This window comes from candidate division KSB1 bacterium (genome assembly GCA_016214895.1).
Classification (GTDB): domain Bacteria; phylum Electryoneota; class RPQS01; order RPQS01; family RPQS01; genus JACRMR01.
The window spans coordinates 403,700-519,042 of the sequence record JACRMR010000012.1 but is presented as its reverse complement, the minus strand read 5'-3'; the positions used below and the strand labels follow the sequence as shown (position 1 = coordinate 519,042).

The following is a 115,343-nucleotide window of genomic DNA, read 5'->3' as shown; positions in this document are numbered from 1 at the left end:
AGAAGGCCTATCGCAAGCTCGCGATGCAGTATCATCCCGATCGCAATAAGGCCGACAAGACGGCGGAGGAGAAGTTCAAGGAGGTTGGCGAGGCCTACTCCGTGCTGTCCGACGCGGAGAAGCGCGCGCGTTATGATCGCTTTGGTCATCAGGCGACCGGACCGGGGGCGGCGCAGCAGCAGCAGTGGAGCGGCGGCTTCGAGTTTGATCTGTCCGACGCGTTGCGGCAGTTCATGGAAGGCGGCATGTTCGGCGGCGCGTTTGGCCAGCAGTCGCGGGGCGGTTCCGGTCCGCAGCGCGTGCGCGGCAGCGATTTGCAGGTCAAGCTGAATTTGACGCTCGAAGAAATCGCGACCGGAGTCACGAAGAAGATCCGGGTGAAGCGGTACGCGAAGTGTCACGAATGCGACGGTTCCGGTGCGAAGAAGGGGACGCAGCGCAAGACATGTCCCACGTGCAAGGGGACGGGACAGATTCGGCAGGTGTCGAACACGATTCTGGGCCAGTTCGTGAACATCCAGCCCTGCACGCAGTGTCGCGGCGAAGGCAAGATCATTCCCGAGCCGTGTGCGCAGTGTCGGGGCGAGGGGCGCGATCGCGAGGACGCGGTCGTGGACGTGAGCATTCCGGCCGGGGTGGCGACGGGCAATTATCTGACGCTGCGCGGCGAAGGCAATGCGGGTCCGCGGGGCGGTCCGGCGGGGGATCTGATCGCGATTATCGAAGAGGTCGAGCACGAGCATTTTCGCCGCGACGGGGACAACATCCTCTACACGCTGCTGCTGAGCATTCCGCAATTGATCCTCGGGGATGAAGTCGATGTGCCGACCTTGACCGGCCAGGCGCGGCTGAAGATCGAGCCGGGCACGATTCCCGGGCGGATTTTGCGCATGCGCGGGAAGGGTCTGCCGGCAGTGAATTCGCGGCACGTCGGCGACGAGCTGGTGGAGGTCAAACTGCATGTGCCGTCGAAGTTGACCCCGCGCGAGCGAGAGCTCATCGAGGAGCTGAAGCGGAGCGAGAACTTCCGGCCCGGGGCGGGCGACAAGTCCTTTTTCGGCCGGATGAAGGACGCTTTCGGGAGCTGACTCTGATGTGGCGAATGGAATTTCGTCCGGCCACGTTGGTCTGGCTGCTGGCCATTCTGTTTCTGGTGGGCGCGACCGTGCGTGTTGTGGAGCGGTGGGGACATGCTCCGCGGCTGCCGTTAGCGGTGGTGCCGGGTAGTTCGAGTATCATGCAGGCGCGGATCGACTCGGTGCTGCGCGCGCGGGCGGCGGCGCGGAATGCTCCGGTCAATATCAACAGCGCGACGGCGCAAGACCTGGAGCGGCTGCGCGGGATTGGCCCCACGCTGGCGGCGGCCATTGTCGAGTATCGCGATCAGCACGGGCCGTTTGGTTCCATCGACGGGCTGACGGAAGTCAGCGGGATCGGTCCGAAGCGTCTGGAGCAGATGCGCGCGCAGTGCGTGCTCGATTCACAGTAGCGCGACACGACGAATCTTCACCCTCCTCGATATCCGATGGCGATTCGACTATCATCCGGTTCGCGCCGCCATACCCATGGAGGTGAACTTCGGCCGACGGCGGCCCGCACGCTGGAGTCGGTGTTCAACATGCTGGCCGGAGAAGCCGCGGGGAAGTCGGTGCTCGATCTGTTTTGCGGAGTGGGATCGTACGGGATTCACGCGCTGAAGCACGGGGCGCGGCTGGCGGTATTGGTGGACCGGGCGCATGAGTCGGAGAAGCGCACGCTGCGGTCGCTGGCGCAATTTCATTTGCAGGATCGGGCGGTGTTTTGTCGCGAGGAGGTGGCGCACTTCCTGCACAATTCGGCGCGGTGGCCGGAGCCGTTTGAGCTGATTTTCGCCGATCCTCCGTATGATCTGGTAGCGCCGGGTCCGGTCATCGAATCGATCATGGAGTCCGGGTTGTTTGCGGCGGAGGGAGTTCTGGTGTTTGAGCATTCGAAGCGGCAGGCGCCGCCGGAAGTCACCGGTCTTGCGCTGCGAAAGTCGCGCGTGTTTGGCGAGACGACGGTTAGTATTTGGGATCGCAAGTGAGCGCAATTTCCGTCAGCGGATTGTTCAAATCCTTTGGCGAGGTCCGGGCCCTCGCCGGAGTTGATTTTGAGATCGCGGACGGTGAGTTCTACGGTTTGCTGGGGCCGAACGGCGCGGGCAAGACGACGTTGTTGCGGATTCTCAGCGGGCTGTTGCAGGCGGACGGCGGTCGGTTGTGGATCGCGGGCCGGGATATAGCTCGGGGGAAACCGGCGGCGGCGGTGGGGGTCGTGCCGCAGGAGATCGCGCTCTACGAGAGTCTGACCGCCCGCGAGAATCTCGAGTTATTCGGCGCGATGTACGACTTGCGGGGTGCGGCGTTGCGTGGCCGTTGTGCCGAGTTGCTCGATCTGATCGGCCTCGCGGATCGGGCGCGCTCGAAGGTGCGCACGTTTTCGGGCGGCATGCTGCGGCGATTGAATCTGGCGGCGGGACTGCTGCACGATCCGTCAATCTTGTTGCTGGACGAGCCGACGGTCGGCGTGGATCCGCAATCTCGCGCCAGCATCTTCGCCATGCTGGAGACGTTAAACCGCGCGGGGAAGACGATTATCTACACGACGCACTATATGGAAGAGGCGGAGCGGTTGTGTCGGCGGATCGGGATTATCGATCACGGTCGGCTATTGGCCGAGGGCACGCTTTCGGAATTGTTGAGCGGGGTGAAATCGACGAGCACGATCCGGGCGCATGGGACTCCGTCGGCGTGGCCGTTGCTGGCGAGCGCGGAAATGATCGCGGGGGATGGGTTCGCCGACTACGTGCCGCGCGACAGGACGCTTTTGGGGAACGCGGTTACGGACTTGGAGCGGTCGGGCGCGCGGTTTGACCGGCTGGAGATTCGCGGACCAAACCTTGAGGCGCTCTTTCTGCAATTGACCGGCAAGGAGTTGCGGGATTGATTCGCCGCGTACTCAGACTCGTGGGAAAGGATTTTCGCATCTTTCTCGCCGACAAGCCGGCCATCGCCCTGAGCTTTATTGTGCCGATGGTGATGATCCTGGTTTTCGGTCTCGTGTTCGGCGGCAGTGACGGCGGCATCGAGGCGCTCGAGGTATTGGCGGTCAATCAGGACACGGGTCCGGCCGGGGCGCGCCTGTTCCGGGCGCTGGACCTGACGGCCGAATTGCAGCTGATCGAGCAGACTCGCGACTCGGTGCGGTACGATAGTCTGACGGCGCGCGCGCGGGTGGAGCGGGGAAAGTCGAGTGCGGCCATTGTGCTGCCGGCGGATTTTTCGGAGCGGTTGAAGGGCTGTACGGTCGCGTTGACGATTCTCGAAGATCCGCGCGATCCCCTCACGGCCGGAATCGTGACGGGGCTCTTGCAGCAGCAGATATTTCGTACGTTTCCCGGTCTGATGCCCGTGAATCTGGCGAAGCAGAGCTTAGGGGATTCGCTGGCCGGTCGCGGTTTCTCCAACGATTTGCGTCGCGCGATCGAGCGCAATTTCCAAATCGCGTTACCTGAAAGCACGGATCAGGCGTCGTGGTTTCCCGAGGACTTCGTGCTTGGGGCCGACGCGGGCGCGGAGCCGGCGGCGGCGGGGTTCGGGGTGGACAGTCTGCTGTCCAAGATGATGCAGATCAAGCGCGAGGTGGTGGTCGGTCAGCAGATCACGAATCCGGGGATCGCGCAGAGTGTCGCGGGTCCGGCCGTAATGTTCATGTTGTTCGCGGTGGGCGCGATCGCCGCGTCGTTGTTGCGCGAGATGCGGGGTGGCACGGCGAGCCGCTTGTTGAGCGGTCCGGTCAGCAGCGGCGAGCTGTTGTTGTCGAAATACGTGAATGCGGTAGCGCTCGGGGCCTTGCAGCTGCTGGCGATGATGATCTACGGTTGGCTGATCTTCGGTCTGGAATTCTTCGAGCACTTGCCGGCCGCATTGTTTGTGATTGTGTGCACGGCGGCGGCGATGAGTTCCATCGGCCTGATTACCGCCGCGGTGAGCCGCACGGAAGAACAAGCCACCGGATTGCAGGTGGTCGTGATTTTGGGGATGTCGGCGATTGGCGGCGCGATGTTTCCGAGTTTCATGATCCCGAAGTTCGTACGGGCGGTCGCGCAATTGACGCCGGTACATTGGTCGATGCAGGGCTTCACGGATGTGTTCTGGCGCGATCAGGGGGTGTCGGGCGTTGTGCTGGAAGGCGGAATACTGTTGGGATTTGCGCTGGTTCTGGTGGCGGTAGCCATCGTTATGTTTCGGCGGCGGTTGGCCGCGGAGTTGAGCTGATGTCTGCACTTGACCCGATGATCACGGCTCCGCTCACGCATCGCGTGGCGGTGGGCGCGTATATTTTCTGCGAGCAGCGACTGCTCTTGTTGCGGCGGGCGAATCCGCCGCACACATTTGCTCCGCCGGGCGGCAAACTCGATCCCGGTGAGGATCCAATCGCGGGTCTGCGTCGCGAGGTCGCGGAAGAGACGGGGTTAGAGATCGAGCTGTTCGGCGCGGTGAACACGTGGTTCGGTCGCATGGCGCCGGGCAAGCCGCTGTTGCTGTGCATCAACTATCTGGCGCGTTCGCGAACGCAAGCGGTTCGATTAAGCGAGGAACATACGGCCTTTGTGTGGGCTGGGCGGGCTGAGATCGAGGCCGGGACCGTTTCGATTCGGGACGATCGCGGCCACGGCTACGCTCTGGCGTGCGTGCTGCAGGCATTTGAGCGGGATGAACACAATTCGATCGGCAGCGGTGATTGACTCCGCGGCACAAGAGCGGCTGACGCGGCGGTTGATTGAGTTCCTGCTGACCCGCGATCAGTCTCACCCGTTCGACGGTCTGGGGGTCGTGACACGCGCGCGCGCGCAGGCGCTATTGCAGGAGCTGATACCGGCCGAGATTCAGGTGCGGGGCGTTTCCGCGCGGGGGCCGCGGGTGGTGATTGCGGCGCCGCACGTCAGTTTTGATCAGTGGTCGGAGTATTTTTGTAACCGTCTGACGCAAGCCTATTCGACCGGCAGTGTGGTGGCGATGAACTACCGGGATCGCGACCAGTACCGGATTCCGGTCAACATCGGTCGGCATCTGCATGTGAACCGGCCCACGGAGTCCACCGCGCCGGGGCGTTCGGAGCATCGAACGGAGCGGGCAGCGGAGGTTTACTACCACTATATTCACGCGTTGAGCGAGGCGGGAGGCGGGAGCCTGCCGTTAGACGTCCTGATCGAGATTCATTCTCATCGTCGCTGCGAACAGGTGCAAATCGCCACGGTTGGAGTGGGCGACGATCTGGCGCGCGAGCTGCATGCGCTCTATTCAGCGCATGCCGTGGAGCAGAGCTTGCCGGAGTTGTTGATTGAACCATTGCACCGGCTGCACTGGCAGGCACTGAGCGCGAAGCAAATCGGGAGTTTTCAACCGGGGATTTCGCGGATGGCGTATCACATCGAGATTCCGCGCGGGTTGCGTGAGAATCAGCGGAGTCGGGCGCGAGCATTGCCGGTGTTTAACGAACTGACGGGTCGAATTATCGCGGCGGCGGCGGAGTCCGCCGCGTGACGGCGCCCTCACCGCTGTGGGTGATTCCATTCGGGCTGCTGTTAGCGTCGATCGCGCTGGGGCCGCTCCTGGCCCCGCGCTGGTGGACGCGACGTTACGCGTGGGTCGCGTTGCCGTTGGGCGCATTGGTCGCCGGTTATTACGCGTTCGCCGGGGCGGGCGAGCGGATGCTGCATGTCGGGCATGAATACGTTTCGTTTATCGCGCTGATCGGATCGTTGTATGTGGTGACGGGCGGCATGTACGTACGGCTGGTCGGTCGGCTGACGCCGGCGCAGAACGCCGGGATGTTAGCGGTGGGCGCGGTGCTCGCGAACGTGGTGGGCACGACCGGGGCTTCCATGCTCTTGATCCGGCCATATTTGCGCGGCAACGGGTGGCGGTTTGCGCCGTATCATCTTGTTTTCTTCATTTTCATTGTGGCGAACTGTGGCGGCGCGCTGACTCCGATTGGCGATCCGCCGCTGTTTCTCGGCTATTTGAAGGGGGTGCCATTTTTCTGGCCGCTGGCGGAGTTGTGGTACAAGTGGCTGGTTGGAGTCGCGCTGCTGATCGGGATGTTCTATTTTTTTGATCGTCGGGAGTATCGCGGGCACTCGCAGTTGGAGCAGTTGATCGCGGAGGAGCCGGACCGGTTTTCGCTGGACGGTAAGCGCAATCTGATCTTCGTGGGGGTGATCGTGGGCGCGGCGTTCTTACAGCATCCGGTGTTTGTGCGGGAAGCCATCATGGTGGGGGCGGCGGCGGCCTCCTATTTTCTGACTCCGCGACCGATTCACGAGCGCAACGATTTCAAGTTTCATCCGGTGCGGGAGGTCGCGATATTGTTCGCGGGGATTTTTGCAACCATGGTTCCGGCGCTGGACTGGTTGGCGGCTCATGCCGGCGGGCTGGGGATCACGACGGCGACACACTATTACTGGCTGACGGGTTCGCTTTCGGCGGTGCTGGATAACGCGCCGACTTATCTGAATTTCCTGGCGGCGGCGATGGGCACGGAGGGGTTATCGGCGGATAATGTGGTTCACGTTGCGCAGTTCGCCCGCGATCATTCGCACACGTTACGTTCGATTTCGATCGCGGCGGTATATTTCGGCGCGGCGACGTATATCGGGAACGGCCCGAATTTTATGTGCAAGTCGATCTGCGAGCATGCCGGGCACCGTGCTCCCAGCTTCCACGAGTACGTGTTCCGTTACACGCTGCCGGTGTTATTGCCGGTCCTGGTCGTGACCTGGTTGCTGGTGTTGTAAGCGAGGCGGGAGTGCAGATGACGCGGCGGAACTCATGTCTCCTACTGGTCGCATTGATCGGCGGCTGGGGTATCGACGGTTGCGATCTGTTTCGCACGCGGGATGCGGAGCCACCGGACAGCGGGCGCTCGTCGTGGGAGACGCCGCTGACACCCGCTGACGTGCTGGACAACTTGGCGGCGTCGATGTTCGAGCACAACGCCGAGGACTATCGGCGGTCGCTGGATTCGCGCGATTTCGTGTTCGAGGCGGACGCGGTGGCGCTGGCGCAGGATCCCGCCCTGGCGGATTGGGGCTACGAGGAAGAGGTCAGTCATGTGGTGAGTTTGATGAGCCAGGGGACGCTGCCGTCGGACAGTGTGTTGACGGTAGTGTTTTTCACTACCGACGCCACGGTTTTTGGCGACAGCGCGCAGCTTACGACGGGCTATGCACTGACGGCGCAATTGGCCGTGAGCGGCGCGCCGCGCGACATGGCGGGCACGGCGGAGTTCGTGCTGGGTCTGGGGAGCGAGGGCTACTGGCAGATTCGCCGTTGGCGGGATTCGCGGACGGAAGCGCAGAACACGTGGAGCGATCTCAAATCACTCGTCAAATAGTTGTTTGCGGCGTGTTGCTGCTGGTGCTGGCGGGTTGCAAGAATCCGTTCGCGCCGAGTCTGCGGGGCGGCGCGGCGAGTCCGTTTACGGATGCGAGCACGGTGGGCGGTCTGCTGCAGAATTTTGTGACCGCGTACGAGCTGCGGGATTCGTTGCGCTACGCGGAGTTGTTGGACGACGAGTTTCAATTTCAGTATTACGATCCGACGTTGCAACGGACGGACGGTTGGTTTCGGGAGACCGACCTGCGGACGACGGCGCGGATGTTTCGTTCGTTTCAGAACATCACCTTGATCTGGGTCGGCCTGTCCGCCGCGGAAGAGGCGGTCTCGACACCGAACACGCTGGTGGAAGTTCGGGTCCAGTATCAGTTGGTACTGGACGAGCTCTCGCCGGTGATCGGATCGGCGCGGTTTACCCTGTTCAAGCCTGACGGGGGGCGATATCGCATCGTGCTCTGGCAGGATGAACTTTAATTGACACACCTTTGGAACCGACCATGCCACTCGCGAAGCGAGTTCAGAACGTCACCATCTCCCTGACTTTACAGATTACGAATCGCGCCCGGGAACTTGCGACGGCGGGGATCGACGTTGTCGATTTGTCCTGCGGCGAGCCGGATCATCCGACGCCGTTGAATATCAAGCAGGCGGGGATTGCGGCGATTGAGCAGAATTTTACGCGTTACACCTCCGCGGCGGGGATTCCGGAGTTGCGCCGGGCGATCCAGCGGAAGCTGGCCGACGAGAATGGTCTGCAATACGACCTTAATCAGATCGTGGTGTCGAGCGGCGCCAAGCATTCGATCGCGAATGCGATCCTGGCGATGATCGATCCGGGTGATGAGGTCGTGATTCCCCGGCCGTGCTGGCTCTCTTATCCGGAAATGGTGGAGCTGGCCGGGGGTACGACGGTGTTCGCCGACACGGATGCGGCGGGCGGCTTTCACTTGACGCCGCGGTCGTTGGAGCGGGCGTTGTCGCCGAAGACGAAGCTCGTGATCTTAAATAGCCCGAACAATCCGACGGGCGCGGCGCTGGATCTCAGCCAGATCGCGGCGCTATGTGAAGTGTTGAAGCGCTACTCGTGCTTCGTGCTTTCCGACGAGATTTATGAGCGCTTGCGTTTCGACGGCAAGCCGCACGCGTCTCCGGCGCAGATCGCGGGGATGCCGGATCGCACGATCGTGGTGAATGGGGTATCGAAGTGCTATTCGATGACGGGATGGAGAATCGGCTATGCGGCGGGTCCGCCGGCGATCATCGATGGAATATTGCGCGTGCAGAGCCAGATGACGTCGTCGTGCTGTTCGATATCGCAGAAGGCGGCGGCGGAGGGGATTTCGGGCGATCAGAGCGGGAGCGCGGCAATGGTTCGCGACTTCGCGCGTCGCCGCGACTTGTGTTATGAGATCCTGAGTTCGTGCCCGGGAGTCAAGGTCTCGAAGCCGGAGGGTGCGTTCTACTTTTTTCCGGACATCTCGAGCTATTTCGGCAAGCACGCGCACGGCGATCGCTTGAAAGACAGCCTTGACATCGCGCGCTATCTGCTGGAAGAAGTGCACGTGGCGACGGTCCCCGGTTCGGCGTTTCACGCGCCGACGTGTCTGCGGCTGTCCTACGCGAATTCGGATGAGAACATCAAGCGCGGTGTCAGCAAGGTATGCGAAGCCTTGACGAAGCTTAACTGACGAAAGCGATCAGCGGGAACTATGCCGACCTACGACTATCATTGCGCGAACGGACATCGCTTCGAGGAATTTCAGAGCATCGTGGCGGAGCCGTTGGAGGTTTGCCCGATTTGCGGGGGACGCGCGGAGCGCGAGATTTCAGGGGGCAGCGGGTTGATTTTCAAAGGCTCGGGATTCTACATTACGGATTATGCGAAGAAGCACAGTCCGGAATCGAAGGGCGTGAGTTCGGTGAAATCGAAGGAGGCGGTCGAGTCCGCGCCGGCCGCGAAGTCCGACAAGTCCGAGAGCAAAGGCGAGACGAAGTCCGAGAGCAGGAGCGAGACGAAGTCTGAGAGCAGGAGCGAGAGCAAGGGAACGAGCGGCTCGTGAAGTGGTTTGACAAACACGTGAAGCTGCGGGAGCAGATTCGCCACGGCCGGTTGCACACGGAGCAGAAGGATATCCTGAGTTTGCTGAAAGGCAAAGTGGCGAAGGAGGATGTTCCCGCTTGCGTGGTGGAACCGGCGGGAGACGCCGAGCTCGCGGATGCGCTCGCGTTTGCGGGGGAGAAGCAGATGCGAGTGGCGCTGTCCTCGGGTGGACGGCCGCTGGGGGTGAAGGCGCTCGGCGGTCACATGTTGATTCTGACGACGCGGCTGGCGGGTCCGCCGTCATTTTCGGCGGATCGACACTCGGTGCGGGTGGCCGCGGGCATGTCGGCGGAGGCGCTGTCGGTTGATTTGGCGCGGGCGGGCAGGCGGTGGCTTCCGTTGTGGCCGATCCCCGGCGGTGAGAGCATTGGCGGACTGGTGGCCACGGCCTGGGAGGGCTTGCGAACTTGGGGCCATGGCGGACTGCTGGAGAGTATTCGCTCGCTGGACTGGTTGAGCTATGACGGTCGCAAGTTCAGCACGGGCTCGGCGGCGAGCGGAATGAACGCGCCGGATGTCAGTCCTTTTCTGTACGGTTCGTTCGGCACGCTGGGAATCATCACGTCGTTGGAGCTGTCGCTCGAACCGGTTCCGGCCGAGCGCACGGCGGCGATATTTGAATTGCGCGATGCACACGACGCGGCCAAGTTGTTGACCACATTGCGCGAGATGGAGTCGCCGCCGGAAACGGCCGTCTATTGGGGTGCAGCGGCCACGGATTTTATTCGTCGCGGGAACGATAATACGATTTCCGATAGCGCGGAAGTCACGTTGCTGGCGGAATGGAATTCGGCGGTTGAATGGCCGATGGAATGGTTGCGATTCGCGTCGCCGGTCACGGACAGTCAGGCGATCCAGGCCTTGTGGCAGGACGTGTTCCGCATGCCGCGCACGGCGGCGCGGCTCTGTCCGGCGCGGGTTGAAGCGCGGTTGCGCTTACCGGCGGCGGGCTTGGAAGAGGTCGAGCGGTTGGCGCGGGAGATGGGTCGCGATACGAACCTTACGATCGCGGTTTGGGGGACGGTGGAAGGCGGTTGGTTGCAAATTTGGGCGTTGCAGCCGGATGAAGAAGCGCGCACCCATCGTCGAGCCGAGGAAGCGGTCGGGCGGATTGTGCAGATGGCGACGGAACTCGGTGGAGCATCGGCTCCGCTGCCGCCGGGCGCGACGTATCCGCACCGCAACGGCGAGGCCGCGACGGCGCGTGACCTGGCGCATACCGTGCGGAGCCTGCTGTTGAAGCGGTGCGATCCGGGAACGGTTTACATTCCGACGAACGCATCGACTTAGCGCATCCGCTTGGGTTGAGATAAGAGTAGAGGCTGTCCCGCGCGGGGCAGCCTCTGTTTGTTGTGGATTGAATCAGTCGCTACCGCAGCAGCAGCGCCTTCACGGTCTTCGGCGCCGAATGGCTTGAGCCTTGGGGTACGGCCACGACATAGTACACGCCGCTGGCGACGCTGACGCCGCGATCATCGCGCCCGTCCCACTGCACCTGCGTCGGCGAGTCTTTCGCCAACACACCGCGCCAGATTAGACCCACGCGTCGGCCCAGCGTGTTGTACACGGCGACTTCCAGCGGCTGCGGCTTCTGTGCGATCAAACGAATCGTCGTCGTCGCATTGAACGGATTCGGAAACGGCAGATCGAGCGACCACTCATCGGGGTTCAGATGCAGCCGCTCGCGAATATCCGGCGCGGCCTGCGGCGGCTCCGTCAGCCATGGTGTCACATGAATTCCCACATCCACGGTATCTCCCAAGCCCTCAGGATTCTCAATCGGATGGTACGGTCCTGACGGATCGCCCCAATAGTTGTTCGTCATGTCGTAATTGCCGGTGTCCGGGTCGAGTTCATAGTCAACGGCAATGCCGCTGTTGCCCTCGAACCAGTTGTTCCGCACGATGCAGGGCGGGCCAACCCCGACCGATCGGAAGGCACTCCCGATATTGTAGTCGCCCACCCGCGTGTTGAACCAGAATTGATTCCGCTCAATCAGCACCGCGCAGCCCTGCTGGGCGAACGTCTGCGACAACTGTATGGCGCCGATTTGGCCCACGCAGTTCATGATCACATTGTCGCGAATCTCCGCGTTCGGCTCCGACATCCAGATCGCGGGAATACCGATGTTGCTAACGTTGCCATCGAACCAGTTACGCTCAAGGATCGACCGATGCGGATTTGTCAGGTTCCCGTTGTTGCTCAGTGAGATGCATGAGCCATCCGACAAATCCAGATCGAGGAATACATTGTCAGAGATGGTGTGGGCGAACAAGGTCGATCTAATCACCGTCGCATTGTTCGACAGGGCGTGAATCCGCTCAAAGCGATTGCCGATGATAGCGCCATGACTGCGATACAACTCAATCCCGATGTACTGATAGCCCGTGTAATCGTGAAAGCTGTTGTAGCGAAAACTCACGTAGCTCTCCCGCGCCCCAATCTCCGGATCAACGAGTTCCGGGCCGAGGTCCATGCAGCCGTAGTTGCTGTGAACATCATTCCAAATGAACTCCGCCGAATCGCCAATCTGACCATTGAAAAAGAAGTAGCCCACGCCGATCGCTCCGCAGTTGCCCGCAAGCTCGCAGTTCGTGATTCGGGCGACGGAACCTTCGGCATAGAATGCGCACTGCTGATCACTCTGGTTGCCGAAGATCATGCAATTGGCGATCACCGGATGAGAATCGATGATGTAGAGGCCGCCGCCCCAGCGCCGCAAGTCCTCGGGATTTGGCGGGCGCACGCCGTGGCCGCCGGTCAGTGTGAACCCGGAGACCAGCGTGGCGCGCGTGCTTCCTTGAACACAGCAGAGCACACAGGCCGTGTCATCCGCCGCGTAGGATGAGGCATCGACCACAGTCTGCGCGATGGCGGCGGGATCACCGCCGAACAAGTACTCGCTGGCTAACACGATATCGTGGGACGGAAGATTCAACTTTTCAAGATAGGTCCCGCGATGAACAAGAACGGTATCACCCATCTGTGACGCTGAGATGGCGGTGCTGATCGCACTATACTGGCCGGGCACGTCGAGAATCGTGGCCTGGCCGGACAACGTGACCCCCAATACGAGGATCCCGATTACGCAAGTCAGATTCCGTCGCATGAGCGACTCCTTTGATCAGGTCGAAAAGCGTTGGAGAGCGAGGCGGCGCGTGAAGATGCTATTCGCCCTGCGGCCCTTCCTGATTGCAAGTATCGTTCGTATTGTTGATCCGCCCGGTCACCGGACCGCAGCTTGCATTCGTGGTCCGGGTCTGCGTTGCGGACACGTAGTACTGCTGGCCGTTGGTTGCTGTCCATGAGCCGCGCACACAGCAACTGGATGTGCCCATCGGTGTGCCGCTCGGGCAGTCCACATGCTTCATCACATAGTTGTCACCCGAGTGCTTGGCTTCCGCCGACCTGCTGCTGCAATTGAATGTCGAAGACGGACCGATGACATACGCGGATGCTGAGGTTCCGCCGCTTGCCGTCACTGCGCTTGACGAGCAGGAATTCCAACCGCCACCGCCATAGCTCGTGGAACACGTCGTCTCCCAGCTCCACCCTGCCGCCGCCAAAACAAAAACGAGCGCGAGTGCGCTCGTCGTGATGAGAAGGTCCTTCTTCATGGAATGTCCTCCTGAGTTCAGCCGAATACGACCATTCAGTCCGATATGAACGCCGGTTGCCCGGCGGAATTTGCATGTCGTGCCGCCCCGCTCCCATCGGGCATCGCGTGCCGACAGGACATAACCTACTACACCGGAGGGGGATTGTCAAGGGGTGACGATCAGAAATATGAAATCGTTCACTTGAGCCGAATTCACCAAGCCGCCACCAACATAATCACAAATTCGATTCAACGCAAGAGGCCGCTCCGGAACCCCGAAGCGGCCTCTCAGCAAGCGGCGGAGGGGTCAGGCTTTGATTTGTTTCTTCAGCCATTCGAAGGTGACGCTCTTGGGGCGCTCGATCGGTTCGCCCCAGGCGCGGTTGACGACGAGTTGCGACGTCAATCCGAGCACTCGCGACACGCCGAACATCACGGTATAGTACGAGTACTGGGTGATGCCGTAATGGTGAATGAGCGAGCCGGAAATTGCGTCCACGTTCGGCCACGGGTCCTTGATCTTCTGAATGGTCTGGAGGATCTTGGGCACGACTTCGTACACTTGTACGGCGAGCTTGAAGACCGGAGCGTCCGGGCATTCCTTTTCGCCGAACTGACGGAAGGCGACGAAGCGGGGATCGGTGATGCGCAGCACGGCATGGCCGTAGCCCGGAATCACGCGTCCGGAATCGAGCGTGGCATGGGCGAACTTGTCCAATTCCGCATCAGACGGATTGCCCTTGAACTTTTCGATGGTGGAATTGAGCCACTGCAGACATTCTTGATTGGCCAATCCATGCAGCGGTCCGGCGAGACCGTTGAGGCCGGCCGAGACGGCGTAGTAGGCATCGGACAGCGCGGAGCCAACACAGTGCGTGGTGTGCGCGGAGACGTTACCGCTTTCGTGGTCGCTGTGCAGCACCATATAGAGGCGCATTAACCGGGCGAGCCCGCCGTTCGGATCGGGGAGTCCGAGCAGGTACGCGTAATTTGCCGCCCAGTCCAGATCGTGGCGCGGTTCGAGCCGCGCGCCGAGGTCATACTTCCAGCGATAAACGGCGGCGGCGAGTTGCGGCACCCAGGCGACCAGATTCAGGCTGTCCTCGAGCATCGCTTCCCAGAGTTCGTCCTTCTTGATGCCTTCGTCGTAGCGTTTGCGGAAGACGGATTCCCCTTCGAGGGCGAGAATCAACGTATTGAAGACGGCCATGGGATGCGCGATCTTGGGGAAGGACGCGAGCACTTCCCAGATGTACGCCGGCACTTTGGCGCGCGCCGTGAGATCGGCTTGCAAGTCTTTCAGCTCATCGGGGGAGGGTAATTCACCGGTCAGCAACAGCCAGTAGATTTCTTCGGGCAGTTTCCACGCCAGTTCGATGACGGGGAAATTCCGGATGATCATTCCGTGATCCGGTGGAACCGTTGAGGTATCGCACAGCAAGCTGTTGATACCGCGTTGTCCGCCGAGCAGTTGCCCGACGGTCACCTGACCGATGACCTGATCCCCGTGTGACTTACCGAATTCTTTGATTTCGTCGCGGTACTTGGGGTAGGAGCGGCGAAGTTTTGCGAGCAGGAGCGACATAGCAGATCGACCTTTCGTATGGACTTTGAGGGGAAGGGCGCGCGACGTGGCAGCACTGACGCTGCCAATCGTTGACAAGATGGTGAAATTGCGGCGGAAAATCAACTCGGCGTCTGAGCAGAGTCGCGCAATACGTTGTTTGACGAACGAGAACGGAACTTTTCGCGGAGGATAGTTCGGAAGCGCCAAAAGAACCATGCGATTCGGTGCAAGATGTCGATTTGTGAAAAAACTAACAAACAGAAAATTGTTCACGATACTACTTGACCATGTGGCAGCAAACTCATAAATTGACAAAAGCTATCCAATTTTGAATGGGCACTCCGAACTTGGCATAAACATCACATTTTTAAAAAGTTAGCAAGCAGTTTGGAGATGCGGGCAAAGGATTTTCAGAAATCGGATGGAGGTTTTTGCGAATGTTCAGCAGGATTGTTATTTTGGTGTCGGTGTTGGGGTTAGTCGAGACAAGTCTGGCCGATCGGCGCAACTTTGTCTGGACATACCAGTACCAGACGATGCCGGCGGAGGCGACGGAACTGGAGTTTTATCAGACGACCCGACTGAACGACGTCGATCGCTGGGAGTACCGGTTTGAGGTTGAGCACGGCCTAACGGACCGTTGGGATTTTTCGGTCTATCAGATATTTGCCCAGTTGGAGAATCAGGATCTGAAGTGGGATGCCGTCCAGTTTCGGACTCGCTACCGGATCGGAGAAGAGGGGCAGTATCCGCTGGACCCGCTACTCTATTTGGAGTACAATCGTCCGACGAGCAGCCATCGACCGAACAAATACGAGGTGAAACTGATTGCGGCGAAGACCGCCGCACCGTGGCTGATCGCGTTCAATCCGGTGTACGAGTTATTCGCCGGTCCGGATACGAAACATGAGCTTGGGCTTGACGCGGCAGCTTGCTACGAGTTTTCGCCGCGATTGAGCCTGGGCTTGGAATCGACGACGCGTGTGGAGTTTGAGGAGGGCGAGACGGTGACGGCGAGCTATGCGGGTCCGACGGTATCGATTGCGTCGGGGACATGGTGGTATTCGCTGGGCGGCGCGCTGCGCGTGAGCACCGACGGCGATGACGCTCGCGTGCGGTTTTTGATGGGGGTCGGACTCTGAGAGGTGCGCTGCTGCTGGCCTTGGCTCTCTTGTGCACGGGCTGTGCGAAGAGTGGTGGCGGCGTCCGGATGTCGGCGGGCGAACGTTTGTACCGCGCGAACTGCCGGTCGTGTCATTCGCTGCGCCGGCCGGAGTCGCATGCCGATAACGAATGGCCGCGGTTGGTCAAGCGGTACGGCGACAAGATCCACCTGACCGCGGCGGAACAGACCGAGATCATTCAATACCTCATGGATGCGAACTGAGATCGAATTGCGAATCGAGCACGCGTTGATCGATCGGATTGTACCGGGGGACGCGATTTGACGCGCGTCCCGCCGTTGCTGCTGCCCGGGCAATTGGATCTGTTTGCCGTCCCGTCAATTCCCGTTTCGGAAGTTGCTCTGCCGACGATTCCGGGTCGTCGCGCGCGTCACGAGCCGAAGGGGCATATCTACAATCTGGCGGTTCACTTTGGCGTCGTGAACCGGGTGATCTTCAAGGGGCAGCTGGAGGCACCGACCTTGCGCTGGTCACGGAACCGCTGGCGATACACGCTGGGCCTGTGCGACGTCAAGAAGCGCGTCATCACGCTGAATGTATCATTGGACGATGCGCGGGTGCCGGACCTGGTGGTGGCGGCGGTGCTGCATCACGAGATGTTGCACTTGTATTTCGGGATTTCGGAGGGTCCGAACGGTGGGCGGCGTTTTCACACTCCGCAGTTTCGCGCGGCGGAGCGCGCCTTTCCGGGCTACAGTGATTCCGAAAAATGGCTGGCGACCAATTGGCCGTTGCGCGGTCGTCCGGCCAAGAAGCCGCGCGAACAAGACGCGAGTTTCTTGAGTTATCTGAGTACGATGGATCCGTTCACTCTACCGCCCGTGCGTAAATTGCCGGATCGCGTAGAATCGACCAGGCTGGAATTTCCTGACCGTTGATCGTGGCGCCGACGGTGAATCCGATGGAACGGTCGAGGCTAAGCGAGACGGAGCAATAGTTGGTGAGGCTGAGATTGAGGGCGCGACGAACGATGGGCTCGCCGATGCCCTCGCCGTCGATCGTCGCATGGAATTCCAGGGTCCGCAGGACTTTCGGGGGCGCCGGGAAGCGCGTCGCGGACACGTCGATGATGAGCCGGCGAATTTCGTGACGGGCCTTTCGGATGATGTTTACGACGTCAATGGCGACGCAGCCGGCGCAAGCGGTGACTAGCAGTTGAACCGGGTCATTAGCGCCGCCCCCGCCGCCTGAAGATTCAGCGGTATCGATCGGGATCAGGTGGTTGGAATTCGCTTTCCCGATGAGCGTATTCCCTTCGAGGAATCGGACTTTGGCGGACGTTGGAACCACAGTAGGTTCTCCGGTGTAGAATAGTCAACCCGGGGTTGACTTGGAGTGAACTTGTGAAGCGGATTTTCAGTTTCTGTCTGATTTCGATACTGGCTTTCAGCGGCGGCTTGGCGCGGGCGGAGGACGCGGCCCCGGCCCTGCCGGTGCGCGCGGTCTTAAATCTGACGGCGATCGCGGCCGGTGGAAGCGCCGAGCTTGGCGTTCTATTTGATGTGCCGAAGGGGCACCATATTACGGACGTCGAATACGGACTGTTCTTTGTTGAGACTCCGGACACCTTTGGTTTGGATTTCGGGACGGCGGCGTTTCCCGCGGGAATCAAGTTTCACGACGAGCGCGCTTACCGCGGCAAGAATCTGGTGCGGATTCCTGTGCAGGCGGCGGCGGACGTGCCGGCGGCAATGTACAGTGTTCCGATCAAGATTGGTTACCAGATCTGTCAGGAGTTCGGTCAGGAGATTTGCTTCCTGCCGGAAGAGCGAGAGCTGACGCTGAACGTGAATGTCGTCGCGGCCGGGACGAAGGTGGACGAGGCGAACGCGGACGTATTTAAGTCCGCGGCCACGGCGAGTGAACCGGAGCGGAAGCTCAAACGTTCTTTAGAAGACCGTTTGATGGCGGCCCTGGAGCAGGGATCCTGGATGGCGTTCCTGATCGCGTTTATCGGCGGCGTGCTGGCGAGTTTCACGCCCTGCGTGTATCCGGTGATTCCCATTACGATCGGGTATATTGGCGGATCGAGCGGGGGCAAACCGTTGCGCGGACTGGGGCTGTCGGCGATCTTCGCACTGGGAATCGCCGTGGTTTACAGTTCGCTGGGGCTATTTGCAGCGGCGACGGGGAGTATTTTCGGATCCATCTCCGGCTCACCGCTGGTCAATGTGGTAATCGCGCTTGTATTCGGCCTGATGGGTGTGAGCATGCTGGGTGTGTTCGACATTGCGCTGCCCTCGGCGCTTCAGACGGCGCTCAGCGGGGGGTCGAGCCGGCGCGGATTATTTGGTCCGCTGCTGCTGGGAATGGCCTCGGGGCTGGTGATGGCGCCGTGCGTGGGGCCGATCATCGTGGCGCTGTTGGCGTGGGTGGCGAAGACGGGTAATCTGTTTTACGGATGGGCGCTGCTATTTGTGTTTTCATTCGGACTTGGGTTATTGTTCCTCGTAATTGGCACATTCTCCGGCGCGATTCAGGCGTTACCGCGCGCGGGTGCGTGGATGGAAGCGGTGAAGAAGGGGTTCGGCTGGATCCTGCTGGCGGGAGCGCTGTACATGCTGCGGTTCGTGGTGCCGGAACCGTATTACACGCTGGCGTGGGCGGTGCTGCTGGTGATTGCATCCGTTTTCCTTGGCGCGTTCGATTCGCTCACGACGGATTCGACTTCCGGGCGACGACTGGGGAAGGCGGTCGCGTTGCTGATCTTCCTCGTGGGCGCGATTTCGATGTTCAAGGCGCTGGGGCCGCGGAGCGGCGTAGTCGAGACCGGCGGGACGGAGGTCACATGGCTGGTCAATGAGGAAGAGCAGGCACTGGCGCAGGCGCAGACGGAGAGCAAACCGTTGCTGATAGACGTTTACGCGGATTGGTGCGCGGCCTGCGTGGAGCTTGACGAGCGGACCTATATCGTGCCCGACGTGGTGGCGCGGGTGGACGGATTCGTGCGGTTGAAACTCGATTTCACGAAGGAGACCGAGTGGGTGAAGGAGATGAAGGCGAAATACAAAATCACCGGGATGCCCACGGTGATTCTTTACGATGCAACGGGCGATGAAGTTACGCGGTTTACCGGGTTCAAGCCGGCGCGCGATTTTCTTTCGCTGCTGGACGAACACAATCTTTAGAGGAGCGGAGTAAGGTGTCCAATCTGTTACCGGTGACCGACGCGAATTTTGCGGAGACGATATTGAAGGCGGATCGACTGGCCGTGCTGGACTTTGGGGCGGAGTGGTGTCAACCGTGCAAGAAGATCCACGCGATGCTCGAGGAGCTGGCGCCGACCTGGAAGGACCGGGTTGTGATCGGCGAAATCGACATTTCATCGAGTCCCGAGACGCCGCGCAAGTACGGCGTGCTGAACATCCCGCAGGTGCTGTTTTTCAAGAACGGTCAGTTAGTGGAGACGGTGACCGGAGTATTGCCGAAGGCGAAGCTTGAGGAGAAGCTGCGGAATCACTCGGCATAATCGCGCATCGCGAACCGGATTATTTCTTCTTAACCGCGGTTTTGGCTGCGGTTTTGCTTTTCGGATTCTCCGCTTCGACGGGCGGCGGCGCGGGCTCCGGACCGGATCCGCCGAGCGCGGCGAGCTTGGTCCGCATGTCGTCGAGTTTTTCCTGGATGCGGGCGCGATCCTTGTCCGCATTTCGCGCGATTTGGCCGGCGTGCCCGGCGCGCAGGAACGCACCGCGGTTGAGCGTGTACTGCGTCTGCGTCAGCTCTTTTTCCATGATTTGGATTTTCAACTTGAGATCGCGGATTTTTTTCTCGGTCCCATCATCCATTTGCGGAATCTCCACGGTAGGGGCTGACGCCCGATTGGTCACAGTAGAATTGAATCAGCGGACGTTGCACGGGCGGAGTATCGGCAACGGAAATTGCGCGTTCGCAGCGCAGCAGTGTCGCCGAGACGTCGTGCTCACCGCTCCAGAGTATGGTGGCGATGCGCTCGCCACGGTTGACATAGTCGCCGCGCTGGTGATCGAAGACGATGCCCGCGGTGTGGTCCACGGGATCGCCGGCGGCAGCGCGTCCGGCTCCGAGGTCCACGAGTGCGAGGCCGATTTCGCGGGGCGCGATTTCGGAAAGGTATCCGCTTCGCGCGGCCCGCAATTCGTGGGAATGAGCGGCGCGAACCCGTTCGTCGTAATGGTCGATCACGTCGGCGGCGGCACCCTGCTCCGCGGCAATGGCCTTGAACTTTTCGTAGCCGGCGCCGCTGGCCAACGTGCGGTCAAAGAGAGCGGTCGCGGCCCGTCGGTCAGCCGCTCTACCGCCGAGCAGGATCATCGCGGAACCGAGCGCGCGGCAGACCGTGAGCAGTCGTTGATCGCCGGTGCCGGTTCGCAGCAAATCGAGACTTTCGCGGACTTCGGGAGCGTTTCCGCAGGCGCGCCCGAGCGGTTGCTCCATGTCCGTTCCGAAGACTACCGTAGTGACCTGTTCGTCGCGTGACCAGGTGACCAGCGTCTTCGCGAGACTTTCCGCGGCTTCGCGCGACGGCAGAAACCCGCCGGAGCCGATCTTGACATCCATCACGAGTGCGTTCGTTCCCTCCGCGATCTTTTTGGAAAGAATGCTGGCGGCAATCAGCGGCGGAATGGCGACGGTGGACGTGACATCGCGCAGGGCGTAGAGCTTGCGGTCCGCGGGCACGAGTTCGTCGGTTTGCGCACCGAACGCGCCTCCGGTGGCGCGGATGACGCGCCGGAACTCGGCATCGTCGAGTCGCACGCGAAAGCCGGGAATGCTCTCGAGTTTGTCGAGTGTTCCACCGGTGTGGCCGAGCGCGCGGCCGGAAATCATGGGGACCGGAACTCCGGCCGCGGCGACGACGGGAGCCACGATCAGGGAGGTCTTGTCGCCGACGCCGCCGGTGGAATGCTTGTCCACTTTGACGCCGGGAACGGAGCTCAGATCGAGGCGCACACCGGACGCGACCATCGCGCGCAGAAACGCGCGGCCCTCGCGGTCAGTCAGGCCGCGAAAGTAGGTCGCCATCAGTAACGCGGCCATCTGGTAGTCGGGCAGCTTGCCGACAGCAAAGCGGCTGATCAGATGTCCGATCTGCGCGTCGGTGAGTTCTTCACCGCGCTGCTTAGCCGCGATCAATTCGACGATCAGCATGCGGGGTCAGCGAGCCTGCGTTGGGATGCGCATTCCATCATGGATAACGGCGTCCTTTTCGACGATAACCAGGCCGTCGCGCACGCAATACCCATCGCCGTCCATGTCCGCGGCTCCGGCGCCGGGGTCGATGGTGACGCCGTAGCCGATGCGCGCGTTTTTGTCCACGATGGCGCGGCGAATGGTGCTGTCGCCGCCGATGCCGACATCCGGTCGCCCGCTTTCACGATTGACGTTCAGCGTTTCGGGGGATTCGTAGTAGTCGGCGCCGACGAGGATGCTGTCGGACACCGTGACGCCGCTGCGAATGATCGCGCGCGCGCCGATGATCGAATGCTCGAGGGTCACGCGATCGGCGTGCGCGCCTCCGCAAACCAGGGTTCGCTTGACCTGTGCGTCATGGAGTCGCGCGCCGGGCAGGAAGCGCGGGCGAGTGAACAGGCGCATTTGGGAATCATACAACTCGTAGCGCGGGTGCTCATCGGTCAACGCGAGATTAGCGTCGTAGTACGACTGGATCGTCCCGATGTCCTCCCAGTAGCCGGAGAACGGGTACGCATAGACGCGTCGGTGATGGATCGCGCGCGGAATCACATGCTTGCCGAAATCGGAGCCGCCCTCGTGTTGCAGCAGGTCTTCCATGGCATCGAAGCGAATGATGTAGATGCCCATGGACGCGAGATAGACCGGGCCGGCGGAGCGGCCGCCGTCCCCGGGACTCATGGCCGGACCGAGTTCCCATCCGCGAAAGGCCTCGCGTGACGAAGGTTTTTCCATGAATTCGACGACGCGGCCTTCGCTGTTCATCTTGAGGATCCCGAATCGCTGCGCCTGTTCGGCGGTGACCGGGACGGCGGCGATGGTCACATCCGCGCGCGCCTGACGATGCAGGGCCAGCATGACGCGGTAGTCCATCCGGTAGATGTGATCGCCGGAGAGAATCAGCGCGTCCGTGGCCTGCGTCGGTCGTAAGTGGCGCAGGTTCTTGCGAACGGCATCAGCGGTGCCCTGAAACCAGTCGGTGCTGTCGAGCGTTTGCTCGGCGGCCAGCACGGTAACATAGCCCTCGCGAAACGCGTCGAAGTTGTAGGTGAGCGCGACGTGGCGGTTGAGCGAAGCCGAGTTGAACTGCGTCACGACGAAGATGCGATAGACACCCGAGTTCAGGCAATTGGACACGGGGATGTCGATCAGGCGATACATGCCGCCGAACGGCACGGCGGGTTTGGAGCGATGTTTGGTCAGCGGGTGCAGACGGGTGCCGCGTCCGCCGCCGAGAATAATGGCTACGGTTTGATCCATAAATTCGGGAGTTACCGGGGAGCGGAATTGAGCAGGTCGATGAGTGTGTTGACAAGCCGCAGAGCTTCGGGCTCGGTGCGGGCCTCGGCGAAAATGCGAACGATCGGTTCGGTGTTCGAGGCGCGAATCTGCGCCCAGCTGCCCGGCAACGTCCACTTCATCCCGTCCAGCGTACCGGGTTCGCCGAACGGCGAGTGTGCGTGCACGTGGGCGAGCGCGGAGCGCAACCGCGCGAGATCGGAGAATTCCTGCTTACGTTTGACCATCGCGTAAGCTGGAAGCGAGGCGAAATAATCAGAAGCCGGGCGTCCGGCATCGAGGAGCGCTTGCAGCGTGAGGGCGACGCCGACGGCGCTGTCGCGCGCGTTATGCACGGCGGGATACATTACGCCGCCATTGCCTTCGCCGCCAATCACCGCATGGTTCGCCAGAATTCCTCGCGAGACGTGGGCCTCGCCGACCATGGTTTCGCCGCACGCTGCGCCGTACTTCGCGGCGATGTCGTGTACGGCGCGGGACGTGGAGCAGTTGACGACGACCGGTCCCGATTCATATCGCAGAACAGTATCGACGGCGCAGGCGAGGGTCAGCTCTTCACCGGCCGGCCGGCCGTTTTCAAGAATCAGCGCGAGCCGGTCGGCATCGGGATCGACGACGAAGCCGATTTCCACGCGAGCCTCGTGCATTTCGCGGCCCACTTCCCGTAAGTTCTCGGTTGTCGGCTCCGGATTGCGCGGGAACCGGCCGGATGGCTCGACGTGAAAGCCGACGACATCACATCCCAATTCCGCGCAGAGCAGCGCGAGCATTTCGCCGCCGGCCCCGTTGACCGCGTCAATCCCGACGCGGAACCGGCGCGCGACGATTCGTTCGCGTGCGAGAAAGGGAATGCGCAGCGCGGCATCGACGTGACGGCGCACGGCCTGCTCGTCCTTTTCGTAGGTTCCGATCTCGCCCGCGCGGACTCCGAACGCGGTCTTCGACTCGACCGACTTTCGCAATTCGCCACCCTCCCGCTCGTCGAGGAAGAAGCCGTCGCCGTTGAAGAACTTAAGCGCGTTCCACTCCAGGGGATTATGACTGGCCGTGATCGCGATGCCGCCGCGCGCGTGATGGTGTTCGACGGCGAGCTGGATCGTGGGTGTCGAGACGATGCCGAGATCGATGATGCGGCAACCGGAATTGGCCAGCCCCGCGAACGTGGCGGCGCGCATCATGACTTTGGAGACGCGACTGTCTCCGCCGACGACCACCGGACCCGGCCGGCGGGCACTTCCGAAGGCTTCCGCCCAGCGCAACGCGATCTCGGCGGTGAGGGAATCGCCGACGATGCCGCGAATCCCCGCCACGGAGACCATGAGCGGAGATTCACTCACCATTTCCCCGGCCAATTCGTTCCGATATGATCGGCGAGCGCTTCGAGGAACTTGCGGTCGTCGTCGGCGTACGCGCCGACTTCCCGGCCATCGATGTCGATCTCGCCGATGAGCTTGCCCTTGGCGCGAATCGGCGTGACGATTTCGGAGCGCGTCTCGGTGAAACAAGCGAGGTAACGCGGGTCCGTCTGCACGTCATCGACGATGATGGTCTTGTTTTCGCGGACCGCGGCGCCGCAGACGCCTTCGCCGACGGGAATCGTGGTATGTTCGGTGGCGTCCCGCCCGGACCAGGGACCGAGCACGAGTTTGTCGCCTTTCAGCCAGTAGATGCCGACCCAATCGTAGCGCGAGTCGATCTCGCGCAGACAGGCGCAGATGCTCTGGCACTCTTCGCGGAAATCGTCGCCCTCGACGCCCTCGAGGAATTCAGTTAGAGTTATCATCGTGGGTTCTCGTGTGATTCACACCATTCCAGAAACTGTTCGGCCGGCCAAGTGGAGGGGCAATCGCGCGCGGTGAGCGGACCTTTGGCGGCGACGTCCACGCCGTAGCGAATATCCAATAGCCCCTCGATGCGATGCGCATCGGGATTGATGGGCAGGGGTACACCGGCGGCGGTCGCGGCGGCAATCCAGCGCCAATCGAGATCGAGTCGATAGGGGTTAGCATTCAGCTCGATTGCCTTGCCGTATCGCGCGGCGTGCTCGATGAGCCGTGGGGGATCAACCGGGTATCCGGGGCGTTCGAGCAGCAGCCGGCCCGTGGGATGACCGAGCACGTCCACGTGCGGATTCTCCAGCGCGCGGCAGAGACGCGTGGTCGCGTCATCTTCCGTCATGTTGAAACCGGAGTGAATGGACGCGACGACGAAATCGAACCCGGCGAGCAATTCGTCATCGAAGTCGAGCCTCCCGTCGGCGAGGATGTCGCACTCGGTGCCCTTGAGGATGCGAAACGGAGCGAACTCGCGATTCAGGTTGTCGATCTCGCGCCACTGAGCTCGCACGCGATCCGGTGCGAGGCCGTTGGCATAAGCCGCGGCTTTCGAATGATCGGCGATGCCGAGAAATGAATAGCCTCCGGCGCTCATGGCTTCGGCGAGCTCGCGCAGCGTGTGGTGACCGTCCGAGTAAGTCGAGTGGCAGTGCAGAATGCCGCGAAAGTCGGCGAGCTGGACAGGTTGCGGGAAGCTGAACGAGCCGCGGGAAACCAGCGTGCCTTCGTCTTCGCGGAGCGCGGCGGGGACCGGTTCGAGTCCTAATGCCAGATAGATGTCCGCGTCAGTTTCAACGTGCACAGGAGCGCCGTCGGCTCGGGTGAGCCGGTCGGCCTCGAGCTTGAAACCACGTCGCTGCGCGAGTTCTCTGAGCGCGCGGTAGTGCGGCTTTGAGCCGGTGCAGAGCAGCGTCCGCGCGGCGATTTGCTCCGGCGGGATGACGGACAACTCGATTTCGAAGCCCTGCGGACCGACGCCTTGCCACAGTTCATTGTCGGTCGAACTCCAGTTGACCGAATCCAGCGAGCGCAGCGAATTCCGCACAGTGGCAAGTTCGGCGCTCGCGGCGACAACAATGGTATCGAGATCGCCGATGGTCTCCATGCCGCGCGCGAGACTGCCGCCGAAGATGACGTCTCGAACTTCCGGGATGGCGACGATCGCGGATCGCAGTTGTTCGGCGAGGTTCAGTGCGTGATGGCGCAAGTGCCTTCCGGCGGCGGAGCGCAGAAAGGCGACGCTCTGCAGATACTTGTCGGCGGTCTTCGCGCCGAAGCCCGCCAGTCTCTGCAACCGGCCCTCGTGGATCGCGCGTTCGAGGGCACCCAGATCAACGATGTTCGCGTCTTTCCAGAGCGCGCGGGCTTTCTTCGGACCGAGGCCATCCACGCGCAAGAGGTCAAAGACACCGGAGGGAACTCGCTGCTCCGCTCGGGCGAGATCGCCGAAGGTCCCGGACTCCTGCAGTTCGCGGATGGCGGCTGCGACCGCCTTACCGACGCCTTTGACCGTTTCCAGCCTACCGCTCGAGCTCAGCTCGTCAAGCGATTCGGTCTGTGCTTCGAGGCTACGCGCCGCGTTGACGAAGGCTCGCGCGCGAAACGGATCTTCGTCGAGCAAGTCGAGACAGAGCGCATATCGCTCGAGGCGGGCCGCGGCGTCCTGTCGGGTCATGACTTACTTGAACAACCAGATGAAATCGCGCATCAGCGCCGGGAGGTCGTCGGGTTTGCGTGCCGTGACCAGATTCTCGTCAACGACGACCTCTTCGTCCACCCAGGTCGCGCCGGCGTTGAGCATGTCGTCTTTGATAGCGGCGTAGCTCGTGACTCTGCGACCGCGCAGAATGCCGGCGGAGCACAAGACCCAACCGCCGTGGCAGATACAGGCGATCGGCTTGCGCAGCTCGTTCAGGTGCCGCACGAGCTGCAGCACGGATGCTGACATGCGCAATTTGTCGGGCGCCCAGCCGCCGGGAATGACGAGGCCGTCGAGTTCGCGGGTGTCGAGTTGTTCGATGTGCGCTTCCGCCTTGGCCGGATAGCCGTACTTCCCTTTGTACTCGGTTTGGGTACCCGTTCCGATCAGCATGACGCGCGCGCCGTCTTCGCGCAGACGGTAGTACGGGTACCAGACTTCGAGGTCCTGGTAATCCTGCTCGATGAGCACGCCGATCGTCTTGCCTTGCAGTTTCACTTTGCCTCCCTCGCGATGATCCTGCGAAATAGTTCCGGCGCATTCATGACGAACACGCCGCCAATGACCAAGATACCGCCGATGATGAGCGAGCCGCGAATGACTTCGCCCAGAATAACCGTGGAGAGCGCAGTCGTCACCACGGGTTGCGGCGACGTGGCGATGGCAACCTGTGAGGGGTCGATGCGTTTCAGCAGGGTGAACCAGACGGCGTAGGCGACGCCGGTCAACAGGATCCCGGCATAGAGCGCGCCGGACCAGCCGATCCAGGTCAGCCGCGAGTAGTCCTGCATGGCGGCCGGAACTCCGAGAAAGGGCAGACCCATCAGGCTGCCGAGAATCAGACACATCGTGGTGGCCTGCGTGGCGCCGTATCTATGGACCAGCGGTTTCGCCAGCACCGTGTAGCTGGCCCAGCCCATGACCGCCGCAAGGACGATCAGATCACCGGCGAAATTCTCGGTGCCGAGAATCTGCGTATGCTGGCCGGAGATCACAATGGTGACTCCGGAGACGGCCATGATGATGGCCGCGATGCGCGACTTGCGCAGGTGTTCCCGGCCCAACATTACTGAGAGCAACACAGTGAAGACCACGGTGCAGCCGTAGAGCAGGGCGGCATGCGACGGTACCGTGAACTGCATGCCATAGATATAGCCGACTTGATTGATCGGGACGGCCAGCAAGGCTAATCCGCCGATTTTCCACCAATCCCCGCGATCCACCGGCTGCCAGGACTTGAACGTCAACATGAAAGCAACGAGGGCGATCAGACCGAACAGCAGCCGCCAGAAGCCGAGCGCCATCGGCGTGAACTCGCTCAGGGCAAGCTTGGTCATGATGAAGCCGCCGGAGGCAATGAAGACGTGCGTGGCCATCAGTCCATAGACGGTCAGTCGCGAACGGAAGTGCGTGCTGATAAGTGGAGTGTGTGAAGACGATCCGATTGGACGGAAGGCCGTAGAGTCGCACGGGCTTGTGGCCCGGATGATTTCGCCGCGGCACCCGTCCCCGGGCGCCCGGTATCTGGGAAGGAACTTACAAATTTGAAAAAGAGTCGGGCGCGAATTGCGCTGCTTCCGGCGGGGTGAGGGCACCCCGCTCGGCGGATTGTAGTTTGAGCAGCACGCCCGCACGCGAGTGCGCCCGGAGATGCTTTTGGCGTTCCGGCGGGGTGAGGGCACCCCGCTCGGCGAATAACGCGGGACACAGTGCCTGCTCGGCGACTGTATTTTTTCCGCAGTTCTTAATCGATCCCGAAGATGTCGAGCACGGCGCGGGTGTCGCTTAGATCGTCGATCACGACATCGCCTTCCGCGGCGCGAAGTTGATCCGCGGAGAACGCACCGCCGGTGGCGACGCCGAGCGTTCGCGCTCCGATGGCTCTCCCGCCCTCGATGTCGTAGATGGTGTCGCCGATGACCCAGGTGTTGTTGAGGTCAAAGTTGCGGGCATAGTGGACGCAGGAGTTGGCGACGGCATCGCGCATGATCTCTGTGCGGACTTCGTGCCGGTCACCAAATCCGCCGACGGGGAAGTAGCGATTCAAATCGAAATGCCCGATCTTCAACCGCGCACCGTCCTCCATATTGCCCGTACCGAGCGCGAGCGCGGGCTGATCGCTCGACGCGGCGAGCGCAGACAGCAACTCCGGGACCCCCGGGAGCAGCCGTTTGCGCTCGCTGGCGGCGATGCAAGCCGGAAGTTCTCGTAAGTAGTGGGGTCGGAACTCCTGATAAGCGACGTTCCAAGTCTCGCCGAGGCCGCTGGCGGCGAAGCAGTCGCGGAAGATCATCGGATCGGTCCGGCCGTGCATGGGGATGTCGCTGATCTGAGCGGGAGTTCCGAACGCCGCGCGGAAGGCCGCGTCGAAAGCGCGCCGGGTCGCGCCGTCCAGGTGCGTCAGCGTACCGTCAATATCGAAAATGAGTAGTTTCACGCGGATAGACTAAATTCATGGCAGCCACGGTCTCACCGTAATCTACAGTATCCGGCGGAGAAAATCAAGCAATAGCTTGACTTTTCAAGACGGATGCACTATCTTGGCGGACAATGGAATTGGCGGTCGTCGCCGCCTGCATCGCCCGAGTACCGGAAAACCTCGGGCAATCTTCAACAAAACCGGAAACATGCTAAGAATTCTACTGGCGGTGTGCCTGCCGTGCGTGCTGTTCGCACAAGACAAGAACCTGTTTGTGAACCTTCAGCTTCATCGCGATATTCACCGTGAGGTCTATACCTCGACGGTGGAGATTTTCGAGCTGGACCGTTACGGAACGACGTTTTTCTTCACGGATAGCGACTTTGGCCCCGCGGGCGAGCAGAGCAGCTATTTTGAGATATCGCGGAGCCACGCCATGCTACGGCGGTCGTTCGGAGTGCTGAGCGCATCGCTGCAATTCAATGACGGTACGTTAGCCGGCGACGGTTTTGCTGCAGACGGAACACAGATCAAGCAAATTCCGCGGACATGGTTAGGCGGCGCGTCGCTGTCAGAGCTGAAATGGGGTCCGGCGGTTTTCGAGCTGCAAGCCCTGTGGCGGCAGGAGTTCGCCGCGGATCCTGGTTGGCAGTTGACCGCTGTGTGGTTCAGTCCGATTCCGCGCACGCGCCTGGAGTTGCTGGGCTACGTGGATTGGAACTCGAATGAGACGAATGACGAGCCGACTTCCGTGCAGGCGGAGCCGCAGCTGCAATATCACCGGGGACACTGGGCGCTGGGCAGCGAACTCGAGATTTCGCGGAATTTCGCCGGTGCATATACGACCGACAACGGGTATTCGAACCGGACTTGGTACACGCATCCGACGCTGTTTCTGAAGGTCGATTTCTGAGCGGCGACTTTCCGCCGGATCGTGCGCTGGCGCCGTCGTGCCTGACGGTGCCGATTTCGCTCGGGTACGGCGTGGCTGCCGGGCTGCACGGGCGCTGGCGGGCGGCGCGACAACGGGCGGTCCCGGTGCCGGTGATTTCCGTGGGCAACCTCAGCGTCGGCGGCACGGGGAAGACACCCTGCGTGATTGCGCTGGCGAAATTACTGTGCGAAATGCGGCCTGAACTCGCCCGGGTGAACGCGATCGGAATTCTCTCGCGGGGCTATGGCCGGGGATCGACCGGTCGCATGGTCGTCGAGGTTTCGAGCACGTACGACGCCGTTGGTGACGAGCCGCTTTTGATCAAGCGGTGCGTGCCGCAGGCCGCGGTGATCGTTGACGCCGACCGGGTGGCATCGGCTCGCTATGCGCACGGCATCGGCTGCCGGATTCTGCTGCTCGACGACGGGTTTCAGTATCGGCAACTTGCGCGCGATCTCGATATCGTAATGGTTGACGGGGCGGCGCCGCTGGGGAATGGCTGTCTCTTGCCGGCCGGGCCGTTGCGGGAAGCCGCCAGCTCGCTGAAGCGTGCGACGATCATGATCGGGGTCGGGAACAGAGTTGACCCGGCGCAACAGCTGGCGGCGAAGTATGGCCCTCGATTTTCAAACGCGCAAGTAGTTATGAATCTCCCGGAGTCCTTGCAGGCCCCCGGGACGCGGGTTTTTGCGTTCTGCGGGATCGCCCGGCCCCGCCGTTTCGAGGAGTCGTTGGCGGCAGCGGGTCTGGCAGTGACGGGAGTTCGGTATTTCGCGGATCACCATGTTTTCTCGGCAGCGGAGCTTTCAGAAATCCAATCTGAAGCCGGTCAGTCCGGGGCATCGGCCGTGGTCACTACCGCGAAGGACCGTTTGCGTGTCAGCAATTGGAAACCTATGTTAAATCTTGAAACGATAGAAATAGTCATGAATTTCACAGAATCTGGCGAATTGATGTCGCTTTTGGATCCAATTGTAGCGCGAATGGTAGAATAAGAGTGGTCGCGTCCTTCCCGCACAGATTCGGCCGTCTCTCCTCGGGTAGCGTGTTTTCACGGTTGGTCATGACCTCTCTTCAGTCGATTCTGTTTCTAATGAATTTACAGGGGTTTGGTGGCGGCGGGGGGCTTGACATTCGTTTCAGGTTTCGTATATTCTAAGGATGAGTTTCGACAACGGAATTCGGGGCATAGGAGCACGTAGCCGCTAAGCCTGGCCTCTTGGGGCAGATACGGGGCTCATAGCTCAGCGGTTAGAGCAGCGGACTCATAATCCGTCGGTCCCAGGTTCGAATCCTGGTGGGCCCACTGAAACACACAGTAGCATCTGAAGATCGGATGGAGCGGTTGTTCATTGTCGACGCGACGAACCAGTTTGCGGCTGACCAGTCTGAATCAAGGCGGGCGTGGGGTTTCAGGTGTGCGGGACATTTCCTCACACCTTTTTTTGTGGAATTGGGTTACAAACCAACGTGGTGAGGTAAAGTGACGACGCAAGCCAATGTAGAAGCGAAGGCGCGCGAGGCGGTGAAGTTGCTCTCGGAGCTTCAAGAGCTGGACGACGAGTTGCGGGAGATCGAGCTGGAGCGGGGCGACTTGCCCGAAGAGGTCGTGAAGCTATCGGCGGAGATCGAGGGCCTGGAGCTGTTCATCTCACAGCGGCAGTCGGAACTCTCGGCTTCGGCGGCGGAGTTGACGACCCGCACGCAAACGCTTGCGGAGGCAAAGGATAAGCAGTCGAAGTATCAACAACAGCTCTACGCGGTCAAGACGTCGCGAGAATACGATGCGATCACGGCGGAGGCGAATTTCGTGAAGCAGGAGATTACGACCTGCGAGCACGCGATCGATCGTGAGACCCGTCGTCAGAACGATTTAGGCCGGGCAATTGAAGAGCGCTCGGCGCAGCTTGAGAGTGTGCGGCAGGCCGAGCGCGACAAGAAGTCTGAGCTGGAATCCAAGCTGGCGGAGACCGCGGGCGATGAGAACGCCTTGCTGGAGCGTCGGCGCGGTGTGGTGGCCCGCTTGCACGGTCCGCTCTACGCGCACTACGAGCGGATTCGCGTGAACAAGGACGGTCGCGGTGTGGCGCGGTTGTTGGACGGTGCGTGCGGGGGCTGTTTTGCGATGATACCGCCGCAGATTCAGCAGAATGTGCGGTTGATGAACGACATAGTGATGTGCGAGACTTGCGGTCGCTACCTGGCCCCGTAGCGGATGGTCCGGGTTGTGGACGGATCCCGTGCCGAGTGGGTCGGTGTGGTTCGCGAACTTTTCGTCGAGTACGCGCGCTGGATCGGCATTGATCTTGAGTTTCAGCAATTCGCGGCCGAGCTGGCCGCACTACCCGGAGACTATTCGCCTCCGGGAGGCCGCCTGAACCTCGCGCTGGCCGACGACGAGGTCGCCGGTTGCATTGCCTTGCGGGAGTTTGCTCCCCGCATTTGTGAGATGAAACGCCTGTACGTGCGCGACGCATTTCGCGGCCAGGGCATCGGACGCACGTTGGTACTCGGGCTCATCGAGGAGGCCCGGAGCATCGGCTACACCGGCATGCGCCTCGACACGCTGCCGATGATGGGAGCGGCGATCAATCTTTATCGAGCGTTGGGGTTTCGCGAGATCGACCCGTATCGCTTCAACCCGGTGACCGGCGCGCTGTACATGGAACTGAATCTGTGAGCGACTTAATCGCGTACATCGATGGCGGCGCGCGCGGAAATCCGGGTCCGGCGGCGATCGGGGTGATCGTGCGTGATGAGGCGGGCCAGGTGCTTTACTCCGCGGGCAAGACCATCGGCAAGGGCACCAACAACGAAGCGGAGTATCGCGCGTTGATTCATCTGCTGGAGATGGCCGCGATCGATCCGACGTTGCGGGCGAGCAAAGCGGAGTCGCTGCGGATTCACTGCGACAGTCAATTGATCGTGATGCAGGTGCTGGGGAAATGGAAGATCAAGGAGCCGCGCCTGAAGGAGTTGAACGATCAGGTTCACGCACTGAAGAAGAAGGTTCCGTTTCAATTGCGCATCAAGCATGTCCCGCGCGAAGCGAATCGCGATGCGGACCGCTTAGTGAATTCGGCGCTGGACGGCGCCGGGGCGGCGGTTTCCGGCGCCGCTGACGGGGAGTCGTTTTGATCGCGCGCGTTGTCACGCTGGCGATGCTGTCGGTATGGTTTGCCGGCTGTGAATCGCAGGGGCTGGTGCTGTTACGGCAGGCGGACCGGGCGGTGGATGGCGGTGACTTTGACGGTGCGCTGCTGAACGTGCAGACGTTTTTGAAACGCTATCCCGCAAGTCCGGACACGAACCAGGCGCGCGAGATTCAGCAGCGTGCGGGCGTGGGCAAGCGCACGGAAACGACCGACGAGATTAAGGAGCAGCTCAAGGCGGGGGAATACGAGATCGCGCGCGGCATGCTGGACGAAGTGCGCGCCTTGGATTTCTTGCCGGGGAACGAGCGGGTGGTGATGAATCTGGATTCACTGATGCGGCAGGTTGAGCGGCAATTGCTCGCGCTGGAGCAGACGAACGAGCGCATGTCGGCGCAGTTTGACTCGCTGTCGGTGCCGCCTCCTCCGGGATTGACGCCCGTGCAGCCGGTGCCACATGTCCCGACGTCGGCAGAGATTGATTCGCTCGTGAACGAATCGATTCGCGCGGCGCTGCGGGCGATACCGCCGGTGCCGAAGACGCGCAAGTAGCAGGATTCCGGCAGGGACCCAGTCCCTGCTCGGCGAGCGTGATCATTATTCCGGCAGGGTCAGGAGACCCTGCACGGGGTGAACGATAGATTTCTCTTCCGAGTTCGCCGGACGGTCGCGGGATCGGGATTCCGGCAGGGACGCAGTCCCTGCTCGGCGAACGACTCGAGGAAAGTCCGAACTCCACAGGGCAGAGCGCCGGCTAACGGCCGGGTGCGGTGACGCAACGGAAAGTGCAACAGAAAGCAAACCGCCGGGAAGAAAACTTGAAACTTCAAACTTGAAACTTGATGTTGCTAATTCGGGATTCAAGTTTCACGTTTCAAATTTGAAGTTTTCTTTTCGGTAAGGGTGAAATGGTGCGGTAAGAGCGCACCGCGCGGGTGGTAACATCCGTGGCAAGGCAAACCCCGTTCGGAGCAAGGCCAAGTAAGCCGTGAGTCCCTTCGGCCCGGAGGGCGCAAGACGCGGCGGGTAGGCCGCAACGAGCCGTTCGAGTAATCGGCGGCCCAGACAGATGACCGTCGCTTCTGAATCCGGCAGGGACACCGTCCCTGCTCGGCGAGGGAGCACAGAATTCGGCTTACAGGCGAAGTGGGAAGAGACTTGTGAAAGGTGAATTGTGAAACCGGTCCCGGTTTGTCCGGGCTGGCGGTGATGATGGCAGGTGATTTCGGTATCCATTCCTTCCAATATGACGGTTGCAGTACCCCCCGCAGCGCCTCAGCAGCCTCGCAGTGAGTTCAACGACGTGAACGACCTCCAGAATTTCTTCACGCCGTCGTCGATCGCGGTGATTGGCGCGAGCCGGACGCCGGGCGCGATTGGCCGCGAGATGTTGCGCAAGTTGGTGGACTTCGGGTTCAACGGCGCGGTGTATCCGGTCAATCCGAAGGCGCGCTTCGTGCAATCGATGAAGTGCTATCGGAGTGTGCTCGAGATTCCGGATCCGGTGGATCTGGCGATTATCTGCGTACCGAAGCAGCTGGCGTTGCAGGCCGTTGAGGATTGTGGCCGCAAGGAAGTCAAGTCGATCATTATGATCACGGCCGGGTTCGGCGAAACGGGGGCGACGGGTGCCGAGCTCGAGCAGCGTGTATTTGAGCGGGTTCGCTCCCATGGGATGCGCATGATCGGCCCGAATTGCATGGGCGTGATCAACACCGATCCCAAATATCGCATGGATGCGACTTTCGCCGGTTCGCCGCCGTGGGAGGGCAAGATCGGGTTCCTGTCGCAGAGCGGAGCGCTGGGCGTGGCGATCTTGGATCGCGCCGCCGGGATGCGGCTGGGTCTGTCGTCCTTCGTCAGTCTCGGGAACAAGACGGATGTTTCCACCGATGACGTGTTGGGCTACTGGCTGGAGGATCCGCGCACGGAGCTGGTATTGCTGTATATCGAGAGTTTCGGGAATCCGCAGCGGTTCACACGGATCGCGCGCGAGATGGTGAAACAGAAGCCGATTATTGCGGTGAAGTCCGGTCGCACGCGGGCCGGCGCGCGCGCGGCGTCTTCGCACACGGCCAGTCTGGCCGCTGCTGACGTAGCCGTGGACGCGCTGTTTGAGTCCGCGGGTGTGATGCGCGTGGATACCGTCGAGGTGTTGTTCGATTTAGCGCAGGCGTTTGCGCGACAACCGCTGCCGAAGGGTCCGCGCGTCGGCGTGATGTCCAACGGCGGTGGTCCGGCGATTCTGGCCACGGATGCGGTGGTGGGGAACGGCTTGAAGATGGCGACGTTCTCGCCGGAAACGATTAACTCGCTGCGCTCAGTGCTGGCGGAAATTGCGAGCGCGTCGAATCCGGTTGACATGATTGCGATGTCCGGCGCGGAGCATTTTGAGCGCGTGGCCAATTTGCTGCTCGACGACGAGAATGTCGATGCGCTGCTGATCGTGTTCGTCGCGCCGGTGACCACGGATTCGCGCAGCGTGGCCGAAGCGATCGCGCGAGCCTATCAGGCAAACCGGCGCAAAGGCAAACCGGTGCTGGTCTGTTTCATGACCGGCGATCGGGACACGACCGGCACGCCGGTGTTGCATTCGGCGGGCCTGCCGGTTTACATCTTTCCGGAATCCGCGGCGCAGGCCCTGGCGGCGATGAATCGCTATCGGCAGATTCGCGAACGGTCCCAGGGCGAGGCGCGAGTCTTCGACGACGTGGACCGCGAGCGTGTGCGCAGCATCCTTGAGCATGCGCGGCTGGTGGGGCGCACGCAGTTGAGCGGAGACGAAGTCTCGGAGGTGCTGGCGGCATGGCGGTTTCCGACGCTCGCCGCGCGGCTGGTGGAACGCCGTGATGAATTGTCGGCTCGCGCCAAGGAAACCGGCTTCCCGCTGGTGATGAAGATTGCGGCGGAGGGCATTACCCACAAGTCCGATGTCGGCGGGGTGAAGTTGAATTTGCGCGACGAGTCGGACGTGTTGCGAGCGTGGGACGAGATCGCGACGTCGCTCAAAGCGCTTGACCCCCCCCTCGCAAAGTGGGCGGTGACTCTGGAACCGATGATCAGCGGTGGCCGCGAACTCGTGCTCGGGATCAACACGGACCCGGCGTTCGGACCGATGGTCATGGTCGGCATGGGCGGGATCTATGTCGAAGTGCTCAAGGACGTCGCCTTCCGGCTCGCCCCGCTGACCGAATTGGACATTGAAGAGATGGTGAAAAGTCTACGCGGCTACAAGATCCTCGCGGGCGTGCGTGGCGAACCCTCGATCCACTTCGGGTTGCTTCACGAGGCGCTGGCGCGGCTTTCCTATCTTTCGACGGAGTTTCCGGAGATTCAGGAGATGGACGTCAATCCGTTCCTGAGCTTCCCCGAGCGCGAGCGCTGCGTGGCGGTGGATGCGCGGATTTCGTTGCGGGGGGCGGGCGAGTCACGCCCGTAACAAGTTAGTGATTTTGTTTCATTACTATATGCAGGACCATCCATGCAATCAAAATGGGAACTGGTTGAGAGCCGTCCCCATGAGGAGATCGAAAGCTTAGCGAACGAATCCAGTATTCCCTACACAATCGCCCGCATCTTGATCAATCGCGGCATCGACACGCCCGTGCAAGTGGATCGGTTTTTTGCGCCGCAGGCGGCCCACTTGTACGATCCGTTTCTGATGCTGGACATGGACAAGGCCGCGGATCGGATTATTACGGCGCTGCAGCGTCGTGAGAAAGTTGCGATTTACGGGGACTATGACGTTGACGGAATTACGTCGGCTTCGATGATGTATCTCTTCCTCAAGGATTTGGGGGGGGAGGTCGAGGCGTACATTCCGGACCGCCAGAGCGAAGGTTACGGTATCTCCGAATCGGGCATCGCGGAATTGAAGCGGCGCGGAGCGAGTTTGATCGTCTCCGTGGACTGCGGGATCACATCGATCAAGGAGTCGAAGTTTGCGACGTCGATCGGCGTCGATCTGATCATCTCGGACCACCACGAGCCGGGAGACACGATACCCGATGCGGTGGCGGTGCTGGATCCGAAGCGCGAGGGCTGCGCCTATCCGTTCAAGGAGTTGAGCGGGGTGGGCGTCGCCTACAAGATTGCGCAGGGCGTTGTCCAGAAGCTGGGCATGGAGCCCGACTATCCGGAAAAGTACATCGACCTCGTGGCGTTGGGGAGCGCGGCGGACATCGTTCCGCTGGTGGATGAGAACCGCGTGTTCGTGAAGATGGGGCTGGAGAAGATCAACAACTTACCCGAAGTCGGCTTGGCGGCGTTGATCGATTCGGCTCAGTTGCGCGGCGGCAAGATCGAAGTGGGCGACATCGTGTTCGGCATTGCGCCGCGGATCAACGCGGTGGGCAGGCTGGGCAGCGCGTTGCGCGCCGTGCGCTTGTTGACGACGCGCGACAAGGTGGCGTCGCGAGAGATCGCGCAGGTTCTGGAGGACGAGAATCGGCGTCGCAAGGACATTGACAACACGACTCTCGAAGGCGCGATTTCGGAGATTGAGGCGACGATGAATCCGCACGATCGGCGGTCGATCGTCCTGTCGCGGGAGGGTTGGCATCCCGGCGTGATCGGCATCGTGGCTTCACGGCTGATCGAACGCTACTACCGTCCGACGGTCATGATCACCGTTGAGAACGGGATGGGCAAGGGCAGTGCGCGGGCGATCGCGAAATTCGACATCTATCTCGCGCTCAAGGCCTGTTCGGATCTGTTGCAGCAATTCGGCGGGCACAAGTACGCCGCGGGGCTGACGATCGAGGCGAAGAACATTCCGGCGTTTCAGGAGCGTTTCGAGCAGGTCTGTCGCGAGATGATTCCGGAAGAGGACCTGGTGCCGAAGATCAAGATCGAGAGCGAAATCTCGCTGGACGAGATCACTCCGGAGATGGTCAACACCTTGAAGCGGTTTGCGCCGTTTGGTCCGAAGAACAATCGTCCGAACTTTTTTACCCGGGGTCTGGAAGTGCTCGACAGTCCGCGGATTGTCGGGGCCAACCACCTGAAATTCCGGGCCGGACAGGGTGGCGCGAGTTTTGAGGCCATCGGCTTCAATCTCGGCGACCGGATTCACAAGGTTGACAACGGCAGCCGCCATCTCGAAATGGTCTATGCGATCGAAGAGAACGAGTACATGAATCGCAAGTCGATTCAACTGCGGATCAAGGACTTGCGGTAAGCCCTCGCGTCGCGGGCGAAGTCCGCTCGCGCGTTATTCATCAAGTACCCACCTGTATGAACCGACCGACTGTTCGTCATTTACGGCTGTGGTTGCCGGTGCTGTTGTCGCTGACGGCGCTATCGTTTGCGATGGGCAAGAAGGAGAAAGCCGACAGCGGGATTCGCGGCAAGGTTGAGATTTGGGAAGGCAATTTCATGCCGATGACCGATCCCAACTCCGCGAGCAACAAGATCAAGCCCGGAGCCGGCCGTGTGGTGCGCGTGTTCGCCGCGGTGAAAGCCGAGAGCGAAGAGGTTCGCCAGATCCGCGCCGGGGAGGATGGACCCGCGGTTATCAAAGAGATCGTCTGCAATGAACAGGGCGAGTTTATCGTGAACTTGCCGCCCGGCAAGTACAGCGTATTTGTTGAAGAAGGCCAGGGCTGGTACTCCAACAGCATCGATGGCGCGGGCGTGCAGGGAGCCGTGACGGTCGAGCCGGGCAAGCTGGCGGAATTGACGATCAAGATCACCAGCAAGGCGACGTTTTGAACCTGGGACTTGCCGGACGGCGGATGATGGTTACGGCGGCCTCGCGCGGACTTGGCTACAGCGTGGCGCGCGAGCTCCTACGCGAAGGTGCTCGGGTGCTGATTTCGAGTTCAAGTGAGTCGAGGATCGCGGCGGCGGCGGAGCGGTTGAAGTCAGAAGGTTTGTCGCAGGTGGAGACGGCGGTCGCCGACCTGACGCAGCCGCGGGACATTGAACGACTGGTGGAGCTCGGCAACTCGCGGTTCGGTGGGTTGGACGGTTTGGTGACGAACTGTGGGGGGCCGCCCGCCGGTTTGCCGTTGGCGATTACGGACGCACAATGGCAATTGGCTTACGAATCGGTGTTTATGTCGGTCGTGCGGCTGTGCCGGCTGGTGGTTCCGCGCATGGTGGAACGGCGTGATGGCGCGGTGCTGGCGATCGCCTCAACCACGGTGAAACAGCCGATTGAGAACTTGACAACATCCAATGCGCTGCGACCGGCGCTGGCGGGGTACCTGCGGTATCTTGCCGATGAAGTGGCGGCGCAGAATGTTCGGATTAACGTGATTGCGCCGGGGCGCTTTCTCACGGAGCGATCGTTGGAGCTCGAGACGGCGCTGGCGCAGCGTCTGAACGTCAGCACGGCGGAAGCGCGTGCGCGTTATGCCGGGGAAATTCCGATGGGACGGATCGGCGACGTCGATGAATTTCCCGCGCTCTGCGCGTTCCTGCTGTCACCGCGCGGGTCTTATGTGACGGGACAAACCTATTGTATAGACGGGGGCAGGGTTGCTTCGATATTTTAGCCTCGCGGTGCTGCTGGCACTGCTCACGGCCGGCGTCCTGCCGGCGCAAGAGAGTGAGCCGCCGCAACCACTGGACAGCGCAAAAACGGATTCGGTCACTCCGCCGCCGGTGAAGAGCCGGTTGCAGCAAGCCATCGAAGCGGGCGAGCGGGCCGCGGAGGAAGTGGGGACCGACAGCGTGCGGTCTGATCCGGCGAGCACCGGGCGAATTGCGCTCGAAAAGGCGCAGAAGTGGGTTCGCCGGCTGTTCTATCGCGGCTGGCTCAATCCGACGGTAATCGGCGGCTTTTCCACCTACCAGCTGACATTCTGGGGGGAAGGGACTGGTTCTTACGGGCCGGTGGATGCCAAGCTGACCGTTCAGTATCTCGGACCGACCGAATGGATGGGTAAGGATGCGGAGTGGCTGCAGGCCGCGTACTACACCATGGAATCTGACCCCGAGTTGATCGAGTTTGACTTGATTGTGCCAGCGCGCCAGAAGATCACCGAAGTTTATCGCGCGCTTTATCGGATTGATCGCGGAGAGCTGCAAGCGATGACCTTCGGTTTGCCCGCCGGTCAGATTGACATGGACGCCGTGGACCGCCCGCTCGAAGCCGGGCAGAAATCGGTCAAGGTCTATGCCGGGACCTTCGACTGCGCGACATACCGCGGGACGGGTGACGTCGGCGCGGAGGTGATCGTCTCTCGGTCGAGCGATGTCATGCCGTTGGAAATCGTCGTGCTCGGTTACGGGGACGAAGGCCTGACGTTTTCGGCGAATGGCGCGAATGTCACACCTCGATTCAAGTCCCCGCCTCCACTGTCCCGTTAGACTCCTCTCCTTCCCGCACTCGTGCAGAAAATCAAATCTGTTATTCGCACCGCCGATTCCGAGTTTGCGGCGAATGCCGCCTCGATGAAGGCGCTGGTCGCCGAACTTCGTTCCCGGTTGGACAAACTTCACCCCGCCGGGGGGCCGCGGATCGCCATTGAGCGTCACGCGGCGCGGGGCAAGCTGGCCGTGCGTCGGCGGCTGGAGCTGCTGTTTGATTCGGACACACCGTTTCTCGAGTTTTCGTCGTTGGCCGCGCATGAGATGTACGGCGGCGACGCCCCTTCGGCGGGGGTCGTGACCGGCGTGGGCGTCGTCCACGGGCGGGAAGTGCTGGTGGTGGCGAATGATGCGACCGTCAAGGGCGGCACCTACTACCCGATGACGATCAAGAAGCACTTGCGCGCCCAGGCGATTGCGCTGGAGAATCGGCTGCCCTGCGTGTATCTGGTGGATTCGGGCGGGATCTTTCTCCCGGAACAGGCGGGCACGTTTCCTGACAAGGATCACTTTGGCCGCATCTTCTACAATCAGGCGCGTCTGAGTGCAGCGGGTATTCCGCAAATCGCCGTGGTCATGGGGTCATGCACCGCGGGAGGTGCGTATGTTCCGGCGATGTCGGACGAGACGGTGATTGTGAAGGGCACAGGCACGATCTTCATTGGTGGTCCGCCGCTGGTGAAGGCGGCCACGGGAGCGGACGTCACGGCGGAGGAACTGGGCGGCGCGGACGTGCACACGCGCATCTCCGGCGTCGCGGATCATTTTGCGAACAACGACGACCACGCGCTGCAACTCACGCGGGGAATTGTGGAGAGTCTGGGGCGGGGGCCGCGTCACGAGTTTGACCGCGAGCCGCCCGAGGAGCCGGCCTACGATCCTGCCGAGATCTACGGAGTAGTGCCTTCGGACTTGAAGCGTCAGTACGACATCCGTGAGGTGCTGGCGCGGATGGTCGATGGTTCGCGGTTTCAGGAGTTCAAGGCCCGTTACGGGACGACACTGGTGTGCGGCTTCGCGCGGATTCACGGCTATCTGGTAGGCATCATCGGCAACAACGGCGTGTTGTTCGGCGAATCCGCGAAGAAGGGCGCGCACTTCGTGGAACTCTGCGGGATGCGCAAGATTCCGCTGCTATTCTTGCAGAACATCACGGGGTTCATTGTCGGCAAGCAGTACGAGCACGGGGCGATTGCGAGCGACGGCGCGAAGATGGTGCATGCGGTAGCCTGCGCCGATGTGCCGAAATTCACGGTGGTCGTGGGGGGGTCGTACGGGGCGGGTAACTATGCCATGTGCGGTCGCGGCTATTCGCCGCGACTGTTGTGGACCTGGCCGAATGCGCGGATCAGCGTGATGGGCGGGGAGCAGGCGGCGACGGTACTGGTGCAGGTGAAAGAAGAACAATTACGCGCTCAGGACAAGTCGTTGTCGCCCGAAGAGATCGAGGCGATTCGCCGGCCGGTGCTCGACAAGTATGAGTTTGAGGGCAGCCCCTATTACTCGACGGCGCGGATGTGGGATGACGGGATTCTCGATCCGGTCGATACGCGGCAGGCCATTGCACTGGGCATCGCGATGGCGGCGAACCAGCCCGTTCCGGACTATCGTCCCGGCGTCTATCGCATGTAGCTCATGGAAACTCCCGTGCACAGTGAGGCGCAGCGGACGTACGACTGGATGTGGATCGTGTTCACGATCTCAAGTCTTGTCTTGATCCTGACGTGGGGGCTGAAGCTGCCGGAGCCGGGCCGGTATTTCACGGTTGGCGGTCTACTGCTGATTGCATTGTTCTTGTGGGGATTTCTGGAACTCCGGGTAGTCATCACGATGTCGGAAGTCAGGTTTGGCTTCCCGTTCTGGCGTAAGCGCTTTCCCTTGAAGGCAGTTTCGGTCGGCGACGTTGTTCAGCTCACCGTCTGGAACGGCATCGGGATTCATCGTGTCGCTCGCGGTTGGGTGTTCAATGCTCGCTTTGGGCGGGCGGTCGAGATCTTTGCGGGCGGGGTGCGCTATCTCATTGGCAGCAACGATCCGGAGCGATTACAGGCGGCACTGTTGCGTGCTGCTCCGCGGCGGGGCCGCGCATGATCCACGCCTATCGCCACCTCAAGTTGTCGGGGGACACGCATGTTCGCCGGGTGACGCTGGCGCGCGCCGAGGTCCGCAATGCTTTCAACGCCGACGTGATTTCGGAGTTGACGTCGGTGATGGTTCGACTGAAGCGTGACGAGGCCCTGCGCGCGGTCATCATCGACGCGGAAGGTCCGACGTTTTGCGCGGGAGCCGATTTCCATTGGATGGGGGGGATGAAGACGGCGAGTTACGAGGCGAACCTCGTGGACTCGCAGTGTTTGTTCGAGATGTTTCTGGAGACGTACCGCTTGCCGATTCCCACGATTGCGTGCGTGCAGGGCGGGGCTTACGGCGGAGGCGCCGGACTGGTTGCCTGTTGTGATTTTGTGGTGATGGCGGAGGACGCGCTCCTGTCGTTCAGTGAAGTTCGCATCGGACTGGTCCCGGCGACGATCTCTCCGTTTGTGATTCGCAAGATCGGCGAGGGCCGGGCGCGGGAGCTGTTTCTGAGTGGTGCGCTGATCGATGCCGAGCGTGCCTTGCGCATCGGGCTGGCGAACCAGGCGGTGCCCGTTGAGTCGCTGGTAGCGGCATGCGGCGAGTACGTGGCGCAGTTGATGAAGGCCGGACCGCAGGCGCTGCGGCTGACCAAAGAGGTGCTGCGCGAGGTTCCGGGTTTGAACCTGCATGATGCTCGCGAGTACACGGCGCTGCGGATTGCGGAACAGCGGTTGTCGGACGAGGGCCAGGAAGGTATGACGGCGTTTCTCGAGAAGCGCAAGCCGAAGTGGGCGAGATAGGGCAAGTGTTTAAGAAGATTCTGATTGCAAATCGCGGCGAGATCGCCGTACGGGTGATGCGAACGGCGCGCGAATTGGGGATTCGCACCGTTGCCGTGTACAGTGATGCAGATCGTTGTGCGTGTCACGTGGAACTCGCGAACGAGGCCGTTTACCTCGGCGAGGCTCCGGCAACGGCGAGCTATCTGAATATCGGAAAGCTACTTGCGGCGGCCAAGTCCACCGGTGCGGAGGCCATTCATCCCGGCTATGGTTTCTTATCGGAGAATCCGTTATTTTCGCAGGCGGTGACGGACGCGGGCCTGGTGTTTGTCGGCCCACCCGCCGGCGCGATGAAGCTGCTGGGGAACAAGATTGAGTCGCGCGTGTTGGCGCAGCGGGAAGGCGTGCCGGTGACACCGGGTGCGACGTTCGAGCAGCCGACGGCGGAGGTCGTCAGGCGTGCGGCAGAGCAGATCGGCTATCCGGTGTTGATCAAGGCCGCGGCGGGCGGCGGCGGCAAGGGCATGCGTGTCGTGCCAAATGCTGAGGAGTTGCCGTTGGCGCTGGAAGGCGCGATGCGAGAGGCGGGCTCGGCGTTCGGCGATTCGACGGTGTATCTTGAAAAGTATCTGACGCGGCCGCGGCACATCGAGTTTCAGGTCTTCTGCGACCGGCATGGTCACGCGGTGCACCTCGGTGAGCGGGAGTGCTCGATTCAGCGACGGCATCAGAAGATCGTTGAGGAGTCGCCTTCGGTGGCATTAACCCCCGCCTTGCGGAAGCAGATGGGCGAAGCGGCCGTGAAGGTGGTGAAAGCCGCGGGCTACGAGAATGCCGGAACTGTGGAGATGCTGCTGGACGGTGATCAGTTCTATTTTCTCGAAGTCAATGCGCGATTGCAAGTTGAGCATCCGGTGACGGAAATGGTGACCGGCGAAGACCTTGTGCACTGGCAGTTTCTGGTTGCGTCCGGCGCGCGCTTGCCGAAAACTCAGGCGGAAATTCTGCCGCGCGGACACGCCATCGAGTGCAGGATCTACGCGGAAGACCCGGCCAATAGCTTTCTGCCGTCTTCCGGAACGGTGCTCGCGCTCGACGAGCCGCGCATTCCGGGTGTGCGGATCGATTCCGGGATTCGCGAGGGCTCGGAGGTCTCGGTGTTCTATGATCCGATTCTATCCAAGGTGATCGTCCATGCCGCGACCCGGGATCAGGCGATCAGCAGGATGCGCGAGGCGTTGAACCGGTATGTTTTGTTGGGCGTGGCGAATCCGCTTGAGTATTTGCAAAGCGTGCTGGCGCATCCGGCATTTCAGCGGGGCGAGTTGAGCACTCACTTCATCAGCGATCACCTGTCGGCTTGGAAACCCACGCCGGCGGCGGAGCCGGAATTGGCGGCGGCGCTCGCGGCGGCACTTCTGTATCGCGCTCCCGTCGCGAATTCGGCGGCGACCAGCGCTCCGCAGAGTGACACCCCGTGGCGGACACTCGGTGGTTGGCACATCGCAGCGGGGGGCGGTCGATGAAGGGTGAGTTGAACTACAACGGAGATCGCGTCAACGCGAGTCTGTCGCCGACGCCGGAGGGTGTCACACTGACGCTGGACGGTTTGATCCACGAATTCAGGCCGGTGGAACTTGGTCAGAATCGTTGGCTGCTGTGCAATTCACACGGCCAGTTGCAGGCGAGAGTGGTCCGCGATCGTGACCGGTTGCTGGTTTGGCTTGCGGGTCGTGCTTTCGAATTCCAGTTGACATCGGGCGATGCCGCGGCCGGTGAGGAGAGTGGCGGCGGGGAGGACGAAGCGCGGGCGCCGATGCCGGGCACGCTCATCAAGTTGCTGGTGCAGCCGGGCGCGGCGGTGGAGCAAGGGCAGGTCCTGGCGATAATCGAGGCGATGAAGATGGAGCATCAGATCAGAGCGCCGCGCGCGGGCATCGTGGAGGCCGTCGCCGGGGAATTGGGAACGATCATCGACGCGGGGGCGCTGGTGGTGTCGCTGGCGGCGGAGCAGTCCGCGAAGTAGCATGTACGGATCACGACATATCTACTGCGGTATCAATTTGGTCGTGGCGTCGCTCCCGCGGATTTCGGATTTAGGGATCGGCATCGAGGTGCTGTTTGACGATACTCGCGATCTCTGGCCGCAGGTTCGGTGGGAGAACCTGCTGAACGTGGCGGATGCATTGGCCGATGAAGGCATCGAGGCGACGGTTCACGGTCCGTTTCACGGGCTGAACCTCGGGACGGCGGATCACCACGTGCGGGAGTATTCGTTGGCGGCGTTAACGGGCGGACTGGAAGCGGCGCGGGCGTTTCGTTCGCCGGTGATGGTCTTCCATACGGGCTACTTGCCGCAATATCCGACGCGCACCCGCGAGCAGTGGGTAGAGCGATTCTGCGAGAATCTGGAGCTCCTCGTGACGCGCGCGGCGGACCTCGAGGTCCGCCTGGCGATGGAGAACACCTATGAGCAGGACCTCACGCTGTTTCAGGAGATTTTCGCGCGCTTTCCGACGCCGGCCTTAGGAATGTGTCTGGACGTCGCGCATGCCACGTGTTACGGTCGGGTACCGGCGGCGAACTGGGCGCTGACGTTTGCCGACCGGATCTGCCATATTCATTGTTCGGACAACGACGGCAAGGAAGACACGCACTGGGAGTTGGGGCGGGGGCAGGTGGATTTCCGCCGCTTGCTGGCTCCGTTGGCCAAACTCGGCAGCCAGGCGACGGTCACGTTCGAGACGCCGCTGGACAAAGGCGAGCAGTCACGGGACTATTTTTTTAATTTGCTGGAAACGATCCGCAAGGAAGAGCCCGTCGTATGACCGACATTCGCAAACCGGACTCGAAGGAGCTGACCCCGAAGTTGCAAAAGATTCGCGAGAATCTTGACCGCGTACTTCGGGATTACGATCTTTCGCAACAGGAATACAATTCGCTGATGGACGACCTGAAGCAGCGCCGCAAGCGCATTGAGGGGGCGGGCGACAGCGTATTTGACGATCTCACCGAGGAGTAGCTCCCTTTTTTCCGTTAGACCAACCTGCTCATGCACCTGACCGAAGAACAAAAAATGCTTCGCGAGATGGTTCGGGACTTTGCCCAGAACCGGATCAAGCCGATCGCCGCGGAGATCGACGAGACAGAACGATTTCCGACGGAGATCGTGGCCGAGATGGCCGAGCTCGGATTGATGGGGATTCCCTACCCGGAGCGCTACGGCGGCGCGGGGATGGACTATGTTTCATATACCTTGGCCGTGGAAGAGATTGCGAAGGTCTGCGGCAGCACGGCGCTGACGCTGGCGGCCCACATTTCCCTTGGCTGCGGTCCGATTTACACGTTTGGCAGCGAGGAGCAGAAGCAGAAGTATCTGCCGGCGCTTTGCGCGGGGAAGACGTGCGGGGGATTTGGGCTGACCGAACCGCAGGCGGGCAGCGACGCGGGCGCGACGCAATCGCACGCGGAGGACCTGGGGGATCACTATCTGCTGAACGGGACGAAGGTTTACTGCACGAACGGTACGTATTCCGACACGTTTACGATCAGCGCGGTGACGGACAAGTCACGCGGGACGCGCGGGATCAGTTGCTTCATTCTGGAAAAGGGTTTTCCGGGATTTGAGGTCGGCAAGAAGGAGCACAAGCTGGGCGTGCGGGGCTCGGACACGGTCATGCTGCATTTCAGCGATGTGAAGGTGCCGAAGGCGAATCTGCTCGGGAACGTCAACGAGGGTTTCAAGCAGATGTTGACGACGCTGGATTCCGGGCGCATTTCGATTGCGGCGATGGCGTTGGGCTTGGCCGTGGGCGCGTACGAGCAGACGCTGGAATATGTCAAGACGCGCAAGGCATTTGGACAGCGAATCGCGGATTTTCAGGCGACGCAGTTCAAGCTGGCGGATATGTATGTCCAGATTCAAGCGGCGCGTCATCTCGTATATGATTCGGCGCGGCGGAAGGACGCCGGCGAGGATTACGTTCGCGAGTCGGCGATGGCCAAGTTGTTTGCCAGCGAAGTCGCCAACAAAGTTACGTTGCAGGCGATTCAGTTGCACGGTGGCTACGGCTATGTCCGCGAGTATCCGGTGGAGCGGATGTTCCGCGACGCCAAGTTGACGGAGATTGGTGAGGGGACGTCGGAAATTCAGCGCCTCGTCATCGCGCGTTCGCTCATCGGCAAGTAGGCGTTGCGGGATGTTCGAGCTTGGGCCGTTCCGGCTGGACTTGATCGACGACGGTCGCTTTGAATTGCAGGGCGATGCGTTCACACGGCTGGGCGGTCATGGTCATTCGGGACGGGTCGCGCCGCGGGTGATGATCGGGTTCAACACCCTGTTGATTCGCGGTCGCGGCCGTACGATTCTGGTCGATCCGGGGACCGGCGACAAGCGATTGGCGGACAGCTACCGGCGCTATCACCTGGAGCTGCCGCGCAAGGTGTTCGGCGCATTGGAACAGCTGGGCGTGGGGCTCCAGGATGTTGACACCGTAATTCTGACGCACCTGCATTGGGACCATGTCGGGGCGGCGACGAGCGTGAGCGACGCGGGAGACGTCGTTCCCACGTTTCCGAAAGCCCGGTATGTGTTGCAGCACCGCGAACTCGCCGCGGCCCGCGCGGCGATCGTGGACGGAGACGACGGATATATCTCCGCCGACTTCGAGCCGCTGGTGGATGCCGGGGTCCTGGACCTGTTGGATACCGACGCGGAGATTGCACCGGGCGTCTCGGTGCGCTGGGTGGGCGGGCACAGTCCGGGCCTGCAGATTGTGCATGTGGATGGCGGGGATTCCGGTCGGGCGGTCTATTTGAGTGATCTCATCCCGACCAATGCCCAACTTCCGCTGCACAGCGTCTCCACGTATGATCTCAACCATCCGGAGCTGCTGGATTCGAAGCAGCGCGTGCTGGATGAGGCGGTCGGCGCTCACGACTTGTTACTGTTTGTTCATGCGCCGCGCAGCCGGGCGGGTTATGTTTCGCGGGATGCGCGAGGGGCGGTGCATTTAGAGCGGCTCCAGATTTGAACTCACTTTTTCTGAACCTCTGTTTCAGTTTTTCGATCCATGAATCCTAATACTCCAGTCATCACCTCCGCGGTGCGCACGCCGATCGGCTCGTTTAGTGGCGCACTGGCGGCCGTGCCGGCACCGATGCTTGCCGCGCACTGTCTGAAAGAGAACTTGACGCGCTCGAAGCTTGAGGCGGGCGACGTCGATGAGGTCATTCTCGGCATGGTACTGCAAGGCGGAGTCGGTCAGGCTCCCGCGCGGCAGGCCGCGATCTTTTCGGGTATTCCGGCTTCGGTTTCAGCCTGGACGGTAAACAAGGTGTGCTCCTCTGGCTTGAAGGCCGTAATGTGCGGCGCGCAGAGCGTGCAACTTGGTGAAGCCAAGGTCGTCGTCGCCGGGGGGATGGAGAACATGTCGCTCGCGCCCTATTATCTTGAGCAGGCGCGCGGCGGTTATCGGCTGGGGAACGGCGAGTTGATCGACGGCATGGTGAAGGACGGCCTGTGGGATCCGTACAAGAACCAGCACATGGGGAATTGCGCCGAATTGTGCGCGCGGGAGAAGAAGATCACGCGCGAAGAGCAGGACGAGTTCGCCGTGGAGTCGTACCGTCGCGCGCAGGCCGCGCTGAAGGACGGCCGGTTCAAGCATGAGATCGTCCCGGTCGTGATCAAATCGCGCAAGGGCGAAGTGACGGTGACCGAAGACGAAGAGCCAACCAAAGTGGATTTCGCCAAACTGCCGACCTTGCGGCCGGCATTCGAGAAGGACGGGACGATCACGGCGGCGAATGCCTCCAAGATCAATGACGGCGCATCGGCGTTGACCATCATGTCCTATGAAGAGGCGCAGCGGCGAGGCCTGCGGCCGTTGGCGCGGATCGCCGGGTATTCGACGTTCAGCCAGGAACCGGAGTGGTTTACGACGGCGCCGGCGCCGGCCGTTGAAAAGCTCCTGCGGCGGCTGGGTTGGAAGGTGAACGACGTGGACCTGTGGGAGTTGAATGAGGCGTTTGCGGTCGTTGGCATCATCAATATGCGCATGCTGGGGCTGGACGCCGCGCGGGTCAATGTGAACGGCGGCGCGGTGGCGATGGGGCACCCGATCGGCTCATCGGGTTGCCGGATCGTGGTGACACTGCTGCACGCTCTGAAGGAACGCGGCGGCAAGCGCGGCGTGGTCGGCATCTGCAACGGCGGCGGCGAGGCAACCGCATTAGCTGTGGAGGTTATCTGAGTCGCTGGAGGCTCATTGCGCTGTTGATCACGTGCGTTTCGCCGGTCTTCGCGGAAGGACCGGTGCGGATCTGCATTTACAGCGACAACCGCGGAGCGGGCGAAGTACATCGCGCGGTGCTCAAGGCGGCTCAGCAGATCACGCCGAAGCTGTACGTGATCAATGGCGATGTTGTCAAGTATGACTATGCGTTGACGGGATCACCGGAAGCGGTACTGGCCGATTATCGGGCGGCGTTGGGCACGCCTCAGAACACGCTCGAGTTCTGGCCTTCCGCCCCCGGTCCGGCGATTTTCACGGCGGTTGGCGGCCATGACGAGCAGTATTTTTTGGGATCGTCGTTGGCGGCCGCGGCCGATCGGACCCCCGCGAAGCGGACGGCGTACGAGGGTGTGACGGAGTTGGGAGTTCAACTCTACGACGCTTTTCACCTGGAGGAGATGCGGGTCAGAGTCCAGCCGTATAAGGACATCGGTACTCCGTTGCCTATGTCCAAATACGGTGACTACCTGCTCTACGTTGGATCGGGTTTGCGTCGGGACTTGGCGATCCTGTTCTTGTATCGGTCCGATCGCTGGAGCTTTCGCACCGATCAGGTTGCCTGGGTTGATTCGATGTTGGCCGATGTGCGCAGGCAGAATCCCACGCTGCCGCTTCTGGTGGTGGCGCATGACTGGACCTGGTATTTCCCGGATACGCTGGACGACGGGAGCGTGGACGGCGCGCACAACGGGATTCGCGAAGGCGTACCCGAGTTCGAGCGGGAGTTGCGGCGGCAGTTGTTCGCCGCGATGCAGAAGAACCGCGTTGACGCGGCGTTTGCCGCGGACCGGCATGCTTATTATGCGGACGCGCTGGACGGCATGCTGCGGGTGAACAGCGGCGCGGCGATTTGTACGGATGCGGACGGTGAACGCGTGGCGGCGGACAATTTGTGGGTCGAATACACGCAGACCGCAACGGTGTTGCGCGTCATCGCCCATGCGGTGGCCGCGCCGGTTGGCTGCGGGATCGGCGAAGAGGCGGCGGAGTTCGGCTTGGTTTTCGAGAAGAAACGCGCGCCGGGAGCAGTCTGGCGTGCTCTAAACCAATAGGCTTCGGACCATGAACATTCAGAAAGTAGCCGTAATCGGCGGCGGGACGATGGGCAATGGGATTGCTCACGTCTGTGCTCAGTTTGGTCGTCAGGTAACGTTGATCGAAGTCGCGGACGCGCCGCTTAAGAAGGCGCTGGCGACGATTGACAAGAACCTCGGACGGATGGTGGAGAAAGGCAAGCTGTCGGCGGAAGACAAGGCGGCGACGCTCGGTCGGATTACAGGCTCGCTGAGCGTGCAAGACGCGGCGGGCGCGGACCTCGTGGTTGAGGCGGTGGTGGAGAATTTGAGTGTGAAGCAGAAGATCTTTTCCGAATTGGACGGCATTTGCAAACCGGACGCGATCCTGGCCAGCAACACGTCGACGATTTCGATCACGACGATTGCGGCCTCGACCAAGCGCGCGGGGCAGGTGATCGGGATGCACTTCATGAATCCGGTGCCGCTGATGCAGTTGATCGAGGTGATTCGCGGGCTGGCGACGAATGACGCGACGCATGCGGCGGTGGTCGAGTTTTCGCAGGCGCTGGGCAAGACCCCCATCACGGTTAACGATTATCCGGGCTTTGTCGCGAACCGCGTGTTGCTGCCGATGATTAACGAAGCGGTTTACGCATTGATGGAAGGCGTGGCGGACGTGGAGTCGATCGACGGCGTGATGAAGTTGGGCATGAACCACCCGATGGGTCCGTTGACGCTGGCTGACTTCATCGGACTGGACGTCTGTTTGGCGATTCTCGAGGTCCTGCATGACGGACTTGGGGATTCGAAATACCGTCCTTGTCCGCTGCTGAAGAAGTATGTCGCGGCGGGCTATCTGGGTCGCAAGTCCGGTCGCGGTTTCTACAATTACGCAAGCTAAGGGAGTCGCCAAGTTGATTATCACGACCACGAACACGGTGGATGGCAAGCAGGTCACGCAGTATCTCGGCGTCGTGACCGGCGAGGCGATTCTGGGGGCGAACATCTTCAAGGATATCTTCGCCGGGATTCGCGACATCGTCGGCGGCCGGAGCGCGGCGTGGGAAGGCGAAATTCGCAAGGCGCGGGAGATTGCGCTGAGCGAGATGGGCGAGGCCGCGCAGGCGCTCGGTGCGACGGCGATTTTGGGCGTGGATATTGATTACGAGACCCTGGGCTCGGGCGGATCGATGATGATGGTGACGGCGACCGGCACGGCGGTAAAACTGGGCTGACAGACTGAATCCGGAGCAATAATGGACCACCTGCTGAGCGAACAGCAATTGGAAGTGAAGAAGGCGATACGCGATTTTGCCGAGGCGGAGATTCGCCCGACGGTGGCGCATCGCGATCAAACGAGCGGATATCCGACGGAGATCATCCGCAAGTTGGGCGAGCTGGGATTTATGGGTGTGAACACGCCGGAGCAGTTGGGCGGCGCCGGCATGGACGCGGTGACTTACGCGATCGTGGTGGAAGAGCTGGCGCGCGTGGACCCGGCGGTCGCGGTGGTGTGTTCCGTGAACAATTCACTGGTCTGCTATGGGCTGGAGAAATTCGGCACTCCCGGGCAGCACAAGGAATGGCTGGTTCCGCTGGCCCAGGGGCAGTTATTGGGCGCGTATTGCCTGACGGAGCCGGAGGCGGGCAGCGATGCGGCGGCCTTGAGTACGACCGCGGCGCGCGATGGCGACGCCTGGGTCTTGAACGGGAGCAAGGCTTTCATCACCAACGGCATGAGCTGCGATGTGTACATCGTGTTCGCGCGCACGGACAAGGGCAAGGACAAGGCCCGCGGGATCAGCGCGTTTATCGTTCCGCAGAAGTCGCCGGGGATCAAGCTTGGGTTGAACGAGAAGAAGATGGGAATTCGCTCTTCGGATTGCTGCATGGTGAATCTGGAGGACGTGCGGATTCCGGCGGGATACATCCTGGGCAAGGAGGGTGACGGCTTCAAGGTCGCCATGGCGTCGCTGGACTCGGGACGGGTGGGCATCGCGGCGCAGGCAGTTGGTTTGGCGCAGGGTGCGTTGGAGGAGGCGGTCAAGTATTCGAAGCAACGCGTGCAGTTCGGTCAACCGATCTCCGCGTTTCAGGCGATCCAGTTCAAGCTTTCCGACATGGAGGTGTTGACGGAAGCGGCGCGTTTGCTGGTGTACAGCGCGGCGCGGAAGAAGGACCTCGGTCAGAAGTACACGAAAGAGGCGGCGCTGGCCAAGCTCTATGCGTCGGATGTCGTCATGAAAGTAACGCAGGACGCGTTGCAGATTCACGGCGGCAATGGTTACACTCAGGACTATCCGGTGGAGCGCATGGTGCGCGACGCCAAGGTTACCGAGATTTACGAGGGCACGTCCGAAATTCAGCGCTTCATCATTGCGCGTGAGTTGCTTTCGGCGTAGTCCTCCTCACCTTTTCATCAATGGAACACTCCCGTGGCTCCCTCCAAATTTGACGAGTCTCTGAAGATCTGGATGAACGGCCGGCTGGTGCCGTGGCACGAGGCGACCGTTCATATTTGTGTCCATGCGCTGCACTATGGTTCGGCCTTGTTTGAGGGTATTCGCTCTTACAAGACGTCCAAGGGGGCGGCGATTCTGGGATTGCCGCAGCACATCCGGCGGATGACGGACGGCGCGAAGATCTATCGCATGAACATCCCGTACACCGCGCCGCAGCTGGAGCAGGCGTGCATCGATGTGGTGCGGGAGAACAAGATGGAAGACGCGTATCTGCGGCCGCTGGTGTACCGCGGGTACTACGCGCTGGGCGTGCATCCGTCCGATTGTCCGATCGACGTGTCGGTGATCCCGTTGCGCTGGGGCAAGTATTTGGGTGCCGAGGCGCTGGATAACGGCGTGGATGTCTGTGTTTCGTCGTGGACGCGGATCGCGCCGAATACGTTGCCGGCGTTGGCGAAGTCGATCGCGAACTACGCGAACTCGCAATTGATCGTGATGGATGCGCGCAGCAACGGTTACGTTGAGGGGATCGCGTTGGACACGGCCGGCTATGTCTCGGAAGGTTCGGGCGAAAATGTGTTCGTCATTCGTGACGGCAAGCTGGTCACGCCGCCGTTGGGCAATTCGGTGCTGCCGGGGATCACGCGCACCATCGTGTTGCACCTGGCGAAAGAGCAGGGGATGGCGGTGGTGGAAGGCCCGATTCCGCGCGAATTGCTCTATATCGCCGACGAAGTGTTTTTCACCGGAACCGCGGCGGAGATTACGCCGATTCGATCGGTGGACCGGCAGGTGATCGGCGAAGGCAAGGCCGGTCCGTTCACGAAGCAGTTGCAGAAGGCCTATTTCGAGTTGATCGACGGGCAGCGTCCCGATCCGATCGGCGTGCTCACCTATATCTAAACGACCGCATGAGAACACGCCGCGCTGCTCGCGAGTGGGCGCTTCGCATCCTTTACGCACACGAGCTTTCTCACAATCCGATTGACGTGTGTCGCGACGAGGTCCTGGCCAATGCCCGCGTTGACGGGACGTTGTCGTTCTGCAAGTCGCTGGTGATGCGCGTCGCCGAGAAGGACGAGCAGATTGACGCGCTGATCGGTCCGGCCCTGGAAAAGTGGGATTTGAACCGGATTGCCGTGATCGATCATCTGTTGCTGCGGATGGGGATCGCCGAGTTTCTCTATTTCGACGACATCCCGTTTAAGGTGACGATCAATGAGTACATTGAGTTGGCGAAGCGCTATTCGACCGCCCAGAGCGGCCGGTTCGTGAACGGCATTCTCGATGCCGTGAGTACGGGATTGCAGAAGCAAGCGAAGCAGCAGGCGGCTGCTGCCGCGGCGGCGGGCCGCCCGTGAGAATCGGGATCATTTCCGATATTCATGGGAATCTGGAGGCGCTTGACACGGTCTTGCGACGGCTGGCCGCGGCGCGAGTTGACCGGGTGTATTGCCTGGGCGATATTGTCGGCTACGGCGCGGATCCGAACGCTTGTATCGAGCGGGTGCGTTCGGTCGCACAGGCCACCGTACTTGGCAACCACGACGCCGCGCTGACGGGACATACGCCGGTAGCCTATTTCAACAGCTACGCGCGCACGGCAATTGAATGGACGAGTCGCATGGTGAGCGCGGAGAATCTGGCGTGGCTGAAGCAGATTCCGCTCACGCATATGGAAGACGGGATACTGCTCGTGCATGCGACGCCGAAGGATCCGGCCGCCTGGAACTATATTCACGACCCGGCGGAGGCGGCGGTTCACTTCCCGTATTTGGCGGAATACAGCACGGCCTTCATTGGGCATTCGCACGTGCCCGCGCGCTATGAAGAACGCGCGCAAGGGAAGTTGATCATCAATGTCGGCTCGGTCGGTCAGCCGCGCGATCGCGACGCGCGCGCGTGTTGCGGCTGTTACGATACGGAGACGGGAACTTTTGAGTGGATCCGGGAAGTTTACGACATTCAGGAGTCGGCGCGGAAGATCCGGGCGGCGGACCTCCCGGAATATTTGGCTGTTAGGTTATTTCTGGGGATGTGATTCGGCGGGTTCGCGAGTTCGGAGTCGCGGCAAGCATCATCATTACTATATGTTTGACAGACTGTTAGCCAAGGTTTTCGGGACGAAGCACAACCGGGCGGCCAAGAAACTGAATCCGCTGGTGGGCGAGATCAACGCCTACGAGGAGGAGTATCAGTCCCTGACCGAGGAGCAGTTGCGCGCGAAGACGTCCGAGTTTCGCGCCCGCTTGCAGGATGGCGAGACGGTTGACGACCTGTTGCCGGAGGCCTTCGCGGCGGTCAAGAACGCGTGTCGGAAGTTGCTGGGGCGTGAGTTCGAAGTTCGCGGTCAGTATATGAAGTGGGAGATGCTGCCCTACGATGTGCAACTCATGGGCGGTGTCGTGCTGCATCAGGGCAAGATCGCGGAGATGGCCACGGGGGAGGGGAAGACACTGGTGGCGACGTTCCCGCTGTACCTGAACGCGTTGGCGGGTCAGGGGGCGTGGCTGGTGACGGTGAACGATTATCTCGCGCAGCGTGACGCGGAGTGGATGGGGCAGATTTACCGCATGCTGGGGCTGACGGTCGGAGTGATCGTTTCGGAGTTGCCGCCGCCGGTCCGCCGCGCGCAGTACGCCTGCGATATCACCTACGGCACGAACAACGAGTTTGGCTTCGACTATTTGCGCGACAACATGGCGCTGTCGATGGACGAAGTGGTGCAGCGCGGTCATTTCTATGCGATCGTGGACGAGGTGGATAGTGTCTTGATCGACGAGGCGCGCACGCCGTTGATCATATCGGGCCCCGTCGCGCAGTCCACGCAGAAGTTCGACGAGATGAAGTCGTCGGTGGATCAGCTGGTGCGGCTGCAATCGCAGACGATCACCCGGTTGGCCGATGAGGTCGAGGCGGAACTTGCCAAGGGCGACAAGGTTGACGAGTGGGAGGCCGGGCGCAAGCTGTTGGCGGGATTTCGCGGCTTTCCGAAGCACAAGCGCTTGATGAAGCTCTTTCAGGAGCCGTCCAACATTCGCCTGCGGCAACGGGTGGAGAATGACTTGCTCCGCGACAAGAAGATGCACGAACTCGACGAGGAGCTGTACTTCTCGATCGACGAGCGGTCGCATCAGATTGACCTGACGGACCGCGGGCGGCATCAGCTCACGCTCTATCACGGCGGCGATCCCGACCTGTTTATTTTGCCTGATCTGGCGGACGAATTCGCGAAACTCGACGCGGACGCGCGCCGCAGCGCGGCGGAGCGGGCGGCGGAGAAGGCGAAGTGGCAGGAGCTGTACGCTCATCGCAGCGAGCGAGTGCAGAATGTGTCGCAGCTGCTGCGCGCCTATGCGCTCTATGAAAAGGACGTGGAGTACGTAGTCCAGGATGGGAAAGTGCTCATCGTGGACGAGTTCACGGGCCGCATTCTGGCCGGTCGTCGTTACAGCGACGGTCTGCATCAGGCGATCGAGGCCAAAGAGGGCGTGCACATCGAGCGTGAGACGCAGACGATTGCGACGATCACGTTGCAGAATTTCTTTCGGTTGTTCAAGAAGCTCGCCGGCATGACCGGCACGGCGGAGACCGAAGAGGCGGAGTTCTATTCGATCTACAAGTTGGAAGTCTCGGTGATTCCGACCCACGAACAGGTCCGGCGGCTGGACGACGACGATCTGGTCTATCGGACGAAGCGTGAGAAGTATAATGCCGTCGTCGAGACGATCGCGGAGTTGCATGAGCGGCGGCAGCCGGTGCTGGTGGGAACCACCTCGGTGGACGTGAGCGAGGTGATTTCGCGGATGCTGAAGCGCAAGAATGTACCGCACAATGTGCTGAACGCCAAGCAGCATCAGCGCGAGGCGGAGATTATCGCGGGCGCGGGGCAGCCGGGTGCGGTCACGATCGCGACGAACATGGCGGGCCGTGGCACGGACATCAAGCTCGGTCAGGGCGTCGTGCAGTGGACCGGCGAGCGGGGCGACAAATCCAAGGCGGAAGGCGGTTTGTTCATTCTGGGCACCGAGCGTCACGAATCGCGGCGCATTGACCGCCAGTTGCGTGGTCGAGCGGGACGTCAGGGCGATCCGGGCACGAGCCAGTTTTACCTCTCGCTCGAAGATGATTTGATGCGGTTGTTCGGCTCCGACCGCATTGCGCGCGTGATGGACCGTTTGGGCGCGAAGGAAGGCGAGGTGATCACGCATTCGCTGATCACGAACGCGATCGGCCGGGCGCAGCAGCGGGTGGAAGGGTACAATTTCTCGATTCGCAAGCATCTGCTGGAATACGACGACGTGATGAACCAGCAGCGTACGGTGGTGTACGCGCGGCGCAATGTCGCACTGCGCGGCGAGGACCCGACTTCGCTGGTCGGGGAGATGATCGACGACTGCGTGGATTATCTGCTGGAAAAGCATCGCGATCCGGAGAACGTCAAGGAGCTCAATCCCGACGCGTTGGCCGACAGCGTGATGCGGACGTTCCTGATCGACCTTTCCGGCGATAGTAGCTGGCGGGCGCTGAGCGAGGATCAATTGCGGCCCCTGATCCTCGAGCAGGTAGAACGCGCGCGGGAGCTGCGAACGCAGTTCCTGGGCGATGAGATGTTCAAGGGCCTGCAGCGGTTCGCGATTCTGCGCGTGATTGACGTGAAATGGCGCGATCACCTCTATGCGATGGATGGCCTGAAGGAGGGGGTCAGCCTCCGCGCATTCGGTCAGAAGGACCCCTTGATCGAGTACAAGAAAGAGGGATTTGACCTCTTTCAGGCGATGCTGGACGAGGTCAATGCTGAGGCGTTGCGGATCATTTTCAGTTGGGCGCCCCCGACGTCGGAACAGCCGCTCCAGCAGACTCAAGCTGGCGCCGCGCGCCGGGTAAGCCAGACTCCGGTCTTGACTTATTCGCATGCGGACTCCGCGGGGTTAGCCTATGCGAAGGCGGTGCATGGCGCGGATCGCGACGCATCAACCATGGCTCCCGACGGGCCGAGCCGCGCTCCGGCCGCCGGCAAGCAGCAGCCGGTTCGAGTCGAACCGACGGTGGGCCGCAATGACCTCTGTCCCTGCGGGAGCGGCAAGAAATACAAGAAATGCCATGGCGCGACCGTGCCCAACCAGCCGTAGGGAACGAGGCATGGCGGGTGGGGTCCGTTGGCCTCGCGCGGGCTTTGGGGGGGCAGGAATTCCTCTTGCCTTTCCCGAAAAAATTGACTAACTTCATTCCGGTTCCGTTGGCAATGGGGCTGTATGGGCCGCTTGGTCCTCGACAGTTGCCCCAAACCCACCATGTTGTATAAGTTATTGCAGGATGAAGCGCTTTAACTGAAGGGTGGCCTATGGATCAACGAATTGTAGAGATTTTGATGTATGTGATTGGCGAGATACAGTCTCGCCGGATCCGAATAGATGAGATCGACGGGATATCGGATGAGTTGATGCAGCGCGGGTTTTCGCAGCGCGAGGTAGCCACGGCTTTCTCACTGTTTGCGGAGCGGCTGTATCGAGATCCTAATCGTTATCAGAACGGAAGTCCGGCCAGTCCGCACGCCCATCGTGTACTTCACGAGGTGGAACGGCAGTATTTGAGCACCGAGGCGCTGGGATATGTCCTTCAGCTTGTTCATCTTGGGATTCTCGGATATGTTGACGTCGAGGAAATCATCGAGCGTTGCATGTTGATGGGGAACTTGAACGTTGGCGAGGACGAGATGAAGATGGTGGTTGCCTCGCATTTGCTGGAGAAGGAGCCTTTGTTGGGCGAGTCGGGTTCGGTAATGAGCTTTCGCCCTTGGCCTGAGCACATTCACTGAGGCACTTTCCGCGGCTGACTAACGAATCGCCGTTCACATCGATCTTTTGGATTATTAATGGTTTACTCTTTCACGGGAACCTGTCACAATTTTCGCAACTCTAAAGCTTTAAGCACCCGCTTGAAGCTTTTCATTTCTAAAGCACCCCATGCCGAAGCCCGGATCCTCCACGTCTAAGACCTCGAAACCGAAGAAACGCCCGGCCGACGTCAAACCGAAGTCGCCCGCTCCTGCCTCGGCGAAGCGATCGTCCACCAAGCGACCGACACCGGCGAAACCGACGGCGGCGGCGAAGAAGGCGGCGGCGTCGCCTCGCGGCCGCACTCGGGCGACGGCTTCGCGAGAAAAGCTGCTGCCCAGCGTATCCTCGACCGCGAGCAAACTCGTGATCGTGGAGTCCCCGGCGAAAGCGAAAACCCTGCGCGGCTATCTGGGTCCGGACTACTTGGTGCAGGCCTCGGTGGGTCACGTGCGTGATCTTCCGCAGAAGCGGCTGGGCGTGGATCTGGAGTCGGATTTCGAGCCGGAATACGAAATTATCACCGGCAAGGAGGACGTCGTCGAGCTGCTGCGGCGCAACGCGAGTTCGATGAAGAGCATCTTTCTCGCGACTGACCCTGATCGCGAGGGCGAAGCGATTGCATTTCACGTCGCGCACTTGATCGGCGGATCGACCAAGCGGTTTCAGCGGGTGTTGTTCAACGAGATTACGAAGGACGCGGTGCAACGCGCGCTGGCGAAGCCGGGCGAAATCGACTTGGCCAAGGTTGACGCGCAGCAGGCGCGTCGCGTGCTGGATCGTCTGGTGGGCTACCTGGTATCGCCGCTGTTGCAGAAGATCATCGCGCGCGGGCTATCGGCGGGGCGGGTGCAGTCGGTGGCGCTGCGGTTGATCTGCGAGCGCGAAGCCGAGATTCGCGCGTTTGTGGCGCAGGAATACTGGACGATCGACGCGCATCTCCTGACTGCGAAGCGCGAGGCGTTTGTCGCGCGGCTCGCGCGGATCAAAGGCGAGAAGGCGGAAGTCGCGGACGATAAGACGGCGAAGCAGATTGTCGCGGCGGCGGCGAAGCATCCGTTCAAGCTCAGCGATCTGGCGACGAAACCGCGCAAGTCCTCGCCGTCCGCGCCGTACACGACGTCCACGTTGCAGCAGGATGCCGCGCGGCGGCTGGGTTATTCCAATGACCGCACGATGCGCGTGGCGCAATCGTTGTACGAAGGCGTGGACGTGGGCAAGGAGGGCAGCGTCGGTCTCATCACGTACATGCGAACGGACTCGACGCGGTGCGCGCCCGAGGCGATTGCGGCGGTTCGCGAGTTCATCGGCAGCGGGTTCGGCGCGGACTATGTTCCGGCCAAGCCGCGTCAATATGTAACCAAGAAGTCCGCGCAGGACGCGCATGAGGCGATTCGGCCGACGGATGTGATGCGCGACCCGGCGAAAGTCAAGCGCTATCTGGATGCCGATCAATTCAAGCTGTATGAATTGATCTGGAAGCGATTTGTCGCGTCGCAGATGGCGGACGCGAAGTTTGACGTGACGACCGCGGTGCTGGTTTCCGGCATCTACGAATTTCAGGCGAGCGGACGGCGCGTGATATTTCCGGGGCATTTGGCGGCGATGGCCGAGTTCGTGGAAGAGAAGAACGGTGACGAGGCCGAGCAGTTGGCGGAGCATCTCTCGCGCGAACTGCCGCCGCTCGAAGTCGGCAAGACCTACGCTCTGGACAAGCTCGATCCGCAGCAGCACTTCACGCAGCCGCCGCCGCGCTATAACGCCGGCTCGCTGGTGAAGACGCTTGACGAGCTGGCGATCGGCCGCCCCTCCACGTACGCGAGCATCATCTCGGTGTTGGTGAAGCGAAAGTACATTGACCAGAAGGAGCGGCGGTTTCATCCGACGACGTTGGGTGAAACGGTGAGCAAGCTGCTGGTTGCGCAGTTTCCCGACGTTTTCAATGTCAGCTTCACGGCGCAGATGGAAGAAGAGCTGGACGAGATCGAGAATGACGGAGTGGCCTGGCGCAAGGTGGTCAAGGATTTTTACGGGCCGTTCCGCAAGAATCTCGACAAAGTCACGAAGCGCAAGGACGAGTTGAAGAAAGCGACGACTGAACAGACCGACAAGAAGTGTCCCGATTGCGGCTCGCCGTTAGTGGTCAAGTGGGGTCGCTCGGGTCAGTTCCTCGGTTGCTCGGCCTATCCGGAATGCAAGCACACGCAGCCGCTGGACGGCGACCAGGCGCCAAAAGCGCCGGACAAGGAATGTCCGAAGTGCGGGAAGCCGATGGCCGTCAAGCGCGGTCGATTCGGCTGGTTTTACGGTTGTACGGGCTACCCGGACTGTCGGACGATCCTGCCGCTTGAAGACAAGGAGTCGGTGCCGTGTCCACGCGACGGTTGCGGGGGGCAGGTCAGTATGCGGCGATCGAAGCGGGGGAAGTCGTTCTGGGGATGTTCGAAGTATCCCGAATGTGATTTTGTCTCCTGGAACAAGCCGGTGCGAGAGAATTGTCCGAATTGCGGCAATACCTATATGGAAGACAAGACGCTCAAGACGGGCCGGATCTTCCACTGCCCGAAGTGCAAGCACAAGATTGAGGTTGCCACCGAGCAAGCGTGAGTCCGACACTGCCGGAATTGCTGGCCGATTTCCTGTTGGACATTTCCGCGCGGAAGCGTCGGTCAGGGCACACGATCGCGGCGTACGGGAGCGACATTCGCCAGCTCATTGAGCACGTGCGGAAGGATGCGCCCGATTTGGGCGCGGAGCGTCTGAGCGTTTCCGCGATCCGCGGACACTTGCAGGAACTGGCCCTTTCCGGTTTAGCGCGCGCGTCAATTGAGCGCAAGCGCGCGGCGATTTCGGAGTTCGCGAAATATCTTGTGCGCGCCGGCCGGTTGCGCGAGAATCCGACCACGCGGCTGGGCCGGGCGCGGAGCTCGCGCAAGCTCCCGCAGGTTTACAGCCAGGCGCAGGTCGCCGCCGTGCTCGACCGGGCCGGCGACTCCGACTTTCCGGCGGTTCGCACGCGAGCTCTGTTGGAGTTCTTGTACGGTTCGGGCCTGCGGATTTCCGAGTTGTTGTCCTTGCGAACTCTGGATGTCGATCCTCGGCAAGGGACCGTTCGCGTGACCGGCAAGGGCTCCAAACCGCGTGTGGTCCCGCTGTCGCGGGCGGCGCTGGCGGCATTTGCCGACTACGTGACGGCGCGCACCAAGCACGTATCCGCGCTTCCGGCGGGTGCGCCGGAGGCGCTCTGGTTGTCCGATCGGGGCAAACCGTTGACCCGGTTTCGCGCCTACCGCATCGTTCGAGACGCGCTGGCCGCGTTGTACGGCGACCGGTCTTCGCCTCACGTGTTGCGTCATTGTTTTGCCACACATTTACTGGAACGCGGTGCGGATCTGCGCGCGGTCCAGGAATTGCTGGGGCACAGTTCATTGGGAACGACCCAGAAATATACCCATGTCACCGCCGAGCGGCTGAAGCTGGTACACGAGCAAGCTCACCCGCACGGCGAGAAACTGCGTTAATGACCCGGTCCGAATAGCACGGACTTTCCACATGATCCCGAGGTAGCCGAATGAGAACGAAGATCTCCTCGATCCATTTCAAGGCCACAGATTCGCTGAAGGAATTCGCGGAGGCGGAGGTTGGCCGCTTGAACAAGCTTGACGATCGGATTTTGAACTGTGAAATTGAGTTTTCCTACACGAAGGACGACAAGAAGGCGCACATTCAGGTTAGCCTGAACGGCGCGGTGCTGAACGCATCGGAGACCACGGACGATTTTCGCAAGTCGGCGGTATTGGCGGTTGACAAACTCGAGCAGCAGGTGAAGAAATTGAAGGGCAAGCTTCAGGCGAAGCGGGCCGAGGCGGACGAGGAGTGATTCGCCCGGGGTTCACGCGGAGATAGAGGGGCGATGCCGACGCTTCAAGTTGACGAATTTTTGCAGGCGATGCGCGAGCGGTTGTTGCTCAAGCTCGTGAACAGTCCGCGCGGTCTGGTTCGGCGGATCACGCAGAAGGACCTTCACCGGCCCGGACTTGCGCTGGCGGGATTTATTGATCTTTTCACCTTTGATCGGGTGCAGATTTTGGGGAATACGGAGGTGCGCTATCTGGCGACGTTGACTCCGGCGCAGCTCGACCAGAGTTTGCGCGGAATCCTTCGGTTCGAGATTCCCTGCATTATCGTGACGAACTCCAATTCGGTGCCGGCGGCGCTGGTGCAACTGAGCGACGAGGCGGGCAGTTGTGTGTTCGTGACGCCGCTCAGCACGACCGAATGCACGCACCTGCTTTCTGACTATCTCGATCACAAGTTCGCGCCGTCGATGACGGTCCACGGCTCGTTGGTGGACGTTTACGGAACGGGGATGCTATTCACGGGGCGGAGCGGGATCGGCAAATCGGAGGTGGCGCTGGACCTCGTGGAGCGCGGACACCGGCTGGTGTCGGATGATCTTGTGCACATGACGCGGATGGCGGACAACGTGTTGATGGGCAGCGGCTCCGATACGATCCGGCACTACATGGAAATTCGGGGGATCGGGATTATCGACATCGCGCGAATGTACGGAGTGCGCGCGATCCGGATTCAGAAGCGCATCGAGACCGAGGTCGAGTTGGTGGATTGGTCTCCGGAAGAGGACTATGAGCGGACCGGACTCGAGGACCAGTTCAAGGGCTACCTTGGCGTCCGGCTGCCCTATGTGCGACTGCCGATCTTTCCGGGGAAGAACATCACCGTGATCGCCGAGACGATCGCGCTGAATCTGCACTTGCGGGTGTACGGCGTGCACCCGGCGAAGGCGTTCAGCGAGGCGTTGACCAACGCGATGAAGAATCGTGGTTCGCTCGAGAATTATCTCGAAAAGGACTATGAATAAGGCGGATTCATGGCGGTTGCGGCCCTCATAGTCACGCATGGCGACGTCGGTCGCGCGATGCTGGATTCGATCGAACGCACACTGGGGAGCCAGGGTGACGTCGCGGTGATCTCGAACGAGGCGCTGGCACTGGATCAACTGGTGGAATCGGTTCAAGCGCAGCTTGCGCAACGTCCGACGATCATGTTTGTCGATTTTTGCGGCGGCTCACCGTATGTGGTCTGTCGGACCTGCCGGAATTCCCTTCCTCAGGGCGCCGTGATTTCCGGCGTCAACCTCCCGATGCTGATCTCGTTTTTCACGAAGCGAAACAAGTTACCGTTTGCCGAGCTGGTGGCGACCGTCAAGGCCGACGGTTTGCGTGGTATTGAACTACTGACCGAATGATTCTGAAGCTTCCGTGGCAAAAAGACAAGCTGGTTTACCCGCTCGTGCGCGTGGACGACCGGCTGTTGCATGGGCAAGTGATCGTGGGGTGGGGTCAGACGCTGGATCTGGACCTGCTGATCCTGGCGTCGGACCGAGTGGTGAAGGACGAGCCGGCCTTGCGGATCTACGCGGGTTTGATCCCCGAAGAGATGCACGGTGAGGTGCTGTCCCTCACGGAGACGGCCGAGCGCTGGGTGCGGGGCGATTTGGACGGCAAGAAGGCGATGATTGTCGTGGAAGCGCCGGTCGATGCGCTCAAGTTGTTTCGGCTGGGCGCGCCGCTGAAGGTGTTGACGATCGGCGGCCTGCACTTTCGCGAGGAGCGCGAGGAGTTGCTGCCTTATGTGTACTTGTCGGAGTGGGATCGCACGACGCTTGGCGAACTGCGCAAAGAGGGTGTGAAGATCCGCTGTCAGGACCTGCCAACGGCTCAGCCGGTGGCTTACGAGGACTAAGAACGTGGACGGACGAAGAGCCGAACTTCAAGTCGGGGCCGCGGTGATTCTCTCGCTCGCCGTACTGATCGGCGGGATCATGTGGGGGAAGGGGTTCAGTCTGAAGGTATCGCGGCGCCCGATTACGGTGGAATTTCAGAACGTGGGTGGGCTTGAACCCGGCTCCAACGTGCTGGCCAACGGTGTCGTCCAGGGCCGCGTGTCCGAGATTGTTTTAAAAGACGGGCGTGTGAAGATCGAGGCGACCCTGGATAACGACGTCGTCTTGTTCTCGGACTACCGGATCGTGATCGAGTCGCCGACCCTGATGGCGGGGAAGGTGTTGTCGGTCTATCCCGGCGCATTGCCGCCGACGATCAACACAGCGGGCGTGACCCTGCGCGGCGCGGAGCCACTCGGCGTCGGCGAGGCGGTGTCCCTGTTCATGGACTTGTCGGGTGACCTGAAGGCGACGATGGTCAACCTGAACAATCTGCTCATCCATCTGAATGAAGTCGTGGGCGACACGGCGAATCAGACCAGCATTCGCGATCTGCTGAAAAATGCGGGCGACGTGGCGGGTCAGTCGGCGGATCTGCTGCGCGAGAATCGCGCGCAGTTGAAACTGACGTTGGCTCAGTTGTCGGCGACGATTGAGACGGCGCAGCGCGTGGCGGAGTTGGCCGACCGGCGCATGGGCACGACGATCGACGGTGTGGACTCGCTGGTCTTGCAGCTTGCCGATCTGGCGTCTTCCCTGCAGCAGGTGACGACAAACCTGAACAGTGATAGCACCACGGCGGGTCGCTTGCTGAACGATGACGAGTTGTACATTCGTCTCAACAGCGCGCTTTCCGAGGTCGACTCGTTGGCGAATTCGATCCGCACAAAAGGTCTGCGCAACAAGATCGTGCTGTTCTGACCCCATGCAGGGGAGCCGGCAGCATTTTGGCGATAGCGCTTTTCCCGGTTCGTCCGGGGAAAGCGTTGCTGTTTTAGAGCCTCGGAGTACTCAAGTGCGATGGATTTAGCACCCGCCGACCAACTGCAGGTTAACCTGCTTCGGCTGTGGCAGCACGAAGCGTTACAGCAGGGTGCGCCCGCGCGTGAGGAAATCCGGCCGGTGCTGACCGATTTGATGCGGGTGATACTGCGTCCGCATCCCGCGCTCGTTTTCGCGGAAGGCTCGCCCGAGGCGCGGGTGATTCGCGGACTTTTCCCGGCCGGACTCCCCTCGGCTGGCGCCGCGCGTGAGTTGGCCGAGGCGCTTCGTCGGCCGCTGGAGTTGGACGCTCGGGATTGCGGCCTCGTCGGGGACTCCGTGGTGATGCGGGAGTTGCTTGAGGTTGCGGCGCGACTGGCCCCGACGACGGCCACCGTGCTGATTTCGGGGGAAACGGGCACGGGCAAGGAGCTGCTTGCGAGATTCGTGCACACGCGCTCGTTATGCGGGTCGCGGCCGCTGGTTACCATGAACTGCGCGGCGCTCTCGGAATCGTTGCTGCTTTCGGAGTTGTTCGGATATGAACCGGGGGCCTTTACGGGAGCGTCAGCGCGCGGTCGTCAGGGCAAATTGGAGGCGGCCGACGGGGGCGGGCTGTTTCTCGATGAGATCGGTGACCTTCCCGCGGCAGGTCAGGCGGCGTTGTTGCGATTCCTGGATTCCGGCGAGATCCAGAAGCTCGGGCGGGTCAAACCAATTCAGGTGAACGCACGGTTGATTTGCGCGACGAATCGCCAATTGGAACCACTCGTGGCGGCGGGAGCATTTCGCGCGGACCTGTACTATCGCATCGCTCTGTTGCCGCTTGCGCTTCCGCCGCTGCGCGACCGGCTGGAGGATTTGCCGCTGCTGGTGCGCGAGTTCATGGTCCAATTGCAACGCTCACATCGTCGCGCGCGGCCCGATCGCGTCGCAGACGAGGCGATGAACATGCTGTTGACTCACGGCTGGCCGGGAAACGTACGTGAACTTCGTTTCACACTCGAGCGCGCGTTCCTGCTGTGCGATGAAGAAGCGATCGCCGTGAGACATCTGCCCGCACTCGCGGAACGCGGACCGGACGCTAAGCCGGATTCCCGTGGCTCGGAGATCGCGGGAAGGTTGGCGCAGGTCCGAAGCTCGCTGTTCCGCGATCGCGATCATTGGGCGCGATTCCTGTGCGCGCGGATGGACCGCGAAATCTCGAATTCCGATGTGACGGCGGAGTTCGACTTGAGTGAGGCGGCGGCGCGGGTTCGGCTCTCGACGCTGGTCAGTCTCGGATTACTTACGGCCAGCGGCGCCAAGCGGGGTCGGCGCTATCGGGTCCATCTCTGACGTTCGGCGGCCGGGTTGATTCAAACCGTCACGACTCACTCTACCTTGCCTTGCTTTTCCATCTCAAATGTCGCATATTATAAAGTTACGGATATTCGGCTTCCGGGGGGCTTTGCGTCGCGCGCGAGCCTCGTGGCCCGGTTCGTCATGACGCGTAAACAACTGATTTAGATAAACTTTGGCGATCATATCTCCCCGGACATTTCGCGGCACGCGCGATTTTTTGCCTTCCGAGCTCATCGCCCGACGCGCTATAGTGTCCGTGGTAGAAGAGGCGTATCGGCGCTACGGCTTCCAGCCGCTCGAAACGCCGGCCATCGAGTACTTGGAGATTCTCACCGGCAAGTCCGAGGAGAATGACAAGCTCATCTATGAAATCAAGCGCGCCCGGGGGGACAACGAAGAGACGGATGAGTCGGCGATTGCCCTCCGCTACGATTTGACGGTACCGTTGGCGCGAGTGGTCGCGCAATACGCGGAACTGCCGCGGCCATTCAAGCGCTACCAGATTCAGCCCGTCTGGCGCGCGGATCGGCCGCAGCCGCGACAGGGCCGCTTCCGCGAGTTTGTGCAGTGCGATGCGGATATCGTGGGGACGAGTTCGCTGCTGGCTGACGCGGAGATCATAGCGCTGACGTATGAAGTACTGCGGGATTTGGGATTTGAGAAGTTTCGCATACGATTGTCGTCGCGGAAGTTCTTGCACGGGCTATCTGAACTTGTGACCGGCGATCAAGTGCACTTCGCCCGATTCTGCCGTTGTTTGGACAAGTTGGACAAGCTCGGCTGGGACGGAGTTGAACGGGAATTTGTCGCCAATGAGATTCCGGCGGCGCGGGCCCGCGAGTTGGTGACACAGATCTCGGCATCCGCTGGCCATGATCCGGATTTCCCGGCCGTGCACCGACTCCTGAGCACAAACCCGACAGCCTCCGGCGGAATAGACGAAATCGAGGCGGTCTATCGCGCGGCGCTCGAGTTGGGCGTGCCCGTGGCCTCCCTGAGTTTCGATCCGACGCTCGCCCGCGGCCTCGACTATTACACGGGTCCGATCTTCGAGACCGTCCTGCCGGATCATCCGCACATCGGTTCACTGACCGGCGGTGGTCGCTATGATGGACTGGTCGGAACCTTTTCCAAGGCAAACGTGCCGGCCACGGGTACGACGATTGGTCTCGACCGGATTCAGACAGCGCTCACGCAGCTCGGAAAGTTTGCCGCCGCAGCTTCGACGACGCAGGCACTTGTCGCTCGCTTCGACGACGGCGGGATGTCGGAAAATTTGCGGATCGCCGCGGAGCTTCGGCGGGCAGGTTTCCGCGTGGAAGTCTGGTATGATGATGATCGGATGAAAAAGCAGTTTGCTTATGCCGACAAGCAGGGCATCCCGCTGGTACTGATCTGCGGCCCCGAAGAACGCGCGAAGAGCGAGGTGGCGGTCAAGAATCTGCGCACGGCCGAGCAGATTTCGGTGCCGCGTTCGGAACTCGCGCCGCGTGTTTCGTCCTTGCTGAAATAGTCGGTCCCAAGGCGCCACCGATCGACCGTGCGATTTGCGACGCCACTGCTATTCGGGACTCTGTTGCAACGCTACCAGCGCTTCCTGGCCGATGTGCGATTGGAGTCCGGGGAGCACATCGCGGCACACTGTCCGAATTCGGGAAGCATGAAGGGCGTGAATGTTCCCGGCGCGCGGGTCGCGGTCAGCCATCATCCGAGTCCGACGCGCCGATTGCAATACACCTGGGAGTTGATCCATCTCGAAGGGGGCTGGGTCGGCGTGAATACGCTGATCCCCAATCGGCTGGCGGCCGATGCATTTGAGACGGGACTTATTCCGCGCTTTCGCCGCTATGTCAGCTACCGGTCTGAAGCGAAGATTGCCGCGGACACGCGCATTGATTTTGTGATGGGTGCAGCGGAGCGGATGTGGGTCGAGGTGAAAAATGTTACGCTGGTCGAAGCCGGGGTGGCGAAATTCCCCGACAGTGTGACGACGCGCGGTGCGAAACATCTTGAACATCTCACTCGACATGCGCGGACCGGCGGCCGATCGGCCATGCTCTATGTCTGTCAGCATCACGCGGCCGAACGTTTCACCAGCGCCGATGAAATCGATCCGACCTACGGGGCCTTGTTGCGGCGCGCGGTGGCGGCGGGAGTTGCCGTTGAAGTGTGGATCGCCACGGTCACGCCTGAAGAAATCCGACTGCGCGAGCGGTTGCCGTTTCAATTGACCTGATGAAATTGCCGGCGCAGTCACGCGCTCGCCGGGGCACGGAACACGTATGCACGAACTCGTTACATTACATCCTGACTTGACCGCCCGCCCCGACCCGCTGCGCGCAGCCGCCGGGGAGGTCGGAACCGGCCCCGCCGTCTATATCCGGACGTACGGTTGTCAGATGAATGTGTCCGACTCGCAGACGATTGAGTCCTTGTTAGCGGCCCACGGCTACCGCTTTGTCGACGCTCCGGATCAGGCGGATGTGGTGCTGGTTAATACCTGCATGATTCGCGAGACGGCCGAGGTGCGGGCGCTGGGTCAACTATCCAATCTCTCGCAGCTCAAGAAGCGGAACCCGCACCTGGTGATTGGGATTCTCGGTTGTGTCGCGCAGGCGAAGCGCAATGAGATCCTGGACGAGAAATCGTTCGTCGATCTCATCGTCGGCCCCGACTCCTATCGCAAGCTGCCGGTATTGCTGGAGGAGCGGTTCATCAGTCCGCCCGGCTCACGCGGATTGCTCGAGACGACGCTGTTGCGGGATGAACTGTACGACGATATCGTTCCCCGGCACGTCGGCGGCGTCGCCGCTTTCGTTACGATCATCCGGGGTTGCGACAAGTTTTGCAGCTTCTGCGTGGTTCCGCGCACACGTGGCCGCGAACGTTCGCGTCCGCTGCCGTCGATTGTGCGGGAGGTGGAAGCTCTATTGTCGGCGGGTGTGCGGGACGTGATGCTGCTCGGCCAGAACGTGGACTCCTATCGCTGGGAGGGTCACGACTTCGCGGACTGTTTGCGCACCGTGGCCGATCTGCCGGGCATTGCGCGCGTGCGGTACATGACGTCACATCCAACGGACATTTCGTCAAAGCTGCTGGAGACGATGGGCGGGCATTCGAAGATTATGCCGTTCTTGCATCTGCCCGTTCAGGCCGGGGACAACCGCGTGTTGCACGCGATGAACCGACACTATACGCGCGAGCGCTATCTGGAGATTATTGACGAAGCGCGGGCCAGAGTTCCAGACCTGGCTCTGTCCACGGACATTATCGTCGGGTTTCCGACGGAGACGGAGGCGGAGTTCGAGGCCACGCTGGATCTGGTTCGGCGCGTGCGGTTCGACACCGCGTTTACCTTCAAGTACTCGGCGCGTCCGCTGACAAAGGCTGCGCGGCTGGTGGATAACATTCCGGAGCCGGTGAAGGTCAACCGGCTTGAGCGCTTGATCGCGCTTCAGCAGCAAATTCAGGAAGCGCGGAATCGTGAGCAGCTCGGCCGCTCGACGGAGATTCTCGTTGAGGGGCCGGCGCCCAAGGACGATCGGATGTGGACCGGCCGAACTCCTGATTTCCGTCCCGTGGTGATTCCGCGCAACGGCGAGGTGGCCGGGGATCTCGTGCGCGTTCGCCTTGACGAATTGATCGGCTTTACGTTTCGCGCGGTCCGGCTGAATTGACTTTCGCGCCGGAGCGCACCGCGGTTCCGGCACACCCTCCTCGGTTCGATTGATTCTCCTACTTACATCGTATTCTTGAGGCGCTACCATGTGGATTCTCCGCTGGTTTCTGCTGATTGTCGTGCTGTTTTTTCTGGTGGGATTCTTCTCGCAGAATTCCGATCAGGTGGTCTCGGTGCGCCTGTTGGGCTGGAGCTCCCCGGACTTACCGCTGGCCTACATGCTGTTTCTGGCGGGACTGATCGGGTACGTGCTGTGTTTGCTCGTGGCGCTGGTCAATCAACTGCGGCTGCGATCACAGATCGCGAATTTGAAGCGTGAGAGCCGAGCCCAGCAGACCGAACTTGACCGCTTGCGCAATTTTGCCATTGAGGAAGATTCGCTCGGCAGCCAAAGCGAGGTGGGCTCGTGACATTCGCTGAAGCCTTCACGCTGTTGTTGTTGGTGGCCGTGGTCGCGCTCGGCGCCTATCTCTACATGCAGCGTCGGGAATCGAGCGGCAAGGAGCCGATTAGTCCGTACACGGAGGGCTTGCGCGCCGTGCTGGAGGGCGACCGCTTCCGCGCGGCGCAGAAACTGCGCGAATCGGTGGCGCGTGATTCGTCGAATGTGGACGCGTATCTGCGCCTGGGAGTGCTGGCCGCGGAGACCGGCGACTTGGTCAAGGCGATCAAGATTCATCGCGCCTTGACGTTTCGCGCCGATTTGACGCAGTTGCAGAAGGCGGAAGTCTATCGGGCATTGGCCGAGGACTTTCTGAAATCGGGCGATCAGGCCCGGGCGCTCGAGGCGGTGGAGCATGTGTTGTCGCTTTCGAAGAAGGATCAATGGTCGCTGGAGCGGAAGATGGCGCTGCACATCGCGCAGCAGGATTGGAACGGCGCTTTTGAGGCGGCGGAACGTCTGGCTTCAGCCGGGGGCAGCGTGAGCGCTCGCCGGCTGGCCGTCTTGAAAACTCAGGACGGGATGCGGCTCTGTCGCGATCGCAAGGAACGTGACGGTCGCATCCAGTACCGCGAAGCGATCAAGCACGACCCGACCCTGCCGGCTCCGTATCTCTACTGGGGTGATTCGTACATCCGCGAGAGCCGGACCGAGGATGCCGTCAAGATCTGGAAGCGGCTCCTGGAAATGAACCCGGAACGCGCGCATCTTGTATTTGAGCGTCTTGAAACGCACCTCTTCGATCTGGGGCGCTTCTCGGAAATCGAGCAGATCTATCGTGGACTGACGCGATCGAATTCTCACACGGTTCATGCGTTCGCGGCCCTCTCGCGTTTTCTGGAGAAACGGGGCGACCGTTCCGACGCGGTAACGGTTCTGAATGAGGGGTTGGCGCAGAACCCGGACAGCCTTTGGCTGCGGCGGCGGCTGGTTCAGATCTATGCGGACGTGCGTGACGTCGATCGGGTGATGTCACTGACCCGGGACCTGTTGTCGCGGGTGATGCACGAAAGCTACGAGTTCAAGTGCGACTCATGCGGCAACATCTCGCTGGAGCCGCTGTGGTTGTGTCCGAAATGCAATCAACTGGATACCTATCATGCGTAGAGTTCTCCTCCTTGTCTTCATCATGGCCGGTGCGGCGATGGCCAAGACGGCGATCGATCTCATGGCAGAAGGCCGTTTTACCGAGGCGCGAGCGATTTTGGACACGACCCAGGCCAGCCCTCGCTACCAGCTCCTCCTGTATGCGATGACGGAGACTGACGCTCAGCGGGCCTGCTCGCTCTATACGGCAATCACCGCTCGCTATCCGGGTACGGATTGCGACAGTGTCGCGCGCGAGCGGCTGGATCTGGCGCGTCAGATGGGGTTCACCGGAACTCAGCCGGTGGCGGCAACGCAGCCCGCGGAGCTGATCGCCGGCCGCTCCGACAACAAGAGCGGCGAAGTCATTTTGTCTGATGCGCGGGCCTCACAAGCAGCGACTCCGAAAGCCGGTGTAGAATCAAAGCCGAGAGTCGAGACGCCCAAGACCGAGCCCGTAGCCGTTGCGCCGTCCACCGAGCGCACGAAGATCGCGTCAACGGTGGACGCTGCGAGTTCTGCAGCCGCCAAGCCGCCGGTCCAGACGGTCACGAGCCCCGAGCCGAAAGCGGCCGCGAAGCCCGAGGTCAAGAGCGAAACGAAGACCGCGTCAACACCGCTGGTGGCGGACGCTGCACCGGTTTCGCCCAAGGCGGCCGCTAAACCGGCAGTGGCGACACCGACGCCACCGGTTGTTGAGACGCCCAAAGTTGAAAAGCCGGCGGCGAAATCACCGCCGAATGTCGAGACGAAAATCGACGTCCCGGCAATCGCCGGTGCGAAGGCGACCGAACCGATCAAGCCGCCCAAGGTAACGGCGCCGACATCCGTAGCGAATACTCCGACGACGTCCGAGGTCACGAAAGCGGCGGGACCCGCAACCAAAGCGGAAGCTCCGACGACGGCGACGAAAACAAATGCAACGGATCAGTCGAAACCTGTCCCGCCCGTTCCGCCGAAACCGACTTCGAAGCAGAAGCAGGACCAAACTGGAAGTGTCGAACGCAAACCGGAGTCTCCGGGGGCGAATGCCGGTAGCGTGGCACCTGCCAAGCCGGTCGCAGGGGAAACACCGACCGCCACTGAACCGGCGAAAACGGCGCCCCCTTCCGCGACGAAACCCGCACCGGCTCAAACCAAGCCGGTGGCACAGCCGGCCACCGAGTCGAACAGCGAGCCGGCGACGAAGCCGCTGCCGATGCCGAAAGAAAACCCAAAACCTGCGCAACCGACACCGGCCAAGGTCGCTCCCGGCGAAGAGAAATCGCCGCCACCATCCAAAAGCGTTACCGCCGAGGCCGAGCGCACAGGTGAGATCAAGCCTGCCTCAGCTTCTTCCGAACGATCTGCTGTGCACTCGTCAGCGAAATCCGGCGGATGGTTTATTCAGGTCGGCGCGTTTGGCAATCCTGACAACGCTCACCGACTGGCACAGAAACTGGAGAGCGCCGGATATGGTGTCAAGCTTGTGCCACGCGTACAGGGTGACAAAGAGCTGCTGCAAGTTCGCGTGGGTGGCTATGCCAGTCGCGATGAGTGCGTTCCGGAGGTGGACAAGCTGAAGTCCCAATTCAGTGTCCCTGCTGTAATTATCACGGAATGACCGCGTATTCACACACGATCTTGACGGCGCCGTCTCAGCTCGTGCGGGACGGCGCTTGCATTCACCGACGCCGAGCACGATAGTCTTCGCTGCCCTTCAGCTCACGACTCCGAATCGATTCGATCATGTCAACCCCCATGCTCAAGCAGTATCACGAGATCAAGGCCAGCTATCCTGATGTCGTGTTATTCTATCGCATGGGCGACTTCTTCGAGATGTTTTTTGAAGATGCGAAGCTGGCGGCGGAGGTGCTCGGTCTCACGTTGACTAAGCGCGGGCACGGTATTGAGGGCGATGTCCCGCTGGCGGGCTTTCCGCATCATCAGCTGGAGAACTATCTGGCGCGGATGACGCGGGCCGGATATCGCGTGGCGGTTTGCGAGCAGGTCGAGGACCCGAAGCAGGCTAAGGGAATTGTCAAGCGCTCGGTTACCGAGGTCGTGTCGGCCGGCACCACGTTCTCCGAGCGCGCGCTGGATGAATCGAAGAACAACTATCTCGCCAGTGTGTTCTTGCAGGACGAGCATGCGGGTCTGGCTTATGCGGATGCGACCACGGGTGAATTCTTTACGGGGGTACTGCGCTTGTCGGAACTGCCCGCGCGCATCGCGGCTCTGGAGCCGTCCGAGCTGCTGTGCGCGCACGACCAGCGTGCGGCGATTGAAGCCTGTCTGGATCGCGTCCAGCTGGCGCTGACGGTATTACCGCGCTGGCACTTTTCCAGCGAGGCGGCGACGAAGACGCTGACCGGGCATTTTGGCGTCGCGAATCTGAAAGGTTTTGGACTCGGCGACCTCGACCTCGCGGTGTGCGTGGCGGGCGCTTTGGTGGACTATTTGCGCTCCATGCTGGTGGAGCGTCCGGACGTGCTGCACGACTTACAAGTGTACACGGAGGGCGGTGAACTGCTGATGGACGCGAGCACGCGCCGTCATTTGGAGCTCGTCAACTCGGCTTCGGGCGAACCGCGGGCCACGTTGTACTATGTACTGAATCGTACGCGCACCGCGCCGGGCGCGCGGCTATTGCGGCGCTGGCTGCTGGCGCCGCTCGCGAATTTGGAATCGATTAACGAGCGGCAGGCACGAGTTGCCTATCTGGTCGAGAACCCGTCCTTGCTTGCGTCGGTCGGCGAGTGGCTGGCGGGCACCGGCGATTTGCAGCGCACGTTCAGCCGCCTCGCCACGCACCGCGGATCCCCCCGTGACGCGATTCTCGTTCGCACGGTACTCGAGAAGCTGCCAACCCTCCATAGCAAGTGGTCGGCGTTTCCGGACACGCCGTTGCAACCGCTCTTGGACGAATTGCCTCCGCAGACGGCCCTGGTCGATTTCCTCCGATCCGTGCTGGTCGACGATCCGCCGCTGACGGTCGGTGAGGGTCGATCGATTCGCGACGGTTTTTCGACCGATCTTGACGAACTCCGAAATGTGCGCAAGCACGCGGGCGAGTGGATCCTGGCGCACCAGAGCGACGAGCGCAACCGGACGGGGATCAGTTCGCTCAAGATCGGCTATAACCGGGTCTTCGGCTATTATATTGAAATCACGCACGCGCACAAGGACAAGGTGCCCGCGAGCTATATCCGCAAGCAAACCTTGACCGGAGCCGAGCGCTACGTGACGCCCGAGCTCAAGGCGTGGGAAGAGAAGATCTTGAATGCCGACGAGCGAATCAGTGTCCTCGAAACCGAGATCTGGGACAAGGTCAAGGTTGAACTCCAATCTCATGCCGAGACGATTAACCGCCTGGCGCGGGCACTGGCTGAATTCGATGTTTATCAGAGTCTGGCCCGGGTTGCCCGCGAATGTCGTTTCGCTCGTCCTGCGTTGTCCGGGGGCGGCGAACTTCGCATTGTCGGCGGCAGACATCCCGTCGTGGAATCGCTCTTGCCTCCCGGGACCGGGTTTGTCGCGAATGATCTGGTGATGGGCCTGCCCGATTTCCAGATCATGGTGTTGACCGGCCCGAACATGGCCGGCAAGTCCACCTACTTGCGGCAGAACGCTCTCATCGTCATTCTCGCCCAGATTGGCTCGTTTGTGCCGGCCGAGGCCGCCTCGGTTGGCATTGTCGATCGAATCTTCACCAGGATCGGCGCCGGGGACAACCTGGCCGGGGGGGAATCGACGTTTCTGGTCGAGATGAGCGAAGTGGCGAACATTCTCCGTAATGCCACGCCGCGGTCGCTGGTAGTGCTGGATGAGGTCGGACGCGGCACTTCGACGTACGATGGCCTGTCGCTGGCCTGGGCAATTACAGAGTACCTGCACGAGCATCCGGCTGTGGCGGCCAAGACGCTCTTTGCGACACACTATCATGAGCTGAACAAGCTGGCCATTCAGTACGATCGGGTCCAGAACTACCGCGTCGAAGTTGAAGAGTGGGGGGACCGGGTTGTCTTTCTGCATCGGATCTCGAAGGGCGAAACTGACCGTTCATACGGCATTGAGGTGGCACGACTTGCCGGACTGCCGCTTTCCATCGTGGAGCGCGCTCGTCACCTGTTGCCGACCTGGGAACCGGCTCGAAGCGGCGAATGCGCCCCGGTTGCCCCCCCCCGGCAGGCCCCTACTTTTCAGCTAACTCTATTTGAAAACAATAGTCAGAGTGTCCTCTCCGCCCTCCAAAAGCTCGATGTGGAGCGACTTAGCGCTCGTGAGGCGTTGGATAAGCTATTTGAAATAAAGGAGATGCTGAATGGAAAGGAGTCATAGAAGTTGCACCCATAGGCTTGACTCTCGGTTAGCTTTTCCTTATTTTTAATAGAACTACGATTTTTTGAAGAGGTGAAAAAGGACTCTTGCTGCGTGGTGGACCCCTCCGCCCGAAAACGATTTGATCTGCATTGGCTTCGCTGTAATCAGGAGGGTCACATGACTGCACCTCATTTGATGGTCGCGGCACTGTTGGCGATTGTATTTGTTTGTGCGCCATTTGCCAGCGCCGCTACATTCGTGATTGGCCGTTACGCGGGCGAGTTTCTATCGCTCGGAGCGGGTGCTCGGCCATTGGCCATGGGCGGAGCGTCAGTTGCGGAGCCTTTGGCGTCGTCGGCGGTGTATTACAATCCTTCGGCGCTCGCGGGGCTTCAGCGACAACACGTTGAGTTCATGCACGCGTCGCAGTTTGACAATCTTTACACTTACGACTATTTGTCATTCGCGCGGCCGCTGCGCGGCGGTCTGTCCGGCGGGCTCACGCTTCTGTACACTCGGGTGTCTGATATCCCGCTGACCCGGCTATCGGATCCGTCGCTGCCGCTGAGCGATGACAATCGGGTGCTGGTCCGCGAACAGACCGGCGACCATGAGATTGCGGTGATGGCCGGCGCGGGCCGTATGTCGCGATACGGGTGGCGGCTCGGCGGCAGTGGGAAGCTCTTGATGAAGTCCGTCGCCGGCGAGTCGGCTTACGGTCTGGGTTTCGACGTGGCTGCCAGTCGCAAGGTGAATTCACGTCTGGACTTCGGACTCGCAGCCCGGGATATATCGACCAGCCTGCTCGCTTGGAGTACCGGACGGACCGAAGCGATATTGCCTTCGTTGCTGGCCGGAGCGGCCTACCACACGGATTTCAGATCGGCGAACGCACACATCGTGATTGCCGGCGATCTCGACGGGCACTTTGAATCGCGCGGTGATGCCGACCTGATCTCGGCCGGGCAACTATCGGTGCAGCCGCATGTCGGAGTCGAGTACGAGATCGCTCATACCGTGGCCTTGCGCGGGGGGATTAGCGGCGAGGACTTGACCTATGGAGCGGGTTTGCGGCTTTCCGCCCTGAGCGTGAGCGCCGCCTTTCAGGATCACGCGGACCTTGGATTCACACACCGGATTTCGGCGGCGGTAACTTGGTAATGTACTCGCCATTGGTGACGGCTAACGGCTGGGTCGCAACGGGCGAGCCGGAGTGCGGTCGATGATCTTCAGCATGACCGGCTTTGGCCGGGGTGAGGCCTCGGCGGAAGGCATCCGCGTGTATGCCGAGATTCGGACGGTGAATAACCGTTACCTTGATTTCGGCTATCGGGCGCCGCGCAGTTTGCAGAATTTCGAGCCGGAGTTGCGGGAGCTTTGCCGCAGCCGGATCCAGCGGGGCAAACTGAATCTCACGCTGAACGAGTCGCGCGGCGTGGACGCGCCGTCGGTGCTGCGGATCGATACGGGGGCGGCGCAGAAGCTGGCTCGTGAGCTGCACGAACTCGCGGTCGAGTTGGGTTTGCACGGCGGTCTGTCGCTGGAACACTTACTCCATTTTCCGGAGATTCTGTTTCCGGTGGAGAATCCGCAGGTTGCCGAACTGATGTTGACTCTGGCGCGCGCGGCGACGGAGGCGGCGCTAGCGGATTTGAAGCGCATGCGGGAGGCCGAGGGCCGGAATCTGGCGGACGATCTGCTCGAACGCACGCACGAAATAGAGCGGGCGCTGGGCGAGATCGTCGAGAAGCAGGACGGCTTACCGCAGCGGGCGCTGGAAAAGATGCGCGAGCGCATCAAGCGCCTGGTCGCGGGCGAGTCTTACGACGATAATCGGCTCGAGATGGAGTTGGCGTTTCTGGCCGACCGGCTGGATATCACGGAAGAAGCCGTGCGGCTGCGGGGGCACATTGCTGCCTTTCGCAAGACGCTGGAGTCTCCGGCGGGAACGGCGGGCAAGCGCCTCGAATTCCTGTTGCAGGAGATGAACCGCGAATCGAACACGATTGGTTCCAAAACCTCCAGCCTCGACATTTCGCACTTGAGTCTGCGCATGCGCGAGGAGATCGAACGGATGCGCGAGCAGGTTCAGAATATTGAGTAGTCGCGGGCGGCTTCTGGTCTTTGCGGCTCCGGCGGGAACGGGCAAGAGCACGATCATTTCGCGGCTGCGCGAGCGGCATTCCGACTGGGGGTTCTCGTGCAGCGCCACGACGCGGTCTCCCCGGCCGGGCGAGCAGGATGGCCGCGAGTATTTCTTCCTGGATCGCGATGAATTCCTGCGGCGAGTTGCCTGCGGCGACTTTTTTGAGCATGAAGAGGTTCACGGCGAGCTTTACGGGACTTTGCGGACGCCGACGCTGGAACGTCTGGCCCGCGGCGAAACGCTGATCTTTGACTTGGATGTCAAGGGTGCGCTGACCTTCAAGGCGGGTTTCCCCGCGGCGTTGACCATCTTCCTGCAGCCGCCGTCTCGCGCGACGCTGCGCGAACGATTGGAAAAGCGGCACACGGAGCCGCCGGAGTTGATTGAGCGGCGCCTGAATCGCGTCGAAATGGAAATTCAGCACGCGGACCGCTTTGACTGCCGCGTGATCAACGATGACTTAGAGCGAGCGGTGGCGGAGATTGAAGCCATCGTCAGCGCCAGATTTAGTGGTTAAGCACACATGAAAAGGAGACTGTGCGCGCCGTCGATTCAGCAGCCTCAAGCGACTGCGGGGGAAACGCGGCCGGTGCGCAAGTCCCAGAGAAAGGTCCGATGAAGTCAGAACACCTGTTTCCGGAAGATTACCTGCCGCGCGCGGCCAACATTTACGAGGCGGTGCTGGTGATCGCCAAGCGCGCCCGTCAAATCGGTGAGTTGCAGAAGCGGCACATTGATCGTTATTTGGGTCAGACCGAGATGCTCGAGCAGGAGGCGGCGCGCAAGCGGGCGGAGGAATCCGATGACGCCGAGCCGCCGGAACCGATCGAACGGCCGGGTTTGAAGTTTGAGAAGCCCGTCGTGCTGGCGATGGAAGAAATGCACCAGGGTCGGATTGAATACTACTATGAAGGGTAATCGCCCGCCCTATTCCCCCCCGGCCGCGCGTCCCGATCGTCAGGACCTCGCCGGCCGCAAGATCCTGCTGGGGATCACCGGCGGTATCGCCGCGTACAAGGCCGTGGAACTCGCGCGGCTGTTCGTCAAGAACGGCGCGCGGGTGCAGGTCGTGATGACCCGTGAGGCGGAGAAGTTTGTTGCTCCGCTGACGTTCGAGGCGATCACGGCGCGCAGCGTGTACATCGAGATGTTCCCGGCCCACGGCACGGAGTCGCCGTGGCACACGGAAATTGCGACGTGGTGCGATCTCGCGATGATCGTTCCCGCCACGGCCAACTGCATGGCTAAACTGGCGGCGGGATTATGCGATGATCTGTTGACGACATTGATGCTGACGATCGAGCGTCCGCGGGTGATCTGTCCGGCCATGAACCCCCGGATGTGGGCCAACCCGGCGACGCAGGACAATCTCGCCACGTTGAAGCGACGGGGCTATCGTGTCATCATGCCGGAAGAGGGACCGATGGCGCGTCCCGGCGAGGAAGATGGCATCGGCCGGCTGGCGGAACCGGAGTCCATTTATCGTGACATTAAGCACGTCCTCTCCGCGCCTCAGGACCTTCGCGGCGTGCGTGTGCTGGTGACGGCCGGGCGGACCGAGGAGTCGTGGGATCCGGTTCGCGTGTTGACGAATCGCGCTTCGGGTCGCATGGGCTTCGCGCTCGCCGAAGAAGCGCGCGAACGCGGCGCGGATGTGATGCTGATTCACGGCCCCACCGATGTGATTCCGCCGACCGGGGTCCGCATCCGCACCATCACGACCGCGGCGGAGATGACGCTGGCCGTGCGCCAGGAATTTCCGCACTCGAACATTCTCTTGATGAGCGCGGCGGTCGCGGACTACACGTTTGAGTCCACGGCTCAACACAAGATTAAAAAAGGCCTCCCGGCTTCAGAGCTGAAGCTGATCGCGACGGAGGACATCCTGAAGTCCCTCGCCGGGATGAAGGGCAATCGCGTGATTGTCGGCTTCGCGCTCGAGACGGAGAATGTTCTCGAAAACGCGCTGCGCAAGCTTCGCGAGAAGCATCTCGACATCGTGGTCGCGAACAATCCGCTGGAGCAGGGGAGTGGTTTCGCCGGAGAGACGAATCAGGTCTTGATTATTCACCGCAGCGGTCGCGTTTCCGAATTGCCCCTGCAATCGAAGCGCGAGGTTTCCCGGGAGATTCTGAATGCGGTGATCTCGCTCTATCGACACCCGGAACCGGAACCGGAGCTTGAGCCGGAAATTGACACCGATCTCACGGCGTTTGATGACGAGCCTGATCTGATCGACTCGGAGGACGTGGAATTCGACACGGCGGACGACCCGTCGGTCACGCTGGCGCCGCCGCAACAACAGCGGGAGGATCTCGACCGGCATGAAACGAGGTCATCCCGGCGGCGCAAGAAGAAACGTCGTGGTGACGGTCCGCGACCCACTCCGGGGCAAGGTCAGACCGGGCCGACCGCGCAGCAAGCGCCGCCATCGGCACCGAAGCCAGCTCCGGTCGAAGCGACATCCGCACCGAAAGCGGAGCCAGCCGCGGGAGTTGCCAACGGTTCAAAGACGATGGCGCCGAAGCCGCTTGCCGATAGTGCACCGCCAACCGAGAAGAAAGGCAAGACCCGCCGTGGCGGGCGTCGTCAACGCGAACGTCAGGCCCGCATTGCTGCGCGTCAGATTAGCGTTCCCGGTCAGTCGGAACTGCCCATGGACCCGGCGCCCGGAGCGCGGCTGCCGCAGTCGCCGCCGCCGGTCGCCGCTCCCGCTCCCGTAGCGCAACCGGCGTTAGCATCCGAGCCGGCGGAGCAAGCGAAGCCGAAGCGCGCGCGCAAACCGAAAGTCGAGACGGCGGAGAAGCCGGCGGCCAAGGCGAAGAAGGCCCCGGCCAAGAAAGTGGCTGCCAAACGACCCGCGAAGAAGAAGTCCGAAGTCGAAGCGTAGATCGTTCGCGAGTTGTCTTCCATGACGGTGCGGAAAGAACAGTTGCGCTCGCATCTCGAGTATCTTTCGCTCTTTGAGACGGAACTTCCCTGGCCATCCGCGAATCCGACGGTGCGTTCGCAAAGGGATCCGCGTGAGTTGCGCGTACTGCCGGGCGCCGGCGAGCCGTTGCCACGGTCCTTGGCGGAGTACGAGCAGGCGATCTGCAACTGTCAACGTTGCGCGCTGGGCGCGACCCGCACGAAATTCGTCTTCGCGGACGGCAATCCGCGTGCGCGGATCGTATTCGTCGGCGAAGCTCCGGGGCACGATGAGGACCTGCAGGGACTTCCGTTCGTCGGCCGGGCCGGACAATTGCTGAACCAGTTACTTGCGGGTGTCGGGTTGAGTCGCAAAGATGTTTACATCTGCAACGTGCTCAAGTGCCGCCCGCCGGGCAACCGCGATCCGCAACCCGTTGAGGTCGCGACCTGTCGTCCGTACTTGATGACGCAGTTGTCGATTCTGAATCCGGATCTGTTGGTCTGTCTGGGACGGCACGCGGCGATGGCGTTGCTCCAGACGGATGCCGTGATGCGCGACTTGCGCGGGCGGGTGATTCCGTGGCATGGCTTGCAGATACTCGTCACGTATCACCCCGCGTATTTTCTGCGGAGCATGAATCAGCTCTATCTGGGCGAACAGGACTTTCGCAAGCTGCGTGAGCTGTATGATGCGCTGCCGGCGTGAGTGACGGGCGGCGAGTTGCGCAGGCGGGATGGATTCGGGCAAGCGAATCGCGGCCCATGGCTTCGAACAAGATGGAAACGGGAACGATGGCATTGCCGGGCGCAACCAGAGCATTGAATTCGTCCGCCGCGGACAGCGGTTTGCGGACTCCGCCGCATGCACCCGACGCGGAGCGCATGTTGTTGGGCGCGATCCTGATCGACGGATCGAGCTTCAATAAGATCGCTGACCTGCTGGATGACGCCTCGTTTTACCGTCCGGCCCACGCCACGATCTATCGCTCTATGCGCGCGCTGGGGGCCGAGGGGTATCCGATTGATGCGACATCGGTAACCGAAGAGCTGCGCAAGTCGAGTCGGCTGGAGGAAGTGGGCGGCGCGCTTTATCTCAGCGATTTGATGGAGCAGGCGGTGACGGCGGCCAATGTCGAGTACTATGCGTCGCTGATTCAGGAGAAGGCGGTGCTGCGGCGCACGATCTCAGTTGGCTCGGAAGCGGTCACGCATGCCTACGAAGGCGCGATGACTTCGGAAGAGTTGATTGACGATATTCTGACGAAGCTCACGCGGTTAACGCGCGACGGGACCCGGCGATCGATTCCGGCCAAGCAGGCCGCGCACGACACGATCGCCTATGTCAACAAGCTGAAGACCACGCACGGTTTCGTTAGCGGCGTGCCGTCGGGGTTTGACAAGATCGACGAATTCACGTCGGGTTTTCGTCCCGGCGAATTGGTGATCATTGCGGCGCGGCCGTCGATGGGCAAGACGTCGCTGGCGATGAACATCGCGGAGGCGGCGGCCGAGCGGGCCGGGGTGCCGACCGCGGTGTTTTCCCTTGAAATGGACGTGCAGCAACTCATGCTGCGCATGCTGTCCGGCAAGGCCAAGATCGGCTTGCATCAACTGCGGTCAACCCTCAACCTGAAGTCGCAGGATTGGACGCGCCTGGTCGAGGCCGCGGACGATTTGTCCAAGCTGCCGATGTTCTTTGACGACACCGCGGGCATCTCGATTGAATCGTTGCGCGCGCGCTCCCGGCAGATGGCACAAGAGTACAACATCGGTTTGGTGGTCATCGATTACCTGCAATTGATCCAGCCGCCCAAAATGGCGGACAGCCAGCAGCAGTGGGTGGCGTTTGTTTCCGCGCAATTGAAACATCTCGCGAAAGACCTGCGGGTGCCGGTGATCTGCCTTTCGCAGTTGTCGCGCGCGCCGGAAACTCGGGGCGGAGATCGCAAGCCCATGCTGTCGGATTTGCGCGATTCGGGCGCGATTGAGCAGGACGCGGACGTCGTGATGTTTGTCTATCGCCCCGAGGTCTATCGGGACACGATGAAGGCCAAGCAGTACGAGTTCAACAACCGCAAGTACGATTACGAAGGACTCGCGGAGATCATCGTCGCGAAGAACCGCAACGGTCCGACCGGCAGCTTCCTGATGACGTTCCTTGGCAAATACACGATGTTCGCCAATTTCGCCGAAGATGTCGTCGGCGGACCGGCGGTCTCAGGCGGCGATGAGGGCGAAGCGGACGAGCCCTCGGGCGAACCGTTTTGATCGCGGGCACCTTGCGGTGGTTGTGTCGCTGAAATGCTGAGCGCTTGCTGAACGCATAGATAGAGTACCCGTGGATACGCTGAAATCTGCCCCGCCACCGGTATTGCCCGCGCTGACCGCTCCGTTGTTTGCGGAGATGGAAAAAGAGCACGTGCAGGCTTACGAGGAGATCCGGCGAGTCGTCGCGCAAGACTATCCCGACGCGGATATCGAGTTGCTGGATCGGGCGTTTCAGAAGGCGTACACGGCGCACCGCGGCCAGCGTCGGATTTCCGGCGAGCAGTATATCACGCATTCCATCGCGGTTTCGCGGATTCTCGCGGACTTGCATCTCGGCGACGTGGCGGTGGCGGCAGGTTTCCTCCACGATGTGGTTGAAGATACGCCGATCAGCGCCGACGATTTGCGCCAGGAATTCGGTGACGCGGTCGCGAATCTGGTGAACGGCGTGACGAAGATCCCGGAGCTGAAGTACGAGTCGAAAGAGAAGCAGCTGGCGGAGAATTTCCACAAGATGCTGCTTTCGATGTCGCAGGACCTGCGGGTGATCATGATCAAGTTCGCCGACCGGCTGCACAACATGCGGACGATCGGGTACATGCCGCGGCCGGCGCAGGAGCGGATCGCGCACGAGACGCTGGACGTGTACGCGCCGCTGGCGCACCGGCTCGGCGTGCACCGCATCAAGTGGGAATTGGAAGATCTTTGCTTCAAGGTGCTGGAGCCGCGGGCGTATCGGGAGTTGGCCGAGAAGATCAACATGAAGCGCGACGAACGCGAGCGCGCCGTGGAAGATCTGATTTCGCGCACGCAGGCCGCGTTGGAGGCCGCCGGCATCAAGTCGCGCATTCTGGGGCGGGCCAAGCATCTCTATTCGATTCACGGCAAGATCAAGAATCGCGGCTACAATTTCGACGAGATTCTTGATTTGATCGCGGTGCGCGTGATCGTGCCGCGCATGGAAGATTGCTATCATGCGCTGGGCGTGATCCACTCGCTGTACACGCCGCTCGAGGGCAAGTTTACGGATTACATCGCGACGCCGAAGTCGAACATGTATCAGAGTCTGCACACGAAGGTGTTCGGACCCGAGGGCCGCAAGGTCGAGGTGCAGATTCGTTCGGAGGAGATGCACCGCACGGCCGAGATCGGCATCGCCGCGCATTGGCGCTACAAGGAGGGCGGCGCTTCCCGCGAGGATCTCGACCAGCAGATGGAGTGGCTGCGCGGACTGCTGGAGTCGCGGGAGGAGAACGCGACGTCGCAGGAGTTCATGGAACATCTGAAGATCAACCTCTTTCAGGAGGAGATCTTCGTGTTCACACCGCGCGGCCGGTTGATTACCTTGCCGCGCGGCGCGACTCCGGTGGATTTCGCGTTCGCCGTGCACACGGATGTCGGCTTGCACTCGATGGCCTCCAAGGTCAACGGGCAGATCACTCCGCTCAAGCATGAGTTGCGCAGCGGCGACGTGGTGGAGATCATCACCTCGCCGAACCAGCGTCCGAATCCGGATTGGCTGCAGTTCGTTCGCACCAGCCGCGCGCAGAGCAAGATCAAGCGTTGGCTGAAAGAGCAGCACTTCGACGAATCGCGGAAGCTTGGTCACGAGATCCTGACTCGTGAGCTGCAACGGACTCACCTGAAGAAGAACGAGAAGGAAATCGGGGACATCGCCCTGCTCTTTGGCTTCAATGATCCGGATCAGTTTTTCGCGGCGTTGGGCGCGGGCGACCTGACAATTCAGGCGGTGATGCGCAAGATTACGCCGGTCGAGCCGGAGCCGGCGGCCGGCGGCATCGGCGGGCTGATCTCCAGCGTGATTCGGCGGGTCAAAGGCTCGGATACCGCGGTCCGCATTCACGGCATGAACAACGTTGCGATTACGTTTGGTCGCTGTTGTCAGCCGCTTCCGGGCGACCGGATTACGGGCTTTATCACCACGGGTCGCGGTGTCACCGTGCACCGGATCGATTGCCGGAACATTCCGGAATTAATGCGGCGCCCCGAGCGCAACATCGTGGTCGAATGGGACGTGGACCGTGAGGCCCGGTTCAATGTCCGGATTCGCCTGCTCTCCTACGATCGCTCGCGATTGTTGAATGAGCTGACGGAAGCGATGTCCAAGGAGGAAGTGAATATCTTGTACCTGGAGATGAAGCGGGAAGACAGCTTCGCCATCGGCACTCTGGTACTGGAGGTCAAGTCGCTGCCGCATTTGACGCGCGTGATGCGACGCATGAAGCAGATCAAGGATGTGATTCACGTTGAACGAATGGACGAGGATGGGGCCGCGAACTGACACACGACCGCAAGCTTCGGTTTGCTTCCGGCGTCGGCATCTTAATTTGCACATTTCAACTTCCCATATCCCCCTACCCGAGAAAGCGCAGGAGGAGGCCTAATGCGTACGTTTATTAAGAAGGATGTGGTCGAACGGGTTTGTCAGCATTCGAGCGAACGGCCCGACACGGTTGCCAAGGTCGTGAACGACACGTTCACGGTCTTGCGTGAGATCATGTCGGGTACGGATGCCGAGCTTCGGATCGAGATTCGTGATTTTGGCGTCTTCGAGGTGAAGAAGACGAAGCCCAAACCGAAGGCCCGCAATCCGAAGACGAATGAGATCATCTATGTTGCGGCCCGTCGCAAGACGCATTTCAAACCCGGCAAACTGCTGAAGGAGTCGTTGAAGAAACCACTTGATCAGGTTTAGTTCCCGCTTGTGGGGCGGCTGCTCGGACTCGATTGGGGAGCAAAGCGGATTGGAGTAGCCGTCAGCGATGATCGCCGCGTACTCGCGGTGGGTTATGGCATCTGGCCGGCGGCCGAGCCGGCCTTTTCCCGAATGCTGGCGCGGACGGTGAGCGAAGAAGACATCGAAGCGATTATCGTTGGTTATCCGCTCACGCTGCGGGGCGAAGTCGGCCCCACGGCACGCGCGGTTGATCGCTTCATCGCCGATCTCGAAGCCCGCGGCTACCACGTCTTTCGTTGTGACGAACGCAACACCACGTTTAGCGCCGCCCGGTCGCTTTCCCGGGCGGGCATCTCCGAGCGTCGCCAGCGCGGTCGAATCGACATGTCCGCCGCCGTGCTGATGCTGCAGTCCTACCTCGACGCGCAGACCCCGCGCGATCCAGATTCTCCATGACAGACAAACTGCGAATTGGGATTATCGGCGCCGGCGGCGTTTCGCAGCTGGTCCACATTCCCATCATCAAGAAGCATCCCAACGTTGAGCTGGTTGCCGTAGCGGACCTCGAGTTTTCGCGGGCCGCTGCCGTGGCCGACCGGTTCAAGATTCCGCTATTTTTCCGCGATCCCGAGCGGATGCTGGCGCGGGAGGACATCGACGCGGTTCATGTCAACACACCGACCAATTCTCATCTCGCGTTGACGCTGGCGGCCCTCGCCGCGGGCAAGCACGTGCTGGTGGAGAAGCCGATTGCCCGTAAAGCAGACGAAGCGAAGCGCATGGTGGCGGCGGCCAAGTCCGCCAGGAAGCAATTGATGGCCGCGATGAATCTGCGGTTTCGTCCGGATTCGCTCTTGTTGCACAAGATGATCCACGGCGGCGAACTTGGCAAGATCATTGCCGTGCGCGCGGGCTGGCACAAGAAGAAGGATCGCTGGTCGCGCACCCCGTGGCTGAATAATGCGCGCATCTCCGGAGGCGGTGTGCTGATGGACACCGGCATTCAGATGCTCGATGTCTGCTGGTGGATGCTGGGAAATCCCGCGATCAAGCGGGTCTCCGCTCAGGTCTCGCGCGAGCGGCTCGGCTTTCGCGTGGAAGACACTCTGGTTGCCTACTACACGCTGGCCGGTGACACGACGTTCTATCTGAACACGACCTGGGCCTTTATGTCCGATGAGAGCGAAGCGTACACGATGGTGAGCGGGTCCAAGGGTTCGGCGAGTCTGAATCCCTTGAAGATCACCAAGGAAGTGCAGGGCAACCTCGTGAACGTGACGCCCGCGGGCAAGGCGCCGCGCCTCGTGGATCTTTACAACAAGTCCTTTGAGATCGAGCTGGATCACTTCTTCCAGAGTGTGATGCAGGATACCGAAGTGCAGTCGTCGGGCGCGGAGGCCGCCCAATTGCTGGACGTCATCGAGGCCACCTACCGCTCCGCGTCCGAGAACCGCGAAATCGTGATTGGCGAGAGTTGAAATCATATTTCGCTGACGTCGCTGGCTTCTATCTCTCGGCCGTTCTTGGAATCTTCTGTTTTCCGCCCTTCGGCTTCTGGCCGCTCGCCTATTTCGCGCTCGTTCCCTTTCTGTTTGCGGCGGTTCATGTGGACGGCAAGCGGGCGCGGCGACATGGCTACGCCGCCGGGTTCGTGTTCTTCGGCGGGCTGCTCTATTGGATTGGACTGAACAGCGGCGCGCCGGTTTGGCTCGCGTGGACCTCGGCGTTCGCGGTGGTGGCGATTCTGGCGACGGTGTGGTCGGTCAGTGCCTGGGCGGTGTCGCGAATTCATGCTCGGCATGGCGCCGTCTGGAGTGTTGCGCTCTTTGTGGCGCTGTATGTTTTCCTCGAAGTCTTCTGGGGTACGGGTGAACTCGGCTTTCCCTGGGCCATCTGGGCGCTCAGTCAGTCCCGATTCTTACCGGCGATTCAGATGGTTGAACTGGGCGACGTGTACGGCCTGAGCCTGTGGGTGCTCTCCGTGAACGCGCTGCTCTTTCTCGTCCTGACGTCGCGCCGCCATTGGCTGTCGGTGTCGCTCTTTCTGCTGGTGCTGCTTTCCGTACCGCTTTACGGGGTGGTCCGCCTCTGGAGTCTTGATCGCGGGCCGCGGCTTGATGTGGCGGCGGTGCAGGTGAACACCCCCGTCGATGATAAGTGGGATGGGACCAGCGAAGCGATTCTCGATTGCTACGTAGCGGCCACGCGGCCGCTTGCGGATTCCAACATCGAATTGGTCGTCTGGCCGGAGACGGCGACGCCGGTGCCCTTGCGTTTTCGCGATTGGGCGCGGCGGCGGTTGCAACACCTGAGTGACTCATCCGGTCTCGCCATCGTCACGGGCGCCACGGACTATGCGGGCGAAGCGCAACGCGGCATGGCACCGTATAACGCGGCCTTCTACGTGCGTCCTGACGAGCCGGAGCTGCAAGCATCCGCCAAAGTGCATCTGGTGCCGTTTGGCGAACGCATTCCGGGCCAGCGGCTGTTTCCATTTCTGGGCAAGGTTCGGCTGGGCCAGGCCGAGTTCATGCCCGCCCGCGAAGTCGAGGTCTTCGACCGTCACGGCGCGATCCCGCCGTTTGCCTGTCTGATCTGCTTCGAGGTGCTCTTTCCCGATGTGGCGGCGGATATGGTCACGCACGGCGCGCTGTTGCTTGCCAATATCACCGAAGACGGCTGGTACGGTCGTTCCTCTGAGCAGTCGCAGCATCTCGAATTGACTCGCCTGCGGGCCGTCGCGGTCAGACGCTCCATCGTGCGCGCCGCTAATCTCGGCTATCCGGCCATCATCCTGCCGACGGGCGAGATTGCCTCACGGCTGAATCTCGATCAGGCCGGCATCGTGCAATGCAGCGTGCCGCTGGAGTCGGGGATTACGCCGGCCGCGCGCTGTTCGCGTTTGTGGCTGCCGTTCTATTCCTGCGCGTTGCTGGCCTTGGTTGGCGCATTATACCTGAAGGCGCGCCGCGCCTGAGCCGGGCTTGTGTTCCGACTTCTCTTAGTCATTCTGCTCTTTCGCTCGGCGCTGGCGCTGGAATGGATCACGCTCGCGCCGAATCCGTCATTCAGCCGGGACCTCGCCTTGGGCGCGAGTACGGTGGCGCTGGCCTACCCGCCGCAGAGCGAGAGCATCAATCCCGCCGGACTTTCGCTGTTCGGCTCACGATCCGCGCGCATCGGAGCACTGGTCTTCAATCCGGCGGCTCCGCTGCAAATCGCGAACTACGCCCGTGATGTGAACCCGGGCAAACGGGATGCGGAGATTGCCGCCGAAACCGCGCGCCTGATCGTCAGTGCCGGCGCCTATCGCAATCGCTACTTCACGCTGGCCGTGCTGCTTTCGCGACCGGTGATGCAGCCCGGGCACACACTCGATTACGTTGATTACGAGCAACATTCGTCGTTGTTCTCGCATCAGAATAGTATTGCGGGGACGCTGAACTTGCAACCGCGAGTGGCGGTGGGCGGCCGGATCGACCGGTACTACAACTACTCCGATGCGCAGGCCGAAGGCTACTCTTACGGCGTGATTCTGCGACCGCGCGGTTTGGCGTTAGGAATTCAGTATCAGCGCTTTCCGGGAACCGGTAATCGCGTCTGGCACCCGCTGGATCGCCGCGACGACGGCACCACCGCTGCCGGCGTGGCGTGGCATCGGGGCGGGGTCACGCTCTGTGCGCAGGTCATGAATCTGACTCAGCCCGATCGTCACGCCTATCTTGAACCGCATGCCGGAGTGGAATGGCGTCCGGCGCGGGCGCTGGCGGTGCGGGCGGGTGGCATGCAATTCTCGCGCAGTCCGCGCTGGGTCTGGACCGCGGGCCTTGGTCTGCTCGATGGGAATTGGTTCCGTTCGCGCGCTGCTCGCTTGGTCGTTCCCGATGATATCCTGCAGCTCGCCGTGGCCGTCCAGTATCGCAAGCGCACACCCGAATTGGGCGTCGCGTCGCTGACATGCGCCTGGCGCTGGTAACGCGATGACGCGCCGGTTTCTGTTCATGTGGTTTGGCTGCTTGGTGCTATCGGTTGCCGCGGCTCTGGCGGATTCGCTGCGTACCTCACTGCCACCCGATTCGCTTCCAGCTTTGGCTGACAGCTCGCTTTCGCTCGCCGATTCGCTGGCCAACCCGGCCGGTCTGCGTGAAGCCTGGCTGTATCCCCTCGGTGTCATCATCCTCGGCGTGGGCGCGGTCGTCGCGCTCTTCACACTTCGCTCAAAGTAGTCCCCTGAATCGTCTCCTCCGCATCTCGCGTATGCTCTCGCTCGGCCTCCTGCTGGCCGCGTTTGATTTTCTCTCGCCGTCCGCCCTCCTCGCGCAGGAGGATTTTCCGCTCCCCGGCGGCGGGCAGGAACGCAACCAACGACCGCCCAAGCAGCCCAAGGAGCGTAAGCGCAAATCCGGCACGGTGCTGCCCGCTGACGAGGCCTGGTCGCGGGCCATGGATCTGTTTCGCCGTGAGCGCTACTACCGCGCGCAGCAGATTTTGCGCGACATCACCCTGAACTATTCCGGATCCGCGTTCATCGATTCGGCGCAGTTCTATCTGGCGCGAACGAGTTTCGAGCAGGATGACTACATCATCGCGGCGGACGAGTTCCATCGCCTGATCACGCAGTATCCATTCTCGAAGTTGGTGGGCGACGCGGCCTACTGGGAGGGACGGTGTTACTATGAGCAAGCGCCGTCTTACGCGCTCGATCAGGAATACACGACCAAGGCCTTCGATACCTTTCAGCGGTTTCTCGAAGACAACGCCGGTCACGCGCTGACCGACAGCGCGTACCGTTACATCACGTTTTGCCGCGAGCAGCTCGCGCACAAGGAATTTGCGGCGGCGGAGTTGTATTTTCGGTTGCAGGAATATGCCTCGGCGGCGCTCTACGCGGACATCGTACTCTCCGACTACTACGATACCTCCTGGGCCGAATCGGCGCAATATCTGAAGGCGCGCTGTTTCGCGTCGCTCAAGGACTGGCCGCGCGCGCGCGACGAGTCTAAAGCCTACCTCGATCGCTATCCGACCGGCGGCCGCCGCGAAGCGGCGCGCTTGCTATATGCTCATGCTCTCCGCAAGGCGGAGCCGATGCCGCTGAACAACGCGACGACGCCATGAGAAGAATCGGTATGTTTGGCGGGACCTTCGATCCGGTCCACTACGGTCACCTGCGGACGGTGGAATCGGCGCGCGTCGAACTCGGCTTGGACACGATGCTCATGTTGCCCAATCCGCGACCGCCGCACAAGGACAGCGACCAGTTGACGCCCTATCCGCAGCGCAAGGAGATGCTGAGGCTCGCGCTCGCGGAATTCCCGCATCTTGAGCTGGCGACCTATGAAGAGGATGCGGTGGGGTTGGGTTATACGACGGATACCGTAAAACGCGTGATTGCGGCGTTGCCTCCGGGGCCGCGCGAACTCTGGTTGATTGTCGGCGCCGATTCGCTGATCGAATTGCCGCAGTGGAAGGACCCCGAGTGTCTCTTCCGCGATACGCTCGTGGCGGTGCTGCCGCGGCCGGGATTCGATCTCGGGCAGGTCCTTCCGCAGTATCTGGCGCGGACTCGTGTCTTGAAATCGCCGTTGCAGGAGATCAGCGCCACGGAAATCCGTCGCCGGTTGCAAAGCGGTGAAGACGTGAGTGGTCTGTTGCCGCAGGCAGTTGTGGACTACATCCGGGCGCGGGGCCTCTATGGCGCAATTCCCGCCGTCGTACCCGCGCCGTCGTAGCGCATTCTCTGCGCGGCGCTGCGGTATTGATGCATGATCGTGCTGCAATGTGTGCTGAATTGGCACCGTAAAATACTGTAACGATTGATTATATGTTGATCGAATCAAGGCACGACGATTGCAACATTGCTCCCCGCCTTCCTTCTAACCATCAGCCCCCCATGCCTTTCGAATCGGCCGGAATTCCGCTCCGTTTCGGAACCGGGAGTCTGAATTCCCCGAGTGATTCCACAAATCTTTCTATACTGCAATCAACCTACAAAGAGGACACTGACCATGTTGTTTAGAGCTTTGATGGTCATCGGCATGCTCGCGCTTCTGGGCGCAGCCTTCGCCAATGAACCGGTGATGGTGGACTACAGTCTCCTTCCGGCGGGCGGGCTGGACTGGAGAGGCACACTCGACGACCCGCAGCCGGACTCTATCATCTATGATGACGACAATCCGTCGGCTTACTATCCGCAGCTCAACTACTGGATCTACACGCGTTTTACGGCGCCAGCCACGTTTCGGCTGGTGAGCGTCTATTTCGCTTCTCTGAATGCGATCCAGAACGCTGCTCCGTGCTCCGTTTACGTTTGCACACCAAACGGCACTCAGCCCGGTGCTGTGCTCGCCAACTGGCGAGTCGATGGCCCGTTGCCCGATTTCACATGGAATGATACCAACGCTCCGGACACGGTTGAAATCGCGGCGAATACGGACTTTCTCGTGATCCTCGGTCCGGTCCCGGGCGGTAATCAGGCCACCGGCGGTTTTCAAATCCTGCTGGACAATGCGAACACGAACCAGCGTAGCCGAATTGCGTTCACCGGCGGCCGCATGGGAACGTACCAGGCCACTGGCGGCGACTTCTTCATTCGCGTCGGCGGTTTGATCGGCGATGCGTTCTATGATCTCACCGCCCGCGAATGCTACAACACGACCTCGGCCAACCAGCCGTCATTCAATGTAGAAGTCGGCGAAGAGATCACGCTGCACACGATTATCGAGAATACCGGCAATCGTGACATCCCGAACTACGTGGTGGCCTGGTCCGTCGAGGGTCCCGGTGGTGGCGTTGTCTATGAGGATGACGTGCTGGCCGATGCGATTCCGCGTGACGCGCTGGCCACGATCGACGCTCCCGCGACGTTCACCTGCAACACCGCGGGCGAGTACTTCGTGACCTGCACCGTCGCGAATGACAGCGATGCGAACGCCGAGAATGATGTGACCAACCTGCGCTTTTTCGCAGGTGGCAATCACCGTTGGTACCGTTATGATGACAACGGAGCACCCGAAAGTTCCGTCGGCTTCTCGGAGGGCAACGGCTGGGGCGTTGCCTACACGCCGACCACCTATCCGGCTTCGATTGAATCACTTCGGGTGGCGGTGGGTACCGCCGGCGCCGGCGATTTTCGCATCTATCTGAATGGCGAGGATGGTCTGCCCGCCGGCGTCCCGCTGTGGACGTCAACCCCGGCAGTTATCGTCGGCTGGAACTCGATCCCGGTCAATCCTCCGGTCTTGGTTTTCGAGGGCACGTTTACCATTGCCTACCTCTTCCAGGGTGCAGTCGGTTTGGGCAAGGATGACAGCCCGCCGAACTGCGCGGGGATCACGAACATGGGTGTGATCTCCTATCAGGCGGCCAGTGACGGTGGCGAGTGGTTCGTCGATGAGTCGGGCAACTGGTGTCTGCAGGCCTACGTGGACACGTCCAGCCAATCGCCGCCCTTCCCCGTCATTCGCCTCAGTCAGGACACCTTGTTCTTCGGCGACGTGGATACGACCGGCACCACCAATTCGCAGGTCGAATTGTGGATTCACAATGATGGCGGCCAGGACGCGTTGAACATAACCCAAATGCAGCTCACGCCGGCCTCGATTCGTTCGGCGTACACGATCGCTCCCGCGACGGTTACCGTGGCGGCGCAGGATTCCGAGCTGGTAACGCTCACGTTTAACCCCTCGGCGGTCCGCGCTTACAACGGCTTGCTGGCGATCACCAACAACTCGAATAACGATCCGGACCTGACAATTCTGGTTCGCGGTAACGGTATCGCCGGTACGGCGGCCGATGATCAGGCTGGAACACTTCCGGCAGCTTACTCGCTCGAACAGAACTACCCGAATCCCTTCAATCCTGCGACGGAAATCCGCTTCGAACTTCCGGCCGCATCGTACGTCAAGTTGTCGGTTTACAATCTGGTCGGTCAGGAAGTACGGACGTTGGTCAGCGGCAATCTCACTGCCGGTGCCCATGCGGTCACCTTCGATGCGGCCACGCTGCCCAGCGGCCTCTATTACTACCGGATGGAAGCCAACGACTTCACGGCCATTCGCAAAATGCTCTTGATGAAGTAACTCTGCTTCACGGCAAATCCGAAACGGGCGGCACCACGCGGTGTCGCCCGTTTTGCATACCGTCCCGCCGAGCCGGGTTAAGTCTTCGCAACCCGGCCGGAATCTTCTTCGCCGAGGCACCCGTCTTCGGATGCCCGGAATCGGAGAGTCGTATTGTGCAGGGTCTCCAGATCCGACGTAATCCGTCGGGTCCTTCCCCGGTTTCCGGGGAAGTTAGATGGGGTCGGTTCGGCATCACCATTCAGGGACCGTGTCCCTGCCCAAGTGCAGCATCGCTCGTCTCCAGACCCTGCCGGAATCCGTCGGGTCCTTCCCCGGTTTCCGGGGAAGTTAGATGGGGTCGGTTCGGCATCGCCATCCAGGGACCGTGACCCTGCTCAAGTGCCGCATCGCTCGTCTCCCGACCCTGCCGTAATCCGTCGGGTCCTTCCCCGGTTTCCGGGGAAGTTAGATAGGGTCGGTTCGGCATCAGCAGGCGGTGACCAAATCCCCGGCCAAGTACCGTATCGTTCGTCACCACCCCGGTTGGAATCACGCGAAACAAGGAAGCGCGGACAATCTCTCGATTACCCGCGCTTAAACATCCGTGCGAACCTCGCCGCGACCTATTTCTTGTACCCCGTCGGTGCCTTGTTCGGGAACGGCGGCATCGTCGGCCAATCCAACGGCTCGTCCTTGATCTTCTTCTTCAGATAGCTGATCGCGTAATCCAACTGCTCATCGACGCCTTCCAGCATCTTCTTCGGCGAGTTCTTGAGTTCGAGATCGGGCGTCACGCCGGGACCTTCAATCAACCACTTGCTCTCTTTGCCCCAGCCGGTGAATTCCGGCTGCGTCAGGAAGCCGCGATCCATGAGCGGCTTGTCGCCGCGAATGCCGACCCAGCCGCCCCACGTGCGCATGCCGACCAGCGGTCCCATCTTGAGTCGCTTCCAGCCCTCGGAGAACGTCTCGCCGTCGGAGCCGGTCTCTTCGTTGCACAACGCGATCATGTGACCGTAGAACGCGCGATCCGGCGAGTAATCCAACGAGCCATTGCGCGCCAGTCCCCACGTCCACACGGTATGTTCGAGCTGCGACAGAATCCAGCGCGCGATGTTACCGCCGCCGTTGTAGCGCACGTCCATAATCAGTCCCTTGCGCTTGGCTTGCGGATAATATTCGCGCATCCACTGAATCATGCCGTCCAGACCCATGTCGCTCAAATGCACGTATGCGATCTCGTCGCCCGCGGCCTTCCGCACGTATTCCGCGCGGCTGTAAACCCAATCCCAGTAGCGTAACTCGTACTCCGAACCCAGCGGTTTCACCACATGCTGCTTCGCTCCGTCCAGCGACGGCTTGTCGTTCGTGGACACAATCACGAGCTTGCCGGACTTATTGTTCAGCAATTCGAGATAATTCTGCACGCTGTTCGTCGGGCGTCCGTCAATCGCGACGAGATAGTCGCCTTCCTTTACATTCAATCCCGGCCAACCCAACGGGCTCGTGTTCTTCGTGTCCCAGCGATCGGCGGTAATAATGCGGTCAATCCGGTAGAAGCCGTCACTCGTGCGCGTGACGTCCACGCCGAGCAGTCCGACACCGACGGACTTGCCGCCCTGCTGATCGCCGCCGCCGACGTAGGCATGTCCGGCGTTCAGCTCGCTGATCATCTGCGCGATCACGTCGTTGAGTTCATCGCGGGTCGAGATGCGACTCAAGAGCGTTCCGTAATGCTCTTTCTGGGCTTTCCAATTGATGCCGTGCATGCCCGGATCATAGAAGAAGTCACGCTGCAGCCGCCACGCCTCGTTGAAGATTTGATTCCATTCCACGCGCGGATCGACGTCGTAGGTCCAGTCGTCGAGGTGCAGCCCGGCGTCCTTATCGTCTTCGTCGGCCTCCGGCTCCTTCTTGTCTCCGGCATCCATCACCACGAAGCCGCTCTTCTTGCGCACGACGATCTTCTTGTGATCTTCCGACATCGCATAGCCGCGCACTCCCTTGCTGACGCTCGAGTCCTTCTTCTTCTTGATATCGAAGAGATGCAGGACCGCGCCGCGTTTGTCGTCGGCGTGATCATCATCGCCGCCGCCGTCCCGCCAGCCGTCCGAAGGCACGGATACATAGTAGAACTTGCCTTCAATCGCCGCTAATCCGAAGAAGTTTCCGGCATCGACTGGAAACTCGACGATGCGGTCTTCCAGGCCGTCCCAGTCGATCTTGACCTCGACCTTTTCTTCCTTCTTCTCGTCGTCCTTCTTGTCCTTCTTGTCCTTCTTATCCTGCTTGCCGTTCTTGTCGTCCTTGCCGTCGTCGTCCTTGTCCGCCTTGTCATCATCCTTCTCATCATCGTCTTTCTTCTCGCCGTCAATCATGTCATCGCTGTACTGATACGGACTTTTGGTGTCCGCGGCCAGCGCCAGGCCATAAACTCGATCGGCGTCCTCGATGATGAAAGACCAATCATTGGCCGAGCTATGCGGGTTCATGAAGCGGCTGGAAATGAAATACAGCCACTTGCCTTTCGGATCCCACGTCGGTGAGTAGCTGGAAAACAGCGGGTCGGTCACGGTGTGAATCTTCTGCTCTTTCACATCGTACACCTTGACCTGAGAGTAACCCGATTGCTGCACGATGTCATAGGCGACGTAGCGCGAATCGGGCGACCATTCATAGCTCCGCATTTCCCAACCGGAGGTATCGATTTGCGTGTGCGAACCGTCAGGGATACTGACCAGCCACAGCTTGCGGTTGTTGTCGCCGTACACGGCGGACTTCCCGTCGGGCGAAACGCTGGGCGCGAAATTCCATCCGCCCTTGCCGTCGCAGACTTTTTTCGGCTTGTCCGGGTTCTTTACGTCGTACAGGTACAGCGCCTCTTCGCCGGTCATGTCGCTCCACGTCAGCACCTGCTCGCCTTTCGGCATGTACGACGGACCCTTCTCGCGCGCTCCGTTCGAGCGCGTGATCTGGTGAATCACGCTGCGCCGCTCCGTCGAGGCGGAGAATAGTTCTCCGCGCGCGCCCAGGAGCAGTCGCTTGCCATCCGCGGACAGCGCGAAATCGCCGGTATAATCTTCCGGGGAGACGAACTTATCGCGCGTTTGAATGCGATCCGAAGGCAGCGAAATATCGAGCTTCTTCGACTCGTTCTTGTCGATGTCATAGACCCAAATATCGGCGCCCAGGCTGTAGGCAATCTTCCCGTCGCTCAGCGTCGGCCAGCGCGCATCCCAGTCGGTGTGATTCGTGTGCTGCTGGATATCCGAGCCGTCCGGCTTCATCGAGTGTACGTTCATGCGCGCGTCGTTATCGCGCATGAAATAGACTCGGTCCTTGTACCACATCGGCGTGGCGTTATTGCCCTCCCACGTGGTCACCTTTTGATAATCGTGCGTCTTCAGGCTCCCCACCCAGATCTGCTCGGCCCAGCCGCCTTTGTAGCGTTTCCAAGTGCGAGTACCCAGCGAGAACTGCGTGTACGCCACACGGTCGCCCTTCGGCTCGAAACTCAAGTGCGAGACCCAGTCGATCGGCAATTTTTCTGGATACCCGCCGTCCGGTGAAATCTTGTAGCACTGGAACACGTAGATGCCATTGTCCATCATGGAGCGATAGACGACTTGGCCGTCCGGGGACCAGGCCGCGACGACATCCGCGGCAGGGTGCCAAGTCAGTCGTTTCGGTTCGCCGCCCGTGGCCGTCATGACATAGACGTCCAGATTGCCGTCGTAATTCCCCGTAAACGCGATCCATTTTCCGTCCGGCGAGTAGAGCGCGAAGCTCTCGACTCCGGCCGCGATCGTCAGTCGCCGCGCCGCGCCGCCGGCCAGCGGTGCCTCCCACAGGTCGCCTTCCGTGGTGAAGACGACTTTGTTGCCGTACACGGTGGGGAAGCGATAGTAGCCCGTCGGTTCCGTCGCGTAGGCCGCCATGCCGATCAAAAACAGCAAGCCCCACCACCGGGGCCGTTTCAAGAATGTCATCGTCCTGATCCTCGTTGAACTCCGCTTGGTTTTGCTATGAGAGACGACCGTCGTCAAACATTTGTTGCAGACGAATAATATAGCAATCCCATCCGAGACCTACAATCGATAGCGAAGCAGCGCTTGACAACGCGCGGTAATGGGCGGCCCTACCCCCCTGAGCCGCGATCCGCTGATAGTGTTCATATGTGCAACTACAAAGCAAAGATGAGGGGAGGACACCCTCGCCATCCTCCCCTCTGAATCTCAGCACCTCAGCGTTTCAGAACCGTTTGCCTCTCATGAGCACCCCGTCGTCTCCCCGCAGTTCTCGCACTTCAGGCAGACGCCGTTTCGCACCATCGAAAACGAGCCGCAGTGCGGACAGGCATCGCCTTCGTAGCCCTTCAGTTTGGCCTCCTGCACGGCGCTGATCACCGCGACCTTCGCGTGCCCGTTGCCGTTCGTGGTTGGACCGGCATGCCCGGCGGACGATTGGGCCGTTTTTGGGGCCGGTTGAACCGCGACCGCCGACGCGGCGGACTGTGCACCGGCCGAGGCCTTCGGCGCGTCGCTCTTGGGTTTCGTCGATTTCTCTTCGATCACGTCGTGTTCGCTGGGCGGCGCGTGGAAGTCGTCGTCGTCGTGCGCGCCCTGCACGACATCCGACCGCATCTTCTCCGCCTCCGGATCGAGATGCGCCAGATCATGCCGGTCGAGGTAGGTGATTGCCAGCTCGCGGAAGATATAGTCGATGACCGACGTCGCCGTCTTGATCCGTTCATTGCCGGTCACCATCCCGTTCGGCTCGAAGCGCGTGAACACGAAGGCGTCCACGTACTCATCCAGCGGCACGCCGTGCTGCAACCCGAGGCTGATCGCAATCGCGAAGCAGTTCATCAAACTCCGGAACGCCGCGCCCTCTTTGTGCATATCAAGGAAGATCTCGCCGAGCGTCCCGTCCTCATACTGCCCGGTTCGCAGATAGACCTTGTGTCCGCCGATGCGCGCCTTCTGTGTATAGCCGGTGCGCCGGTTCGGCAGGCTGTGCCGCTGCACCTGATACATCACACGTTCAGCCACCGCTTTGACCGCTTCGGCAGTCTTCACGTCCTCAGTCGGCGGTAGCTCCGTGCCGACATCATCCGTCACCGCATTCAACGGCTGCGAGAGTTTGGAACCGTCGCGATAGAGCGCGATCGCCTTCAACATCAGTTTCCAGCCGCGCGTGTAGCAATCGTCGATCTCCACGATGGACGCGCCGTTCGGCAGATTAATGGTTTTAGAGATCGCGCCGCTGATAAACGGTTGCGCCGCCGCCATCATCTGCAAATGGGCCAGCGGCAGGATGAACCGCTGCCCGTAGGCTCCGCACTTGTTCGCGCAGTCGAATACCGGCAAATGCTCGGGATTAAGATGCGGCGCGTCTTCAATCGTCATCCGTCCGCAAACGTGATCGTTGGCCGCGCGAATCTCCTTGCGCGAGAATCCAAGCGCCGTCAACAGATCCCCGCCCGCTCGCTTCAGCTGTTCGTCCGTGAGCCGCAATTCACTCTTGACCGCCTCTTCGCCGATGACCCACGGCGTCACCGCGAACGTGATATCGAACGCGCTCTTCAACGAGTCATCAATCTTTTTCAGCGAAGCCTCAGATAGTCCTTTCTTCGCCAGCGAATCGCGATTCAAATACGGCGCGCCGTCAAGCATGCCCGTGCCGCGGACATACTGCGAAATCTGCCGGATCTGATCCTCGCCGTAACCCAGGCCTTCCAGCGCCAGCGGCACCGCGCCGTTGATGATGCGGAAATAACCCCCGCCGGCGAGTTTCTTGAACTTCACCAGCGCGAAATCCGGCTCGATCCCGGTGGTATCGCAATCCATGAGCAGCCCGATCGTCCCGGTCGGCGCGATGACCGTGGCTTGCGCGTTTCGATAGCCGTGCTGCAGGCCGAACGCCACGGCTTCGTCCCACACGTCACGCGCGGCATCGACCATCTCCTTGGGGCAGTGCTCAGGTCGCAGTCCCATCGGCTTGATCGTCAAGCTTTCATACGGGTCGAGGGCCCCGTTATAGGCCGCCCGCCGGTGGTTGCGCATCACCCGCAGCATCGCGTCCTTATTGCGCACATAGGCCGGAAACGGGCCGACCTGCGCGGCCAGCTCCGCCGACGTGCGATAGACCATGCCGGTCATAATCGCGGTGATCGCTCCGCACCAGGAGCGCGCCTGATCGCTGTCATACGGCATCCCCAACACCATGCACAGCGTACCCAGATTGGCGTAGCCGAGTCCGAGCGTGCGATACTCCCACGAGCGCCGCGCGATTTCCCGCGACGGGAATTGCGCCATCTGCACGGACACGTCCAGCACGACGCTCCAGATGCGCGTCGCATGGCAAAAGCTCTCGATTTCGAATCGGCGGCCGTGCGGGTCCAGGAACCGCATCAGATTCAGGCTCGCCAGATTGCACGCGGTGTCGTCGAGGAACATGTATTCGCTGCACGGATTCGACGCATTGATGCGTCCGTCATGCGGGCACGTGTTCCACTCGTTAATCGTCGCATCATACTGCACGCCCGGGTCGGCGCAGCTCCAGGCGGATTCGCACAACGTTTCCCACAGCTCCCGCGATCGCAGCGTTTTGGTAGTACGGCCATCGGTGCGCGCGGTCAGATTCCATGGCAGATCGCGCTCGACCGCTTCCATGAAATGGTTTGAGACGCGCACGGAATTGTTCGAATTCTGGCCGGACACGGTCTGATAGGCCCGGTTATTCCAGTCCGTATCGTAGGTATCGAACCGCAGCTCGGTGATGCCCTGGCGGGCCAGTAGCAGCGTGCGCTGGACGTACGCCTCCGGCACGGCGTCGCGTCGGGCTTGCGTTACGGCCTCTTGCAGGGCCGGATTCCGGCGCGGGTCGCAGCTGTTGGGGACCTCCACGGCTGACGCGTTCGCCGCATGCAGGATCGCATTCAAGTGACGTTCGAGCATCCGCGAACCGGTCACCAGGCTCGCGACTTTCTGCTCTTCGACCACTTTCCACCGTACGAACTCTTCGATGTCGGGATGGTCGATATCGAGACACACCATCTTGGCCGCGCGGCGCGTGGTTCCGCCCGACTTGATCGCGCCCGCGGCGCGATCACCGATCCGCAGAAAGCTCATCAGGCCCGAACTGTGCCCGCCACCCGACAACGTTTCGCCGTCGCCGCGGATGCAGGAGAAATTCGTTCCCGTTCCGGACCCGTACTTGAATAAGCGAGCCTCGCGAACCCACAGGTCCATGATCCCGCCTTCGTTCACCAAATCGTCGGACACCGCCTGAATGAAACACGCATGCGGCTGCGGACGCTCATACGCACTGTTCGATTGCGCCAACTCGCCGGATTTCGGATCGACAAAGAAGTGCCCCTGAGCGTGTCCCTTGATCGCATAGGCCCAGTATAGGCCGGTGTTGAACCACTGCGGCGAATTCGGTGCCGCGGTCTGGGCCGCGAGCATGAAGCACAGCTCGTCGTAGAAGATCCGCGCCGCGATTTCGTCGTCAAAGTACCCATGCTGCCAGCCCCAATAGGTCCAGCAGCCGGCCAGCCGCCGGAACACTTGCCGGCTGTCCCGTTCCCCGCCGAACCGGCTATCCTCCGGCAGCTTGTTCAGGACTTCCCAATCCGGCTCAGATCGCTGCAGCCAGGCCGGAACGCCGTCCTCCCAGACCGCTCGGGTGGCCGCCGGGACCCCGGCCTTACGCAGGTACTTTTGTGCCAGAACATCGACCGCCACCTGTGACCAGCCGTCAGGCGCCAGAATCTCGCGAGCCTCGAACAAGACTCGCCCGTCCGGATTAACCAGTCGGGAAGTCCACGGGACGAACTTGAATTCGTCAAACGCATCGTGACCTTCGCGAGTATATCGACGTTCAAATTTCAAGGGGGTCTCCGTGTTGACGCTGACTTGGATATGACGAAGTTGCGGGCGCGCTGGCTGTCGGGAGGAGGCGGATTCCGCTGAATCCGTGGAGGATCGGCCCCACGGTGTCATCTGCCATTTCGGCGCGGCAGTGACAGGCGGGGTCTTGAGACGAGAGGAGAGGCTACCAAGCCTCTACCATACAATGCGGTCTCAATGCCGTTCCGACCACAACATGTAGTGGCTGAAACGAGTGGCCGTAAATATAGGAGCGGTCGGCGTAACTGTCAAGGCCTCTTTCTCACCTTATCGAAATGCATAATCCGACAGTGCTTATCTACAATGTCGCAGACTAATGCTTAGAAAACAGCGGCTAACCGAAATCCCTGCGTGTTATGAACAACTTCATGTCAAACGCCACATTTGGGGACCTAAATTGAGACTTTAAACTAAGTTGAGCTCACGACATAGGCGAATTCCTTCGGATTCGTTTCGATTCTGTAAGGTATGATTTGGACTACCGATGCCTCCCGGCCCCGGAGAGGCGCCTCTCCTTTTTGCCCGGCCGAATCGCGGAGCAAGCCGCGGAAACCGGGCGGCGAACCCGACTTGACATTTTGAGATGATTCGGTTATATTGCGGGTCTTATGGCAATAGGACAATCCAGTTTTCGACCGGGCGGTGGCCCGAACCGCGGCAAGGCCGGCGGTAAGAACACACGAGGACGCGGTCGCGGACCGCGCGGAGCGAGTGCCGCCCGCATCCGGGCCAATCAGCGCAAGCCGTCGTATCTCGACGAGCATCGCATTGATTACATTGACTACAAGGACATCAAGCTCCTGCAGAAGTTCTGCAATCCGCAGGGCAAGATTCTGCCGCGTCGCTTGACTCGGCTCACCAACTTTCAGCAGCGTGCCCTGACGGCAGCGGTCAAGCGCGCCCGTCATCTGGCGTTGATGCCGTTTGTGATGGACACCGAGGCCTACTAAGTTCGGCGCTCTTCGTTTCAAGTTTCGAATTTCAAATCTCAAGTTTTCGGATATCTTATGTCCCGAATCTGTCCAGTGACCGGCCGCTCGCGGCACAAGGCCAACACGGTCAGCCATGCGAACAATCGGCATCGCAAATGGCAATTGCCGAATTTGCGTTCCAAGCGGATCTTTGACGAGGCCACCGGCCAGTGGGTGCGCTTGCGCGTCTCGGCTCGTGGCATAAAGACAATCACGAAGAACGGGCTTCCCGCGAAGCTGCGTCCTGCCGAGTGAGGAGCATAGAGCATGGCGAGTAAGAAGAAAGAAGGCCGGGTGATTATTCACCTCGAATGCACCGAAGCGAAGGCTGCCGGCTGTTCGCCGTCGCGGTACACGACGATGAAGAACCGTCACAACGATCCGGAACGCATGGAGCTGAAGAAGTACAACCCGTTCATGAAGAAGTACACCGTGCACCGCGAAGTGCGCTGAGCGTCGCACGGCCGGACCGGGACGGTGTCCCGGCCGGAATCGGAGGCACACTGGATTTCAAAACGGCGACCGATCGGTCGCCGTTCTTGTTCTTCGTCACGCGGATCCGGCGGCGATGCTTAGTCCGCCGTCATGTGCGCGAGAATCTCCGCCACATCGAACACCGCGCTTGCCCCCGCAAACTCCTTCCGCCAGCGTACCCTGCCGTCGGAACCGATCATGACTATGGAGCAGACAGGCAAAAGCCCCTCGTCGAACACGTCAAAGCCGCGCATCACGGCAGCATTCGGATCGGACAGCAGCATCAGGTCAACCTTCAGCGAATCCGCCCACTTCCGTGATTCACTGCAGCCGTACCCATGAGTCGCCACCGCCACGAAGCCCTGCTTGGCGAACGCCTCGCGATTGGCGCTGAGGCTCCGCAGCATCTCCATGCTGAAGGGGTCCCATCCCCCTGATCGCACGAATGCCAGAATCAACCCGCCGTTCGCCAGCAAGTCGCGTGACCGCACTTCTGCGCTATCGGCGTTCCGCAAGACGAAGCCCGGAGCCTGCCGCCCCACCTCAGAACCGGGGCGCGGCCAACTCCGGGCTTGTTCGCATTGGAAGTCAATCCGCTGCTTCCGGGACTTTCGGATCGTCGCATCAAATGCTCCGCCCAGAGCGGCGGCGCTCACGTACCGTTTGCCGTCGATCTCGCGGTATTCCGTTTCGTCATCCAGATAAAAGGCCACGCAGTTTCCGGGCCCTGCCAGCGTCCCGATTCGCGATTCCACATCGACAATAACTTCCACCGCTATCGAGTTCTGAATGTCATCCAGATTGAGGAAGGTCGTGCCGGCGGCCCGCACCGCATCGAGCCTGCTGACCTGGTCGAGGCCTAAACCGGAAACGGTGCAAAGGGTCTCTGCACTCACAGTCCCGGACACTACCGCCAATCCCGCGATCAAGCCGTATCGCAGGAGATACGTCGTACAACCAACAGCCATCCGCTTACTTCCGTATCATTAGCGGTACGGGATCGGGTCGGTCCAACTGTGCGCTTGAAAGCCCGAATTTGCGTATCGCCTTCTTGACTGCCGAATTCGGATCACGCTTGAGCAGCCAGTAGGCCTTTCGCAGCTGGGCGACTTTCGCGTTGATCGGGTTCGAGTTTAGATCGCAAGCGACCATGCAATCTCTGAAATCCAGCCGTAGCATCCGCTTTCTGAACCGGAATGCGGCCTCGCTGTCCCACACTTCCCCTATCGTGGACTCAACCAAGTTACCGTACAGATACCACGACTTGCAGCACGGTTTTGCCGCGCCGTCCGGGTTGACGAACAACGTATCAAAAGCCACCGAGCAGGGTTGAGGCTTGACCGTGGAGGAGGCGCGCGGACGTACCGGTGAGCGGCCTGAGATTCTGGCGTAATACCAGTCGAAATCATCCAAGTGGAGCAACTTGACTTGCGGATTCCGGTCAGCGGCTTCGTACGCCTGCGCGATGAACCGCTGCACTTGTTCCGGCCCGTGCTTGCGAATCGTCCCGAAGTGATCCGTGAACAACAGGGCCTGGTCCAGCCCATGGTCGGCGGCCCATTGCACAAAGTCCGCCATTTCATGCACCGTGTCGTCGAGAATGACGGCACTGATTCGGAGCTTTAGAGATGAACTCGTTGCATTCCGCTGGCTTACCAGCCGGTCGATGTTTGAAATCACATCAGACTGCCGTCCGAATTGAACAATCTTCCCATACAGCGTCGGATCGATGGCATTAAGGCTGATATTCAGGTAGTCGCCATGTTTGAGGAAGGCCTCTTCCCAAATTCCGCGGAACAGTACACCGTTCGTGACCATATTCAGCTTCAAATGCGTGTACACATTCATGACCAGCTTGAGCAGCTCACGTGTGCCGGGCAGGATCGTCGGTTCGCCTCCGGAAATGGTCGCACTTTCGCTCGCTCGTAGGCCGGGAGCAATCGCTCTTTCCAGATGATGTCGGTCGCCTTTGTCGCCGGGCTGAAATCCGTCTGGTAGCACATCACGCAGCGGACATTGCACTGTTTGCCCATCTCGACGTGCACTCCGCGTAGTTCCTCCAGCGGCCAGTGTCGGATTTGCTCATCTGTCAACGTCCGGCCTTCTGTCTGGCTGACCACGGGTAATGGGTGCATGCTGCTGCCTCCTCACGGTTCTTCCACGCCTTACCAATCGAGATCTCGGCTGTCTGATTCTACAGGATACTCATTCACCCGCAGACTCGCAAGCATTGCGAGGCAGAGGTTCGCAATCACCCCCATCAATTCTCGAATCCGGCTTGACTTACATGCACGGTTTTCCTTAATTGAAGTCACACAGCATAATCGGAAGTCGTCCGCTATACCCGTCGTCGTGGACTCTAAAGCTATTGATTAATCTAAACATAAAGCCCAGCACCAGGCGCCAAGTCGGGCGCAGTGATTCCCGACCACGGTTCTTGGGTGCGGGTCTCGCGATATTCGTCCTCTTTGCCGTGCTGGTCGGCTGTTCCCACCGTCCGGCGAGCAAGGCTGCCGCCCCGGCCGTACCGCCCCTCGACACGAACTTCGTCAGGTCGGTGCCAGTCTCCGGTCACTCCGGCATGGTCGTCTCGGCCGATCCGCTCGCGTCTGAAATTGGTTTGGGGGTGTTGAAGTCGGGCGGCTTGGCCGTCGACGCAGCCGTTGCCACGCTGGCCGCCTTGAATGTGCTGGAGCCGCACGCCTCCGGTCTGGGCGGCGGCGGTTTCCTCCTCTATTATGACGCGGCGCACGACGCCTTTGATGTGATCGACTACCGGGAGCGCGCGCCAGTTCGCACAGACCCCCGCCCGTACTTCGACAAGTCGGACACGCTCCATCTGGTTCAGCGGGCGGGCGGCACCTCGGTCTGCACTCCCGGTGCCGCGGCGGGTTGGCAGGAAATGCATAACCGTTACGGCACGCGGCTACTCCGCGACCTATTTACCCCCGCTCTTGCCCTCGCGGATACCGGCTATCCGATTAGTGAGAAGCGCGCCGCCATCATCCTCGAACACCTCTCCGACCTGCAGGCCGATCCCAACCTGGCGGCGGTCTTCCTTCAGGACAGCCTTCCGCCTGCCGCGGGTTTCAAGATCAAGCAGCCTAAGCTCGGCAAGTTGCTCCGGTTCCTCTCCGGCACGCGTCTGACGAACTTCTACTATCCTCCGGTCTCCACATCCATCTGCAACACCGTCGCCGTACGCGGTGGCGTGTTACGTCCGGATGACCTGACGCATTACGCCGTCAAGGATCGCACGCCGGTTACCGGTACTTATCACGGTTACGAGATCACGACGTTGCCGCCGCCGGCCGGCGGAATCTCATTGCTTGAGATTCTGAAGCTCGTCGAAGGTCAGGACTTGCAGGGGATGGGCTTGCTGAGCGCGGAGTACATTCACACGCTCGCGTGCGCCTCGCGGCAGGCGCAGACCGACATGGACGCATGGATCGGAGATCCTGACTTCAATCGAGTGCCGACGGATCAGTTGCTTTCGTCGTCGTGGCTCGATACCGCGGCCGCGCGTCTGCGGACGGACACGGTGTCCGATAAGCTGATACCGCTGGATTCCATTCATGCTCTTGGTCCGGGCAACACGACGCATGTCGTGATCGTGGACAGCCTCGGCAATCTCGTCAGCATTACGCAGTCGATCAACTACTTTTTTGGCTCGGGTCTCATGGCTGAGGAGTGGGGGTTGCTGCTAAACAATCACATGGCCGACTTCGCCGCCGATACGATCAGTGCGCGCGGCATTGCGCCGTTGCATCGGCCGCCCTCCAACATGGCGGCCACGATCATTCGCCAAGCCGGCCGGCCCGTGCTCGTGATCGGTACGCCGGGCGGCTCGCGCATTGCGCCGACGCTCGCGCAGGTGATTATTGCCCTACTCGATTTCGGCTTGCCACTGAACGAAGCGCTTGATGCTCCGCGCTTTTTCCCGGTGCGCAAGACGCTGGTCGTGGAATCCCGCATTCCGGATTCGACGCTGCAAGCCCTGACCCGCAAAGGCTGGCGAATCTATCCGAATGGACCCTTGAACAACTTCTTTGGCGGGGTACAGGCTATCTTGATCGATCCCGACACCGGCGTACTGACCGGAGCCTCGGATCCGCGCCGCGAGGGCGCCCCCGCCGGCTACTGAGCTCATGCGACAGCCGACCGGATATTCGTGCGCAAAACTGCTCTTCCTCGTTCTGCTGGGAGGCCTGACGCTCTTGCCCGCGGGGGCCGGGTTCGCTCGCGCCCGGCGGCACCCGAGCCACGAACAAATGCTCCGTGCGGCCAAGCTCATGCAGCGTTGCGAACGTCTGATCGAAGCGCGCAAGACGAGTCTCGGCCTGATGGTGGACTCGCTCGACGTCAATCGCACGGGGCTGATCGGCATCGAATTCAGCGCGATCACATCGACCGTTGGCGATCTCGCCGCGAAACGCACGGCCACGAATCCCGATATGGCCGCGTTGATTGTGAAAGAGCTGGTTCGCCATCGCATCGGCAAGTCGGACACGATTCTCGTCTCCATGACGGGCTCATTCCCCGCGCTGAATATCGCCACGCTCTGCGCGCTCGAAGTGCTCAAGATTCCCGTATTCGTGATGACCTCGGTATCGGCCTCCAGTTACGGGGCCAATCAAGAGCAGTTTACCTGGCTGCACATGGAAAACCTGCTGCTGGAGCACGCCCTGCTTTCCCATCGTAGCGACGTGGTCACGCTGGGCGCCGGCAGCGATGTCGGCGGCGGTTTGCTCGGTGACGGGCCGGACATCCTGCGAGCAGTGGCGTCCGAGTTTGGTTATGAACTCGCCGAATCGGAGAATTACCGCGAGCAACGGGAGCTGCGTCGTGACTTGCGCGGCTCGCCTCAGGACTACGCGTTGTTCGTCAATATCGGCGGCAACCGCGAGGCCCTTGGTCCGGCGGGCCACGATTTGCCCGCAGGCTGGATCGACCCCTCGTCCGACTCGTGGAAGTCCGTGCGCGGCCCGAAGAGCGGCGCCGTCTTCGATTTTCTGAAAGCCGGAGTGCCGGTGCTGAACTTGCTGCATGTTGAGGAACTCGCGCAGCGCGCGGGTTTGCCGATCGACCCGCGGCCGCTTCCTGAGCCGGGGGAATCCTCGCTCTACTTCGCGAGGTCGCGCGGCCAGTGAATCCCGGTCTCGTCCTGCTGGTGATGATTGCCGCACTGGCTGGCGCCGTGTTTATTCTGCGCTGGCCGACCGGAATCTCGCTGGCGGTGTCTGCGCTGGCTGGAGCGCTGAGTGGCGGATTTGGAATTCCGCTTCGTCATCTCGTTGAGGGGACGATGCTCTACCTCGATCCGATCCTGATCGTGGTGACGTCGCTCTTCTTCATGCGCGTCTATGAGCAATCCGGCTCCCTGGCTGACTTGAATCGCTGGCTGCTGCGCACGTTTGGCGGTTCGCCGGCGCTGTTGATCGCCGTGCTTACGCTCTTCGTGATGTTCCCGGGGATGTTGACCGGACTTACCGCGCCGTGCGTCCTGACCACCGGCGCGATGTGCGTACCGATTCTGCTCGCGGCCGGACTGTCCCGCGTGCGGGCCGGCGCCTTCATTGCGGTGGCGGCGTTCTTCGGCATGGTCGCGCCTCCGGTCAATATTTGCGCGATGATCATCGGCGGCGGCGTGGACATGCCGTATGTCGGCTTTGGATTGCCGCTCACCGTCGCGGCGTTTCCGCTGGCCTTTGCGAGTTCGTTCTGGCTGATGCGTGGACATATCACGCCGCTTGCCGTGGCGGCCCGAACACGGCTCACGGGTTCCTCGGGTTCGGTGCGCTGGCCGGCGTTCCTGCCTCTGTTCTTTCTGCTGTTGCTCTTGCTCGGTGCGCGCTGGCTGCCCGCGCAGATTCCGGATCTCGGGGTCCCGTTGCTGTTTGTGCTGGCCGCCTTCGTGGCGGCGATCTCGGGCGCTCGCGTGAACCTCCTGAAATCCTTGGAATGGTCCGTCCGTGAGGCGGTCCCGATTCTCGCCCTGCTCGCGGGCATCGGCATGTTCATCCAAGTCTTGACGCTGACCGGTGCGCGCGGCGAGATCGTGGTTAACCTGCTCGTCATTCCGCACTGGCTGCGCGATCTGACGATGGCGATTCTCGTGCCGTTGTTCGGCGGCGTATCCGCCTACGGCTCCAGCAGCGTCCTCGGTGTTCCCTTGTTGCTCGCCATGCTCGAACGCAGCGACATCGTCGTGGCGGCCGCGCTCTCGTTGTTGGCCTCCATCGGCGATTTCCTGCCCCCGACCCGACTCGCGGTCGTCCTCGCCGATCAAGTCACGCAAGCCCAGCGCCCCGGTGGCATCTTGAAGCACTGCTGGATTCCCGCCCTGGCCGCGGTTGTTTGGGCACTCCTGATGATCTGGTTCGCCAATCCACTTGCCCGCCTGTTCGGACTCTCATGATCTCCATCCTGTTCTGGCCCTACTACGTGATTGTGCTCATCGCTGCATTGTTCATCAGCCGCGTTGCGTTGCGGGAGTCAAATTGGCGGATTCAAGCCTCCGCCGCGCTGGCGCTGATCCCCCTGCTCCTGCGCGCGCTCTTGGTGAAATGAGCCGGCGATGAATCAGACGGCCCGATTGCGCGGTGGACTGGTAGTGTTGATCGCGGTTGCGATGGTCGTGATGGCTGCACGCGATTTCTCGCGTGCCGGGGTTGACGAGCCGCTCTATCCCTCTGCCTCGCATTCGCAATGCTATTTGCTTTCGACGGATGCTCCCGCGCTCCGAGGCACCCGCGGCGACACGGACGTTTACGTGTTTGACAGCGGAGTTCCCGGCGCCACGGTGCTCGTGCTTGGCGGAACGCACCCCAATGAACCTGCCGGATTTTTGGCGGCGTACGTGCTGACGGAGCATCTCTCGATGGAGCGGGGCCGCGCGATCATCATTCCGCGCGCCAATCGGTCGGCCTTCACGCACACGGAGCCCGGTGACGCCACGCCCGCATTCGTCGAAATTCCGACGGTTGACGGAGCGCGGAAGTTCCGCGTGGGAAGTCGAACCACGAGCCCGCTCGATCAGTGGCCCGACCCGGACGTTTACCGTCATACGCCGTCGGGTCAGGAACTATCCGGCGCGGAAACGCGTAATCTCAATCGATCATTCCCCGGACGGACAGATGGCAATTTCACCGAACGTATCGCGGCCGCCATCACGCACCTGATCGAACGCGAGGGCGTGGATCTGGTGATTGACCTGCACGAGGCTTCGCCGGAATACCCGGTAATCAACGCGATCATCGCACATGACCGCGCACTTGAACTGGCCACCATGGCCAACTTCAATCTGCAAGCCGCCGGCCTGAACTATGCGATTGAGCCGTCACCCCGGAACTTCCACGGCCTGAGTCATCGCGAGCTTGGCGATGCCACGCAGGCTCTGGCCATCCTCATGGAAACGGCGAACGTCACACAGGGGCGACTGCGCGGCGCCAGTTCCGCCGACCGGGTCCTGAGCGGTCAAGACGATTGCTATGAACGTGCGGCTCGTGCCGGGCTGGTCAGGGTACCGTTCGATTCGTCCGGCATATCGATCGAAGAGCGCGTCGGTCGCCATTTGAGCGGCGTGCGCGCCCTCATCGATGCCCTCGCATTCGTGCTCCCCGACAAACCGCTTTCCGCGCGCGGCATTCCCGAATTCGCCGATCTGCGGCGTCTGGGCATCGGTCACTATCTCGCCGGTCCGACTCCGCACTGAACCACCTCAGCGACTCGACGTTACCCTCTACGTCGCCGACGGGCGTGCGTGCGCTCACCCCGCCGGATTCGCGTTCTTGATCTCTAATCGAATCCGAAAAGGCCTCAGCACCATTCCATTCCCCGCACCGATGAATCTCCTGAAGACTCTCTCGTTGACGACTCTCGTCTGCGCCGCTCTCGCGCTCGCTGACCCGCCCAAATTTGCCGAGCCGATCCTCGTGACCTCCTGCGGCCAGAGTGCGGACGGCATGAGCGCCAAACTTCTCTTGCAGCGTGACAGCCTGCGCTTTGATTACCTGCCGCAAGCCACCGCCGGGCAAGTTGCGGATCACGGCTCCGTGATTCTGGTAGTGGGTGGTTCCAGCAAGGGCTTGGGCGCCGCTAAGATCTCTGCGGAGGACGAAACCGCCCGAGTTACTGCATTACTGACCGCCGCGCAAGCCGCCAAGCTGCCGGTGCTGGCGCTGCATCTCGGTGGCCCCTCCCGGCGTGGCTCGCTGTCCGATCAGTTCAATCAGCTCGGCGCGGCAAACGCTCAGCTCATTATCGTCATTAAGGGCGGCGACGACGACGGTTTCTTTGCCAAGATCGCCGCCGAGAAAGAGATCCCGCTGCAAACCGTGGAAAAGCTCATCGACCTCGGCCCCGTGCTGAAGCAGTTGTATTCGTCCGGCGAGTAGAGACTTATCCAGAGTTGGTCGATGGGCGGATGATTGGACGCCGAGCCGGGTCACGTCTTCGCATCCCGGCCGGAATCGGAAACCGCGCCGCTCATCGCGCCGAGTGCTGTGTTTCGCGCGCACAATCGGAACGCAGCTTGACTTGAGATAGTTACCAAGGTCTTCCTGAAATTTCCCAAACATGAAACGGCCCGGATTGCTCCGGGCCGTTCTGATTTCGAAAGCGGTGCGAATTACTTCAGCAGCAGCATCTTGCGCGTTTGCACGAAATTGCCACTGACCATGCGATAGAGATAGACACCGGCGCCGACGCTTGTGCCGCCGTTGCTCAAGCCGTCCCATTCCAACGAGTGCACGCCGGCGCCCATCCGGCCGTCAACCAGCGTCCGCACCAGCTGACCCTGAATGTTGAAGATCTCGAGGGCGACATCGGCCTCCATGGGCAGCGCGAACTCGATGCGCGTCGTCGGGTTGAACGGGTTCGGGTAGTTCTGCGCCAGCGCGAACTGATCCGGCTGCAACACCCGCGGATCATCCAGACTTAATGGAAGATGAAAGATCCCGGTCGTATCATAGAACACCGCGCCGTAAGTGTAGTTGCTGTCCTTGAGGACCAGCACGCAATTCATAAAGCTCTCCGTCGGGAAATGCAGATTGGTGGTATCATCGAGCGAGTCGCTCGCTACGCGTCCGAACCGCGTCGGGTTGGCCGGAACGTTGTACCACAAGTCAATCCAGAAATGCGACGGGCAATCGGACGGCAGTGTGGGCGTATCGAAATGCAGGACAACATCCTCCCCTGACCAACCGTACCCTGTCAACTCCGTCAACGTCTGCTGGCTCCAGCGCATCAGGTACGTGCTGCCGGCGTCCGCATTGCTGGGCGCCGCGTTGCCCGCCGAGTTGTATGCAACAACCGTGTATTGGCGCACGGCATCCGTGTTAACCGGGAGCTCGATGCTTCGTAACGATCCACCGGCTCCGCCTACCGGTTCCCCGTCGGCCAAGATCGTGAACCCACCGAGATGGTTGGGATCACCGGTCCACGCCCAATCCACCACGACCAACAGACACCGCGTGTCGTCGGACGCATGGCAATCCGTGGCCGGCGGCGGAATCGTCTCCGTCGTCGGGCAGGAATTGTTGGCGCAGTTCCAATCCGCCTGCGCGAAGTAGACCTCCGCCGGACCGATCGCCAACTCAAAGGTTTCGGTCTGATAGCAGGTGTTATTCGCGCTGATTTGGAGATAGTAAATCGGATTCACTGCCGGCAGGTACTCCATGACGAACGCATCCGTCATGGCGAAATACCCCGCGCCGAGACCGAGCAATTCACCATTCATCCCGAAGCAATTGAAGTTCACTTCGCCGCTATCCGAGCCAATCGCCGGCTGCGGGTCATCAGCATCCGGTCCGTTCGCGTCATTATCCCAGAACAAGCAGACCGGTGTGCCGTCCGGAAACACATTCGCTCCCCAGCAAGGCGACGCGAGTGGTGGCTCCGGCGGCGCGGAACCGTCGTCCAGATAGCTGCAGTAAAGCTGCGTGAGTTGCCCGAAGGCAGACGTAGCCGCCATGACAAAGAGGCTAAACAACACCCATTTCATTGATCTCATAGCACGTCCCACTGGTTGAATTGGGCGCTGTCCGGCGGTCTTGTCATTTCTGTAAACTCAGTAATAACAAACCTAAGACAGCCCCGGCCCACTTCCAAGTCCGACCCCCTTGCAGGGACGGAATATGACATTTCAGTAGCTCCAAATATCTGAAATGCTATAAGAAAAAGCAACTCTTTTCTCTCCCGCGGCCGCAACTTCTCGCTCCGGACTCTACTTCCCCCGCCGAGAGCCTATCCTGGGAGAGCAGAACGGCGCGGCAACGTGGCTTTATCCTGTTGTCGGAGCGGAAGGTCAAGGGGCTGAAGCCACCTTGCCTTGCCGAAATCGACAGCCCACCCCAATTTCAAGTTAGGTTCTTAGCATGGCTGTAACAAGCGTGGGCGAGCCCGTCCGGGCCCGCCCACTTTCGCCTGTTCAACTGGTCACGTCAAAATGCCGAATCCGGCCGTTGACCTGCGCTGCGTCTCCGAATCACGGCTCGGTGGACGCGACCACCAAATAGAATCGAACCGCTGTCGAAGGAACTACCCCAATATCGGTGAAACTTGTCGTGGATGTCGAACCCAGCAGCGTCGTGAATGGACCGCTGACCGACGACCCCGCGTAAATCCGGTAGTAGGGCGCCCCGGTGGACTGCCAGTTCAGCAGAATGTTGTTCCCGGACGGAGAAATCACTAACGTGGAAGGTGCGGATAGCGCCGAGCCATGCGCACGGATCATCCGGGCGCTGTGCTGGGCGTTCGGCAGCGCGTCTGCCTCGGAATGCCAGGCAAGGTCACACGCATCATAGTAATAGCTGTTCGCCGCCGAGCTATTGGCATCGCGGCCAAACGCCTCGTGTTTGCCGGGTTCAGGGTCACTCACGGCGATGTAAAACGGCCCGGTGACCGTTAAGGGACCGCCCAACCCATCCTTAATCAGCGTCGAAGCCCAATAGACCGGACCGACGGGCAGTCCGCCGATCTGGTTTCCGATGGAGCCAGAGACTTCGTTCCACAATTCCGTACCCGGCAAACCGCCGGGCCCGTCGGCACTCAGGACTCTGACGCGGATGGAGGTGTGGAAGCTGTCCGGATGGGCCGCCGCCACGGCTACGTCAGCCTGACAAAGTGCGTAAGGCGTCGCCGTCGGCGTGATCTTGATCGCCCACTCGAACCCCGGAGTGCCGCTCCAGTTGTACCCCTCAGCCGTTCCGTCATCCTGCACGACCGTGGGCAATGCACACGCTCCGACGTCCAGCGTGAACGTGTCGGTCGTGGCCGACAGCGCCTGTGCGTCGTACGCACGCAGGAAATACTCATAGGTATTGTCGATCAACGCGACGAGTATAGAATACTCTCCGGGATTCCCGGTGGCCGCGAGCGCCGTCGAATCATAACTCCCGACTCCGGCCACGCGCTTGTGCAGGGAGACTGTCGGCGTGCTGTAGTCGTCGAGCGCGGTCGCCACGAACAATACATTGCCCGCCGCGGCATCCTGATGCGGAGCATGGTACAACGAAGGCGCCGCGTTCGGCGCGGTAATCGTGAAGTTCGCGTTTGAGATGTCCGTTGCCACCGGTGCGCTGACGGAGGTTACCCTGATTCTCGCCGTCGTTGTCGGCGGCCCGCCCAGCGTCAGCACATAACTGCCGGAGTTCGGCACGGTGGTCAAGGTGACAAAACCGCCGGTCGGATAGTCTCGATCAAGTTCAATCGTCACGTTGCCGGAGAAACCGCCGCTGGTCCAGGTAATTTCTTCGAGTCCAGCTCCGTTCAACGACTCTCCGCCGTTGGGCCGGGTCACCGTGACCATCGGATTCGAGATGGTGAACGCGGCATTTGACACATCGTTGATGGCCGGAGTAGAAGTGCTCGCCACGCGGATTCTGGCATTCGTGCTCGTTGCGCCGCTCGCGGTCCACGACTCGTTGCCATCGTTGGCGATATTCGTGAACAAGGCTTCCCAGGCGCCACCCGCATAGTTCCGGTTGAGTTCGACATTCACATTCCCCGAGACGGCCACGGAACTCCAGTTGATTGTGTAAGCGGTTCCAAGGAAGTAAACCTCGCCGCCATTCGGTGCCCCGACCGTAATCGTCGGCAACGACAAGGTGAAATTCGCATCAGACGAGTCGCCAATCGTCGGCGTGGTCA

Annotated in this window: 109 protein-coding genes, 1 tRNA gene and 1 other RNA gene (2 of these 111 running past the window's edge); 91 read left to right on the top strand and 20 right to left on the bottom strand. The window is 61.1% G+C overall.

Features of this window, described 5'->3' with window-relative positions; genetic code table 11:
- The 13 genes in view from dnaJ to HZB60_08365 are tightly spaced (at most 36 nt apart) and all read left to right on the top strand, a layout consistent with a single transcriptional unit that may run on beyond the window.
- A protein-coding gene (dnaJ, locus tag HZB60_08425; GenBank protein ID MBI5059788.1) for a molecular chaperone DnaJ crosses the window boundary here: on the top strand, nucleotides 1-1,088 show its 3' portion. 67 nt of this gene lie to the left of the window's left edge; 1,088 of the gene's 1,155 nt are visible here — the last part of the coding sequence; the start codon falls outside the window, past its left edge; it ends in the stop codon at nucleotides 1,086-1,088.
- 5 nt (nucleotides 1,089-1,093) lie between these two features.
- The gene (locus HZB60_08420; protein MBI5059787.1) at nucleotides 1,094-1,489 is read left to right on the top strand and encodes a helix-hairpin-helix domain-containing protein; all 396 of its coding nucleotides are present in this window, start codon (nucleotides 1,094-1,096) and stop codon (nucleotides 1,487-1,489) included.
- A gap of 36 nt (nucleotides 1,490-1,525) precedes the next feature.
- On the top strand, nucleotides 1,526-2,065 hold the full coding sequence (locus HZB60_08415; GenBank protein MBI5059786.1) for an RsmD family RNA methyltransferase: 540 nt from the start codon (nucleotides 1,526-1,528) through the stop codon (nucleotides 2,063-2,065).
- On the top strand, nucleotides 2,050-2,967 hold the full coding sequence (locus HZB60_08410; GenBank protein ID MBI5059785.1) for an ABC transporter ATP-binding protein: 918 nt from the start codon (nucleotides 2,050-2,052) through the stop codon (nucleotides 2,965-2,967). The genes HZB60_08415 and HZB60_08410 overlap by 16 nt, the downstream gene beginning before the upstream one ends.
- Entirely contained in the window at nucleotides 2,964-4,298 is a 1,335-nt protein-coding gene (locus HZB60_08405) for an ABC-2 transporter permease (GenBank protein ID MBI5059784.1), read from the top strand. The genes HZB60_08410 and HZB60_08405 overlap by 4 nt, the downstream gene beginning before the upstream one ends.
- Nucleotides 4,298-4,768 carry an NUDIX hydrolase gene (locus tag HZB60_08400; GenBank protein MBI5059783.1) on the top strand — a complete coding sequence of 157 codons (471 nt, stop codon included), beginning with the start codon at nucleotides 4,298-4,300 and terminating at the stop codon, nucleotides 4,766-4,768. The genes HZB60_08405 and HZB60_08400 overlap by 1 nt, the downstream gene beginning before the upstream one ends.
- Complete coding sequence (locus tag HZB60_08395; protein MBI5059782.1) at nucleotides 4,737-5,567, top strand: hypothetical protein; 831 nt, start codon at nucleotides 4,737-4,739, stop codon at nucleotides 5,565-5,567. Before HZB60_08400 ends, HZB60_08395 begins: the two co-directional genes overlap by 32 nt.
- Nucleotides 5,564-6,820 (top strand): sodium:proton antiporter, encoded by a 1,257-nt coding sequence (locus HZB60_08390; GenBank protein MBI5059781.1) that lies wholly within the window; start codon nucleotides 5,564-5,566, stop codon nucleotides 6,818-6,820. Before HZB60_08395 ends, HZB60_08390 begins: the two co-directional genes overlap by 4 nt.
- A gap of 17 nt (nucleotides 6,821-6,837) precedes the next feature.
- A complete protein-coding gene (locus HZB60_08385) occupies nucleotides 6,838-7,419 on the top strand; it encodes a hypothetical protein (protein MBI5059780.1) in 582 nt (193 codons plus the stop codon).
- The gene (locus HZB60_08380; GenBank protein ID MBI5059779.1) at nucleotides 7,389-7,895 is read left to right on the top strand and encodes a hypothetical protein; all 507 of its coding nucleotides are present in this window, start codon (nucleotides 7,389-7,391) and stop codon (nucleotides 7,893-7,895) included. The genes HZB60_08385 and HZB60_08380 overlap by 31 nt, the downstream gene beginning before the upstream one ends.
- A 23-nt stretch (nucleotides 7,896-7,918) precedes the next feature.
- A complete protein-coding gene (locus tag HZB60_08375) occupies nucleotides 7,919-9,109 on the top strand; it encodes a pyridoxal phosphate-dependent aminotransferase (protein ID MBI5059778.1) in 1,191 nt (396 codons plus the stop codon).
- A 21-nt stretch (nucleotides 9,110-9,130) separates the two neighbouring features.
- On the top strand, nucleotides 9,131-9,481 hold the full coding sequence (locus HZB60_08370; protein ID MBI5059777.1) for a zinc ribbon domain-containing protein: 351 nt from the start codon (nucleotides 9,131-9,133) through the stop codon (nucleotides 9,479-9,481).
- On the top strand, nucleotides 9,478-10,812 hold the full coding sequence (locus HZB60_08365) for an FAD-binding oxidoreductase (GenBank protein MBI5059776.1): 1,335 nt from the start codon (nucleotides 9,478-9,480) through the stop codon (nucleotides 10,810-10,812). The genes HZB60_08370 and HZB60_08365 overlap by 4 nt, the downstream gene beginning before the upstream one ends.
- Nucleotides 10,813-10,891: 79 nt before the next feature.
- On the opposite strand, the gene HZB60_08360 is transcribed toward HZB60_08365, so the two are convergent.
- The 3 genes from HZB60_08360 to HZB60_08350 form a co-directional block, all read right to left on the bottom strand.
- Nucleotides 10,892-12,631 (bottom strand): hypothetical protein, encoded by a 1,740-nt coding sequence (locus HZB60_08360; protein MBI5059775.1) that lies wholly within the window; start codon nucleotides 12,629-12,631, stop codon nucleotides 10,892-10,894.
- Nucleotides 12,632-12,689: 58 nt separating this feature from the next.
- The gene (locus HZB60_08355) at nucleotides 12,690-13,139 is read right to left on the bottom strand and encodes a hypothetical protein (protein ID MBI5059774.1); all 450 of its coding nucleotides are present in this window, start codon (nucleotides 13,137-13,139) and stop codon (nucleotides 12,690-12,692) included.
- Between the two features lie 288 nt (nucleotides 13,140-13,427).
- A complete protein-coding gene (locus HZB60_08350; GenBank protein MBI5059773.1) occupies nucleotides 13,428-14,705 on the bottom strand; it encodes a citrate (Si)-synthase in 1,278 nt (425 codons plus the stop codon).
- Nucleotides 14,706-15,124: 419 nt separating this feature from the next.
- Here HZB60_08350 and HZB60_08345 point away from each other — a divergent pair, with 419 nt between their 5' ends.
- The 3 genes from HZB60_08345 to HZB60_08335 are packed head-to-tail and all read left to right on the top strand — an operon-like array spanning nucleotide 15,125 to nucleotide 16,749.
- The gene (locus HZB60_08345; protein MBI5059772.1) at nucleotides 15,125-15,829 is read left to right on the top strand and encodes a hypothetical protein; all 705 of its coding nucleotides are present in this window, start codon (nucleotides 15,125-15,127) and stop codon (nucleotides 15,827-15,829) included.
- 20 nt (nucleotides 15,830-15,849) lie between these two features.
- Entirely contained in the window at nucleotides 15,850-16,074 is a 225-nt protein-coding gene (locus HZB60_08340; protein MBI5059771.1) for a cytochrome c, read from the top strand.
- Between the two features lie 57 nt (nucleotides 16,075-16,131).
- Nucleotides 16,132-16,749 carry a SprT-like domain-containing protein gene (locus HZB60_08335; protein ID MBI5059770.1) on the top strand — a complete coding sequence of 206 codons (618 nt, stop codon included), beginning with the start codon at nucleotides 16,132-16,134 and terminating at the stop codon, nucleotides 16,747-16,749.
- On the opposite strand, the gene HZB60_08330 is transcribed toward HZB60_08335, so the two are convergent.
- Entirely contained in the window at nucleotides 16,679-17,161 is a 483-nt protein-coding gene (locus tag HZB60_08330; protein ID MBI5059769.1) for an OsmC family protein, read from the bottom strand. The genes HZB60_08335 and HZB60_08330 overlap by 71 nt on opposite strands.
- Before the next feature lie 53 nt (nucleotides 17,162-17,214).
- Between HZB60_08330 and HZB60_08325 the strand changes: the two genes are divergently transcribed.
- Together HZB60_08325 and HZB60_08320 are read left to right on the top strand one after the other, a co-directional pair.
- Complete coding sequence (locus tag HZB60_08325) at nucleotides 17,215-18,999, top strand: thioredoxin family protein (GenBank protein ID MBI5059768.1); 1,785 nt, start codon at nucleotides 17,215-17,217, stop codon at nucleotides 18,997-18,999.
- 14 nt (nucleotides 19,000-19,013) lie between these two features.
- The gene (locus tag HZB60_08320; protein MBI5059767.1) at nucleotides 19,014-19,340 is read left to right on the top strand and encodes a thioredoxin fold domain-containing protein; all 327 of its coding nucleotides are present in this window, start codon (nucleotides 19,014-19,016) and stop codon (nucleotides 19,338-19,340) included.
- A 19-nt stretch (nucleotides 19,341-19,359) separates the two neighbouring features.
- Here HZB60_08320 and HZB60_08315 read toward each other — a convergent pair whose 3' ends face one another.
- The 9 genes from HZB60_08315 to HZB60_08275 form a co-directional block, all read right to left on the bottom strand.
- Nucleotides 19,360-19,605, bottom strand: coding sequence for a hypothetical protein (locus tag HZB60_08315; GenBank protein ID MBI5059766.1), 246 nt, complete (start codon nucleotides 19,603-19,605; stop codon nucleotides 19,360-19,362).
- A gap of 46 nt (nucleotides 19,606-19,651) precedes the next feature.
- Nucleotides 19,652-21,001: a thymidine phosphorylase gene (locus HZB60_08310; GenBank protein MBI5059765.1), complete on the bottom strand. Its 1,350-nt coding sequence runs from the start codon at nucleotides 20,999-21,001 to the stop codon at nucleotides 19,652-19,654.
- A 6-nt stretch (nucleotides 21,002-21,007) separates the two neighbouring features.
- Nucleotides 21,008-22,303 carry a glucose-1-phosphate adenylyltransferase gene (locus HZB60_08305; GenBank protein ID MBI5059764.1) on the bottom strand — a complete coding sequence of 432 codons (1,296 nt, stop codon included), beginning with the start codon at nucleotides 22,301-22,303 and terminating at the stop codon, nucleotides 21,008-21,010.
- Nucleotides 22,304-22,314: 11 nt separating this feature from the next.
- Nucleotides 22,315-23,682 carry a phosphoglucosamine mutase gene (glmM, locus tag HZB60_08300; protein ID MBI5059763.1) on the bottom strand — a complete coding sequence of 456 codons (1,368 nt, stop codon included), beginning with the start codon at nucleotides 23,680-23,682 and terminating at the stop codon, nucleotides 22,315-22,317.
- A complete protein-coding gene (locus HZB60_08295) occupies nucleotides 23,676-24,125 on the bottom strand; it encodes a GAF domain-containing protein (protein ID MBI5059762.1) in 450 nt (149 codons plus the stop codon). Before HZB60_08295 ends, glmM begins: the two co-directional genes overlap by 7 nt.
- A complete protein-coding gene (polX, locus tag HZB60_08290; GenBank protein ID MBI5059761.1) occupies nucleotides 24,122-25,852 on the bottom strand; it encodes a DNA polymerase/3'-5' exonuclease PolX in 1,731 nt (576 codons plus the stop codon). Before polX ends, HZB60_08295 begins: the two co-directional genes overlap by 4 nt.
- Before the next feature lie 3 nt (nucleotides 25,853-25,855).
- A complete protein-coding gene (locus tag HZB60_08285) occupies nucleotides 25,856-26,374 on the bottom strand; it encodes a type 1 glutamine amidotransferase (protein ID MBI5059760.1) in 519 nt (172 codons plus the stop codon).
- The gene (locus HZB60_08280; protein MBI5059759.1) at nucleotides 26,371-27,252 is read right to left on the bottom strand and encodes an EamA family transporter; all 882 of its coding nucleotides are present in this window, start codon (nucleotides 27,250-27,252) and stop codon (nucleotides 26,371-26,373) included. Before HZB60_08280 ends, HZB60_08285 begins: the two co-directional genes overlap by 4 nt.
- Nucleotides 27,253-27,620: 368 nt before the next feature.
- Nucleotides 27,621-28,313 (bottom strand): haloacid dehalogenase-like hydrolase, encoded by a 693-nt coding sequence (locus tag HZB60_08275; GenBank protein MBI5059758.1) that lies wholly within the window; start codon nucleotides 28,311-28,313, stop codon nucleotides 27,621-27,623.
- A 190-nt stretch (nucleotides 28,314-28,503) separates the two neighbouring features.
- Between HZB60_08275 and HZB60_08270 the strand changes: the two genes are divergently transcribed.
- The 64 genes from HZB60_08270 to HZB60_07955 all read left to right on the top strand — a co-directional run bounded on the left by HZB60_08270 (nucleotide 28,504) and on the right by HZB60_07955 (nucleotide 93,853).
- Complete coding sequence (locus tag HZB60_08270) at nucleotides 28,504-29,208, top strand: DUF5020 family protein (GenBank protein ID MBI5059757.1); 705 nt, start codon at nucleotides 28,504-28,506, stop codon at nucleotides 29,206-29,208.
- Nucleotides 29,166-30,224 carry a tetraacyldisaccharide 4'-kinase gene (gene lpxK, locus HZB60_08265; GenBank protein ID MBI5059756.1) on the top strand — a complete coding sequence of 353 codons (1,059 nt, stop codon included), beginning with the start codon at nucleotides 29,166-29,168 and terminating at the stop codon, nucleotides 30,222-30,224. The genes HZB60_08270 and lpxK overlap by 43 nt, the downstream gene beginning before the upstream one ends.
- 238 nt (nucleotides 30,225-30,462) lie before the next feature.
- Nucleotides 30,463-30,535, top strand: a tRNA-Ile gene (locus tag HZB60_08260).
- 177 nt (nucleotides 30,536-30,712) lie between these two features.
- Complete coding sequence (locus tag HZB60_08255; GenBank protein MBI5059755.1) at nucleotides 30,713-31,441, top strand: hypothetical protein; 729 nt, start codon at nucleotides 30,713-30,715, stop codon at nucleotides 31,439-31,441.
- Nucleotides 31,442-31,444: 3 nt separating this feature from the next.
- Nucleotides 31,445-31,909 carry a GNAT family N-acetyltransferase gene (locus HZB60_08250; protein MBI5059754.1) on the top strand — a complete coding sequence of 155 codons (465 nt, stop codon included), beginning with the start codon at nucleotides 31,445-31,447 and terminating at the stop codon, nucleotides 31,907-31,909.
- A complete protein-coding gene (locus HZB60_08245; GenBank protein ID MBI5059753.1) occupies nucleotides 31,906-32,367 on the top strand; it encodes a ribonuclease HI family protein in 462 nt (153 codons plus the stop codon). The genes HZB60_08250 and HZB60_08245 overlap by 4 nt, the downstream gene beginning before the upstream one ends.
- Nucleotides 32,364-32,933: a hypothetical protein gene (locus HZB60_08240; GenBank protein ID MBI5059752.1), complete on the top strand. Its 570-nt coding sequence runs from the start codon at nucleotides 32,364-32,366 to the stop codon at nucleotides 32,931-32,933. Before HZB60_08245 ends, HZB60_08240 begins: the two co-directional genes overlap by 4 nt.
- 99 nt (nucleotides 32,934-33,032) lie before the next feature.
- An RNA gene (rnpB, locus tag HZB60_08235) (RNase P RNA component class A) lies at nucleotides 33,033-33,535 on the top strand.
- 149 nt (nucleotides 33,536-33,684) lie between these two features.
- Nucleotides 33,685-35,820, top strand: a complete 2,136-nt coding sequence (locus tag HZB60_08230; GenBank protein MBI5059751.1) for an acetate--CoA ligase family protein — start codon at nucleotides 33,685-33,687, stop codon at nucleotides 35,818-35,820.
- A gap of 42 nt (nucleotides 35,821-35,862) precedes the next feature.
- Entirely contained in the window at nucleotides 35,863-37,560 is a 1,698-nt protein-coding gene (gene recJ, locus HZB60_08225) for a single-stranded-DNA-specific exonuclease RecJ (GenBank protein ID MBI5059750.1), read from the top strand.
- Between the two features lie 56 nt (nucleotides 37,561-37,616).
- Nucleotides 37,617-38,093, top strand: coding sequence for a hypothetical protein (locus HZB60_08220; protein MBI5059749.1), 477 nt, complete (start codon nucleotides 37,617-37,619; stop codon nucleotides 38,091-38,093).
- Nucleotides 38,090-38,881 (top strand): SDR family oxidoreductase, encoded by a 792-nt coding sequence (locus HZB60_08215; protein MBI5059748.1) that lies wholly within the window; start codon nucleotides 38,090-38,092, stop codon nucleotides 38,879-38,881. The genes HZB60_08220 and HZB60_08215 overlap by 4 nt, the downstream gene beginning before the upstream one ends.
- Complete coding sequence (locus tag HZB60_08210; GenBank protein MBI5059747.1) at nucleotides 38,865-39,698, top strand: hypothetical protein; 834 nt, start codon at nucleotides 38,865-38,867, stop codon at nucleotides 39,696-39,698. The genes HZB60_08215 and HZB60_08210 overlap by 17 nt, the downstream gene beginning before the upstream one ends.
- Nucleotides 39,699-39,719: 21 nt before the next feature.
- Complete coding sequence (locus HZB60_08205) at nucleotides 39,720-41,330, top strand: methylcrotonoyl-CoA carboxylase (protein ID MBI5059746.1); 1,611 nt, start codon at nucleotides 39,720-39,722, stop codon at nucleotides 41,328-41,330.
- 3 nt (nucleotides 41,331-41,333) lie between these two features.
- The gene (locus tag HZB60_08200) at nucleotides 41,334-41,789 is read left to right on the top strand and encodes a hypothetical protein (protein ID MBI5059745.1); all 456 of its coding nucleotides are present in this window, start codon (nucleotides 41,334-41,336) and stop codon (nucleotides 41,787-41,789) included.
- On the top strand, nucleotides 41,786-42,574 hold the full coding sequence (locus HZB60_08195) for an enoyl-CoA hydratase/isomerase family protein (GenBank protein ID MBI5059744.1): 789 nt from the start codon (nucleotides 41,786-41,788) through the stop codon (nucleotides 42,572-42,574). The genes HZB60_08200 and HZB60_08195 overlap by 4 nt, the downstream gene beginning before the upstream one ends.
- Before the next feature lie 5 nt (nucleotides 42,575-42,579).
- A complete protein-coding gene (locus HZB60_08190) occupies nucleotides 42,580-44,082 on the top strand; it encodes an ATP-grasp domain-containing protein (protein ID MBI5059743.1) in 1,503 nt (500 codons plus the stop codon).
- Nucleotides 44,079-44,582, top strand: coding sequence for an acetyl-CoA carboxylase biotin carboxyl carrier protein subunit (locus HZB60_08185; protein ID MBI5059742.1), 504 nt, complete (start codon nucleotides 44,079-44,081; stop codon nucleotides 44,580-44,582). Before HZB60_08190 ends, HZB60_08185 begins: the two co-directional genes overlap by 4 nt.
- Nucleotide 44,583: 1 nt before the next feature.
- Entirely contained in the window at nucleotides 44,584-45,384 is an 801-nt protein-coding gene (locus tag HZB60_08180) for a sugar phosphate isomerase/epimerase (GenBank protein MBI5059741.1), read from the top strand.
- Nucleotides 45,381-45,578 carry a hypothetical protein gene (locus HZB60_08175; GenBank protein MBI5059740.1) on the top strand — a complete coding sequence of 66 codons (198 nt, stop codon included), beginning with the start codon at nucleotides 45,381-45,383 and terminating at the stop codon, nucleotides 45,576-45,578. Before HZB60_08180 ends, HZB60_08175 begins: the two co-directional genes overlap by 4 nt.
- 30 nt (nucleotides 45,579-45,608) lie before the next feature.
- On the top strand, nucleotides 45,609-46,745 hold the full coding sequence (locus HZB60_08170; protein ID MBI5059739.1) for an acyl-CoA dehydrogenase: 1,137 nt from the start codon (nucleotides 45,609-45,611) through the stop codon (nucleotides 46,743-46,745).
- A 10-nt stretch (nucleotides 46,746-46,755) separates the two neighbouring features.
- Nucleotides 46,756-47,589: an MBL fold metallo-hydrolase gene (locus HZB60_08165; protein ID MBI5059738.1), complete on the top strand. Its 834-nt coding sequence runs from the start codon at nucleotides 46,756-46,758 to the stop codon at nucleotides 47,587-47,589.
- Nucleotides 47,590-47,628: 39 nt separating this feature from the next.
- Entirely contained in the window at nucleotides 47,629-48,810 is a 1,182-nt protein-coding gene (locus tag HZB60_08160) for a thiolase family protein (protein ID MBI5059737.1), read from the top strand.
- Nucleotides 48,811-48,872: 62 nt separating this feature from the next.
- Complete coding sequence (locus tag HZB60_08155; protein ID MBI5059736.1) at nucleotides 48,873-49,904, top strand: hypothetical protein; 1,032 nt, start codon at nucleotides 48,873-48,875, stop codon at nucleotides 49,902-49,904.
- A 10-nt stretch (nucleotides 49,905-49,914) separates the two neighbouring features.
- The gene (locus tag HZB60_08150) at nucleotides 49,915-50,769 is read left to right on the top strand and encodes a 3-hydroxybutyryl-CoA dehydrogenase (GenBank protein MBI5059735.1); all 855 of its coding nucleotides are present in this window, start codon (nucleotides 49,915-49,917) and stop codon (nucleotides 50,767-50,769) included.
- Between the two features lie 13 nt (nucleotides 50,770-50,782).
- The gene (locus HZB60_08145; protein MBI5059734.1) at nucleotides 50,783-51,103 is read left to right on the top strand and encodes a heavy metal-binding domain-containing protein; all 321 of its coding nucleotides are present in this window, start codon (nucleotides 50,783-50,785) and stop codon (nucleotides 51,101-51,103) included.
- 21 nt (nucleotides 51,104-51,124) lie between these two features.
- Nucleotides 51,125-52,270, top strand: a complete 1,146-nt coding sequence (locus HZB60_08140) for an acyl-CoA dehydrogenase (GenBank protein ID MBI5059733.1) — start codon at nucleotides 51,125-51,127, stop codon at nucleotides 52,268-52,270.
- 72 nt (nucleotides 52,271-52,342) lie between these two features.
- Entirely contained in the window at nucleotides 52,343-53,233 is an 891-nt protein-coding gene (locus tag HZB60_08135; protein ID MBI5059732.1) for a branched-chain amino acid transaminase, read from the top strand.
- 8 nt (nucleotides 53,234-53,241) lie between these two features.
- Nucleotides 53,242-53,691 carry a transcription antitermination factor NusB gene (nusB, locus tag HZB60_08130; GenBank protein ID MBI5059731.1) on the top strand — a complete coding sequence of 150 codons (450 nt, stop codon included), beginning with the start codon at nucleotides 53,242-53,244 and terminating at the stop codon, nucleotides 53,689-53,691.
- Entirely contained in the window at nucleotides 53,688-54,371 is a 684-nt protein-coding gene (locus HZB60_08125) for a metallophosphoesterase family protein (GenBank protein MBI5059730.1), read from the top strand. The genes nusB and HZB60_08125 overlap by 4 nt, the downstream gene beginning before the upstream one ends.
- A 49-nt stretch (nucleotides 54,372-54,420) precedes the next feature.
- On the top strand, nucleotides 54,421-57,462 hold the full coding sequence (secA, locus tag HZB60_08120) for a preprotein translocase subunit SecA (protein ID MBI5059729.1): 3,042 nt from the start codon (nucleotides 54,421-54,423) through the stop codon (nucleotides 57,460-57,462).
- Between the two features lie 212 nt (nucleotides 57,463-57,674).
- Nucleotides 57,675-58,148 (top strand): DUF494 family protein, encoded by a 474-nt coding sequence (locus HZB60_08115; protein ID MBI5059728.1) that lies wholly within the window; start codon nucleotides 57,675-57,677, stop codon nucleotides 58,146-58,148.
- A gap of 148 nt (nucleotides 58,149-58,296) precedes the next feature.
- On the top strand, nucleotides 58,297-60,774 hold the full coding sequence (gene topA / locus HZB60_08110; GenBank protein ID MBI5059727.1) for a type I DNA topoisomerase: 2,478 nt from the start codon (nucleotides 58,297-58,299) through the stop codon (nucleotides 60,772-60,774).
- The gene (locus HZB60_08105; GenBank protein MBI5059726.1) at nucleotides 60,771-61,688 is read left to right on the top strand and encodes a tyrosine-type recombinase/integrase; all 918 of its coding nucleotides are present in this window, start codon (nucleotides 60,771-60,773) and stop codon (nucleotides 61,686-61,688) included. The genes topA and HZB60_08105 overlap by 4 nt, the downstream gene beginning before the upstream one ends.
- A gap of 50 nt (nucleotides 61,689-61,738) precedes the next feature.
- A complete protein-coding gene (gene raiA / locus HZB60_08100; protein MBI5059725.1) occupies nucleotides 61,739-62,047 on the top strand; it encodes a ribosome-associated translation inhibitor RaiA in 309 nt (102 codons plus the stop codon).
- 33 nt (nucleotides 62,048-62,080) lie between these two features.
- Nucleotides 62,081-63,049: an HPr(Ser) kinase/phosphatase gene (hprK, locus tag HZB60_08095; GenBank protein ID MBI5059724.1), complete on the top strand. Its 969-nt coding sequence runs from the start codon at nucleotides 62,081-62,083 to the stop codon at nucleotides 63,047-63,049.
- Nucleotides 63,050-63,058: 9 nt separating this feature from the next.
- Complete coding sequence (locus tag HZB60_08090) at nucleotides 63,059-63,436, top strand: hypothetical protein (GenBank protein MBI5059723.1); 378 nt, start codon at nucleotides 63,059-63,061, stop codon at nucleotides 63,434-63,436.
- A complete protein-coding gene (locus HZB60_08085; protein ID MBI5059722.1) occupies nucleotides 63,433-63,933 on the top strand; it encodes a PTS sugar transporter subunit IIB in 501 nt (166 codons plus the stop codon). The genes HZB60_08090 and HZB60_08085 overlap by 4 nt, the downstream gene beginning before the upstream one ends.
- 4 nt (nucleotides 63,934-63,937) lie before the next feature.
- Nucleotides 63,938-64,834, top strand: coding sequence for an MCE family protein (locus tag HZB60_08080; GenBank protein ID MBI5059721.1), 897 nt, complete (start codon nucleotides 63,938-63,940; stop codon nucleotides 64,832-64,834).
- 99 nt (nucleotides 64,835-64,933) lie between these two features.
- Nucleotides 64,934-66,232 (top strand): sigma 54-interacting transcriptional regulator, encoded by a 1,299-nt coding sequence (locus HZB60_08075; GenBank protein ID MBI5059720.1) that lies wholly within the window; start codon nucleotides 64,934-64,936, stop codon nucleotides 66,230-66,232.
- A gap of 223 nt (nucleotides 66,233-66,455) precedes the next feature.
- Nucleotides 66,456-67,751 (top strand): histidine--tRNA ligase, encoded by a 1,296-nt coding sequence (hisS, locus tag HZB60_08070; GenBank protein MBI5059719.1) that lies wholly within the window; start codon nucleotides 66,456-66,458, stop codon nucleotides 67,749-67,751.
- 27 nt (nucleotides 67,752-67,778) lie between these two features.
- Entirely contained in the window at nucleotides 67,779-68,474 is a 696-nt protein-coding gene (gene sfsA, locus HZB60_08065) for a DNA/RNA nuclease SfsA (GenBank protein ID MBI5059718.1), read from the top strand.
- A 46-nt stretch (nucleotides 68,475-68,520) separates the two neighbouring features.
- Nucleotides 68,521-69,915 (top strand): tRNA (N6-isopentenyl adenosine(37)-C2)-methylthiotransferase MiaB, encoded by a 1,395-nt coding sequence (gene miaB, locus HZB60_08060; protein MBI5059717.1) that lies wholly within the window; start codon nucleotides 68,521-68,523, stop codon nucleotides 69,913-69,915.
- An 88-nt stretch (nucleotides 69,916-70,003) separates the two neighbouring features.
- Nucleotides 70,004-70,327 carry a LapA family protein gene (locus tag HZB60_08055; protein ID MBI5059716.1) on the top strand — a complete coding sequence of 108 codons (324 nt, stop codon included), beginning with the start codon at nucleotides 70,004-70,006 and terminating at the stop codon, nucleotides 70,325-70,327.
- On the top strand, nucleotides 70,324-71,466 hold the full coding sequence (locus tag HZB60_08050; protein ID MBI5059715.1) for a tetratricopeptide repeat protein: 1,143 nt from the start codon (nucleotides 70,324-70,326) through the stop codon (nucleotides 71,464-71,466). Before HZB60_08055 ends, HZB60_08050 begins: the two co-directional genes overlap by 4 nt.
- Nucleotides 71,459-73,048 (top strand): SPOR domain-containing protein, encoded by a 1,590-nt coding sequence (locus HZB60_08045; protein ID MBI5059714.1) that lies wholly within the window; start codon nucleotides 71,459-71,461, stop codon nucleotides 73,046-73,048. The genes HZB60_08050 and HZB60_08045 overlap by 8 nt, the downstream gene beginning before the upstream one ends.
- A 125-nt stretch (nucleotides 73,049-73,173) precedes the next feature.
- A complete protein-coding gene (gene mutS, locus HZB60_08040; GenBank protein ID MBI5059713.1) occupies nucleotides 73,174-75,765 on the top strand; it encodes a DNA mismatch repair protein MutS in 2,592 nt (863 codons plus the stop codon).
- Nucleotides 75,766-75,924: 159 nt separating this feature from the next.
- The gene (locus tag HZB60_08035; protein MBI5059712.1) at nucleotides 75,925-76,908 is read left to right on the top strand and encodes a hypothetical protein; all 984 of its coding nucleotides are present in this window, start codon (nucleotides 75,925-75,927) and stop codon (nucleotides 76,906-76,908) included.
- 61 nt (nucleotides 76,909-76,969) lie between these two features.
- Entirely contained in the window at nucleotides 76,970-77,851 is an 882-nt protein-coding gene (locus tag HZB60_08030) for a YicC family protein (GenBank protein ID MBI5059711.1), read from the top strand.
- A complete protein-coding gene (gmk, locus tag HZB60_08025; protein MBI5059710.1) occupies nucleotides 77,841-78,410 on the top strand; it encodes a guanylate kinase in 570 nt (189 codons plus the stop codon). Before HZB60_08030 ends, gmk begins: the two co-directional genes overlap by 11 nt.
- Nucleotides 78,411-78,508: 98 nt before the next feature.
- Nucleotides 78,509-78,811 carry a DNA-directed RNA polymerase subunit omega gene (locus HZB60_08020; GenBank protein ID MBI5059709.1) on the top strand — a complete coding sequence of 101 codons (303 nt, stop codon included), beginning with the start codon at nucleotides 78,509-78,511 and terminating at the stop codon, nucleotides 78,809-78,811.
- The gene (gene coaBC, locus HZB60_08015; protein MBI5059708.1) at nucleotides 78,801-80,783 is read left to right on the top strand and encodes a bifunctional phosphopantothenoylcysteine decarboxylase/phosphopantothenate--cysteine ligase CoaBC; all 1,983 of its coding nucleotides are present in this window, start codon (nucleotides 78,801-78,803) and stop codon (nucleotides 80,781-80,783) included. Before HZB60_08020 ends, coaBC begins: the two co-directional genes overlap by 11 nt.
- A gap of 21 nt (nucleotides 80,784-80,804) precedes the next feature.
- Nucleotides 80,805-81,512, top strand: coding sequence for a uracil-DNA glycosylase (locus HZB60_08010; GenBank protein MBI5059707.1), 708 nt, complete (start codon nucleotides 80,805-80,807; stop codon nucleotides 81,510-81,512).
- Between the two features lie 56 nt (nucleotides 81,513-81,568).
- On the top strand, nucleotides 81,569-83,074 hold the full coding sequence (gene dnaB / locus HZB60_08005) for a replicative DNA helicase (GenBank protein MBI5059706.1): 1,506 nt from the start codon (nucleotides 81,569-81,571) through the stop codon (nucleotides 83,072-83,074).
- 70 nt (nucleotides 83,075-83,144) lie between these two features.
- Nucleotides 83,145-85,376, top strand: a complete 2,232-nt coding sequence (locus HZB60_08000; GenBank protein ID MBI5059705.1) for a bifunctional (p)ppGpp synthetase/guanosine-3',5'-bis(diphosphate) 3'-pyrophosphohydrolase — start codon at nucleotides 83,145-83,147, stop codon at nucleotides 85,374-85,376.
- 102 nt (nucleotides 85,377-85,478) lie between these two features.
- A complete protein-coding gene (locus tag HZB60_07995; protein ID MBI5059704.1) occupies nucleotides 85,479-85,790 on the top strand; it encodes an integration host factor subunit beta in 312 nt (103 codons plus the stop codon).
- 9 nt (nucleotides 85,791-85,799) lie between these two features.
- Complete coding sequence (gene ruvX, locus HZB60_07990; protein ID MBI5059703.1) at nucleotides 85,800-86,228, top strand: Holliday junction resolvase RuvX; 429 nt, start codon at nucleotides 85,800-85,802, stop codon at nucleotides 86,226-86,228.
- Nucleotides 86,225-87,250: a Gfo/Idh/MocA family oxidoreductase gene (locus tag HZB60_07985; protein MBI5059702.1), complete on the top strand. Its 1,026-nt coding sequence runs from the start codon at nucleotides 86,225-86,227 to the stop codon at nucleotides 87,248-87,250. Before ruvX ends, HZB60_07985 begins: the two co-directional genes overlap by 4 nt.
- Nucleotides 87,247-88,749, top strand: a complete 1,503-nt coding sequence (lnt, locus tag HZB60_07980; protein MBI5059701.1) for an apolipoprotein N-acyltransferase — start codon at nucleotides 87,247-87,249, stop codon at nucleotides 88,747-88,749. Before HZB60_07985 ends, lnt begins: the two co-directional genes overlap by 4 nt.
- Before the next feature lie 9 nt (nucleotides 88,750-88,758).
- Nucleotides 88,759-89,748, top strand: coding sequence for a hypothetical protein (locus HZB60_07975; protein MBI5059700.1), 990 nt, complete (start codon nucleotides 88,759-88,761; stop codon nucleotides 89,746-89,748).
- 4 nt (nucleotides 89,749-89,752) lie between these two features.
- On the top strand, nucleotides 89,753-89,998 hold the full coding sequence (locus HZB60_07970) for a hypothetical protein (protein MBI5059699.1): 246 nt from the start codon (nucleotides 89,753-89,755) through the stop codon (nucleotides 89,996-89,998).
- A gap of 31 nt (nucleotides 89,999-90,029) precedes the next feature.
- A complete protein-coding gene (bamD, locus tag HZB60_07965) occupies nucleotides 90,030-90,890 on the top strand; it encodes an outer membrane protein assembly factor BamD (GenBank protein MBI5059698.1) in 861 nt (286 codons plus the stop codon).
- Entirely contained in the window at nucleotides 90,887-91,504 is a 618-nt protein-coding gene (gene nadD, locus HZB60_07960) for a nicotinate (nicotinamide) nucleotide adenylyltransferase (GenBank protein MBI5059697.1), read from the top strand. Before bamD ends, nadD begins: the two co-directional genes overlap by 4 nt.
- Before the next feature lie 276 nt (nucleotides 91,505-91,780).
- Complete coding sequence (locus HZB60_07955) at nucleotides 91,781-93,853, top strand: T9SS type A sorting domain-containing protein (protein ID MBI5059696.1); 2,073 nt, start codon at nucleotides 91,781-91,783, stop codon at nucleotides 93,851-93,853.
- Nucleotides 93,854-94,458: 605 nt separating this feature from the next.
- Here the strand turns inward: HZB60_07955 and HZB60_07950 are convergent.
- On the bottom strand, nucleotides 94,459-97,824 hold the full coding sequence (locus tag HZB60_07950) for a PDZ domain-containing protein (GenBank protein ID MBI5059695.1): 3,366 nt from the start codon (nucleotides 97,822-97,824) through the stop codon (nucleotides 94,459-94,461).
- Between the two features lie 279 nt (nucleotides 97,825-98,103).
- Nucleotides 98,104-101,841, bottom strand: coding sequence for a vitamin B12-dependent ribonucleotide reductase (locus tag HZB60_07945; GenBank protein ID MBI5059694.1), 3,738 nt, complete (start codon nucleotides 101,839-101,841; stop codon nucleotides 98,104-98,106).
- Nucleotides 101,842-102,356: 515 nt separating this feature from the next.
- On the opposite strand from HZB60_07945, the gene HZB60_07940 reads away from it, so the two are divergent.
- The 3 genes from HZB60_07940 to rpmG are packed head-to-tail and all read left to right on the top strand — an operon-like array spanning nucleotide 102,357 to nucleotide 103,172.
- Nucleotides 102,357-102,698: a 30S ribosomal protein S18 gene (locus HZB60_07940; GenBank protein ID MBI5059693.1), complete on the top strand. Its 342-nt coding sequence runs from the start codon at nucleotides 102,357-102,359 to the stop codon at nucleotides 102,696-102,698.
- A gap of 57 nt (nucleotides 102,699-102,755) precedes the next feature.
- Nucleotides 102,756-102,974: a 50S ribosomal protein L28 gene (gene rpmB / locus HZB60_07935; protein MBI5059692.1), complete on the top strand. Its 219-nt coding sequence runs from the start codon at nucleotides 102,756-102,758 to the stop codon at nucleotides 102,972-102,974.
- A gap of 12 nt (nucleotides 102,975-102,986) precedes the next feature.
- Nucleotides 102,987-103,172, top strand: coding sequence for a 50S ribosomal protein L33 (rpmG, locus tag HZB60_07930; protein ID MBI5059691.1), 186 nt, complete (start codon nucleotides 102,987-102,989; stop codon nucleotides 103,170-103,172).
- A gap of 119 nt (nucleotides 103,173-103,291) precedes the next feature.
- On the opposite strand, the gene HZB60_07925 is transcribed toward rpmG, so the two are convergent.
- From HZB60_07925 to HZB60_07915, 3 genes are read right to left on the bottom strand one after another with little or no spacing between them, the layout of a single operon-like run.
- Nucleotides 103,292-104,161 carry a redoxin domain-containing protein gene (locus HZB60_07925; protein MBI5059690.1) on the bottom strand — a complete coding sequence of 290 codons (870 nt, stop codon included), beginning with the start codon at nucleotides 104,159-104,161 and terminating at the stop codon, nucleotides 103,292-103,294.
- Nucleotides 104,162-104,165: 4 nt separating this feature from the next.
- Nucleotides 104,166-105,035, bottom strand: coding sequence for an SPASM domain-containing protein (locus tag HZB60_07920; protein MBI5059689.1), 870 nt, complete (start codon nucleotides 105,033-105,035; stop codon nucleotides 104,166-104,168).
- A 2-nt stretch (nucleotides 105,036-105,037) separates the two neighbouring features.
- Nucleotides 105,038-105,328 carry a hypothetical protein gene (locus HZB60_07915; protein ID MBI5059688.1) on the bottom strand — a complete coding sequence of 97 codons (291 nt, stop codon included), beginning with the start codon at nucleotides 105,326-105,328 and terminating at the stop codon, nucleotides 105,038-105,040.
- A 302-nt stretch (nucleotides 105,329-105,630) separates the two neighbouring features.
- On the opposite strand from HZB60_07915, the gene ggt reads away from it, so the two are divergent.
- The 6 genes from ggt to HZB60_07885 all read left to right on the top strand — a co-directional run bounded on the left by ggt (nucleotide 105,631) and on the right by HZB60_07885 (nucleotide 111,589).
- Nucleotides 105,631-107,337, top strand: coding sequence for a gamma-glutamyltransferase (ggt, locus tag HZB60_07910; GenBank protein ID MBI5059687.1), 1,707 nt, complete (start codon nucleotides 105,631-105,633; stop codon nucleotides 107,335-107,337).
- A gap of 4 nt (nucleotides 107,338-107,341) precedes the next feature.
- Entirely contained in the window at nucleotides 107,342-108,343 is a 1,002-nt protein-coding gene (gene pgsW, locus HZB60_07905) for a poly-gamma-glutamate system protein (GenBank protein MBI5059686.1), read from the top strand.
- Nucleotides 108,340-109,611 carry a TRAP transporter large permease subunit gene (locus HZB60_07900; GenBank protein ID MBI5059685.1) on the top strand — a complete coding sequence of 424 codons (1,272 nt, stop codon included), beginning with the start codon at nucleotides 108,340-108,342 and terminating at the stop codon, nucleotides 109,609-109,611. Before pgsW ends, HZB60_07900 begins: the two co-directional genes overlap by 4 nt.
- Nucleotides 109,608-109,763 carry a hypothetical protein gene (locus HZB60_07895; protein ID MBI5059684.1) on the top strand — a complete coding sequence of 52 codons (156 nt, stop codon included), beginning with the start codon at nucleotides 109,608-109,610 and terminating at the stop codon, nucleotides 109,761-109,763. Before HZB60_07900 ends, HZB60_07895 begins: the two co-directional genes overlap by 4 nt.
- Before the next feature lie 232 nt (nucleotides 109,764-109,995).
- On the top strand, nucleotides 109,996-110,907 hold the full coding sequence (locus tag HZB60_07890) for a succinylglutamate desuccinylase/aspartoacylase family protein (GenBank protein ID MBI5059683.1): 912 nt from the start codon (nucleotides 109,996-109,998) through the stop codon (nucleotides 110,905-110,907).
- Nucleotides 110,908-111,037: 130 nt separating this feature from the next.
- Nucleotides 111,038-111,589 carry a hypothetical protein gene (locus HZB60_07885; GenBank protein ID MBI5059682.1) on the top strand — a complete coding sequence of 184 codons (552 nt, stop codon included), beginning with the start codon at nucleotides 111,038-111,040 and terminating at the stop codon, nucleotides 111,587-111,589.
- Between the two features lie 233 nt (nucleotides 111,590-111,822).
- On the opposite strand, the gene HZB60_07880 is transcribed toward HZB60_07885, so the two are convergent.
- Nucleotides 111,823-113,205, bottom strand: coding sequence for a T9SS type A sorting domain-containing protein (locus HZB60_07880; GenBank protein ID MBI5059681.1), 1,383 nt, complete (start codon nucleotides 113,203-113,205; stop codon nucleotides 111,823-111,825).
- Nucleotides 113,206-113,679: 474 nt separating this feature from the next.
- Nucleotides 113,680-115,343: the 3' portion of a matrixin family metalloprotease gene (locus HZB60_07875; GenBank protein ID MBI5059680.1), read on the bottom strand. It continues 1,582 nt past the right edge of the window; 1,664 of the gene's 3,246 nt are visible here — the last part of the coding sequence; its start codon lies beyond the right edge, outside the window; its stop codon occupies nucleotides 113,680-113,682.

Coding starts and splice junctions, on each gene's coding strand:
- topA (MBI5059727.1), top strand. CDS start 58,297: ATGCCGAAGCCCGGATCCTCCACGTCTAAGACCTCGAAACCGAAGAAA.
- HZB60_08030 (MBI5059711.1), top strand. CDS start 76,970: ATGATCTTCAGCATGACCGGCTTTGGCCGGGGTGAGGCCTCGGCGGAA.
- rpmB (MBI5059692.1), top strand. CDS start 102,756: ATGTCCCGAATCTGTCCAGTGACCGGCCGCTCGCGGCACAAGGCCAAC.
- glmM (MBI5059763.1), bottom strand. CDS start 23,682: ATGGTGAGTGAATCTCCGCTCATGGTCTCCGTGGCGGGGATTCGCGGC.
- dnaB (MBI5059706.1), top strand. CDS start 81,569: ATGGCTTCGAACAAGATGGAAACGGGAACGATGGCATTGCCGGGCGCA.
- pgsW (MBI5059686.1), top strand. CDS start 107,342: ATGCGACAGCCGACCGGATATTCGTGCGCAAAACTGCTCTTCCTCGTT.
- HZB60_08280 (MBI5059759.1), bottom strand. CDS start 27,252: ATGGCCACGCACGTCTTCATTGCCTCCGGCGGCTTCATCATGACCAAG.
- HZB60_07945 (MBI5059694.1), bottom strand. CDS start 101,841: ATGACACCGTGGGGCCGATCCTCCACGGATTCAGCGGAATCCGCCTCC.
- hprK (MBI5059724.1), top strand. CDS start 62,081: ATGCCGACGCTTCAAGTTGACGAATTTTTGCAGGCGATGCGCGAGCGG.
- HZB60_08220 (MBI5059749.1), top strand. CDS start 37,617: ATGAACCGACCGACTGTTCGTCATTTACGGCTGTGGTTGCCGGTGCTG.
- HZB60_08370 (MBI5059777.1), top strand. CDS start 9,131: ATGCCGACCTACGACTATCATTGCGCGAACGGACATCGCTTCGAGGAA.
- nusB (MBI5059731.1), top strand. CDS start 53,242: ATGAGAACACGCCGCGCTGCTCGCGAGTGGGCGCTTCGCATCCTTTAC.
- HZB60_08175 (MBI5059740.1), top strand. CDS start 45,381: ATGACCGACATTCGCAAACCGGACTCGAAGGAGCTGACCCCGAAGTTG.
- HZB60_08270 (MBI5059757.1), top strand. CDS start 28,504: ATGCTAAGAATTCTACTGGCGGTGTGCCTGCCGTGCGTGCTGTTCGCA.
- HZB60_07895 (MBI5059684.1), top strand. CDS start 109,608: ATGATCTCCATCCTGTTCTGGCCCTACTACGTGATTGTGCTCATCGCT.
- HZB60_08415 (MBI5059786.1), top strand. CDS start 1,526: ATGGCGATTCGACTATCATCCGGTTCGCGCCGCCATACCCATGGAGGT.
- HZB60_08170 (MBI5059739.1), top strand. CDS start 45,609: ATGCACCTGACCGAAGAACAAAAAATGCTTCGCGAGATGGTTCGGGAC.
- HZB60_07925 (MBI5059690.1), bottom strand. CDS start 104,161: ATGGCTGTTGGTTGTACGACGTATCTCCTGCGATACGGCTTGATCGCG.
- HZB60_07955 (MBI5059696.1), top strand. CDS start 91,781: ATGTTGTTTAGAGCTTTGATGGTCATCGGCATGCTCGCGCTTCTGGGC.
- secA (MBI5059729.1), top strand. CDS start 54,421: ATGTTTGACAGACTGTTAGCCAAGGTTTTCGGGACGAAGCACAACCGG.
- HZB60_08135 (MBI5059732.1), top strand. CDS start 52,343: ATGAACGGCCGGCTGGTGCCGTGGCACGAGGCGACCGTTCATATTTGT.
- rpmG (MBI5059691.1), top strand. CDS start 102,987: ATGGCGAGTAAGAAGAAAGAAGGCCGGGTGATTATTCACCTCGAATGC.
- HZB60_08185 (MBI5059742.1), top strand. CDS start 44,079: ATGAAGGGTGAGTTGAACTACAACGGAGATCGCGTCAACGCGAGTCTG.
- HZB60_08420 (MBI5059787.1), top strand. CDS start 1,094: ATGTGGCGAATGGAATTTCGTCCGGCCACGTTGGTCTGGCTGCTGGCC.
- mutS (MBI5059713.1), top strand. CDS start 73,174: ATGTCAACCCCCATGCTCAAGCAGTATCACGAGATCAAGGCCAGCTAT.
- nadD (MBI5059697.1), top strand. CDS start 90,887: ATGAGAAGAATCGGTATGTTTGGCGGGACCTTCGATCCGGTCCACTAC.
- HZB60_08200 (MBI5059745.1), top strand. CDS start 41,334: ATGGAAACTCCCGTGCACAGTGAGGCGCAGCGGACGTACGACTGGATG.
- HZB60_07985 (MBI5059702.1), top strand. CDS start 86,225: ATGACAGACAAACTGCGAATTGGGATTATCGGCGCCGGCGGCGTTTCG.
- HZB60_07915 (MBI5059688.1), bottom strand. CDS start 105,328: ATGCACCCATTACCCGTGGTCAGCCAGACAGAAGGCCGGACGTTGACA.
- miaB (MBI5059717.1), top strand. CDS start 68,521: ATGCACGAACTCGTTACATTACATCCTGACTTGACCGCCCGCCCCGAC.
- HZB60_07880 (MBI5059681.1), bottom strand. CDS start 113,205: ATGAGATCAATGAAATGGGTGTTGTTTAGCCTCTTTGTCATGGCGGCT.
- HZB60_08350 (MBI5059773.1), bottom strand. CDS start 14,705: ATGTCGCTCCTGCTCGCAAAACTTCGCCGCTCCTACCCCAAGTACCGC.
- HZB60_08075 (MBI5059720.1), top strand. CDS start 64,934: ATGGATTTAGCACCCGCCGACCAACTGCAGGTTAACCTGCTTCGGCTG.
- HZB60_08250 (MBI5059754.1), top strand. CDS start 31,445: ATGGTCCGGGTTGTGGACGGATCCCGTGCCGAGTGGGTCGGTGTGGTT.
- HZB60_08375 (MBI5059778.1), top strand. CDS start 7,919: ATGCCACTCGCGAAGCGAGTTCAGAACGTCACCATCTCCCTGACTTTA.
- raiA (MBI5059725.1), top strand. CDS start 61,739: ATGAGAACGAAGATCTCCTCGATCCATTTCAAGGCCACAGATTCGCTG.
- HZB60_08090 (MBI5059723.1), top strand. CDS start 63,059: ATGGCGGTTGCGGCCCTCATAGTCACGCATGGCGACGTCGGTCGCGCG.
- HZB60_08295 (MBI5059762.1), bottom strand. CDS start 24,125: ATGATAACTCTAACTGAATTCCTCGAGGGCGTCGAGGGCGACGATTTC.
- HZB60_07940 (MBI5059693.1), top strand. CDS start 102,357: ATGGCAATAGGACAATCCAGTTTTCGACCGGGCGGTGGCCCGAACCGC.
- coaBC (MBI5059708.1), top strand. CDS start 78,801: ATGAAGGGTAATCGCCCGCCCTATTCCCCCCCGGCCGCGCGTCCCGAT.
- HZB60_08310 (MBI5059765.1), bottom strand. CDS start 21,001: ATGCTGATCGTCGAATTGATCGCGGCTAAGCAGCGCGGTGAAGAACTC.
- HZB60_08305 (MBI5059764.1), bottom strand. CDS start 22,303: ATGGATCAAACCGTAGCCATTATTCTCGGCGGCGGACGCGGCACCCGT.
- polX (MBI5059761.1), bottom strand. CDS start 25,852: ATGACCCGACAGGACGCCGCGGCCCGCCTCGAGCGATATGCGCTCTGT.
- HZB60_08385 (MBI5059780.1), top strand. CDS start 6,838: ATGACGCGGCGGAACTCATGTCTCCTACTGGTCGCATTGATCGGCGGC.
- HZB60_08085 (MBI5059722.1), top strand. CDS start 63,433: ATGATTCTGAAGCTTCCGTGGCAAAAAGACAAGCTGGTTTACCCGCTC.
- HZB60_08055 (MBI5059716.1), top strand. CDS start 70,004: ATGTGGATTCTCCGCTGGTTTCTGCTGATTGTCGTGCTGTTTTTTCTG.
- HZB60_08395 (MBI5059782.1), top strand. CDS start 4,737: ATGAACACAATTCGATCGGCAGCGGTGATTGACTCCGCGGCACAAGAG.
- HZB60_08345 (MBI5059772.1), top strand. CDS start 15,125: ATGTTCAGCAGGATTGTTATTTTGGTGTCGGTGTTGGGGTTAGTCGAG.
- bamD (MBI5059698.1), top strand. CDS start 90,030: ATGCTCTCGCTCGGCCTCCTGCTGGCCGCGTTTGATTTTCTCTCGCCG.
- HZB60_08045 (MBI5059714.1), top strand. CDS start 71,459: ATGCGTAGAGTTCTCCTCCTTGTCTTCATCATGGCCGGTGCGGCGATG.
- HZB60_08315 (MBI5059766.1), bottom strand. CDS start 19,605: ATGGAAAAAGAGCTGACGCAGACGCAGTACACGCTCAACCGCGGTGCG.
- HZB60_08355 (MBI5059774.1), bottom strand. CDS start 13,139: ATGAAGAAGGACCTTCTCATCACGACGAGCGCACTCGCGCTCGTTTTT.
- HZB60_07950 (MBI5059695.1), bottom strand. CDS start 97,824: ATGACATTCTTGAAACGGCCCCGGTGGTGGGGCTTGCTGTTTTTGATC.
- HZB60_08180 (MBI5059741.1), top strand. CDS start 44,584: ATGTACGGATCACGACATATCTACTGCGGTATCAATTTGGTCGTGGCG.
- HZB60_08165 (MBI5059738.1), top strand. CDS start 46,756: ATGTTCGAGCTTGGGCCGTTCCGGCTGGACTTGATCGACGACGGTCGC.
- HZB60_08010 (MBI5059707.1), top strand. CDS start 80,805: ATGACGGTGCGGAAAGAACAGTTGCGCTCGCATCTCGAGTATCTTTCG.
- HZB60_07885 (MBI5059682.1), top strand. CDS start 111,038: ATGAATCTCCTGAAGACTCTCTCGTTGACGACTCTCGTCTGCGCCGCT.
- HZB60_08150 (MBI5059735.1), top strand. CDS start 49,915: ATGAACATTCAGAAAGTAGCCGTAATCGGCGGCGGGACGATGGGCAAT.
- HZB60_08140 (MBI5059733.1), top strand. CDS start 51,125: ATGGACCACCTGCTGAGCGAACAGCAATTGGAAGTGAAGAAGGCGATA.
- HZB60_08115 (MBI5059728.1), top strand. CDS start 57,675: ATGGATCAACGAATTGTAGAGATTTTGATGTATGTGATTGGCGAGATA.
- HZB60_08400 (MBI5059783.1), top strand. CDS start 4,298: ATGTCTGCACTTGACCCGATGATCACGGCTCCGCTCACGCATCGCGTG.
- recJ (MBI5059750.1), top strand. CDS start 35,863: ATGCAATCAAAATGGGAACTGGTTGAGAGCCGTCCCCATGAGGAGATC.
- HZB60_07970 (MBI5059699.1), top strand. CDS start 89,753: ATGACGCGCCGGTTTCTGTTCATGTGGTTTGGCTGCTTGGTGCTATCG.
- HZB60_08360 (MBI5059775.1), bottom strand. CDS start 12,631: ATGCGACGGAATCTGACTTGCGTAATCGGGATCCTCGTATTGGGGGTC.
- HZB60_08035 (MBI5059712.1), top strand. CDS start 75,925: ATGACTGCACCTCATTTGATGGTCGCGGCACTGTTGGCGATTGTATTT.
- HZB60_07995 (MBI5059704.1), top strand. CDS start 85,479: ATGCGTACGTTTATTAAGAAGGATGTGGTCGAACGGGTTTGTCAGCAT.
- HZB60_08160 (MBI5059737.1), top strand. CDS start 47,629: ATGAATCCTAATACTCCAGTCATCACCTCCGCGGTGCGCACGCCGATC.
- HZB60_08020 (MBI5059709.1), top strand. CDS start 78,509: ATGAAGTCAGAACACCTGTTTCCGGAAGATTACCTGCCGCGCGCGGCC.
- HZB60_08195 (MBI5059744.1), top strand. CDS start 41,786: ATGATCCACGCCTATCGCCACCTCAAGTTGTCGGGGGACACGCATGTT.